This is a genomic window from Lichenibacterium ramalinae, from assembly GCF_004137085.1.
In the GTDB taxonomy this organism is placed as follows: domain Bacteria; phylum Pseudomonadota; class Alphaproteobacteria; order Rhizobiales; family Beijerinckiaceae; genus Lichenihabitans; species Lichenihabitans ramalinae.
Window position 1 is genome coordinate 57,672 of record NZ_QYBC01000010.1, and the last position, 115,343, is coordinate 173,014.

94 protein-coding genes, 4 pseudogenes and 2 riboswitches (2 of these 100 cut by a window edge) are annotated in these 115,343 nt (G+C 69.3%); of the genes and pseudogenes, 49 read left to right on the forward strand and 49 right to left on the reverse strand.

Annotated elements, in window-relative coordinates; translation table 11 throughout:
* The 4 genes from D3272_RS12960 to D3272_RS12975 all read right to left on the reverse strand — a co-directional run.
* On the reverse strand, positions 1-330 hold the 5' portion of the coding sequence (locus tag D3272_RS12960; RefSeq protein WP_129219626.1) for a 4-hydroxythreonine-4-phosphate dehydrogenase PdxA. It extends 693 nt beyond the left edge of the window; only the first 330 of its 1,023 coding nucleotides appear in the window; the start codon lies at positions 328-330; its stop codon lies off the left edge, out of view.
* A 99-nt stretch (positions 331-429) separates the two neighbouring features.
* Positions 430-1,101 (reverse strand): GntR family transcriptional regulator, encoded by a 672-nt coding sequence (locus D3272_RS12965; RefSeq protein ID WP_129219627.1) that lies wholly within the window; start codon positions 1,099-1,101, stop codon positions 430-432.
* 83 nt (positions 1,102-1,184) lie between these two features.
* Positions 1,185-2,489, reverse strand: coding sequence for an MFS transporter (locus tag D3272_RS12970; RefSeq protein ID WP_129219628.1), 1,305 nt, complete (start codon positions 2,487-2,489; stop codon positions 1,185-1,187).
* 129 nt (positions 2,490-2,618) lie between these two features.
* Positions 2,619-3,596: an amidohydrolase family protein gene (locus D3272_RS12975; protein ID WP_129219629.1), complete on the reverse strand. Its 978-nt coding sequence runs from the start codon at positions 3,594-3,596 to the stop codon at positions 2,619-2,621.
* Positions 3,597-3,745: 149 nt separating this feature from the next.
* On the opposite strand from D3272_RS12975, the gene D3272_RS12980 reads away from it, so the two are divergent.
* Positions 3,746-4,699: a LysR substrate-binding domain-containing protein gene (locus D3272_RS12980; protein WP_165361334.1), complete on the forward strand. Its 954-nt coding sequence runs from the start codon at positions 3,746-3,748 to the stop codon at positions 4,697-4,699.
* A gap of 488 nt (positions 4,700-5,187) precedes the next feature.
* On the opposite strand, the gene D3272_RS12985 is transcribed toward D3272_RS12980, so the two are convergent.
* The 4 genes from D3272_RS12985 to D3272_RS13000 are packed head-to-tail and all read right to left on the reverse strand — an operon-like array spanning position 5,188 to position 10,218.
* A complete protein-coding gene (locus tag D3272_RS12985) occupies positions 5,188-6,735 on the reverse strand; it encodes a xylulokinase (RefSeq protein ID WP_129219631.1) in 1,548 nt (515 codons plus the stop codon).
* A complete protein-coding gene (locus D3272_RS12990) occupies positions 6,732-7,718 on the reverse strand; it encodes an ABC transporter permease (protein ID WP_129219632.1) in 987 nt (328 codons plus the stop codon). Before D3272_RS12990 ends, D3272_RS12985 begins: the two co-directional genes overlap by 4 nt.
* A 1-nt stretch (position 7,719) precedes the next feature.
* A complete protein-coding gene (locus D3272_RS12995; RefSeq protein ID WP_129219633.1) occupies positions 7,720-9,225 on the reverse strand; it encodes a sugar ABC transporter ATP-binding protein in 1,506 nt (501 codons plus the stop codon).
* Positions 9,226-9,249: 24 nt separating this feature from the next.
* Positions 9,250-10,218, reverse strand: coding sequence for a substrate-binding domain-containing protein (locus D3272_RS13000; protein ID WP_129219634.1), 969 nt, complete (start codon positions 10,216-10,218; stop codon positions 9,250-9,252).
* A 229-nt stretch (positions 10,219-10,447) separates the two neighbouring features.
* Between D3272_RS13000 and D3272_RS13005 the strand changes: the two genes are divergently transcribed.
* The 11 genes and pseudogenes from D3272_RS13005 (at position 10,448) to D3272_RS28315 (ending at position 22,181) form a co-directional block, all read left to right on the forward strand.
* Entirely contained in the window at positions 10,448-11,221 is a 774-nt protein-coding gene (locus tag D3272_RS13005; RefSeq protein ID WP_129219635.1) for an SDR family NAD(P)-dependent oxidoreductase, read from the forward strand.
* Positions 11,222-11,297: 76 nt separating this feature from the next.
* Complete coding sequence (locus D3272_RS13010; RefSeq protein WP_428977988.1) at positions 11,298-12,056, forward strand: SDR family NAD(P)-dependent oxidoreductase; 759 nt, start codon at positions 11,298-11,300, stop codon at positions 12,054-12,056.
* Between the two features lie 58 nt (positions 12,057-12,114).
* Positions 12,115-12,741 (forward strand): glucose-6-phosphate isomerase, encoded by a 627-nt coding sequence (locus D3272_RS13015; RefSeq protein ID WP_129219636.1) that lies wholly within the window; start codon positions 12,115-12,117, stop codon positions 12,739-12,741.
* A 23-nt stretch (positions 12,742-12,764) separates the two neighbouring features.
* Positions 12,765-13,712 (forward strand): shikimate dehydrogenase family protein, encoded by a 948-nt coding sequence (locus tag D3272_RS13020; RefSeq protein ID WP_129219637.1) that lies wholly within the window; start codon positions 12,765-12,767, stop codon positions 13,710-13,712.
* Positions 13,709-14,593 (forward strand): MBL fold metallo-hydrolase, encoded by an 885-nt coding sequence (locus tag D3272_RS13025; protein ID WP_129219638.1) that lies wholly within the window; start codon positions 13,709-13,711, stop codon positions 14,591-14,593. The genes D3272_RS13020 and D3272_RS13025 overlap by 4 nt, the downstream gene beginning before the upstream one ends.
* A 39-nt stretch (positions 14,594-14,632) precedes the next feature.
* Positions 14,633-15,568: an SIS domain-containing protein gene (locus D3272_RS13030; protein WP_245496538.1), complete on the forward strand. Its 936-nt coding sequence runs from the start codon at positions 14,633-14,635 to the stop codon at positions 15,566-15,568.
* Positions 15,569-15,572: 4 nt separating this feature from the next.
* Complete coding sequence (locus D3272_RS13035; protein ID WP_129219640.1) at positions 15,573-16,994, forward strand: FAD-binding oxidoreductase; 1,422 nt, start codon at positions 15,573-15,575, stop codon at positions 16,992-16,994.
* Positions 16,995-17,559: 565 nt separating this feature from the next.
* Entirely contained in the window at positions 17,560-18,540 is a 981-nt protein-coding gene (locus D3272_RS13040) for a site-specific integrase (protein ID WP_245496539.1), read from the forward strand.
* 410 nt (positions 18,541-18,950) lie between these two features.
* Positions 18,951-19,124 carry a PAS domain-containing protein gene (locus D3272_RS27300; RefSeq protein ID WP_165361335.1) on the forward strand — a complete coding sequence of 58 codons (174 nt, stop codon included), beginning with the start codon at positions 18,951-18,953 and terminating at the stop codon, positions 19,122-19,124.
* 15 nt (positions 19,125-19,139) lie between these two features.
* A pseudogene (locus D3272_RS28310) lies at positions 19,140-19,829 on the forward strand (PAS domain-containing protein); the annotation flags it as partial.
* Positions 19,827-22,181, forward strand: a complete 2,355-nt coding sequence (locus tag D3272_RS28315; protein ID WP_342634182.1) for a bifunctional diguanylate cyclase/phosphodiesterase — start codon at positions 19,827-19,829, stop codon at positions 22,179-22,181. The pseudogene D3272_RS28310 and the gene D3272_RS28315, both read left to right, overlap by 3 nt.
* A 29-nt stretch (positions 22,182-22,210) precedes the next feature.
* On the opposite strand, the gene D3272_RS13050 is transcribed toward D3272_RS28315, so the two are convergent.
* The 8 genes and pseudogenes from D3272_RS13050 to D3272_RS28320 all read right to left on the reverse strand — a co-directional run.
* Positions 22,211-24,697 (reverse strand): diguanylate cyclase, encoded by a 2,487-nt coding sequence (locus D3272_RS13050; protein ID WP_129219642.1) that lies wholly within the window; start codon positions 24,695-24,697, stop codon positions 22,211-22,213.
* Complete coding sequence (locus D3272_RS13055) at positions 24,694-26,058, reverse strand: putative bifunctional diguanylate cyclase/phosphodiesterase (protein WP_129219643.1); 1,365 nt, start codon at positions 26,056-26,058, stop codon at positions 24,694-24,696. The genes D3272_RS13050 and D3272_RS13055 overlap by 4 nt, the downstream gene beginning before the upstream one ends.
* A 54-nt stretch (positions 26,059-26,112) precedes the next feature.
* The gene (gene tnpC, locus D3272_RS13060; protein ID WP_428977990.1) at positions 26,113-27,636 is read right to left on the reverse strand and encodes an IS66 family transposase; all 1,524 of its coding nucleotides are present in this window, start codon (positions 27,634-27,636) and stop codon (positions 26,113-26,115) included.
* A gap of 94 nt (positions 27,637-27,730) precedes the next feature.
* Complete coding sequence (gene tnpB, locus D3272_RS13065) at positions 27,731-28,024, reverse strand: IS66 family insertion sequence element accessory protein TnpB (RefSeq protein WP_342634180.1); 294 nt, start codon at positions 28,022-28,024, stop codon at positions 27,731-27,733.
* A 105-nt stretch (positions 28,025-28,129) separates the two neighbouring features.
* Positions 28,130-28,507: an IS66-like element accessory protein TnpA gene (gene tnpA / locus D3272_RS13070; RefSeq protein WP_129219645.1), complete on the reverse strand. Its 378-nt coding sequence runs from the start codon at positions 28,505-28,507 to the stop codon at positions 28,130-28,132.
* Between the two features lie 19 nt (positions 28,508-28,526).
* Positions 28,527-29,438, reverse strand: coding sequence for a PAS domain S-box protein (locus tag D3272_RS13075; protein ID WP_129219646.1), 912 nt, complete (start codon positions 29,436-29,438; stop codon positions 28,527-28,529).
* Positions 29,439-29,732: 294 nt separating this feature from the next.
* On the reverse strand, positions 29,733-29,924 hold the full coding sequence (locus D3272_RS27670) for a DUF2171 domain-containing protein (protein ID WP_207210211.1): 192 nt from the start codon (positions 29,922-29,924) through the stop codon (positions 29,733-29,735).
* Between the two features lie 96 nt (positions 29,925-30,020).
* A pseudogene (locus D3272_RS28320) lies at positions 30,021-30,848 on the reverse strand (YsnF/AvaK domain-containing protein); the annotation flags it as partial.
* A 338-nt stretch (positions 30,849-31,186) separates the two neighbouring features.
* On the opposite strand from D3272_RS28320, the gene D3272_RS13085 reads away from it, so the two are divergent.
* Positions 31,187-33,277: a response regulator gene (locus tag D3272_RS13085; RefSeq protein ID WP_129219648.1), complete on the forward strand. Its 2,091-nt coding sequence runs from the start codon at positions 31,187-31,189 to the stop codon at positions 33,275-33,277.
* Between the two features lie 64 nt (positions 33,278-33,341).
* On the opposite strand, the gene D3272_RS13090 is transcribed toward D3272_RS13085, so the two are convergent.
* From D3272_RS13090 to D3272_RS13110, 5 genes are all read right to left on the reverse strand, one after another.
* Positions 33,342-33,599, reverse strand: coding sequence for a hypothetical protein (locus D3272_RS13090; RefSeq protein WP_129219649.1), 258 nt, complete (start codon positions 33,597-33,599; stop codon positions 33,342-33,344).
* A gap of 91 nt (positions 33,600-33,690) precedes the next feature.
* Positions 33,691-34,161 (reverse strand): YsnF/AvaK domain-containing protein, encoded by a 471-nt coding sequence (locus D3272_RS13095; RefSeq protein WP_165361336.1) that lies wholly within the window; start codon positions 34,159-34,161, stop codon positions 33,691-33,693.
* Positions 34,162-34,334: 173 nt separating this feature from the next.
* Positions 34,335-35,579, reverse strand: a complete 1,245-nt coding sequence (locus D3272_RS13100; RefSeq protein ID WP_165361337.1) for a DUF2382 domain-containing protein — start codon at positions 35,577-35,579, stop codon at positions 34,335-34,337.
* Positions 35,580-35,692: 113 nt separating this feature from the next.
* Entirely contained in the window at positions 35,693-36,661 is a 969-nt protein-coding gene (locus D3272_RS13105) for a PhnA-like protein (RefSeq protein WP_245496541.1), read from the reverse strand.
* 186 nt (positions 36,662-36,847) lie between these two features.
* Positions 36,848-37,729 carry a LysR family transcriptional regulator gene (locus D3272_RS13110; protein ID WP_129219652.1) on the reverse strand — a complete coding sequence of 294 codons (882 nt, stop codon included), beginning with the start codon at positions 37,727-37,729 and terminating at the stop codon, positions 36,848-36,850.
* A gap of 323 nt (positions 37,730-38,052) precedes the next feature.
* Between D3272_RS13110 and D3272_RS27305 the strand changes: the two genes are divergently transcribed.
* The 3 genes from D3272_RS27305 to D3272_RS13125 all read left to right on the forward strand — a co-directional run bounded on the left by D3272_RS27305 (position 38,053) and on the right by D3272_RS13125 (position 40,227).
* The gene (locus D3272_RS27305) at positions 38,053-38,391 is read left to right on the forward strand and encodes an OsmC family protein (RefSeq protein WP_165361338.1); all 339 of its coding nucleotides are present in this window, start codon (positions 38,053-38,055) and stop codon (positions 38,389-38,391) included.
* A gap of 4 nt (positions 38,392-38,395) precedes the next feature.
* Positions 38,396-39,421 (forward strand): fatty acid desaturase, encoded by a 1,026-nt coding sequence (locus D3272_RS13120; RefSeq protein WP_129219654.1) that lies wholly within the window; start codon positions 38,396-38,398, stop codon positions 39,419-39,421.
* A gap of 470 nt (positions 39,422-39,891) precedes the next feature.
* Entirely contained in the window at positions 39,892-40,227 is a 336-nt protein-coding gene (locus D3272_RS13125) for a short-chain fatty acyl-CoA regulator family protein (RefSeq protein WP_207210212.1), read from the forward strand.
* Between the two features lie 84 nt (positions 40,228-40,311).
* On the opposite strand, the gene phaC is transcribed toward D3272_RS13125, so the two are convergent.
* The 3 genes from phaC to cobA form a co-directional block, all read right to left on the reverse strand.
* Entirely contained in the window at positions 40,312-42,045 is a 1,734-nt protein-coding gene (gene phaC, locus D3272_RS13130) for a class I poly(R)-hydroxyalkanoic acid synthase (protein ID WP_245496543.1), read from the reverse strand.
* Between the two features lie 517 nt (positions 42,046-42,562).
* Positions 42,563-43,960, reverse strand: coding sequence for a cobyrinic acid a,c-diamide synthase CobB (locus D3272_RS13135; RefSeq protein WP_129219749.1), 1,398 nt, complete (start codon positions 43,958-43,960; stop codon positions 42,563-42,565).
* A gap of 14 nt (positions 43,961-43,974) precedes the next feature.
* On the reverse strand, positions 43,975-44,778 hold the full coding sequence (gene cobA, locus D3272_RS13140; protein ID WP_129219656.1) for a uroporphyrinogen-III C-methyltransferase: 804 nt from the start codon (positions 44,776-44,778) through the stop codon (positions 43,975-43,977).
* Positions 44,779-44,834: 56 nt separating this feature from the next.
* Here cobA and D3272_RS13145 point away from each other — a divergent pair, with 56 nt between their 5' ends.
* Positions 44,835-45,908, forward strand: coding sequence for a cobalt-precorrin-5B (C(1))-methyltransferase (locus tag D3272_RS13145; protein WP_129219657.1), 1,074 nt, complete (start codon positions 44,835-44,837; stop codon positions 45,906-45,908).
* Between the two features lie 5 nt (positions 45,909-45,913).
* Here the strand turns inward: D3272_RS13145 and cobM are convergent, their stop codons facing one another.
* Together cobM and cbiE are read right to left on the reverse strand one after the other, a co-directional pair.
* On the reverse strand, positions 45,914-46,678 hold the full coding sequence (gene cobM, locus D3272_RS13150) for a precorrin-4 C(11)-methyltransferase (protein WP_129219658.1): 765 nt from the start codon (positions 46,676-46,678) through the stop codon (positions 45,914-45,916).
* 202 nt (positions 46,679-46,880) lie between these two features.
* Complete coding sequence (gene cbiE, locus D3272_RS13155; RefSeq protein WP_245496544.1) at positions 46,881-48,086, reverse strand: precorrin-6y C5,15-methyltransferase (decarboxylating) subunit CbiE; 1,206 nt, start codon at positions 48,084-48,086, stop codon at positions 46,881-46,883.
* A gap of 17 nt (positions 48,087-48,103) precedes the next feature.
* Between cbiE and D3272_RS13160 the strand changes: the two genes are divergently transcribed.
* Positions 48,104-48,862 carry a cobalt-precorrin-6A reductase gene (locus tag D3272_RS13160; protein ID WP_129219659.1) on the forward strand — a complete coding sequence of 253 codons (759 nt, stop codon included), beginning with the start codon at positions 48,104-48,106 and terminating at the stop codon, positions 48,860-48,862.
* Here the strand turns inward: D3272_RS13160 and cobJ are convergent.
* The 10 genes from cobJ to D3272_RS13210 all read right to left on the reverse strand — a co-directional run bounded on the left by cobJ (position 48,841) and on the right by D3272_RS13210 (position 59,177).
* Positions 48,841-49,605, reverse strand: a complete 765-nt coding sequence (cobJ, locus tag D3272_RS13165) for a precorrin-3B C(17)-methyltransferase (protein WP_129219660.1) — start codon at positions 49,603-49,605, stop codon at positions 48,841-48,843. The two genes, D3272_RS13160 and cobJ, sit on opposite strands and share 22 nt — an antisense overlap.
* Positions 49,602-50,330: a precorrin-2 C(20)-methyltransferase gene (locus tag D3272_RS13170; RefSeq protein ID WP_129219661.1), complete on the reverse strand. Its 729-nt coding sequence runs from the start codon at positions 50,328-50,330 to the stop codon at positions 49,602-49,604. Before D3272_RS13170 ends, cobJ begins: the two co-directional genes overlap by 4 nt.
* Positions 50,327-50,899, reverse strand: a complete 573-nt coding sequence (locus D3272_RS13175; protein WP_428977991.1) for a precorrin-8X methylmutase — start codon at positions 50,897-50,899, stop codon at positions 50,327-50,329. The genes D3272_RS13170 and D3272_RS13175 overlap by 4 nt, the downstream gene beginning before the upstream one ends.
* 50 nt (positions 50,900-50,949) lie before the next feature.
* A complete protein-coding gene (gene cobG, locus D3272_RS13180; RefSeq protein ID WP_129219662.1) occupies positions 50,950-52,398 on the reverse strand; it encodes a precorrin-3B synthase in 1,449 nt (482 codons plus the stop codon).
* Entirely contained in the window at positions 52,395-55,685 is a 3,291-nt protein-coding gene (gene cobN / locus D3272_RS13185; RefSeq protein ID WP_129219663.1) for a cobaltochelatase subunit CobN, read from the reverse strand. The genes cobG and cobN overlap by 4 nt, the downstream gene beginning before the upstream one ends.
* Before the next feature lie 20 nt (positions 55,686-55,705).
* Positions 55,706-56,740 (reverse strand): cobalamin biosynthesis protein CobW, encoded by a 1,035-nt coding sequence (gene cobW / locus D3272_RS13190; protein WP_129219664.1) that lies wholly within the window; start codon positions 56,738-56,740, stop codon positions 55,706-55,708.
* Complete coding sequence (locus tag D3272_RS13195; RefSeq protein ID WP_129219665.1) at positions 56,737-57,138, reverse strand: DUF1636 family protein; 402 nt, start codon at positions 57,136-57,138, stop codon at positions 56,737-56,739. The genes cobW and D3272_RS13195 overlap by 4 nt, the downstream gene beginning before the upstream one ends.
* A gap of 149 nt (positions 57,139-57,287) precedes the next feature.
* Positions 57,288-57,519, reverse strand: a riboswitch (cobalamin riboswitch).
* Between the two features lie 276 nt (positions 57,520-57,795).
* The gene (locus D3272_RS13200) at positions 57,796-58,014 is read right to left on the reverse strand and encodes a hypothetical protein (protein WP_129219666.1); all 219 of its coding nucleotides are present in this window, start codon (positions 58,012-58,014) and stop codon (positions 57,796-57,798) included.
* A 3-nt stretch (positions 58,015-58,017) separates the two neighbouring features.
* On the reverse strand, positions 58,018-58,311 hold the full coding sequence (locus D3272_RS13205) for a hypothetical protein (protein ID WP_129219667.1): 294 nt from the start codon (positions 58,309-58,311) through the stop codon (positions 58,018-58,020).
* Positions 58,312-58,457: 146 nt separating this feature from the next.
* Positions 58,458-59,177, reverse strand: coding sequence for a GntR family transcriptional regulator (locus D3272_RS13210; RefSeq protein ID WP_207210207.1), 720 nt, complete (start codon positions 59,175-59,177; stop codon positions 58,458-58,460).
* A 249-nt stretch (positions 59,178-59,426) separates the two neighbouring features.
* Here D3272_RS13210 and D3272_RS13215 point away from each other — a divergent pair, with 249 nt between their 5' ends.
* From D3272_RS13215 to cobT, 11 genes and pseudogenes are all read left to right on the forward strand, one after another.
* Complete coding sequence (locus D3272_RS13215; RefSeq protein ID WP_129219668.1) at positions 59,427-59,831, forward strand: cobalamin B12-binding domain-containing protein; 405 nt, start codon at positions 59,427-59,429, stop codon at positions 59,829-59,831.
* Between the two features lie 101 nt (positions 59,832-59,932).
* Positions 59,933-61,282, forward strand: coding sequence for a phenylacetate--CoA ligase family protein (locus tag D3272_RS13220; RefSeq protein ID WP_245496545.1), 1,350 nt, complete (start codon positions 59,933-59,935; stop codon positions 61,280-61,282).
* The gene (gene meaB / locus D3272_RS13225) at positions 61,279-62,241 is read left to right on the forward strand and encodes a methylmalonyl Co-A mutase-associated GTPase MeaB (protein WP_129219670.1); all 963 of its coding nucleotides are present in this window, start codon (positions 61,279-61,281) and stop codon (positions 62,239-62,241) included. Before D3272_RS13220 ends, meaB begins: the two co-directional genes overlap by 4 nt.
* Before the next feature lie 26 nt (positions 62,242-62,267).
* Positions 62,268-63,974: a methylmalonyl-CoA mutase family protein gene (locus tag D3272_RS13230; protein WP_245496546.1), complete on the forward strand. Its 1,707-nt coding sequence runs from the start codon at positions 62,268-62,270 to the stop codon at positions 63,972-63,974.
* A gap of 227 nt (positions 63,975-64,201) precedes the next feature.
* Positions 64,202-65,089, forward strand: a complete 888-nt coding sequence (locus D3272_RS13235) for a gamma carbonic anhydrase family protein (protein WP_245496547.1) — start codon at positions 64,202-64,204, stop codon at positions 65,087-65,089.
* Between the two features lie 108 nt (positions 65,090-65,197).
* A complete protein-coding gene (locus tag D3272_RS13240) occupies positions 65,198-66,499 on the forward strand; it encodes an MFS transporter (RefSeq protein ID WP_129219672.1) in 1,302 nt (433 codons plus the stop codon).
* Positions 66,496-68,217 carry a thiamine pyrophosphate-binding protein gene (locus tag D3272_RS13245; protein ID WP_245496548.1) on the forward strand — a complete coding sequence of 574 codons (1,722 nt, stop codon included), beginning with the start codon at positions 66,496-66,498 and terminating at the stop codon, positions 68,215-68,217. Before D3272_RS13240 ends, D3272_RS13245 begins: the two co-directional genes overlap by 4 nt.
* The gene (bluB, locus tag D3272_RS13250; RefSeq protein ID WP_245496549.1) at positions 68,193-68,957 is read left to right on the forward strand and encodes a 5,6-dimethylbenzimidazole synthase; all 765 of its coding nucleotides are present in this window, start codon (positions 68,193-68,195) and stop codon (positions 68,955-68,957) included. Before D3272_RS13245 ends, bluB begins: the two co-directional genes overlap by 25 nt.
* A complete protein-coding gene (locus tag D3272_RS27955; RefSeq protein WP_245496550.1) occupies positions 68,924-69,907 on the forward strand; it encodes a DUF1289 domain-containing protein in 984 nt (327 codons plus the stop codon). Before bluB ends, D3272_RS27955 begins: the two co-directional genes overlap by 34 nt.
* A complete protein-coding gene (locus D3272_RS13260) occupies positions 69,904-70,689 on the forward strand; it encodes a cobalamin-binding protein (protein WP_129219673.1) in 786 nt (261 codons plus the stop codon). Before D3272_RS27955 ends, D3272_RS13260 begins: the two co-directional genes overlap by 4 nt.
* 163 nt (positions 70,690-70,852) lie before the next feature.
* Positions 70,853-71,865 (forward strand): annotated as a pseudogene (gene cobT / locus D3272_RS13265) (nicotinate-nucleotide--dimethylbenzimidazole phosphoribosyltransferase).
* A gap of 213 nt (positions 71,866-72,078) precedes the next feature.
* Here the strand turns inward: cobT and D3272_RS13270 are convergent.
* The 4 genes and pseudogenes from D3272_RS13270 to D3272_RS13285 all read right to left on the reverse strand — a co-directional run bounded on the left by D3272_RS13270 (position 72,079) and on the right by D3272_RS13285 (position 76,485).
* Positions 72,079-73,143 (reverse strand): HoxN/HupN/NixA family nickel/cobalt transporter, encoded by a 1,065-nt coding sequence (locus D3272_RS13270; RefSeq protein WP_129219674.1) that lies wholly within the window; start codon positions 73,141-73,143, stop codon positions 72,079-72,081.
* 86 nt (positions 73,144-73,229) lie between these two features.
* Positions 73,230-73,425, reverse strand: a riboswitch (cobalamin riboswitch).
* A gap of 321 nt (positions 73,426-73,746) precedes the next feature.
* The gene (locus tag D3272_RS13275) at positions 73,747-74,328 is read right to left on the reverse strand and encodes a cob(I)yrinic acid a,c-diamide adenosyltransferase (RefSeq protein ID WP_129219675.1); all 582 of its coding nucleotides are present in this window, start codon (positions 74,326-74,328) and stop codon (positions 73,747-73,749) included.
* 238 nt (positions 74,329-74,566) lie between these two features.
* On the reverse strand, positions 74,567-75,448 hold the full coding sequence (locus D3272_RS13280) for a 3-hydroxybutyryl-CoA dehydrogenase (RefSeq protein ID WP_129219676.1): 882 nt from the start codon (positions 75,446-75,448) through the stop codon (positions 74,567-74,569).
* Between the two features lie 102 nt (positions 75,449-75,550).
* Positions 75,551-76,485: pseudogene (locus D3272_RS13285) on the reverse strand (AEC family transporter).
* Between the two features lie 99 nt (positions 76,486-76,584).
* On the opposite strand from D3272_RS13285, the gene D3272_RS13290 reads away from it, so the two are divergent.
* The 3 genes from D3272_RS13290 to D3272_RS13300 all read left to right on the forward strand — a co-directional run bounded on the left by D3272_RS13290 (position 76,585) and on the right by D3272_RS13300 (position 79,633).
* Positions 76,585-77,466, forward strand: coding sequence for a LysR family transcriptional regulator (locus tag D3272_RS13290; protein WP_129219678.1), 882 nt, complete (start codon positions 76,585-76,587; stop codon positions 77,464-77,466).
* Between the two features lie 95 nt (positions 77,467-77,561).
* A complete protein-coding gene (gene cobO, locus D3272_RS13295; RefSeq protein ID WP_129219679.1) occupies positions 77,562-78,164 on the forward strand; it encodes a cob(I)yrinic acid a,c-diamide adenosyltransferase in 603 nt (200 codons plus the stop codon).
* Positions 78,165-78,190: 26 nt separating this feature from the next.
* Positions 78,191-79,633, forward strand: coding sequence for a cobyric acid synthase (locus D3272_RS13300; RefSeq protein WP_129219680.1), 1,443 nt, complete (start codon positions 78,191-78,193; stop codon positions 79,631-79,633).
* Between the two features lie 12 nt (positions 79,634-79,645).
* Here the strand turns inward: D3272_RS13300 and cbiB are convergent, their stop codons facing one another.
* A complete protein-coding gene (gene cbiB, locus D3272_RS13305) occupies positions 79,646-80,614 on the reverse strand; it encodes an adenosylcobinamide-phosphate synthase CbiB (RefSeq protein WP_129219681.1) in 969 nt (322 codons plus the stop codon).
* On the opposite strand from cbiB, the gene cobD reads away from it, so the two are divergent.
* From cobD to D3272_RS13320, 3 genes are all read left to right on the forward strand, one after another.
* Positions 80,601-81,611 (forward strand): threonine-phosphate decarboxylase CobD, encoded by a 1,011-nt coding sequence (gene cobD / locus D3272_RS13310; protein ID WP_129219682.1) that lies wholly within the window; start codon positions 80,601-80,603, stop codon positions 81,609-81,611. The genes cbiB and cobD overlap by 14 nt on opposite strands.
* An 85-nt stretch (positions 81,612-81,696) precedes the next feature.
* Positions 81,697-81,912 carry a hypothetical protein gene (locus D3272_RS13315; RefSeq protein ID WP_129219683.1) on the forward strand — a complete coding sequence of 72 codons (216 nt, stop codon included), beginning with the start codon at positions 81,697-81,699 and terminating at the stop codon, positions 81,910-81,912.
* Positions 81,913-83,606: 1,694 nt separating this feature from the next.
* Complete coding sequence (locus D3272_RS13320) at positions 83,607-84,224, forward strand: hypothetical protein (RefSeq protein WP_129219684.1); 618 nt, start codon at positions 83,607-83,609, stop codon at positions 84,222-84,224.
* A 292-nt stretch (positions 84,225-84,516) separates the two neighbouring features.
* Here D3272_RS13320 and D3272_RS13325 read toward each other — a convergent pair whose 3' ends face one another.
* The gene (locus D3272_RS13325; RefSeq protein ID WP_129219685.1) at positions 84,517-85,308 is read right to left on the reverse strand and encodes a hypothetical protein; all 792 of its coding nucleotides are present in this window, start codon (positions 85,306-85,308) and stop codon (positions 84,517-84,519) included.
* Between the two features lie 1,386 nt (positions 85,309-86,694).
* Here D3272_RS13325 and D3272_RS13330 point away from each other — a divergent pair.
* From D3272_RS13330 to repC, 5 genes are all read left to right on the forward strand, one after another.
* A complete protein-coding gene (locus tag D3272_RS13330; RefSeq protein ID WP_129219686.1) occupies positions 86,695-87,126 on the forward strand; it encodes a hypothetical protein in 432 nt (143 codons plus the stop codon).
* On the forward strand, positions 87,123-89,318 hold the full coding sequence (gene recD2, locus D3272_RS13335) for an SF1B family DNA helicase RecD2 (protein WP_129219687.1): 2,196 nt from the start codon (positions 87,123-87,125) through the stop codon (positions 89,316-89,318). The genes D3272_RS13330 and recD2 overlap by 4 nt, the downstream gene beginning before the upstream one ends.
* 585 nt (positions 89,319-89,903) lie before the next feature.
* Entirely contained in the window at positions 89,904-91,097 is a 1,194-nt protein-coding gene (gene repA, locus D3272_RS13340; RefSeq protein WP_428977989.1) for a plasmid partitioning protein RepA, read from the forward strand.
* 56 nt (positions 91,098-91,153) lie between these two features.
* A complete protein-coding gene (gene repB / locus D3272_RS13345; protein ID WP_129219688.1) occupies positions 91,154-92,119 on the forward strand; it encodes a plasmid partitioning protein RepB in 966 nt (321 codons plus the stop codon).
* Between the two features lie 213 nt (positions 92,120-92,332).
* Positions 92,333-93,559, forward strand: a complete 1,227-nt coding sequence (gene repC, locus D3272_RS13350) for a plasmid replication protein RepC (RefSeq protein WP_129219689.1) — start codon at positions 92,333-92,335, stop codon at positions 93,557-93,559.
* Positions 93,560-93,608: 49 nt separating this feature from the next.
* On the opposite strand, the gene D3272_RS13355 is transcribed toward repC, so the two are convergent.
* Both D3272_RS13355 and D3272_RS13360 read right to left on the reverse strand, forming a co-directional pair.
* On the reverse strand, positions 93,609-93,875 hold the full coding sequence (locus tag D3272_RS13355) for a hypothetical protein (RefSeq protein ID WP_129219690.1): 267 nt from the start codon (positions 93,873-93,875) through the stop codon (positions 93,609-93,611).
* Between the two features lie 879 nt (positions 93,876-94,754).
* Complete coding sequence (locus tag D3272_RS13360; protein ID WP_129219691.1) at positions 94,755-95,348, reverse strand: hypothetical protein; 594 nt, start codon at positions 95,346-95,348, stop codon at positions 94,755-94,757.
* 318 nt (positions 95,349-95,666) lie between these two features.
* Here D3272_RS13360 and D3272_RS13365 point away from each other — a divergent pair, with 318 nt between their 5' ends.
* The 5 genes from D3272_RS13365 (at position 95,667) to D3272_RS13385 (ending at position 106,418) form a co-directional block, all read left to right on the forward strand.
* On the forward strand, positions 95,667-96,059 hold the full coding sequence (locus D3272_RS13365) for a hypothetical protein (RefSeq protein WP_129219692.1): 393 nt from the start codon (positions 95,667-95,669) through the stop codon (positions 96,057-96,059).
* Positions 96,060-96,221: 162 nt separating this feature from the next.
* Positions 96,222-98,081 (forward strand): AAA family ATPase, encoded by a 1,860-nt coding sequence (locus tag D3272_RS13370; RefSeq protein WP_245496557.1) that lies wholly within the window; start codon positions 96,222-96,224, stop codon positions 98,079-98,081.
* Positions 98,078-98,728 (forward strand): 4Fe-4S cluster-binding domain-containing protein, encoded by a 651-nt coding sequence (locus D3272_RS13375; RefSeq protein ID WP_129219694.1) that lies wholly within the window; start codon positions 98,078-98,080, stop codon positions 98,726-98,728. Before D3272_RS13370 ends, D3272_RS13375 begins: the two co-directional genes overlap by 4 nt.
* 407 nt (positions 98,729-99,135) lie before the next feature.
* Positions 99,136-105,042: a protein kinase domain-containing protein gene (locus tag D3272_RS13380; protein ID WP_207210208.1), complete on the forward strand. Its 5,907-nt coding sequence runs from the start codon at positions 99,136-99,138 to the stop codon at positions 105,040-105,042.
* Entirely contained in the window at positions 105,039-106,418 is a 1,380-nt protein-coding gene (locus tag D3272_RS13385) for a type 2 periplasmic-binding domain-containing protein (RefSeq protein WP_129219695.1), read from the forward strand. Before D3272_RS13380 ends, D3272_RS13385 begins: the two co-directional genes overlap by 4 nt.
* A 200-nt stretch (positions 106,419-106,618) precedes the next feature.
* On the opposite strand, the gene D3272_RS13390 is transcribed toward D3272_RS13385, so the two are convergent.
* Positions 106,619-106,768 carry a hypothetical protein gene (locus D3272_RS13390; RefSeq protein WP_207210209.1) on the reverse strand — a complete coding sequence of 50 codons (150 nt, stop codon included), beginning with the start codon at positions 106,766-106,768 and terminating at the stop codon, positions 106,619-106,621.
* A 411-nt stretch (positions 106,769-107,179) separates the two neighbouring features.
* Here D3272_RS13390 and D3272_RS27310 point away from each other — a divergent pair, with 411 nt between their 5' ends.
* Positions 107,180-107,602: a Rossmann-fold NAD(P)-binding domain-containing protein gene (locus tag D3272_RS27310; protein WP_165361331.1), complete on the forward strand. Its 423-nt coding sequence runs from the start codon at positions 107,180-107,182 to the stop codon at positions 107,600-107,602.
* A gap of 729 nt (positions 107,603-108,331) precedes the next feature.
* Here D3272_RS27310 and D3272_RS27315 read toward each other — a convergent pair.
* The 3 genes from D3272_RS27315 to D3272_RS13420 are packed head-to-tail and all read right to left on the reverse strand — an operon-like array spanning position 108,332 to position 112,031.
* The gene (locus D3272_RS27315) at positions 108,332-108,997 is read right to left on the reverse strand and encodes an alpha/beta hydrolase (RefSeq protein WP_165361339.1); all 666 of its coding nucleotides are present in this window, start codon (positions 108,995-108,997) and stop codon (positions 108,332-108,334) included.
* Complete coding sequence (gene sdhA / locus D3272_RS13415) at positions 108,994-110,790, reverse strand: succinate dehydrogenase flavoprotein subunit (RefSeq protein ID WP_129219699.1); 1,797 nt, start codon at positions 110,788-110,790, stop codon at positions 108,994-108,996. The genes D3272_RS27315 and sdhA overlap by 4 nt, the downstream gene beginning before the upstream one ends.
* Entirely contained in the window at positions 110,787-112,031 is a 1,245-nt protein-coding gene (locus D3272_RS13420; RefSeq protein WP_129219700.1) for a YbfB/YjiJ family MFS transporter, read from the reverse strand. The genes sdhA and D3272_RS13420 overlap by 4 nt, the downstream gene beginning before the upstream one ends.
* A gap of 94 nt (positions 112,032-112,125) precedes the next feature.
* Here D3272_RS13420 and D3272_RS13425 point away from each other — a divergent pair, with 94 nt between their 5' ends.
* Positions 112,126-113,034, forward strand: a complete 909-nt coding sequence (locus tag D3272_RS13425) for a LysR family transcriptional regulator (protein WP_129219701.1) — start codon at positions 112,126-112,128, stop codon at positions 113,032-113,034.
* A gap of 14 nt (positions 113,035-113,048) precedes the next feature.
* Here the strand turns inward: D3272_RS13425 and D3272_RS13430 are convergent, their stop codons facing one another.
* Positions 113,049-113,996 (reverse strand): LysR family transcriptional regulator, encoded by a 948-nt coding sequence (locus D3272_RS13430; protein WP_129219702.1) that lies wholly within the window; start codon positions 113,994-113,996, stop codon positions 113,049-113,051.
* A 99-nt stretch (positions 113,997-114,095) separates the two neighbouring features.
* Here D3272_RS13430 and D3272_RS13435 point away from each other — a divergent pair, with 99 nt between their 5' ends.
* Positions 114,096-114,890, forward strand: a complete 795-nt coding sequence (locus D3272_RS13435) for an SDR family NAD(P)-dependent oxidoreductase (RefSeq protein WP_129219703.1) — start codon at positions 114,096-114,098, stop codon at positions 114,888-114,890.
* Positions 114,891-114,928: 38 nt separating this feature from the next.
* A protein-coding gene (locus tag D3272_RS13440; protein WP_129219704.1) for an SDR family oxidoreductase crosses the window boundary here: on the forward strand, positions 114,929-115,343 show its 5' portion. 359 nt of this gene lie beyond the right edge of the window; 415 of the gene's 774 nt are visible here — the first part of the coding sequence; the start codon lies at positions 114,929-114,931; its stop codon lies off the right edge, out of view.

A 115,343-nucleotide genomic window follows, 5' to 3' on the forward strand; every position in this document is an offset into this window, starting at 1 on the left:
GATGGCCGCGCGGAAGTTCTGCACCGCAGCGGCGCCGCCCTCTCGGCTGACCACCCCGACCGCGATGGCGGCGGGGTCGCAGTTGCGCATGTCGACGAAGACCGGCCCGTCGGTCGGCTTCAGGGCCTCGTCGAGCGAACTCACGACGGGAACGTCGGCCGCCGTCCCCGCCGTACGGGCGCCGGCCTCGAACAGGCGGCGGTCGCCGATGACGATGAAGCGCGCGGCGGCCCGGATATCGGGCAGAGCCATGACCTTGGCGGTGAGTTCGGGGCTGATGCCGGCGGGGTCGCCCATGGCGAGCGCGATGGTGGGCAAGGATCGGCTCATGGTGTTTCCCCTGGTCGGCCTTTTCTGTCAGACCACTCTGGCACGCGTACCGCCGACATGCAACATGCTGCATACAGCATTCAGAAGAGACGTAGCGCCTCAGACTACGTCCCGTACCCGGTCCCAGGTCCGGTTGAGGTGCAGCCGCATGATGGCGGCCAGACGCTCTTCATCTCGGGCTTCCAGCGCTGCGATCATCTCGACGTGCTCGGCGACGGCGCCGTCCCACTTCGCCTGCTGCTCGTTGCCGATGAAACGAATTCGCTTCAGCCGCATCTGGATGCCGGCATGGGTCTCGACCAGGCAGGCGTTGTCGGACAAGGCCACGATGCCGGTGTGGATGGCTTGGTTGAGTTTGTAATATTCGAGCCGGTCCCCGGCGGCGTAGAACGCCATCATGGCGTCGTGGAGCGCTCGGATCCGAACCACGTCCGCCGCCGTCGCCAGTCGGCAGGCGAGGCGAGCCCCGAGGTCTTCCAGCACCACCAGCACGTCGAGCATGCCCTCGACGTCGCGCCGCGTGAGGGCCCTCACCACGGCGCCGCGGCCGGGCTGTAACGAGATCAGCCCCTCGCTGGCCAGGAACTTCAAAGCCTCGCGCAGGGGTGTGCGCGAGACGCCGAGCGCCGCGCCGACCTGCCCCTCGTGGACGCGGGTTCCGGGCGCGAGCGTGCCGGCGATGATCATGTCGCGCAGCCGCTCCACGAGGTCGTCGTGTAGGTTCCGTCGCTGCATCGGCGGGCCCGCGTCGAAGCCCGTGGTCATCGTCATGTCCTGTCTCCACCCCGGTGCCGGGAAGGATCGGTCACCGCGCGGCCTGTCATACAATGGACAGGCGGGCGCAGCGTCATGTTTCAGACTGTCTCCGCAGCCTTGCGCGGGAAGGCGATCATCAGCGTGCCGAGGATGTAGAGGCCGGCGCAGGCGGCGAAGAAGGCCAGGACCGCCCCGTACGCTCCCGTGGCCTGCAGGAGTGCGCCGGTGATGATCGGGACCGCGACGCCGCTGACGCTGCCGGCACAGTTCATCACGCCACCGAGCAGCCCGATCTTGCCCCGCGGCGCGAGCAGGGCCGGCAGGCTCCAGTAGAGGCTCCCCCAGTAGAGGAAGAACAATGTGGTGGACAACACCGCGATGGCGCCGACGGGATCCGCGACCTGCGGCAGGACGAGGAAGCTGACGAGCGTGGCGGAACCGGACACGGCCAGCATGGCCTTGTACACGCCGGCCCTGGCGTAGCCGCGATTGATGAGGGCATCGGCCGTGAAGCCGGCAAAGAGCGATCCCGCCATGCCGCACAGGAAGATCACGAAGGTCGAGTAGCCGATCTGCTTCAGGTCAAAGTGCCTGGCCTGCACGAGGTAGCTCGGCCCCCAGGTCAGGAGGCCGAAGTTGATCATGGCCCAACCCATGCGCCCGGCCAGCAGCCCGGCGACCGAGCGGGGCGCGATGGCCTCCGGGACGGCCGCGACGTCGGCGACCCGGGATGTCGATCCCTCGCCGCGGATGTGGGCAAGTTCCGCGGCATTGACCCCAGGGTGGGTGGCGGGATCGTCGCGCAGGTATCGCCAAGCCACGAAGCCGACCGCCATGGTGGCCAGGCCGGCGATCAGAAATGCCGTGCGCCAGGAGCCGAAGGTCAGGATCAGCGAGGCGATGACGACGCCCCCGAAGGCCGCGCCGAGCGGCCCGCCGCTGTCCATCAGTACGGCGCCGCGCCCGCGCTCACCGGGCGCCAACCAATCGGCGCTGAGCCGCGCGCCCGAGGGAAACAGCGGTGCCTCGGCGGCCCCGAGCCCGACGCGCGTGAGCAGGAGGCTCAGTCCTCCGGTTGCGAATGCCGCCAGGGTCTGGAACAGGCCCCATAGGACCGTGGCGCCGGTGATGAGCCGGCGTGGGCCGAACCGGTCGATCAGCCAGCCGCCGGGGATTTGAAGGGCGGCATAGGACCAGAAGAAGGCGCTGAGCAGCACGCCCTGCAGGGTGGGGGAGAGATCGAATTCCTTAGCGATGGTCGGCATGGCGATGGAGAGCGCCGTGCGGTCCACGAGGTTCAGCGTGACGAGCAGGAACACGATGCCGAAGATGCGCCAGCGCACGCCGGAGCGCGGGCCCGTTTCGGCGGCTGCGGCGGCGAGCGGACGGGTGATGGACGACATGGTTCTGGACCTCCCTCGGTCGGGCCGTGGCGGCCCTGGATCGTCGCTGTTTTTGCCCGCCCTTCTGTCGGGGGCGGTTCCCACCGGGCCGGGATCGCCGACGCGATCTTTACCGGTCCAACACGGGTCTCAGGGACCGGTGCGGTAGATCCGGCGGGCGGTGCCGCAGAAAAGATCCACCTGTTCGGCCGCGGGCCGGCCCGCCACGATGCGTTTGAAGCCGGTCATGATGGCATCGTAGGTTCCGCACAGGCGGTCGACCGGGAAGTTGCTGGCGAACATCGCCCGCGCGGGGCCGAAGGCCGCGATGGCTTCTTCCACGACGCGGCGGTTCCCGTCGGCGCTCCAGGGCCGGCCCCGCAGGCCGAGGCCGGAAATCTTGATAGCCGTGTTGTGCCGCGCCGCGAAACGATCGAGGTGGGCACGCCAAGCCAGCAGGCCGGCGTCGCTGCGGTCCAACGGTAGTCCCGTGTGGTTCAGCACGATGGTGGTCCGGGGAAAATCGTCGGCGAGGCGCGCCGCTTCGTCGAGGTTCCACCACGGCGTCTGCAGGTCGAAGTGAAGGCTGTGGCTCTCAAGCAGGGCGAACCCGCGACGCCAGGTCTCGTCCGACATGAGTGTTCGCGAGGTCCCGACCTCGTCCGGTCGGGTCGGACCTCCGGGTTTGTGGCGGATGCTCCGCACCAGCGGCTGCAAGGCCTGCCCCGCCAGGACGTCGGTCACGTCGCCGCGGTCGAGCCAGGCCTGGGCCACGATGGCGTTGGGCCAACCGTGACGCGCCGCCAGGGAGGCCGCGTAGCCGGTTTCGCCGAGCGGGTCCGTCGGATCCCACTCGGTCTCGACATAGACGCTCTCGCGCAGGTCGTGCCCGGCAGCGTCGCGCCGAAGGTCCTCCGGGAGGTACGGGCCCTTGATACTGTCGTAGTTGCCGTAGCGGAACGGGATGCTGACGCCCGGGGCGAGCCAGGGGTGATGGTTTCGGATCGGATCCCAAAAGTGATGATGGGCGTCCACCATCGGGCCATCGTAGAGCGGCGGCGAGACCCCGTCGCGCGTCGTGCCCTCGGCTAAGCCCTCAGGATTGTCGCGATGCCGCGAGACCTCCATGCCGCTTCTCCCTATTGCCTTCCCGCGGGTGCCAGATCGCAATTTTTCAAGAGTTTGGCCCTGGTCGGACACATCGACCAGATGGCATCTTTCGCCGCCAGTGATAGCTTTCTGGCCATCCCCGGAGCGGCCCTCCCGCTATGAGAAGCTTGCCTCCCAAGCCGATCCTGAGCCGCGTGAAAACCCGGCACCTTGAACTCCTGGTCGCGCTGGGGCAGCATGGCAGCCTACGCCGCGCTGCGCTGGCGCTCGGGATCGAGCAACCAGCGGCCACGAAGCTCTTGCGCGGGCTGGAGAAAGTGGTGGGTCGCCCCCTTTTCGTGCGCTCGCCGCGCGGCCTCAAATCGAATGGCTTCGGCGACGTGATGATGTGGCATGCCCGGGTCGTCTCGGAGGCGTTGGACCGGGCGCAGCGGGAGATGGATCGGCTCGCCGAAGGCGGACCGCAGCGCGTGCGCGTCGGCGCAGTGCACAGTGCCGCTCCCTTCCTGATAGCGCGCGCCATCGCGCGGTTGAAGCGGGACCAGCCGTTGATCGTGGTCGAGGTTTCGATTGACACAAGCAACAACCTCCTGCCGCTGCTGTTGAGCGACGATCTCGACGTCCTCGTGGCGCGCCCCTGGGAAATCGGGCCCGAAACCGGGGTGGCCTACGAGGCCTTGATCGACGAACGACTCGTCGTGGTGGGTCGCGCCGGTCACCCGCTGGCAGGACAGGATGGCCTTATCCTGCGCGATGTCATCGACCGACCCTTCGCGCTGCTGCCTCGCGATAGCCCTATGCGTCGCGTGCTGGCTCCGTTGTTCCGCGAGACCGGCGTCGAGGCGCCAGCCGACCTCGTGGAAACCGCGTCGATCATGACCATCGTGGCGCTGCTGAGTGAAAGCGACACTGTAGCGGTGTTGCCGGAGGACGTGGCGCGATTCTACGAGGATCAAGGTACCCTCGTTCGCTTGTCGCCGGCGCTGCCGGCCGTGATGGGCGCCTACGGCATCATCACGCGTCACGGCATCCCGGCATCGACCGGGGCCGAGCACTTCCTGCTGGCGATCCGGGCCGTGCTCAGGGCGCTAGGCGAAGATGCCGCCCTGATCCGGTCGTAGTAGACCCAGCCGCGCGTTGTCGGTAAGAGGCAACGCTGAGGTGCGACCACGCCGCATCTTTTCAGGACAGCAAGAGGCAAGCATTACTGTAAGGCTCGGTGTCACTTACGAAGGCGCCGACCATCAAGGTCCCGTCAGGATGGTGCGAGAGGGTGAGCCTGTATTTCGGTACGAAAATGACCTGGCGCTTGCAAACGACTCAGAATTCACGAGCACGAGATTTCGTCGGCTTCACGGCGCCTAAATCGAGTTCTGATTGGTCAGAGTCCAAAAACAGATTTCAATGGAGGCTTCAGTCGGCCTCAAGGATCCCCAGATTGATGAGTTTACAGGCGCTGCCGCCTTCGATCGCGGCTCGGGTCGATCGAGCTCGTCGATGTCTGCTTTGGATCAAAACGGGATCGGCACTGAACGTCTTGGAGGGGTCGTTAGCCGACGTTACATGGGCCTCCTCCGGCGCCAGCGAGCTCTTGGGAGAGGTCGCGACGTCAATGACCTGCCGGTGACTGCGGCGCGGCGTTCGCCGCCGCTAAGGCGTCGAGGTCCCCGTAGAACGCCTGGGCGCTCCGGTAGAGGCGGTCGAAGAGTGGTTGCATGCGCCGGTAGGTGTCGGCCCAGGCCGGTTCGGGCGGCACCTCGGCGGCATAGCGGACCATGGCCGCCGCGGCCTCGTCGAGGCTGCCGAAGCGGCCGGCCGCGGTCTGGGCCATGGCGGCGCACCCGACCACGCCGCATTCGGGTTCGGCCGGGACCAGGATCGGGCGATCGTAGACGCTGGCCTTGATCCGAAGCCAGAGCTCTGTTTTTGCCCCCCCGCCGGAGGCCACGACCCGCTCCACCCGCCGGCCGGCCGCGTCCTCCATGATGCTGAGGTGGCGGGCGGCCGCGAAGGCGACGCCTTCGAGTGTGGCGCGTTCCAGTTCGGGCAGGCCGTGGGCCGCTGCGAGTCCGAAGTACTGGGCCCGCGCGTTGCGGTGCTGCCCCAGCCGCTCGCCCGACAGGTAGGGCAGGAAGAAGAGGCCGTCACAGCCCGGCCGCGCCTGGGCCGCCTCGGCGACCACCGCGTCGTAGCCGATGCGGTTCTGGTGGAAGGCACGCCGGGCCCAGCGTACGGCGTCGCCGCCCGTTTCAAGCAGCACGAAGGGTCCCCAATGGCCCTCGATTGTGGCGACGTTGCAGATCTCGGGATCGAGCAAAGGCCGCTCGGCGATCACCGTCAGGATGCAGGACGTCCCGGTCACATCGGACGCCAGACCCGGGCGGCAGACGCCGGAGCCGTAGAGCGCCATGGGGTAGTCTGCGCCGCCGACGAGCACGGGCGTCCCGGCGAGGAGGCCGGTGGCGGCCGCGGCCTCGGGGGTGACAAGCCCGATGATGTCGAGCCCTTCGCGGATCGGAGGCAGCTTGCTCGTGTCGAGCCCAAGCGAGGCCGCCATGACGGAGGACCATGCGCCTGTCGCGGGGTCCATAAGGAACGAGCATGACGCGTCCCCCCGGTCCATAGCGACGGCGCCCGTGAGGCGCAGGTTGATGAAGTCCTTCGGCATCAGGACGTGGGCGGCGCGTGAGAAGGCGCTCGGGTCGTGGTCGCGGAGCCAGGCCAGCTTGAAGCCGGGCCAAGCCGGCGTCGCCGGATTGCCGCTCAGTCCCAGATAGTCCCCCGACGGGTGCGCGGCCTCGTAGGCCGTCACGAGGCCGACCGTCCGCTTGTCGTTCCAGAGCGGGGCGTGGGCCCGAGTCGGCCGGCCGGCCTCGTCGACCAGCACGGTGCCGTGCATCTGTCCGCAGGCACAGATCATGGCGACGCGATGGACGGCGTCGGGCACCTTGTCGAGCACCGCGCGGATCGACTGGGTGACGCCCTGCCACCACCCCTCCACCGCCTGCTCGGCCCACCCGAAGGCGGGCACGATCTGGTGCTGCTCGACTGCCGCGATGGCGAGGATGGCGCCGTCGGCCGAGACCAGGGCGGCACGGACGCTGCCGGTACCGACGTCGATCGAGAGGGTGAGGTCCTTCGGCCTGGGAGCGGTCATCGGCGCAGCCACCGCGCGCCGTACTGGAGCAGCATCGCCACCACGATGATGCCGCCCATGAAGACCTGCTGATTGTAGCCCGGGACGTCGGCGAGGTTCATAATGTTGCCGATGACGCCCATCACCAGGGCGCCGAGCAGGGTGTTGACCACGCCGCCGCGCCCGCCCATCAGGCTCGCGCCGCCGATCACCACTGCGGCGATGACGTCCAGTTCGGCCCCGACGCCGATGGACCCCGAGCCGACGCCGGTGCGGCTGGCGCTGATGATGCCCGCCGTGGCCGCCAGCGCACCCGAGATGACGTAGACCGCCATCACGTAGCGGGGCGCCGCGATGCCGGACAGCCGCACTGCCTCGGCGTTCGACCCGATGGCTTTCACAATGCGGCCGAACTTGGTGAAGTTGAGCACCACGCCAGCCACGACGAACACCGCGAACATCAGGATCACGGGCTGGGGCACGCCGAGGACGAAGCCCGAGCCGAAGTCCGTCAGCGCCTCGCCGGGGTCGCCCATCATGATGGGCTGGCCGGAGGCGAGGATCAGCGCGCTGCCGCGCGCGGCCGTCATCATGGCGAGGGTGATGACGAAGGGCGGCAGCTCCGCGTAGGCGACCAGCACGCCCGTCACGATCCCGGCCGCCGCCCCGGCGCCGACGGCCGCCGCGACCGCGACCGGCGTACCGCTTCCCGCGGCGGCGGTGAGCGCGCAGCTGACGCTGCCGAGTGCTAGCAGCGAGCCGACCGACAGGTCGATCCCGCGGGTCAGGATGACGAACAGCATGCCCACGGCCATGATGCCGGTCGGCGCCACCTGGCGCAGCACGTTCATGACGTTGCGCTCGGTCAGGAACGCCTGAGACTGCGAGGCGGCCCCGATCACCAGCACGAGGAAGATCGCCGCGGTGCCGTAGCGCCGGAACAGCTCCGACACCTCGATCCGCTGTCGCTTGCCTTCGGGCAGGTCTTCCGTGACGACGCTCATGTCAACTCGCTTTCCGCAAGGGGGCCGCCCCCCGGGTCATCGCCAGGGTCAGGAGGCGCTCCTCCGAATAGTCGGCGGGCTGCAGTTCGCCCGCGATCCTCCCCTCGGCCATCACCAGCACGCGATCGCAGAGGCCGAACAGTTCCTGGTGCTCGGAGGAGATGACCAGCACGGCCCTGCCGGCCGCCGCCAGCTCCTCGATCAGGGCGTAGATCTCGGCCTTGGCGCCGACGTCGACGCCACGGGTCGGCTCGTCGAGGATGATGACGTCGGTGCCGGCGTGGAACCACTTGGCGAGCACCACCTTCTGCTGGTTGCCTCCCGAGAGGCTGGACGCGGGCGCGTCGACGCCGGCGCTCTTCAGCCTCAGGCGCTTCGACAGTGCCTCGACGAGGCCGCGCTCGACGCGCAGGCGGAGGAACCCGAGCGCGTTTACCACGGGGGCCAGCCGCGCCATGGTGGTGTTGGTGCGGATCGGCATGTCGAGGATCACGCCCTGGTGCTTGCGGTCCTCGGGCACGAGGCCGATGCCCGCCAGCACGGCGTCGAGCGGGGAGGAGATCCGCGCCTGCTCGCCCCGGAGGTGAATGGTGCCGTCGTCGCGGCGGTCGGCGCCGAAGATCAGCCGCACCGTCTCGGTGCGGCCCGAACCGACGAGCCCGCCGAGGCCCACGATCTCGCCCGCCCTGACGGACAGGCTCACGCCGCGCACGCGGTTGCCGCGCCGGAGGTCCGCAACGCGCAGCACCTCGTCGCCGATGCGGCGGCCCTCGGCCTTCGGGAACAGCGCCGCCAGCGGGCGGCCCACCATCATGCGGATCACGTCCTCGACGCTCGCGTCCCGAGGGGTCGTGACGCCGACGACGCGACCGTCCTTCATGACCGTCATCCGGTCGGAGATGCGGAACACCTCCTCGAGCCGATGCGAGATGTAGACGATGCCGACGCCCTCGGCCCGGAGCCCCGCGATGATGCCGTGCAGGCGCTCGGCGTCGCCCGTGGACAGGACCGCCGTGGGCTCGTCGAAGACGATGACCCGGACCTTCTGGGAGAGCGCCTTGGCGATCTCGACGACCTGCTGGTGAGCGACGGCGAGATCGCCGACGGTGCGGCGTGGGTCGATCGCGAAGCCGAGCTGTTTCAGGAGCACGGCGGCGCGCCGGTTCAGCGCCGGCCAGGCGATGATGCCCGGCAGCTCGCGCATGAAGATGTTCTCGGCCACCGACAGGTCGGGCGCCAACGCGGTCTCCTGGTGGATGACCGCGATGCCGTGTGAGGCTGCCACCCGGGGGTCGTAGGGAGCGACGGACGCGCCGTCGATCAGGATGGCACCGCCGTCCGGCGTGATCTCGCCCGCCAGCACCCGCATGAGCGTCGACTTGCCGGCGCCGTTCTCGCCCAATAGCGCGTGCACCTCGCCGGGACGAAGGTCGAAGTCGATGCCCTTGAGGGCGCGGACGCCCCCGAAGGACCGGGTGATGCCTTTCAGCTCGACGAGCGGGCCCATGCCGGGATCCTCGGCGGTGCCGGCTCAGAACACCGCGTTGGGCTTGATGTACTTGTCGACGTTGTCCTTGGTGATCACCGCGGGCGCCGTGATGTCGAGCTTGGAGAAGCCGGCCGGCAGCGAGCCGTCGAGGGCCTTCATGCCGACGTCAATAGCAGTGCGGCCGATCGCGTCCGGGTCGTTGAGGCCGGTCGCCCCGTACTTGCCCTCCTTGATCATCTGCAGGGCCTCCTTCTGGCCGTCGGCCGCGGCCACCAGCAGCACGTCCTTCTTCCCGGCGGCCTCCAGCGCCTTGCGGGCTCCGAGCACCATGGAGTCGTTCTCGCCGAGCACGACGTTGACGTCAGGATGTGCGGTGAGGATGTCCTCCATGGCCTTGAGGCCGCCGTCGTTGTTCCAGGCGCCCCAGCCCTGGCCGACGATGTCGAAGCTCGCCTTGCCCCCGCTCTGCAGCTGTCCCTCGGCGATGCCGCGGATCACCCCGAGCCGGCGCTCCTGCCCGACCACGTTCCCCTTGTCGCCTGACAGGAGCGCGATCTTCATCGGCTTGCCGTTCATGGTCTTGGCGAGCCACTGACCGACAAGGAAGCCGTTCCTGTCGTTCGAGGACTGGACCAACGTGACGTAGTTGGCCTTGGGGTTGAGGCCGCTGTCGATCACCACGACCTTGACGCCCGCCTTGGCGGCAGAGTTCACGGCCGGCACCAGGCCCTCGGGATCGCGGGGGTTGAGGATGATTAGGTTGACGCCCTTGGCGACCATGTCCTCGACGTCGCCGATCTGCTTCGACATGTCGTTCTGGCCGTCGGCGGTCGACACCGAGCATCCCGCCTTCTTGGCTTGGTCCTGCGCGGCTTGCAGCTGGGCCGCGTAGTACGGCGCGTTCAGCGTGAACATCGAGATGCCGACCTTGCAGTCGGCGGCCGACGCGAGGCCGGCGGTACCTACGAGGATAGCCGAGGCTGCGACGCAGCCGAGCAGAATGCGATTCATGGTGATCCCTCCTGAAACGACTGTGTCGCCGCTGTCGTGTAACTTTAATACGCGTCGGAGAGCCGTCAAGCTCATTCATGGCTCGAAACGGCCGCGATTTTCCGCTTGTCTTTGATATCGGATCGGAGAAATGTAGTTTGATTACAGAACCGGTGCACGCCGGGGCGGCTGGTCCGGCACACCGGGACGCCTGCCCGTCGATCGTGTCGGGAACCCGACCAGGACCGCCATGTATCTGGATAGATTCAAGCTGACCGACCGCGTCGCCGTCGTCACTGGTGCTGCCCGCGGCATCGGTCTCGCCATCTCGGAGGCCTTGGCCGAGGCCGGCGCCTCCGTGGTGCTGACCGACATGGATCCCGTGGCGCTGGAGGGTGCCGTCGCGAAGCTCCGCGATCAGGGCCACCGCGTCGAGGGCGAGACGCTCGACGTCACCGATGCCGCGGCGGTGGGGCGCGTGCACGAGGCCGTCTCCGCCCGGCACGGGCCGGTGGACGTGCTGGTCAACAACGCCGGCATCGCCATCTCGAACCACCCTGCCGAGTCCATGACCGACGCGGTCTGGGCCAAGGTCATCGACGTGAACCTCAACGGCGTCTTCTACTGCTGTCGCGCCTTTGGGGCCGGCATGCTGGCGCGGGGGTCGGGGTCCATCGTCAACGTCGGATCGATGTCGGGCTTCATCGTCAACCGCCCACAGGAGCAGGCGAACTACAACGCGTCGAAGGCCGCCGTGCACCACCTCACGCGGTCGCTGGCCGCCGAGTGGGGCGCCCGGGGCGTCCGGGTCAACGCGGTCGCGCCGACCTACATCGAGACCGAGATGAACGCCTACGTCCACGAGGACGCCGAGATGTACCGGCATTGGGTCGGGGGTACGCCGATGAACCGCATGGGTCGCCCCGACGAGGTCGCCGCCGTGGTGCTGTTCCTGGCGGGCGACGCCGCGAGCCTCATGACGGGCTCCATCGTCCTGGCCGACGGCGGATACGTCTGTTGGTGAGCCGGGATTCGGTCCGCCACCCCGACGTCGTCGTGCGGCCGATTGTCGACCCGATCCACTATCCGCGAGGTGAAGCGTGACGACTGCCGCAGAGAGTTTCAGACCCGGCCTCTTCGACGGGCACCACGTGATGGTGTCGGGCGGCACCAGCGGCATCGGCCTCGCCATCGCGCGTGGCTTCGCGGCCCTTGGCGCGACCGTCCTGGCGACGGGGAGTTCAGAGGACAAGATCGCCGGCCTGCGTCGGGAAGGCGGTATCGCCGGCCTGACCTTCCGATCTCTCGACGTCCGCGATCGCGCCGCCGTGCAGGCCGTCGTGGGTGGCCTCGACGCTTTGGACGTGCTGGTCAACGCGGCCGGTATCGCCCGTCCGCATCGCGAGTTCGAGGAGGACACGTTCCTCGAGGTGATGGACGTCAACCTGAACGCGGCCATGCGCCTCGCCATGGCGGCCCGACCGCTCCTGGCGCGTCGCGGCGGCTCCATCCTGAACTTCGCGTCGATGCTGAGCTACGTTGCGGACGCCGCGGTTCCCGCCTACGGCGCCAGCAAGACCGGCATCCTCGGATTGACCCGGCATCTCGCACACGCCTTCGGGCCCGAGGGGATCCGCGTCAACGCGATCTCGCCTGGTTACCACCGGACCGATATGACGCGCGAACTGTGGGAGGATCCGGGGGCGGCCGCCAAGATCGAGGCGAAGACCGCGGTCCGGCGCTGGGGCACGACAGAGGACCTGGTCGGGACCGCGCTGTTCCTCGCCTCGCCGGCGGCGGCCTACGTCACGGGCGCGGACCTGCCGGTCGACGGCGGCTACGTGGTGAGCGGCTTTTAAAAACCGTCACGTCGGTGCCATCGCGCCCGAGACCATCCGAGGCGAAGGGAGATCACGCATGGAGATGACGGAACCGGTGCGTTGCTCCGTCGACGTCGGAAGCGGCCGGCTCGCGGGCGGCTCCGGCCGCTACGAGAAGCGGCTCTCGGACCTCGCGAGCCTCTACGCCGACGCCGAGGCCTACGACGCGCTGCTGCGGGACGGCGGGGACCGCGTCGTCTACGCGGTCGAGGACCTCAGACCCTCGTCGGCCCCGGGCGACATGATCTTCGGGGTGACCCGCATGGCCCCCGGCACCGTGGGCGACGAGTTCTTCCTCACGCGCGGTCACATCCACGCGATCGCGAACCGCCCGGAAATCTACTACGGTGAAAGCGGCACGGGGCTGATGCTGATGGAGTCGCCCGCGGGCGAGACCCGCATCGTTGAGGTCGGAGCCCGCGTGGTCTGCTACGTGCCGCCCTTCTGGATCCACCGCTCCGTCAACGTCGGCCCAGACGATCTCGTCATGACCTTCGCCTATCCGGCCGACTCCGGGCAGGACTACGACATCATCGCCCGCTCTGGCGGCATGGCGCAGCGCGTCCTCCGCACCGGCGACGGCGGGTGGCGGGCGGTCCCCAACGCGTCCTATCGGCCCCGCACGGCGGACGACGTCGCGCGCGTGCTGGCGAGCGCAGCCTGACGCCCGAGCCCGGAGCACCACACGTGAATTACAGCGCGGCCACGCGGCCGACCCTCCACTTCATCGGCGTCACCACGGGCCAGAGTTCGATCATGCGGGTCTTCCCTGCGTGGACGGAGCTGTTAGGCATCGACGCCGCCATCTCGGGCATCGACTTCCCGATCCACGCCGCCCCCCAGAGTTACAGGGATGCCGTGCGGTTTATCAAGACCGACCCACTGTCGATGGGCGCCCTCGTGACGACGCATAAGATCGACCTGTTCGCGGCCTGTCGGGACCTGTTCGACGACGTCGATCCCCATGCCGCCCTGATGGACGAGACGAGTTGCCTGTCGAAGCGCGGTGGCCGGCTCGTCTGCCATGCCAAGGACCCGATCTCCTCGGGTCTGGCCGTGGATGGCTTCCTACCGCAGCGCCACTTCGCCGAGACCGGAGCCGAGCTTTTCGCCATGGGGGCCGGCGGCTCGACGATCGCTTTGACCTGGCACCTGATGCGACGCGACCGCGGCGCGGACGTGCCGTCCCGCATCGTCGTGTCGGACCGCGAGCAGGGACGCCTCGACGAGATCCGACGCATCCATTCGGACATCCCCTCGGACGTGCCGGTCGAGTACCGCCTCGTGACGGGATCAGCCGACAACGACTCCGTCTTGAACGGGCTCAGGCCGGGCTCCTTCGTGGTCAACGCGACCGGACTCGGCAAGGACAGGCCGGGATCGCCGCTCGGCGACCGGGCGCACTTCCCGGAGCGCGCGATCGCCTGGGACCTGAACTACCGCGGCGATCTCGTCTTCGTCGACCAGGCCCGGGCCCAGCAGGTCGAGCGCGACCTGCAGGTCGAGGACGGCTGGACCTACTTCCTCCACGGCTGGACGCAGGTGATCGCCGAGGTGTTCCACGTCGACATCCCGACCGCAGGGCCCCGGTTCGACGAGATCGCGCGCGTCGCGCGGGACAGCGCTGCGGCGTGACCGACCTCGCGATCGACGAGACACCGTTCGCCGAGCCCCTCGACGAGCGTCTCGGCGCGGTCCAGCCCGCCGGCCGCGTGACGTTGCACTGGCTCGGCCAGGCGGGCTTCGTGGTCTCGGCCGGAGGACGGCGCCTCGTCCTCGACCCGTACCTGTCGGACACGCTGGGGATCAAGTACCGAGGCACCGCCACGCCGCACGAGCGCATGATGGCGGCCCCGATCACGGTCGCGGGGCTCGGGCCGGTCGACCTCGCCTTGATCACCCATCACCACACAGACCACATGGACCCCGGCACGCTCGCACCTCTCGCGGCGTCCCGAACCGGCTTGCGCTTCGTGGTGCCGGCGGCGAGCCGGGACGAGGCGTTGCGCCGGACCGGGGCCGAGGCCGCGCGTCTCGACGCCATCGACGCCGGCGACACCATCGTGCCGTGGCCGGGCCTGGAGGTCACGGCCGTGCGGGCGGCCCACGAGACGCTGGAGCTTGACGCGGGCGGGCACCACAGGTTCCTGGGCTACGTTCTGCGCTTCACGGTCTCCGGCGGGGCCGTCACGCTGTTCCATTCGGGCGACACCGTGCCCTTCGACGGACAGGTCGAGGAGGTGCGTTGCCTGCGTCCCGACGTGGCTCTGCTGCCGGTGAACGGACGTTCGGCGGCGCTGCTGGCGCGTGGCGTGCCGGGCAACATGACGCTCGACGAGGCGGTGGCACTCTCCGAAGCGGTCGGGGCCGGGACGATGGTGGCCCACCATCATGGCCTCTTCGCCTTCAATACCTGCGACCCCGAACGACTGGCGGCCCGTGGGCGACAGGGCGGCTCAGCGGTGAGGGTCGTACCGGCCCGAACCGGCTTGGAGCTCCGCCTCGGACGGGTCTAGTCCTGTCGCGTGCCGGTAGGAGGTTCTGCGGAGATGGTCGTGCTTCAGAAGAGCCCGGAGGCGGGGCGGCGGCCCGTCCAGAACGTGCTCGACGTCGTCCGGGCCGCGCTCCCATCCTTGAGGCGGTCCGACGCCAAGGTCGCCGAGCTCGTCCTGCTCGACCCGTCCTGGGTGCTCGAATCAGCCGTCGCGGCCGTGGCCAGGCAGGCGGGGGTCAGCCAGCCCACGGTGATCCGCTTCTGCACGGCGGTGGGCTTCTCGGGCTTCGGCGAGTTCAAGCTCAGGCTCGCCCACAGCCTGGCCCTCGGTCGCCCGGCGACGAACTCGGCCATCAAGGACACGGACACGCTCGACGCGGTGGCCGACAAGATCTTCGCCTACACGCTCACGAGCCTCGATTGGGCGCGACAGCACCTCGACCGCGGGGCGTTGGCCCGCGCCGTGGACCTCTTGGCGAGCGCCGGGAGCGTCTCGTTCCTGGGGTTCGGGGCATCAGGCGTCGTGGCCTACGACGCCCAGCAGAAGTTCCCGCTGTTCGGCGTCCCCTGCCGGGCCGAGTCGGACTTCCACCAGCAGGTGATGCTGGCGTCCATGATGGGCGAGGGCGACGTCGCCGTGGTCATCTCGAACACGGGCCGGACGCGTCAGCTGGTGGAGACCGCGCGGCTTGCCCGCGACAGCGGCGCCGCGGTGATCGGCCTCGTCGGGGCGGAGGGTGACGTCAGCGCGCTCTGCGACGTCGTTCTGCTCATCGAGACCTTCGACAACACCGGCGTCTACACGCCGACGACGTCACGCATCGCCGCGCTGGTCATGATCGACGTGCTCTCGACCGCAGTGGCGCTCCGGCGCGACGAGCCGCACGATGATCGCCTGAGGCGCATGAAGCGACGGCTCAACACGGTCCGATCAGGCAATGCCGGACGGGACGAGGCGGCGCCGCATGCGGAGCCCGACACCGAGGAAGAGACTTGACGCCATGGATCGCATCGATGCCGCGCACCCGTCCGAGGCCGCCCTTCGGCACGGGTTCGCGCCCGACCTGTTCCTGTCGGACCCGGACCTGATCGCACCCCTCACCCGGGATAGGACGGGTGGCTACACGGGGCAGCCCGTCGCGGTGGCCCGCCCACGCTCGGCCGCTGAACTCGCCGACGTGGTGCGCCGCTGCCGCGCGCTCGGCCTCGGGCTCGTTCCGCAGGGCGGGCTGACAGGGCTCGTCGGCGCTGGAGTGTCGGGGGATGTGGACCGAGAGGTCGTCGTGCTGCTCGACCGCATGAGCGCGGTGCGCACCGTCGATCCCGTCGGCTTCGCCATGGTGGTGGAGGCCGGCTGCGTGCTGGAGACCGCGAAGAAGGCCGCCGACGCCGAGGACATGCTGCTGCCCATCACCTTCGGCTCGCAGGGTTCGTGCCGCGTCGGGGGCGTGGTGGCGACGAACGCCGGAGGCTTCAACGTCCTGCGTTACGGCATGACGCGGGACCTCGTGCTCGGCCTGGAGGTCGTGCTGCCGGACGGCCGGGTCTGGGACGGGCTCCGCACCCTGCGCAAGGACAACCGTGGCTACGACCTCAAGCAGCTCTTCGTGGGCGCGGAGGGCACGCTCGGCATCGTCACAGCGGTGGCGTTCAAGCTGTTCCCCAAGCCGACCCGCGTCGAGACCGCCCTCGTCGGCCTACGCTCGGTCGAGGACGTCATGACCCTATACGGCCGGGCGCGGCGCGCCTGCAGCGACCTGCTCTCGGCCTTCGAACTGATGACGCGCGACGGACTGGCCCTGGCCCTGGAACACGGGCCCGACCTCCTCGACCCGTTGGGAGAGGCGTGCCCGTATTACGTGCTGATGGAGCTCTCCGGTGGGGGTGCGGTCGATCTTTCGGCTCTCCTCGAGGTACTTTTCGAGGAGGCCGGTGACCTCATCGTCGATGGCACCATCGCGCAGAGCCAAGCCCAGGCGGAGCGTCTATGGTTGTTGCGCGAGGCGATGGTGGCCGCGCAGAGCCGCTCCGGGCCCTACTACCGGACGGACGTGTCGGTGCCCTTGGCCGAGATCCCGGCCTTCCTGCACGCGGCCTTCGCCCGGCTTGCCGCCGAACTCCCCGACGGTCGCCCGATCGCCTACGGCCATGTCGGCGACGGCAACATCCACCTCAACGTCGTCCCACCCGCCTCCTGGTCGATAGAGCCCCGCCGTGACCTCTTCCGGGCCGCCGAGGAGGTGATCTTTACGACGCTGGACCGCTTTGGCGGCAGCATCAGCGCAGAGCACGGCATCGGGCGCTCGAAGAAACGCGCGTTCATGGAGCGGGTCGACCCCGTGACGCTGGACCTGCTCCGCGCGCTCAAGAGCGTCATCGATCCTCAAGGTACGATGAGCCGCGGGCGCATCTTCGACCTTTGAGGGTCGGAGCATTCATCCGCATCGTCGGGCATTATGCCCCAAACCTGCGCCGGATCGTTGACTGGCCGAACGCGATGTCTGGCTGACCTACATCGAGTCAGCCGGGCTCCTCTGGTTCGGGAGGGCTGGGCAGCTTCAGCCTCTGCAAAGATCTGACGGAGATCACGCCGGCAGGTCGAAGCGTTCAAGCCGGTCAGGGCCTGTAGCGCTGCCTGGCTGCGCCGTGTGAAGTCCGCGTCGGATCGAACGATAAACGGCCTCAAACAGCACGGTCGGGTCGTCAGCGGCCGCACACCGCTGGATCGGAAGGGGAGCGGTCGTGTTCTTGCCGACAGGCAGTCAGACGGCGCCGATCCGAGCCGGCGATGGGATTGCCGGTTTGCCGCTACCGCCGAGACCGCGATGGAGGGTGCTCATTTGAGCGCGGGAAGCACGATCGCTCGCTAGCGTCCGGGCCAGGCCAACGTGAAAACGATAGCCATCGATAATTAGCCTTATCGTTGACTGCAGATATCGCGTTGGGCAGGGTTGCGTGATGGTGCCCTTCGCTGCAGCCGACCGGTCCGTGGTCGTCCCCGAGTCGCGGGATCAGCCTATCGATCGCGCGACGATCGATGCGAGGCTGAACGACCACGCGCGCGACGCGGCCGGCGCGTTCGCGCCGAACACCATCCGGGCGCTCGCCGCCGACACCCGCGTCTTCTCGGCTTGGTGCGCGGGGCAGGGCAGGGAGGCGCTGCCGGCCTCGCCCGAGACCGTGGCGGCCTTCGTCGACGCCATGGCCGGGGTGCGGGCGCCGGCGACGGTGCGGCGCTACTGCGCCTCGATCGCCAGCATGCACCGGGCAGCCGGCCTCGTCCCCCCGACGGCGATGCAGCCGGCCAAGCTCGCGCTCCGGCGCATGGCGCGCGCCAAGACCACGCGCCAACGCCAGGCCGAACCGCTGAACCGGCCCGCGCTCGACCGCATGCTGGCAGCGGTCGGGCAGGGGGCCGAGCCTACCGCCATCGCGCTCCGGGATGCGGCCCTGGCCGCCGTCGCCTACGACACGCTGCTCCGCCGCTCCGAGCTCGTCTCCTTATATATAGAGGACCTCGCGCCGGTGTCGGGGGAGGGGACCACGATCCTGGTCCGCAGGTCCAAGACCGACCAGGGCGGCGAGGGTGTCGTCAAGTTCCTCGCGCCTGACACCGTCCGAGCGTTGCGCGCCTACCTCGACGCGATCGGGGCGCCGACGCATGGCCCATTGTTCAGGCCGGTGACGCGATGGGGCAGGGCGGCCGCGAAGGCGCTCGAGGGGCAGGAGGTGCCGCGGATCTTCCGCAAGCTCGCCGAGGCGGCGGGCGTGAGGACGGCACGACCGCATTCCGGTCACTCGACCCGGGTCGGGGCGGCACAGGACATGCTGGCGGCGGGTCTCGAGCTCGGTGAGGTGATGCAGGCCGGCAGCTGGAAGTCCGTAGCCATGGTGGCGCGCTACGGCGAGCGCCTGCTCGCCCGGCGTGGAGCGGCGCGCAAACTCGCCGTGCTGCAAAACAGAGCCTGAGTTTCCTGAACCTGCGGGCTTTCGGATCGTGAAGTGAGTTGGCGCGCAATGTCGTAAGTGGGTGGAAGGCGGTCCGGCTGCTTTCGATCTGGATCAAGCAGAAGGAGACGTTTCCACCGGCAACCTCAGGCAGCTTCTGTCGCGGTAGCTCTTGGAGAATGATACCTTTTTGCGACAGACATCCGCGACGTTAGCCTACCGCGTCGAGAACACCCCATCGGTCCGCGGCAAAAAGTCAGGAGCTAAGCGACAGCCGGCGGATGGAACGCGCGAGCCGAGGCAGGGCCCGACCGTCATGCCGTCAGGGCATTGGCACGTTGTGAAACATTCGCTGTACCTCATTAACGTGCCTGTCCTAACGTATGATAATCGGTAACCATGCCTCGACGTAGAGCAGCGGACGTAATGCAATGAGCCTTTCGGTCCGGCCTTCCAAGGCTCTGAACCATGACCTCGTCGCGCTCGCGTTCGAGTCGAGCGGCGACTGCATCAAGATGCTCTCTTCCGATGGGACCTTGCTGCTGCTCAACGCCGGCGGTGCGGCGGCAATGGGCTTCGATGGGCCGACCGTTCCGGTGGGGTAGAACTGGGTCGAGTTCTGGCAGGGAGAGGATCGCGAGGCGGCCCGCGCGGCGCTCGCCGTTGCGGCGAGTGGGCGCCCGACCACCGTCAGTGGCTACCTTCCTACGGTCACGGGCTCTCCCCGATGGTGGGAAAGCACGATCACGCCGTTGCACAACGACGACACGGACAAGCCAAGGCGGCTTTTGGTCATCTCTCGCGACGTGACTGCCCAGCGCCAGGCGGAAAGCGCCAGTCGGCGGTCTGAGAGGCTCTACAGGACGTTGATCGAGGCGACGTCGCAGATTGTTTGGAGCCGCGACCTGGAAAGCGGGCAGTGCGACAGCCGTGGTTGGAGTGAGTTTACGGGATACCCACAAGACGTCTCCGCTCCTGAGGGCTGGCTGGAAGCGGTTCATCCGGACGATCGTGAGAGGACGCACCAAACCAACCGGGCCGCCGTGCGGCATGGGCGGAGCCTCACCGTTGAGTACCGCCTCTGGTTCAAAGCGGGCGGGTGGCGATGGGTCGAGGATCACGCCGTTCCGGTCAAAGACGAAGGTGATGTGATCACCGGGTGGGTTGGCGTGGTCACAGACGTTCACGAACGTAAGGCAGCGGAGCAGAACCTGTGCGATGAGGGCAGCAGGCTGCGGCTAGCGCTCGAGTCTGCGGCGCTGGGCACGTGGGATGTCGACCTGCGGACGGGAGAGTGCCACTTTTCCATGGAAGCTCGGCGAATGCTCGGGTTTCGTGAGCAGGATGCCAGCTGCGGCCTACTCGATATCCTGCATCCTGACGACCGGGACCTCGTCGTTGAACAGTATCGGGCCAACCTGTCTCAGACCGTCGGGATGTCCATGACGACGTTCAGGATCGTCCGTCCAGATACAGGCGACACGCGCTGGATCGCCTCGCGCGGGCGAGCCGTACTCGACGGCGAAGGAAGTGCTGTCCGCCGCATAGGCACGTTTGAGGACTTCACGGAACGCAAACGGACCCAGGACGCGCTTCGCTCCACGCTGCGGCGGCACCAGGCGCTGCTCGACGCCACCTCGGTGATCGTGTGGCATTCCGATGCCGCCCAGACGAGCTGCGAACGCCAGGGCTGGGCGGAGTTCACAGGCCGTCTTGCTACAGAGGTGGGCGACGGTTGGCTTGACGCCATTCACCCCGCCGACCGCGCGGGCGTGAGGGCGAGGCGCGACCGAGCTCACGCGGCTGGCGAACCATACCTGAACGAGTACCGTCTGAGCCACGTCGACGGCGGCCATCGCTGGGTAAGGGACGACGTGGTGCCGCTGCTCTCGGACGATCGTCTCGTTGACGGTTGGGTCGGGATCATCTCCGACATCCACGAACGCCGGACCGCTGAGCAGGCCCTTCGCGCCAGTGAGGAGCGATTGAGGCTCGCCAGCGAGGTGGCCGGGCTCGGCACCTATGACGTGGACTTGGTGACGGGACGACGCGAATGGTCGCCGGAGTTCCATGACCTGCTTCGGATCCCTCGAACCACCGCTCCAGACCGACGGCTGTTCCTTGATGCCGTGCATCCGGACGACCGCGTCCATCTGCTGGATGACGGGCAGATGTCGGAAGAGACCCACGGCAGCCTGCGGATCAGCACCTATCGCCTCCGGTTCGGGTCAGGTGAGGTGCGCTGGATGGAGGAGCGGGAGCGTCTCTTTCTGGATGCAGAGAGCCGGCCGGCCCGGCGAGTCGGCACGATGCAGGACATCACGGATCGCAAACGGGTCGAACACGAGCTCTGGTTGGCGGCCCACGCCGACGCACTGACGGGACTGGCCAACCGGACGCTGTTTCAGGCGCGTGTCGAGGAGGCGGTGGCGGAAGCCGACGTGCGAGGCACCGAGGCCTGCGTCCTGATCGTCGATATTGACCGCTTCAAGGAGGTCAACGACACGCTGGGGCACGACGCCGGGGACACCGTGCTGCGCGCCATGGCGGACAGGCTCAGGCGTTGTTGCCCCTCGAACGCCACCGTGGCCCGTCTCGGAGGCGACGAGTTCGGCGTGGTCATCTCCTGCGAGCGGTACCGCGCGGCGCCCAACGTCGTCGGCGAGAACATTCTTCAGGCTCTGCGTCAGCCGCTGATGCACGGCGGCCGGGAGATCGAGTCCTCGGGCAGCGTCGGCTTCTCTGTCTATCCTCGCCACGATGCCGACGCCACGGCGCTGCTCAAGAACGCCGACATGGCACTCTACATGGCGAAAAAAGCGGGTCGAAATCGTGTGGCGTCGTTCGACACCACCATGCGCGACGACCTCAGGCGTCGCGTGGACGTGCTCCGTTCTGCCAAAGAGGCGCTGAACCGAGATGCAGTGCTTCCCTTCTATCAACCCAAGGTTTCGCTCCAGACCGGGAAAGTGGTCGGCTTCGAGGCTCTGCTACGATGGCGGGATGCGTCGGGCCTGCGTTCCCCGTCGGATCTGCAGGAGGCGTTCGCCGACCCCGACCTGGCGTGTCGTCTCGGCTCGCGCATGCTGAGCCGCGTCGTGGCGGACATGCGCGTGTGGACGGAGCGGGGCGTACCTTTCGGCCACGTCGCGTTGAACGCCGGAGCGCCCGAGCTGCATCGCGCCGACTTCGCGGACGGCATCCTGCAAGCGTTGGCCCACGCGGGGCTCCGCACAGATCAGCTTGAGATCGAGGTGACCGAGGGTGTCCTTCTGGACGACGCCACGGTGGCCGTGACCAGGGCGCTGAAGGTCTTGAGCGGAGCCGGAGTGGCGATCTCGCTCGACGATTTCGGCACAGGCTACGCGTCTTTGACCCACCTTAAACGCTTCCCCGTCTCGTGGCTGAAGATCGACCGCTCGTTCGTCTCCAACATGGAGGCAGACAAAGACGCGCAGGTGATCGTCAGAGCCGTGATCGGCCTTGCTCACAACTTGGGCCTGAAGACGGTAGCCGAAGGCGTGGAGACGCGTTCGCAGCTGGACTTCCTGGCCGACGTCGGCTGCAAGCTCGCTCAGGGCTACCTCTTCGCCAAGCCCATGGCCGCCGCTGAGGTGCCGACCTTCCTCGCTGGCTGGAGGGCATCGCCGGCCGCGACCTGACCCGCATGCGAGCGCGGCGACGAACAGGTCTATGTCGACGCTACCGCCGGACCGACGGTGGTCTTCTCTGCCGAGTGTGCGAGGCGGCGGCGCTCGAGGTCGTCGATGGCAAGGCGTGCCAACCCCGTCAGCAGATGCCGCTGGGCCTCGTCGAGGGCCGGTCGGGCATGGTCGTCGGCGATGCAGAGTGCGCCGAGCTTGTGGCCGTCTATCGGGCTCACCAGGGGCGCTCCCGCATAGGAGCCGATGCCTGCCTGCGTCCGGGAGGTCGTGCTGAACCGGGGATCAGACCGTGTGTTCGAGACCACCAGCGGCTCGTCACCCAGGATCGTGTGCGCGCAGTAGGCCGCTTCCCGGGGTCCCCTCTCCATTGTCACGTTGTGGCGCCCGATGAGGACGGCCTCCTCGCGCCCGAGGAGAGACACAAAGGCCATCGGCACGCCGAAGGTTTCAGCAGCCAGCCGGGCGATGCGGTCGAGGCTATCGGAAGGTCCGCCTGCGCCAGCCTGTTCATAACTGGCCACGGTTTTCAGGCGGTCCGTCTCGGCCACGCTGAGGGGAGCGATGGGCGATGTGGACATCGCAGTGACGATGCGATTTCGCCCCAAGCGCTTCGCCTCGTAAAGACGTTCGTCGGAGACCGCGATCAACGACCTCGGGTGTCCGCTGTCGTCGGCTGGTCTCATCGTAGCGGAGCCAAGACTGACGGTCACCACCGAACCGCAGCCCGCGTTCCCGGCGTGCGGCAGGGCGAGGGCCTCGACTGCTGAACGGACACGTTCGGCGACCTGCGCGGCTCCGGCTTCGTCCGTGCCCGGCAGCACGACGACGAACTCCTCTCCACCATAGCGGGCGACGAGATCTCCAGGCCGCCTGACGCTGTCCCGGACTGCGCCGGCGACCGCACGGAGACAGGCATCACCGTCTTGGTGACCGTAGCGGTCGTTGAACGCTTTGAAGCGGTCGACGTCGAGCAGCAGCAGCGAGATGGGGCCACCGGCTCGCTTCGCCCGCCGCCACTCGCTGTCCAGCACCTCGTCGAAGTGGCGGCGGTTCGACAATCCAGTGAGCGCGTCGCTCCGCGCCACGCGGGACAGTTCGGCGTTCAGCGCCTCCAGCTGTTCCTCGGCGGCCTTGCGAAGTGTGACGTCGCGCAGCACGACGATGAAGCCGCCGTCCTCGGGAACGAGGCTGTAGCGTCCCTCGACCCAGACGTAGTGACCGGCCTTATGCCGCAATCTGTAGGTGGCCTCGGTGCTGGCCCGCTGCGCCTGCGAGGCGCAGATCAGCATCGTGACGTTCGGCCAATCGTCGGGGTGGATGATGTCCACAATGTCCCGGCCTTCGAGTTCCTCGGGTTGGTAGCCCAGCATGGCGAGTGCGGCAGGCGACACGTAGCTGCGCCGCAGCGACCGATCGAGCTGGATGATGACGTCCTGGGCATAGTCGGCGAGCAGACGGTAGCGCGCCTCGCTACGCGACAACATCGCCTCGGAGCGTGCCGTTCGCCGCATCTGACGCCTGAGCCCGGCTCCCAGCGCCGCGGCTGTCGCGCATAGGACCGCGAGCGCGAGCAGGATGGCGGTGGCCTTCGCCCGCCACACGGCGAAGACGTCCGCATCGGCGAAGGCAACGTTCAGCACGAGGGGCAGCTCGCCGAGGTGGGCGAAGCTGTAGATGCGGTCGACACCGTCGATGCTGGCCGTGCCGTTGAAGGTCCCCGAAGGCGAACGCATGAAGCGCTGGAAGTTGCTGCTCTTGGCGAGGTTGAGCCCGATCTGCCCCGGACCACTCGGGACGCGCATCATGACGACACCGTCGGTGCGAAACAGGCTGATGGACCCATGAGAACCGAGATCGGTCTTCGAGAAAAGCTTCTTGAAATACGCGAGCCGCATCGTGCCGACCACGACGCCGGCGAAGGCCCCGTCCGCTGATCTCAGGGCACGGCTGAGGGCGATGACGTCGTCATCGCCGGTCACGCGACGCGTGAAGGGAGAACTGATGAACAGGCCACGGCCCGGGGCGGCCTTCTGTGCCTGGAAGTACTCGCGGTCACCGAGCTCGGCACCGATGGCTTCCGACTTCGATCCGCGCACGACCTTGCCGTCGCGATCCAGCACGAGGATGGAACCGAGGTCCCTTGCCGAAGCGGCACGATCGAAGAGCACCAGGTCCTGAAGGCGCGGGCTGAGCCCTGACAGCTCGGGCTCGGACAGCCCATCGACGACGGCCTGAAGCGAAAGATCGTAGATCTCGATGTTGCGCGTGATGTCCTGCGACAGCGCGCTGAGCAGGTTGGTTTCGCTGCTCACCGCTTGGGCATAGGTGCTCTGTCGCAAATCGTAGAGGGTCCAACCTGACGCGGCGCAGAACCCGCCGACCACCACCGCGATGGCCGAGCCGAGCAGGCGGACCTTCCAAGCTCCCTTTACGGTTGGCCGAGCGTGGGAATGGCCGTTGCCGCCGTGCGGTCCGCCCGACGCGTCGGACCCTGATGCCCCGACGTAGCTCATGCAGCGACGGGCTTCGCGTGTTCCGCAATGAGCGCGACGAAGGCCACCGCCGGCGTGGGCTTGCCGAACAGATAGCCTTGCGCGTCCTTGCAGCCGAACGCCACAAGAGCGATTGCCTGCTCGGGCGTCTCGATGCCTTCGGCGATTACCTCGAGACCCATGCTGGCGCCGAGGGCGACGACGGCCTTGACGATGGCGGCGTCGTCGGGGTCGCTCTCGAGGTCGCGCACGAACTCGCGGTCGATCTTCAGGCGCGTCAGGGGATAGCGCTTGAGGAGGCTGAGCGAGGCGTAGCCGGTGCCATAGTCATCGAAGGCGATGCCGACGCCGAGATCGCGCAGGCGACGCAGAGGATCGATGATGCCGTCATCGAGGCCCAGCACCGTCGTCTCGGTGATTTCGAGTTCCAGAAGTTGAGGGGGCAGACCGGCGAACGCCAGGGTGGCCATGACGTCGTCGAAGAAGTCGACCTGCTTGAGTTGCACGGCGAAAAGGTTCACCCCTACCCGGATCGGGGTACCGGCAGCGGCTGCATCGGCGGCGAAGCAGCATGCCTGACGAAGGATCCAGTGACCGACCCCGAGTGCGATGTCGGAGGCCTCGAGCACCGCCAAGAAGGTCGCAGGTGACAACAGTCCACGTTCGGGATGACGCCAGCGCAACAGCGCCTCCGCGCCGACGATGCGGCCGTCGGGGATCGTGACCTGCGGCTGGAAGTGCAGTTCGAATTCGCCGCGCGCCAAGGCGCTTCGGAGTTCGCCTTCGACGCGACGACGTTCCTCGGCCTGGTGACCCATCTGCGGCCTGAACACCTCGCAGCGTCGACCACCCTCGCGCTTCGCGTGCTGGAGGGCGAGCAATGCGGCCTTCAGGGCCTGATCGGCGGCTTCGAAGTGCGACAGCCCGGGACACAGAACGATGCCGACGCTCGTCCCGATGTGGCAGGTCGCTCCGTCAGCGCCGAACGGTGCGCACAGGCGTTCCATGACACGTCGCCCGACCGAGCTGGCGGCGATCAGGTCGTCGCTCTCGGTGACGAGGATGCCGAACTCGTCCGCGCCCAGTCGCGCCACGAACGCGTCGGATCCTGCCGCCTCCATCACGCGCCGGGCGGCGGCAACGAGGACGAGGTCGCCGGCCGCCATGCCCAGCGATCCGTTCACCGCTTTGAAGTGGTCCAGGCCGATCATCAGCAACGTGAAGCGACCCACCCTGTTCAGCGCCTCGTCGACCATTTCCAGGAACCGCGTCCGGTTCGGCAGGCCGGTGAGCCGGTCGTGGTGCGTGAGCTGACGGACGCGCTCCTGAGATCGATGCCGTTCGGAAACGTCTCGGATAATGGGTAAGCATCCGGCCAGCACCGCAGGTCAGGGCTGCCGCGTGATGTCGGCCTTGCGAAAACCGTCGGTGCCCCGTCAGGCCGCCTGAGCCAGGGCTGCGCCGGGTCGGCTGGCCTTCCAGTTCCAGGGCAGCAGCTCGTCGAGGCGCTTCGCGGGGTGGTCGGGCAGGCGGGCGAGGACGTCGGCGAGCCAGGCCTGCGGATCGACGTCGTTGAGCTTGGCGGTCTCGATCAGCGTGTAGATGGCGGCGGCGCGATGGCCGCCGGCGTCCGAGCCGCAGAACGTCCAGTTCCGTCTGCCGATGGCGATCCCCCGCAACGCGCGCTCCGCCGCGTTGTCGGTGAGGCAAATTCTGCCGTCGTCGAGGAAGCGGGTGAAGGCCTCCCAACGGCTCAGGATGTAGGTGATGGCCTTGGCCGTATCGCTCTTGGCCGAGAGCCGCATTCGCTGTTCCCGAAGGTAGGTCTCCAGATCCAAGATCAGCGGCTTCGCGTGCTGCTGTCGTGCCGCGACGCGCTCGGCCGCGCTTCGGCCGTTGATGGTGCGCTCGACGGCGAAGATCTCGTCCATGCGTCGCACCGCCTCGACGGCGATCGGCGCCTTCGTCAGCTTGGCGATGTCGAACAGTTTGCGCCGTCCGTGGGCCCAGCACGCAGCCTCGATCACCGGAGCAGGCCTCCGCCGGCCGTCGTAGAGTTCGTTGTAGCCCGCATAGGCATCGGCCTGCAGAATGCCGCCGTAGGTCGCCAGGTGCTCCCGCGGGTGTTCCCCGGACCGGCTGCGCGAATAGTGGAAGGCCGCGGCCGGCGGGCCGGCACCGCCGAACGGCCGGTCGTCCCGCACGTAGGTCCACAGCCGCGCCGTGTCGGTCTTGCCCTTGGCCAGCACCGGCACCGTGGTGTCGTCGCCGTGGATCCGATCCGCCGCCAGCACGTGACGCGTGATCGCGTCCACGATCGGGCCGAGCGCCACCGCGCAGGCGCCGACGCGATCGGCGAGCGTCGACGTGTCGATCACGATCCCCTCGCGGGCGAAGGTGTCGCTCTGCCGGTTGAGCGGCTGGTGCAGCATGAACTTCGACACCAGCACGCTCGCCAGCAGGTTCGGGCCGGCAAAGCCGCGCGGGATTGGATGGGACGGAGCCGGCGTCTCGGTGACGCCCTCGCAGTCGCGGCACGTCATCTTCTCGCGCACGTGCTCGACGATCTTCCACCGCCGCGGCTCGCATTCGAGCGAGCGCGACACGACGTCGTCGAGCTTGCGAAGCCGGGCCCCGCCGCATCGGGCACAGGCGCAGGGCGCCGGATACACGATCCGCTCCACCGGCAGGTGATCGGGCAGGCTCGGGCGCCGCGAACGGGCGGGACGGCTTTGGCGCTCTGCGAGGGGGGCTCCCGAAGCCGCGATGTCGGCCTCGGCCTCGGCGGCTCCCTGGCTCTCCTCAACGTCGGCGATGGCCAGCTCGAGCTGCTCCACCAGGAGCCTGCCACGCTCGGAGGACTGGCCGAACTGCTCACGCCGCAGCTTGGCGATCAGGAACTTCAGCTTCTCGGTTTCGAGCCGGCGGATCAGGGCTTCGCTGCGCAGCGCCACGATCATGGCGTGGGCGTCGGCGAGGTCGGACGGGAGCTGATCGGAGGATGCTGTCACACCCCGATCAGATCACAACCATCTGCCGTTGCAAGCCTTTCCGCTATCCGGCCTGGGTGGGCCGCCACGTCCGCTGCGGGTTCCTCCAGTCGATGCCCTCCGTCAGGTAGGCGAGTTGCGCCGAGGTGATGGGAACCGCCCCATCGCGCGCCGATGGCCAGGTGAACCGGCCCCGGTCCAGCCGCTTCATGAAGAGGCACCCGCCCTGGCCGTCGTGCCAGACGATCTTGATCAGATCGGACCGACGGCCGCGGAAGACGAACAGGTGGCCGCAGAACGGATCGCGCCCGAGCACCTCCTGCACCAGCAGCGACAGGCCGCCGATCCCCTTGCGCATGTCGGTGTGCCCTCCGCTAGGCACCCCACCAAGCTTCGCTTGGCGTGGGCCCTGCCTGCGCTCCGCCCGTCGCCAGCCACACCTTGGTGCCGCTCGGCAGCGGGATCATCGCCGATCCAGGGCATCGAGGACGCGCCGCAGCGCGTCGCCATCGACGTCAGGGCCCACCCGCAGGCGGCGCCCCTGCGACAGCTCGATCTCGATCAGCCCGGCCGACCGCCTCGGGCGCGGCACGCTCGGTGCCGGCAGCGCGGGCATGGGAGCCACGATCTCGACCGGAACCAGCGCCGGACCGCCCCGTCCCAGCAGGCCGTCGCGCGCCAGACGGCGCCAACCGAACACCAGGCTGGCACTCACCGCGTTGCGCCTGGCCACCTCGGCCACCCGCGCGCCCGGGACCAAAGTCTCCTCGATGATCCGGGCCTTCTCATCGTCCGACCACTGACGCCGGCGCTCGACCCCGCTCAGAACCTCGACCCGCATCGACCTGATGACCTTTAGGCTAGCCGTAAGCCCGTAAGGTCGGCCGCGGGCCAGTCATCCCGCAAGGCGGTCCTCGTCGGAAGCGTACGATAATGGAGCCGACATGCGTCCGGTCCCCGTCCTGCCACGTTGCCAGGGACAGCTCGAGCGGGAACTCCGTCCCGTCCTGCCGCTGCCCCCTGATTTCGACCGTCTTGCCGGCGAGGCGCCGCTCACCGCCGGCGGCTATACGGGCCATGCCGGCCTCGTGCCCGCCTCGGAACGCAGCGGGCACGATGAGGGTCAGCGGTCGTCCTATCGCCTCTCGTTTAGCATAGCCGAACATGCGTTCGGCGGCCTCGTTCCAGAAGGTGATCGTGCCCGCATCGTCCGCGCAGACGATCGCGTCGGGCGTCGCTGCGGCCATGCTCATGGCAGCTTGTCGCACGATGTCCAGTTTTCGCTTTTCGAGATGGTCGGTGACGATCTTCGCCAAACTTCGCAGCAGACTCAGCTGTCGCTGAGACAGGTGCGCGCGCGGTTCCGTGTCGATGACGCAAACGGAACCAAGCCTATGTCCATCCGGCGTCACGATGGGCGCACCGGCATAGAAGCGGATGAACGGTGGGCCGACGACGAGTGGGTTGTCGGCGAAGCGAGCGTCGTACCGCGCGTCCGGGATTACGAGCACCTCATCGCTCATTAGCGCGTGGGCGCAGAACGACACCTCACGCGACGTCTCACACGCCTCGAAACCCACACGCGCCTTGAAAAACTGTTGGTGCTCCTCGACGAAGCGGACCAAGGCCGTCGGCACCTCGAAGAGGTCCGCTGCGAGTTGGACGACGTGGTCGAACTCCGAGGCGGGAGATGACACCTCGAGGCGATAGCTCCTCAGAACCTCGAGCCGCTGCTGCTCATCATTGGGGAGAGGGTAGCGTTGCGGCGGCATGACGGGACCGGTGTGTGCGTGTAAGCGCCATTATCTCGTCATGGTGCTACCGATCCGTTGCTGCGTTTCCTTTTCCGGCAGCACTCTCATTCGGCTCTCCCGGCAGCACCCTCGCGACCGGAGCCCAGGTTAGCGAAGCCGTCTCCTCCCACAGCGTGGATAGGCATGGCTTGCGAAGCGGGCCGGCCGGCCGGTACGGTCGCGACCCAGATGTTCAAGGCAACGCTACGCCACGCCGATCTAGCATTCGAAGTCCCGGCAGGCGTTGATCCCTGCCGGGAGAGCGGGGTCAGGTCACCGAGCCGCCTTGATCTCAGCGAGCGTCCTGTTCAGGTGCACGTGACGGTCGACGTGATCCACCCAAGCCATCGGCACGTAGTGGTGCTGGCCGTCAGGCGACGTGGTCTTGGCGAGCTTGATGCGGTCCGCCCCGTCCATATGGTCGACCGTACCGATCTTGGTGCCGTCCGAGGCGTACACCTCCATGTGCTCCACGATCCGGCCGTCGTCGCTGCCTTCTCTCACGGCGCCCGTGGTGCCGCCGACGCTCGTCGTGGTGCGCCCGTCCTCGACCTCGACCTCGGTATGACGCACCGTGTCGCGGATCGTTTCGGTGCGGTCCTGTGCTTCCTTGTGAAGCGAGATTTCCTCGACCACACGCGCCTCCTTGGACACGACCGCTTCCTCGTCGAACTCCTCCAGCTCGATGGTGCGGTCCTGGAAAGCGGCATCGGCGGCGCTCACGGCACGGTCCACCGGGCGACGGTCGACCTGCACGGTTTCGCGACGGAGCGTGACCTGCTCGTTGACCGGAGTCTCGACGACGAAGCTCCGCACACGGAGACGGCCATGGCTGACCTCGCGCTTGCCGACGGTCAAACGTTCTTCGTACAGCGAGATCGAGTCCTCGCGGCCGGTCAGGCTGGTATTGGCGACGGTTCCTGACGACGTCGCGTCGCGGGTAGAGACCGTCCCCTGCGTCGCTGCCGTTCCAGCAGCGACCGTTCCAATCGCGGGTGCCCGATATCCCGTCCACCCCTCGCCGCGCCAGGAGGTCTCGCGCTCATCCATGTCCACGGCACCGTCGCGGTCGAGGATGTCGAGCACGCGGTCGGCATCGACCTGTCCGGTTTTGACCGAAACGAGGTATCCACCCCGGCGCAGGCCCTCTGCGTAGGAGTAGCGGTCCTCCTCGGGCATGAACATGTCCTTCAGGGCCGCCAGGAAGCCCTCGTGTTGAGGAGCCGAAGCCGTGCCGCTGGAGCCGCTGCCGCCCTCGACCATGCTGATGTCGCCACGGGGGACGCCCGCAGCCTCGATGTCGGAGACGGCCTGCTGGGCCGCTCCCTTGGTGTCGAAGAAGGCGGTGAGGGCGCGCGACGGCGCCGACGTGTTCTGGGTGAAGCTCATGGTGCGACCTCAAGGCAGTACGACGGGACTGGGATAGCCGAGGCACGGTCCTGACGCCGATCGGACCTGCGACTCCACGGTACGAAGACTGCTCCCGACTGCACGGCCCGAAAGCGGGCATGTGGAAGGCGATCACCGATCCATGAACCGGGGCAACGCCAACGCAGGGCACGGGTTGCAGCGATGGCCCGGGCGGACGAGGTATCTTCGCATCCGCGTTCGCCCTAGGCTCGGGCGTGCCGTCCCGGTTGGCTGACCCGACCTTCAGCACGGTGGGACCAGGGTCGTGGCGCACGCCGCTTTCCTGTGTTCCGCCTCCTTCCAGGCGGAGCACAATCGTGCACGAGTTTCTTCGTTACCTGTCCCGACACCAGTCGACCGCCGCGGTCCGCTATGGGATTCCGGTGGTCGCCATCGGTCTCCTCAGCCTGCTCAGGCAGTTTGTGCCGCTCGATACGGCACCGTTCCTGCTCTACATGCCGGTGATCTTCGTGGTGGGCGTGGCCCTGGGACGCGGTCCGGCCGTCGTCGGCATGACCCTCTCCACGGCGTTCGCAGCCTGGTTCTTCTGGCGGGCGCCCCCCTATGGCCAGCTTTCGATCGGCCAGATCGTCGCCCTCGTGCAATACATCGTGGTCGGAAGCGGCATGGTGATGGTCTGCGAGGCGCTGCGCAAGGTCGTGACGGCCAACGAGGAAGCCTTGTTGGCCATGGCCAGTCTCAACGCCGCCCTGACGCAAAGGGAAGCCACGCTTGCAGCCGCCAAGGACGAAGCGGAGGCCGCTCGAAAAGCGGCAGTGATGGCCCAAGAGGAGGCCGAGTGGGCCAAGGATGCCGCCTTAGCCACGAAGGCAGAAGCGGAGCTTGCCAAGGATGAAGCCCTCGCGGCCAAGGCGGAAGCCGAGGGGGCCAAGGACGCCGCCGAGGCCGCCAACCAGGCCAAGAGTTCCTTTCTCGCCAACATGAGCCACGAACTGCGGACGCCGCTGTCCGCCGTTATCGGCTACAGCGAGATGATGGAGGAGGAGGTCGAGGACCTAGGGGAAAAAGGCCTGCTGGCCGACCTCGGCAAGATCAAATCGAACGCCCGTCACCTCCTCAGCCTCATCAACGACGTGCTCGACCTCAGCAAGGTCGAGGCGAACCGCATGGATACCTATGCGGAGGATGTCGAGGTTCGGACCCTCGTGGAACAGGCCGCGGCGACGGTGGGGGCCCTGGTAGCACAGAAGGAGAACCGGCTCGTCGTCGAGGTCGCGCCGGATGCCGGTGCCATGCATACGGACGTGGTGAAGCTGCGCCAGTGCCTCTTCAACCTGATGAGCAATGCGTCGAAATTCACCGAGAAGGGAACCGTGACGCTGAGGGTTCACCGCGAAGGTGAGCTGGAGGGGGCGGCGTTGGTGTTCTGCGTAGCGGACACCGGCATCGGCATGACGCCCGAGCAGGTTGCACGCCTGTTCCAGCGGTTCAGCCAGGCGGACGAGTCGACCACCCGCAAGTTCGGCGGCACGGGCCTGGGTCTGGCCCTCACGCGCGCCTTCGCCCATCTATTGGGTGGTGACATCTCGGTCGAGAGCATCTTCGGCGAGGGCACGACCTTCACGCTCCGACTTCCAGCCTACATGCCGGAGCAGAAGACCTATGAGGACGGAACTCCGGTGCCAGGTCGCGTCGAGGGGGACGAGCGACAGACCGTGCTGGTGATCGACGACGACTTGGCGCAGCTCGACCTGATGGCGAAGTTCCTGGACCGTCAGGGCTTCCACGTCCGCACGGCGACCAACGCCCAGACCGGGCTTGAGATCGCCCGCATGGTCGTACCACGCGCCATCATGCTGGACGTGATGATGCCCCACATCGACGGTTGGGCGGTGTTGACCGCGTTGAAGGCGGATCCCGCCCTCGCCAAGATACCGGTGGTCATGGTGACGTTTCACGACGACAGCGGGCTCAGCGTCACGCTCGGGGCCGCTGACCACGTCGACAAGCCGGTGCGCTGGGAGAAGCTGAAGAGCGTCATGGAACGCTTCCGCGACGCGGAGGGCGACGTGTTGATCGTCGACGACGACCCGAGCGTGCGGGAACGCCTGCGGGCGACCTTGTTGCGTCAGGGTTGGAGCGTGGTCGAAGCCGTCAACGGCCGGGATGCCCTGGTGAAGGTCATGCACGGGCCGCCGCGCGCCATCCTGCTCGACCTCAACATGCCGGTCATGGATGGCTTCCAATTCCTGCACGATCTCAGGGAAAAGCCCGGCTGCGCCGACATCCCCGTCATCATATTCAGTGCCCGCGACCTGTCGGCGGCGGACCGTCGACGTTTGCAGGATGCTGACAAGATCCTGACGAAGACCACGAGCCTCCGGGAAGTCGCAGCCGAGCTTCGTGTCCTGGTTCCGGACATGCTCGACGAAGGTCGGTCGAATTGAAAGCTGGTGAGGGAACAGGACGTCGGTCGACTGCTCTCGCCGGCACCACCCCCCTTTCGTAGGATCAGCGGCCCATGTCCCGGACCACCGCGTCGAAGACCTTGCGGCAGGGGCCCGTCAGCAACGCACGTTTAGGCCGCATGCAGGCGACGATGGCCGCCTCATCGCTGATGGCGTCCGCACAGAGCCTGATGGCATCGTCCCGGCATACCGCCTCGGCCTGCGCGCGTAAGGCCGGACTGACATCCGCCGCGGCGACGAGGGCCGCCGAGGGGACGAACAAGGTGGCAAGCGTGGCGAAGAGGACGCGAACGGATGGCATTGGGAAGCCTTGTCATATTTCGGGTGCCATGGCGCATCCCGTGACGGACGTGGTTCGAGGGCTAAGCGTCCGTTGGCCTGAAAACCGCCCGTCAGTCTGAAGAGCGCGCAGAAGGATTACCGTCCTCACTAACTCGACGGGCGTCGATACCGCCCTCCGGTGCGAGACGCTCGACGATGGCGCGTTGACGCCGCAGCGTCACGGGTTCCCTCACCACCTCACGCTCAAGGACATGACGGACGTGGACCTCCTCGACAAGGAAAAGCTGCTTCACCAGCACCAAGCGGTCCTCGACGACGGGGATGATGGTAGTATCGCCTTCCGCGCGTGCTGACGGCGCCTCGTCCACAACGCGGCCCACCGGCACGCGCGTGACCTCGACGCGGTAGCGGTCCAAGTCCGCCTCGACGACCTCCTCGATGGTCTCGGTGCGCGTCCCGACCCGGACGGTGCCGGTGAGCGTACGCCACTTCGCGACCTGGATGTGCTCCTCGACTACCTGGAGGACATCGGCGGCTTCGTCCCGGGTGGTTGACGATGCCTGGGCAGCGCGGTTGGCCAAGACGAGCCTTGCATCCCGGAGAGTCTCCGTAGGGCTCCGTGCCGTTCCGCTGGGTGCCTTTGGCTTTTCGTCCATGTCGCAATGTCGCCGCTTCGAGGATGGGGGGCGGCCCGGCTCCGTGCCGAACCGCTTCTTCCGTGGTCCCCGGATACATTCCGGGGACATGCGTCGGATCAGACAGCCTTCCAGCGCCGCATGGCCTCGGAGCCCGGAACGCTGAGCATGACCTTGTCATCGGCGGACCTGACCAGGTCCACAGGCAGCAGGTGGTACTGGCCGCCGCCGACGTTGTCCTTGCGCTTCAGCTTCATCATGGCCCCGTCCAGGCGGTCGATGACGCCGACGTGCACTCCGTCGGAGCCGACGACCTCAACGTCCTTGACCAAACGTGAGGTGAAGCCGGACGTCGCGCCCATGGCCGTCGTGCCGACCATGCGGCCGTCCTCGATGTCGACCTTGGTGGAGCGCACGGTGTCGCGGATCGTCTCGGTGTGGTCGACTACGTCCTTGCGGATACCGATCTCCTCGACGACGCGCGCCGTCTTGGCGACGACCGCCTCCTCGTCGACCTCCTCCATCTCGATGGTGCGCTCCTTGAAGGCGTCGGCCCCAAGCGACGCCACGGGACGGTCGACGGCGTGCCGGTCGATGGTGACCGTCTCGTCGCGCAGGGTGATGTCCTCCGACACTTGGTTCTCGACCACGTAGCTGTGGAGGCGAACCTTGCCGCGGCTGACGGCGCGCTTACCGACGTTCAGGCGCTCCTCGACGACCTGCACGACGTCCTCGTTGCCGCGTCCGACCGTGCCGGTCGACAGCACCGGCTTCGAGGCCACGGGCACGGGGACCTTGACCACCGGAGCCGGTGCGACGACCGGCTTCGGCGCGAGGACCGGGGCGCGCTCGACGACGGTCTCAGTCTCCACGATGCGCGTGGGCGCGGTCTTGCCCGCAAGGGCCATCGCCATGGCACCACCAGCGGTGGCCACCGTGGAGGTGGCGGACGACGTCATGGCCGGTGCGCCGGTCCAACCCTCGCTGCGCCAGGTCTCCTCATGCTCGTCGAGGTCGATGGAGCCGTGCTCCTCGACGATGGCGACGGCGCGGTCGAGCTGGGCGTCCATGACGTGGGCGGTCAGCAGCACGTGTCCGCGGCGCACCCCCTCGGCATAGGTGTGATGGTCGTCGGTGCCGCCGAACATGTCTTCGAGCGAGGCCCAGAAGCCGGTCTTCCTAGGGGCCGCGGCCGTCGTGGTGTCGGAGCCGTAGAGGCCGTACTCGTCCCTGGCGTTCTCGGGCGAGACGGTGACGTCGGATGCCGGGACGCCCAGGGCGCGCAGCTTGTTCGCTGCGCTGTCGGCGTAGTCACGGCTCTCGTAGAAGGCCGTGATGGTGTGGTCGCGCTGGTTCGTGGCCATGATGAGTCCTCGTCTTTGAAGTGGTGGGTCGCGCATCCGAAGGGGGGCGGATGGCCTGGCGTCGGCCTCGGCGGCATGCGGGATGCCGACGAGGATCTCGGGATGGCGTCAGGTCACGCGGCCGTGTTGCCCTGGCGGCGGACGGTGCGGATGAACTGCGCCGTGACGGTCGGGTCGACCGTGCCGGCCTTGCCGCCGAACCAGGACGCGACGGCGCCGAGGATCAGGGCCAGGCTGCCCAGCAGGGCGCCGCGGGACACGCCCTTGGCGGCGGTGTCGGCCGCCTCGGCGGCCTGCTGCTTGGCCTGGGCGGCCTTGTCACGGAACTGCCCCTCGTAGGAGGCAACGCGGGTCCGGGCCTGGTCGACCGGGATGTTCTGCTGCTTGGCCATCGCCAGGGCGACCTTCTCCCGGGCGTCAGCGACCTGAGCGTCGTCGCCCGTCACCATCGCCCTGGCGAGGGACGCCGTGGCGTCTTTCATGGCCGTCGCCGGATCGTTGGCTGGAGCCGACAGGGCCTGCTGCATGGCGCCGACCGGGTCGGTGCCCTGCGACAGGGCGGGGACGGCCGTCTGCGCCGCGGTGCCGACCGCGTGGCCCACGCCGCCGATGGCGCCGCTCACCGTGTTAAAGGCGCCGCCGATGAGGCCGCCGACGGCCGTGGTGAGCAGGTAGAAGACGACCAGCGTGGTCAGGGCCCAGGAGGTCAGGCCGTGCCAGGCGCCGGTGGAGGCCTTCGGGCGGCCGGACAGGCGGCTGGCGATGTAGCCGCCCACGAAGGCCGCGATGATGCCCGACAGTGCCCACCAGATGCCCGCGCCGATAGAGAAGCCGCTCGCGGTCGGGTTGTCGCCCGTGGTCGGGTTCAGGGTGGACGCCCCGACGCCGATGCCGATCAGGTTTAGGATGAGCTGCGTCACGAGGCCGGCGACGACGCCCGCCAGCACGCCGCCCCAGGACACGTTGTTGACCAGGATGGTGCGCGCGTCGTCCTCGGGGCTGACGGGCGTCAGGTTCGGGTCGCCGCGGGACGGGTGGACGGTGTCGCTGATGGCCATGGACAGGATCCTGTAGGCGCGCATGTTTCCGGCCCCTCCGGATGGAAGGTCATGGACGCATCAATTGCTAAATTGTCGATCGATCGCCGTTTGTACTTGGCATCCAGGGCGGATGTTCAGGATGCGGCGATGTAGCCATAACGGAAACAGGCGTCCATCGATGCGGTCGATATTCGCTGACCTACTATGCGCCGATGCATTGCGGACGCCTTAGCCCGGCAGGAACGCCCCTACGGCCTCGGCGATGACGGCCGACGTCGCCCGGATGCGCGGCGTCGCGCGGCTGTCCTTGTGCACCAGGATGCAGACCTTGGCGTGCGGCGGTGGGGTGGGCGTGTCCAGCCGCGTGAGGGACGGGTCGCGGTCCGCCCGGAAGCGGGCGAGGCAGGCCAGCCCGCCCCCGCTGCGCGCTGCGACCACCAGGGCCTCGTGGCTGCTCGTCTGCAGACCCGGACGCGCGCGGTGCGCCAGTCCTGCGGCCCACCGTTCCTGCTCCTCGCCGTCGACGTCGTCGAGCGAGGTCATGAGGCGGTGGCCAGCGCATCCGGCCGCGAAGTCGGGCTCGCCGTGGCGCTGGAGGTACAGCGGTGACGCGTAGAGGCCGAAGTCCACGCGCCCGACGCGGCGCACCACGAGGTCGTTGCGGTCCGACGGCGCCAGGCGCACGGAGATGTCGGCCTCGCGCATCGCCAGGCTCACCTGGAGCGGGTTCGGCACCAGTTCGACCCGGATCTCGGGGTGGTTGTGCTGGAGCGCGACGAAGCAGGGCGCGAGCATGTGGACGGCCAGCGTCTCGGTGCACGACACCCGCACGGTGCCCTGCAGCTTGTCGTCGTGGCCGCCCACGGCACGCTGGATGGTGAGCGCCTCGACCTCGACCCGCTCCGCCTGGCTCCGCACCGCCTCTCCGGCGAGCGTGAGCCGGTACCCATCGGGGGTCCGGTTGAGGAGGCGGACCGCGAGGTTCTCCTCCAGGGAGGCGAGCCGGCGCCCCACCGTGGACTGCGCGACGCCGAGGTCCCTCGCAGCCGCGGTGAGGCTGCCGTGCCGCGCGACGGCGAGGAAGAAGCGCAGGTCGTCCCAGTCGAGCATGCCACCTCCATGCGAATCCGCATACCCGGAAAGCTTTTCTGGTTCGACTTCTCGGCGAACCGAAACTGTTGTCCGCTTGTGTACCTACCTTAAGGAGCGCCCAAGTGACAGAAATGACGGGATGCGGGCCTCTCGCAGAGCATGTCGACTGGACGACGTCCTTGGAACTTGGCACCGGCACCGGTGACCTGCCGCAGGTGGCTCGGAACGCGCGCACGCTGGCGTGCAAGACGGTGGCGACGGCGCGTTTGCGACAACGGCACCACATCCGCGATCTACCACCCATCGGCAGCGGGGCAGGCTCGCCGGCATCCGAGACCTTGTTGGCCGAGGAGGAGGAGCCCCACCCGTCGGAGATGCTGCTCGCGGCGCTCGGGGCCTGCGTCACCGCCAGCATCCAGGCCAACGCCGTGGCGCGCGGAATCCCGCTCCGGAAGCTCGAAGTGCACTCGCGGGGGGAGGTCGACCTGTCTTCGCTCTGGGGCGGCGACCGCCGGCCTCACCCGCTCGGCTTCGAGTCGATCAGCATCGAGGTCCACATCGAGGCCGACGCCCCGCGCGACGCGCTGAGGCGCCTCGTCGACCACGCCGTGCTGTGGTCCCCGGTGGCCAACACGCTGCACGACCCCGTCCACCTCGACGTCGCGCTGGTGACGGAGTGAGCCCATGACGACGAACGTCGACTCGAACTCCCCCTCGGTCTCGGCCAAGGCCTGGATGCGCGTCCTCGCACGCTACCGCGAGCCGAGCCCAGGCCGCAGCGCGGCCGAGATCGCCCTCACTGCGGTCCCGCTGCTCGCGCTCTGGGTCGCGATGTGGCTCTGCCTGCAGGTGAGCTGCTGGCTCTGCCTCGCCCTAGCCCCCCTCGCGGCCGCCTTCTTGGTCCGGCTCTTCCTCATCGAGCACGACTGCAGCCACGACGCCTGCTTTCGCACCCGGGCCGCCAACGACTGGGTGGGGCGGGTCATCGGCGTCTTCACCTTGACGCCTTACGACTATTGGCGCCGCACGCACGCCATCCACCATGCCACGGTCGGCAACCTCGACCAGCGCGGCATCGGCGACGTCACCACGCTGACCGTGGCCGAGTACAAGGCCGCGTCCCGGACGGGGCGACTCCTGTACCGGCTCTATCGTCATCCGGTCGTGATGTTCGGGCTCGGGCCCGCCTGGCTGTTCCTGGTGCAGTACCGCCTGCCCATCGGCCTCATGCGGGCAGGCTGGAAGCCGTGGGCCAGCACCATGGGCACCACCGCCGCGACCGCGTCGCTCGTTGCGGGGCTCGTGTGGTGGCTCGGCGTCGCGCCCGTGCTGTTGATCCCGCTGCCGGTGCTCCTCGTCGCCGCGTCGGCGGGCGTGTGGCTGTTCTACGTGCAGCACCAGTTCGAAGAGACGAACTGGTCGGCGGCCCCGGACTGGACGCACGCCGAGGCAGCGCTGCACGGCAGCTCCCACTACGACCTGCCACTCGTCCTGCGTTGGCTCACGGCCAACATCGGCCTGCACCACGTGCACCACCTCAGCAGCCGCATTCCGTTCTACAGGTTGCCCGAGGTGATGCGAGATCATCCCGAGCTGCGCGACGTCGGACGCATCACCTTGTCCGCAAGCCTACGGTGCGTGCCGTTGGTGCTGTGGGACGAGGGCAACCGACGCCTCGTCTCGTTCGAGACCGCGCGGAGGACTTCATGACTCGGATTCACCTAGGGTCTCGCCGACTCTGGATTGAGGAACCGCCATGGGTTGCGCCGTCCACCCAAGCCACATCACGGAACGTTGAACGTCGGCTTTTGAGCAGACCACTTTCGACGTCTACCGTCATATGTGGGTCGACACCAGCCATAGCCGATGACGCCAGCTTCTGCCCACTCACCTCGACCGTGTCCGCGTGGACGGCAGTGGCTATCTTTCGCACCCTTCGGCGATGTTCAAGCTGACCATTTGCCTGGCCTGATCGGCTCGTCGCGGGGGCGACTAACGACCTGATCTCCAGCCAGCGTCCGCCGACGAGGCGCGACGCACGGAGGGAACATGCGCCCGCGGCGGTGTGTGGGCTATCAAGCAAGGGGCCAGTAGGCGGGCGTGCATCACCATTGTCCAAGCGCTTCGCCAGTGCCAACTTGCCCTTCACTCGGTACTCGGGCGACTGACCGCGCTGGAACATCCACGCGAGCCTCCATGACCCCGGGCGGCTGGTGACCCAGATCGTCGAGGCAACAGACGGCGAGCACTACTTCACACTGGCCCGGACGGTGCCGCGCATCGGCGGGGAGGGCGACCTCGCCATCAGGCTCGGCTGCGAGCTGAAGCATGCCGGGCGCCCCGCGGCCGCGCGGGGCCTTGACCTCGGCAACCCGCTGGTCACGCCTATCGGTCCCGCATGCCGCATCTGCGAGCGTCCCGAATGCCCGCAGCGCGCCGCCCAGCCGGTGAGCCGCACCCTGATTGTGGACGACCTCCGCAAGACGGTGTCGCCCTGTCCCTTCGCACCAAGTTGAGTCCGATCTCCAGCCGGTCGAGCTTCGAGACTTGGTCGAGGCTGGTGAATCGAAGCGGAGCCGTCATGGGACACCTCGCCAGCCTCAGCTCTGGACCCTCACGTAATCGCCCGGAGCATCGCACAACGGTTGCAACACGCCGCCTCCCGGCTCGCGCGCCGAGATCTTCTCGGGCGCTTGTTCGACCAGCCAAGCGGCCCAGTCCGGCCACCAGCTGCCGGGCGTTTCCGTCGCGGCTTCGAGCCAAGCCTCGTAGCTGTCCCCGACCTCCGGGCCTGACCAATACTGGTACTTCGGCTTCGAGGGAGGATTGACCACGCCCGCGATATGGCCCGACCCGGCCAGAACGTAGCGCATAGGCCCGCCGAAGAATTTGGCACCCACGAAGACGGACTTCGCCGGCGCGATGTGATCCTCCTTGGCGGCGAGGTTGTAGACCGGGATGGTGACACGCCCGAGGTCGAGCGTCTCCCCGGCCAGGACCATCTCCCTCTTTGTCAGCCTATTCTCGAGATAGCAGTTCCGCAGGTAGAAGGCATGGTTGGCGGCGGGCATGCGAGTGGAATCGGAGTTCCATGTCAGGAGGTCGAAGGCCATGGGGGCCTTCCCCTTGAGGTAGTTGTCGACCACGTAGGACCAGATCAGGTCGTTCGGCCGCAGCATGTTGAATGCGTTGGCCATCTTCGACCCCTGCAGGTAACCCCTCTCGCGCATCTGGTTCTCGACGGCGGCGATCTGCTCCTCGCTGGCGAAGACCTTGAGGTCGCCGGCGTCGCGGAAGTCGGTCTGTGCCGTCAGGAACGTGGCGGACGAGATCCGCGCGTCGCCGTGTATGGCCATGTAGGCGAGCGTCACGGCGAGCAGGGTGCCGCCGACGCAGTAGCCAGCCGCCGCCGCGTCACGCTCTCCGGTGGCTTGCTCGATGGCGCCGAGGGCGGCGAAGATGCCCTCGCGCATGTAGCTCTCGAAGTCCTTGTCGGCGTGGCGCTCGTCTGGGTTAACCCAGGAGATGACGAAGACCGTCAGGCCCTGGTCGACAGCCCACCTGACGAGGCTCTTGGCCGGGTTGAGGTCGAGCACGTAGAACTTGTTGATCCACGGCGGCACGATGAGCAGGGGGCGCCGGTACACGTCCGGCGTCGAGGACGCATACTGGATGAGCTCCATCAGCTCGTTGCGGTACACGACCTTGCCGGGCGTCATCGCCATGTTGACGCCGAGCTCGTGGCCGGTGTTGTCGCTCTGCCGGATCTTGAGTTCGCCCTTGCCGGCCGCGATGTCCTCGGCGAGCATCCGCATTCCGCGCACGAGGTTCTCGCCGCCCTCCTCGAACGTGTGCCTCAGCAGTTCCGGGTTGGTGGCTAGGAAGTTGGAGGGTGACAAGGCGCCGGTGAGCTGACGCAGGTAGAACCGCGCCCGACCGCGCGTGTCCTCGTCGAGGTCGGCCTGGTCGACGAGGCCGGTCGCCCACTCGCTGGTTATCGTGTAGGCCTGCCGAAGGAAGTCGAATCCCGGCATCTCGCGCCACTCAGGGGCGGCGAAGCGCTTGTCTACCGTCTTGGCGGGCTCGGGCTCGGGGGCCGAGCCGCCGGCCATGCGGCCCATGGTGCCGGCCCAAAGCTCCATCATCTGCCTCGACAAGGTGGCCTGGGCGACCATCATCCTTGCGGGATCGGTCATCCACTGCGCCGCGACCTGTCCCAGCGTCTGGACCATGTCCTTGGCCTCTTCGCCGCCCTGCGGCTGGACATTCATGCGCGATCTCGGCTCCAGATAGGCCGCCGCGACCTTCTGGCTCTCCTCGACGAAGAGGCCCATGGTCCGTGACAGCCGGTCCAATTCGGTGATGCCCGAGGGAGCTGGGCCGCTTTCGTCTCGGGGACCGCCGGTGGCCTGCGCGGGAGCGGGCGCCTGGCCGGCAGCCGTTGGGCGGCTGGCCCCCGGTCCTGACGGCGAGGCGCCGGCGGCGTCACCGCTCGTCGGGCCCTGGCCGACGTTCAGCGGATCCGCGGACGGATCCTCCGACCTCGGGTCCCCCTGGGCCTTTCGTCGCGACGGACGCTGATCCTTCATGGCGCTCTCCCTGTCCTGGGGCTTGCCGAGAGCGGTGCCCCTTGTCGTCGCTTGACGATGTGATCGACGAGACGGCTGGTCGTCCGTCCAACGTCCGATCGTGCTTTCGAGAGGCACGGTCGGTTCGCCTCGCCTCAAGGACACAACTCATCGCTGGCGATCGAGTTCACGATGCGACCGAGCCGCAAGGGCTCGGGACGATACCGTCGACGTCCGGCCAGGAGTTCGCGGCACGGGCGTGTACATCGCCGAGCCGCCTGAATCACGACCGTTCCGCAAGCGCGTGGAAGAAGGTTCCGGTGACCGTACCGCGGCAGCTACCGGTCATCGAGGGTGCGCTCCCATAGGCGTCCGCGGCCTCGGCAAGGCCGGGGTCGCCACCGATGTCGACGATCGAAGCGTAATGGAATTCGTGACCGCGCAGTCGCGTGCCGACCGGACCGAGGCAGGAGGCGCGAAGCGTGACGGCGTCTCGATAGCCGAGGTGCAGCTTCTTCCTGGCGTAGCTCGTCTCGAGGCCGAGCAGTCCCACCATGGCGTGACGCACGCCGTGCGCGTCGACGAGCCCCTGGCCGAGGACCATGTACCCGCCGCATTCGCCATGGACGGGCCGATCGGACGCGAACGCACGCAAGCCGGATGCGAACCGGGAAGCCGCGGCGAGTCGGCCGGCGTGGAGCTCAGGGTAGCCTCCGGGCAGCCAGCAGGCGTCGCAGTCGAGCGGCGGCGGTTCGTCCTGTAGGGGAGAGAAGGCGACGATCTCCGCACCGGCGCGTCGCCAGCCGTCGATGACGTGCGGGTAGACGAAGGAGAAGGCGTCGTCACGCGCGAGGGCGATGCGCCGGCCGGGCGGGCGCAGCGGAGCAGGGCGGTGATCCTGTTCCTCTCGGGGGCTGTCGACGTTGCCCGGGAGGTGTTTCGAGAGCGTTGCCCGTGGTGGGCGCAAGGGTGGCACGCGTCTCCCCGTCTCGCCGGGGTTACCCTCTGCGCGGCCCAGGGTGCTTCCCGCGATCCTCGCCAGCGCGTCGAGATCGACGTGCTCGGCTACGACGTCGGCAGCCGCGTCGACCCTCGCCTGGAGGTCGTCGGTCTCCTCGGCCTGGACGAGGCCGAGGTGGCGTTCCGGTAGTGACAGCCGATCATCGCGGGGCACGGCACCCAGAACCGTCACCCCGACGCGCTCCATCGCCTCCGACACGAGGCGTCGGTGTCGCTCGCTGGCGACTCGGTTGAGGATGACGCCGGCGATCCGGATCCGAGGGTCGTAGGCGACGCAGCCGGCCAGGAGCGCCGCCGCTGACTGGGCCTGCCCGGAGCAGTCGTGGATCATCACCACCGGCCAGCCGGTGAGTGCCGCGAGGTCGGCGGAGGATCCGCCTCGCCCCTCCTGCGCCGGCACACCGTCGAAGAGGCCCATGGAGCCCTCGCAGATGACGACGTCGCCGTCCGCCCGGGCGAGGCTGCGCAACAACTCCGGCGGCATGGACCAACTGTCGAGGTTGTAGCTCGGGCGGCCGGTCACGGCGGCGTGGAACGCGGGATCGATGTAGTCCGGCCCGTTCTTACGCCCGGCCACACGCATCCCGAGGCGGCCGAAGGCCCGCATCAGACCGAGCGTCAGGATCGTCTTGCCCGAACCCGAGCGGGTCGCGGCGATCATCAAGCCGGGCGAGCTCACGTGGGCAGGCCGATCATGCCGGCGCTGAGGAGCGCCCGCAGACCCACGATGGCTCCCACCGCGACGATGGCGGGCGAGTCGAGGCCCGCATGGTCGGCGTCGGCCCGGGCCGCGGCCAGCGTCGTCTCCCAGACCCGCTGGCGCGGCGTCGTGGCGTCGCAGACGATCGCGACGGGCGTCTCCGGCGCCAGGCCACCGTCGACCAGTCCCGAGGCGATCGACCCGAGGTGCGTCATCGCCATGTACAGGATGAGCGGAAGGCCGGTGCGCGCTATGGGCCCCCAGTCGCGCGGAGCGTCCGCCGTCGCCAGGTGACCGCTCATCAGAATGACGCCCGCGTTCGTGGTGCGGGTCGTGGCCGGGATGCCCGCGTAGGCGAGCCCGCCGATGCCGGCGGTGACCCCGGGGATGATGCGGAAGGGCACCCCGGCCCTGGTGAGGTCGAGCGCCTCTTCGCCGCCCCGGCCGAAGACGAACGGGTCTCCGCCCTTAAGGCGCAGGACGCGCTTCCGCGCCCGCGCGAGCTCGACGAGCCGCCCGGTGATGTCGCACTGCTTGGGCGACAGTCTGCCGCCTCGCTTGCCCGCGAACTCGCGTTCGACCTGCGGACCGGCGAACGTCATGATCTCGTCGGACACCAGGGCGTCGTAGACGATGACGTCAGCGCTCTGCATGGCGTGCACGGCGTGAAGCGTCAGGAGGCCCGGATCGCCCGGTCCGGCCCCGCAGAGCCACACGGTGCCGGGGGCGAACTCGGGGAAGCGGTCAGTGACCTCGTGTGGCTCGAGCGGGTCGGTCATGGCGAGCACTGAAGACCCCCTTGAGTCGTTGCGGCGATGCCGTACATGATCGGTCGATGACAGACCCCATCCTTCGCCGTGGCTGGACCACGGGAGCATGCGCCACGGCGTCCGCCCGAGCCGCCTTCACGGTGCTGCATGGTGCGAACTGTCCCGACCCCGTCGAAGTGGCGCTGCCGAGCGGCACCCGCGTCGCCTTCGCATTGGCGCTCGACGAGCACGGCGAGGGCTTCGGCCGGGCCGGGGTGGTGAAGGACGCGGGCGACGATCCCGACGTCACGCACGGCGCGCTGGTCATCGCGACCGTGCGACTCGCGCCGGCCGGCTCCGGCGTGAGCTTCCGGGCAGGTGAGGGCGTCGGGATGGTGACGCGCCCCGGCCTCCCGCTTCCCCCCGGCGAGCCGGCGATCAACCCCGTTCCGCGTGCCATGATCGGCGTAGCCATCGCCGAGGCCGCTGCGGAGCTTGGCGTCGCGCCCGACGCGGAGGTCGAGATCGCCATCCCGGGTGGGGCGCTCTTGGCCGAGCGGACGCTCAACGGCCGGCTCGGCATCGTGGGCGGCCTGTCCGTCCTCGGCACGACCGGCATCGTCGTGCCCTATTCCTGCGCGGCCTGGATCGACACCATCCATCGCGGCATCGACGTCGCCCGCGCGCTCAAGCTGGGCCACGTCGCCGGTGCGACGGGCAACGCGTCGGAGGTCGCGGTGCGCGAACTGTACGGTCTCGACGAACCTGCGCTCATCGACATGGGCGACTTCGTGGGCGGCATGCTGAAGTACCTTCGCCGGCATCCCGTCGACCGGATCACGGTGGCGGGTGGCGTCGCGAAGATGACCAAGCTCGCCCAGGGGCTGCTCGACCTCCATTCGAAGCGCGGCGAGGTTGACCGAGCCTTCCTCGCCGAACGTTCCCGCGAGGCCGGCGGCGGAGGCGCGCTGGCCGAGGCCGTGCTCGGCTGCAACACGGCGGCGGAAGCCTTCGGGATGGCGCAGGCCGAGGGCGTCGACCTCGGGGGAGTCGTGGCGGGGGGCGCGCTGCGCACCGCCGCGACCTGCCTCGGCCGGAGCGACGGGCTCGACGTGGTGCTGTTCGACCGCAACGGTCGATTGGTTGCGCGAGCCGGGTGACGTCGTCAAGGCTGTCGGCCTCCGCGGAAGCGCCGACGGTAGTCCGCGTCGTAGAGGGCGCTGTCTCGGAAGTCATCGGCCGCGAGGGTGCGACCGACGAGGATCAGGGCGGTCCGCTCGGCCGGCTCGGCCGCCATCAGGCCCGCGATGGTGCCGAGCGTGCCGCGGACGATCCGCTCCTCGGGCCAGGAGGCCCGAACGACGACCACGGCCGGCATGTCGGCGCCGTGGACCGGCGAGAGCTCGGCCACGACGCGGTCGAGCGCGTGGATCGACAGGTGGATCGCCAGCGTGGCTCTCGTGGTGGCGAAGGCTGCGAGCGTTTCGGCTGCCGGCATCGCCGACGCGCGACCGGAGGTCCGGGTCAGCACCAAGGACTGGGCCACCCCGGGTAGGGTCAGCTCGGCACCCAGTGCCGCCGCCGCGGCCGCGAAGGAGGGCACGCCGGGCGTGACGCTGTAGGGGATGCCGAGATCACGCAGGCGACGCAGCTGCTCGCCCATGGCGCTCCACACAGACAGGTCACCGGAGTGGAGACGGGCCACCTCCTGGTCGGCCGCATGGGCGCGGGCGAATTCGGCCGCGATAGCGTCGAGGTCGAGCGGCGCCGTGTCGACGATCCGAGCACCGGGCGGGCAATGGTCGAGCAGCGCCCGGGGTACGATCGATCCCGCGTAGAGGCAGACTGGGCAGCGGGCGAGGAGGTCACGGCCGCGCAGTGTGATGAGATCGGGGGCACCCGGTCCGGCACCGATGAAGTGGACCGTCATGTCGTCTCCGGATTTGGCGCCTCGGGGAGCGCGAGGCGGTGTCGAGATCGGGGCGTGTCGCTTCGTGGAGCCGGGCGACGGCTCTCCGCCGGCGCCGCCCGCTCTGCCGACCCGCGGAGTGACGCGGCCTCGTGCGGAACCGGCGGGTGTCCGCCGGTGGGCGACGAGCGGCGGCCAGCGCAGCCGTCGGGATCGGGGACGCTCACGCCTTCACCCAGGTCCACTGGGTGACCGGCATTGCGGTGCGCCAACCATGGAAGGCGCCGACGCGGTCGGCATGCGCCACGCTCAACGCCGTCAGCGCGCCGCCGGTCGAGCGGAACCGCGCGATAAGGACTTCCTGGGTCTCGATCGTGACGGCGTTGACGACGAGGCGCCCACCGGGCCTCAGCGCCGCCGCGCAGGAGTCGAGTACCCCATCCCTGGTGGCCCCACCGCCCACGAAGACGGCATCCGGTGCGGGAAGGTCGGCCAGCACGTCGGGAGCCGCGCCTTCGCTGACGACGAGGCAGGGCACGCCGAGCGCGGCGGCGTTGCTTCTGATGCGCGCCGCACGCTCGGGATGGCGCTCGACGGCGAAGGCCCGGTTCTCGGGGTGGGCGAGCATCCACTCGATCGCCACCGAGCCCGAACCGGCGCCGACGTCCCAGAGGACCTCGCCCGCAAGTGGTGCCAACGCGGCCAGCGTCGCGGCCCGGACCGCCGACCTGGTGATCTGTCCGTCGTGGTCGAACGACCCGTCGGGGCGGCCAGGGACGAGCGACAGGGCTGGGCCCAGTCCTGCCACGTCGATCGCCAGGGTGTTGAGCGGCTCCAAGTCTGACAGTGCGAAGGCGTCAGCCGAGGAGACGCGAATTCTCTCGCGCGGACCACCCATGGCCTCGAGCACCGTGAGCCGCGAGGCGCCGAAGCCGCGAGCCGAGAGGAGCCGGGCCACCTGTCCGGGCGTTTGGGCGTCCGCCGACAGCGCCAGGACCCGAGCCCCGGCCCTGAGCGCCGGAACCAGCGTCTCGATCGGGCGGCCGCAGAGCGAGAGGAGGCTGCAGTCCTGCTGGGCCCAGCCTAGCCTCGCGGTGGCCAGGGCGAACGCCGAGGGCTGGGGATAGCAGCGCAGTTCGGCGGACGGCACGTGCCGGGCCAGCGCGGCGCCCACGCCGTAGCAGTAGGGATCGCCGCTCGCCAGCACGGCGACGGGCTCGCCGCGGCGGGCGAGGATCATCGGATAGGTGTCCCGCATGGGCGATGCCCAGGCCAGGGTCTCGGCCCTCGTCGGGCCCAGGAGCGCGAGGTGCCGCCGCCCGCCGACGACCAGGACGGCTTGCGCCAGGGCGCGTCGCGCGTCACGAGACAGGCCCTCGACCCCGTCCTCGCCGATGCCGACCAGCGTCAGCCAGGGTTCTGCGCTCACCCGGTCCCCCCCGCCCCATGAAGCTCCTGATCCTCGGCGGCACTACCGAAGCCACGGCCCTCGCGGCGTCCCTGGCGGGCCGGGACGACCTGAGGCCGGTCCTGTCGCTGGCCGGGCGCACCGCCAGCCCCGTCCTGCCCCCGATCCCGCACCGCATCGGCGGCTTCGGCGGCGTCGCGGGCCTCGTCGGCTACCTGGCGGGCGAGCGCGTGGCGGCGGTGGTCGACGCCACCCACCCCTTCGCGGCCCGCATCTCCGCTCATGCCGTCGAGGCCTGCGCGGCCCGCGGCGTGCCGCTGCTGGCCTTCACCCGCCCGCCCTGGGAACCCGCCCCGGGAGCGCGCTGGACGGGGGTGGCGGACCTCGACGCCGCGGCCCTGGCGCTCGGCGCGGCACCCCGGCGCGTGCTGCTGACGGTGGGCCGGCTCGGCCTCGCGGCCTTCCGGGCGGCGCCGCAGCATCGCTACGTCATCCGCACCATCGATCCCCCGGTTCCCGCGGACCTGCCATCCGACCACCGGCTGGTGCTGGACCGCGGCCCCTTCCGCCTCGCCGCCGAGACGGCGCTGATGCGCGGCGCGGCGATCGACGTGCTGGTGACCAAGAACAGCGGCGGCGCGGCCGCGTCGGCGAAGCTCGACGCCGCGCGGGCGCTGGGGATCGTCGTCGTGGCAGTGGCGCGGCCGGCCGTGGCGGGGCCGCGCCACGAGGCCTTCGCCCTGGACGAGGTGCTGGCCTGGATCGACGCCCGGGCTCACGTGGTGCCCCGCCCGTAGCTGCGCGGGGTCAGCATCCAGCGGCGGCCGTCGGCGCCCGCCACCCAGCGGGTCTCGCTCGACCCGATCATCACCAAGGTCGCCATGTCGACGAGGGCCGGGTCAGCCTCGCCGAGGCTGGTCAGGTGCACCCGCTCGTCCGGCCGGCCGATCGCGCGGGCGAAGGCGACCGGCGTCGCCGCGTCCTTGAGATCGCGCAGGTGCGCCAGGGCCTCGCCGAGCCGCGCGGGCCGGGCGTTCGAGGCCGGGTTGTAGAGCGCCAGCACGAAATCCCCCTCGGCCACGGCGGTGAGGCGCCGCAACACGACCTCCCAGGGCTTGAGGTTGTCGCTGAGCGACATGGCGCAGAAGTCGTGGCCGAGCGGGGCGCCGAGCCGGGCCGCCGCCGCCTGCATGGCGGAGAGGCCCGGCACGACCCGGACCGGGACGGCGCGGAAGGTGGGATCGGCCTCGAGCGCCTCGAAGACCGCGGCCGCCATGGCGAAGACGCCGGGGTCCCCGCCCGATACGACGGCGACGTGCCGGCCCGCCAGGGCCAGGGCGAAGGCGTGCCGGGCGCGGTCGACCTCGACGCGGTTGTCGGTCGCGTGCCTCACTAGGCCGGCCCGCTCCGGCACGCGTGCCACGTAAGGAACGTAGCCGACGAGATCCGTGGCTTGGCCCAGGACCGACGCTGCCTCGGGCAGTAGCCAATCGACCGGTCCGGGGCCCAGGCCCACGACGGCGAGTGACCCGTCCGTCATGGCCGCCGCCCCTGGCCCGGCACCAGCACGACCGAGAAGTAGGGCGCGTCATCGTCGCGCTTGTCGACGAGCGGCATCACGACCTCGGCTGCCATGGTGCCACGCTCGACGTACAGGGCGCGCTCGAGAAGACCCGCGTCGGCGAGCGCGGCACGCACCTTGGGGAGGTTGCGGCCGAGCTTCATGACCACGGCCGCGTCGGCCGCGAGGAATCGCGTGCGCAACGCCTCCGGCGGGAGTGTGCCCGGCACCACGGTGAGGACGTCGTCGCCCCAGGTCATGGGTTCGCCCGCCGCCGTCCAGCAGCCCGACATGCCTGTGACCCCCGGCACGATGCGGCAGGGGAAGCGCTCGCGCAAGCGGACGTACAGGTGCATGAACGACCCGTAGAACAGCGGGTCCCCCTCGCAGAGCAGCGCCACGTCCCGGCCTGCCGCGAGGTGTCCCGCGAGGAGTTCGGTCGATTCCGCGTAGAAAGCGGAGAGGGCTGACACGTAGTCCGCGTGATCGAAGCGGATCTCGACCGTCACGGGGTAGAGCAGAGGCAGTTCGGTCGCGCCGGGCGGCATCCAGCGGTCCGCGATGGTGCGGGCGTTGCCGCGCCGCCCGCTCTTGGCGAAGTAGCTCACCACGTGCGTGGCCTCGAGCGCCCGCACGGCCTTGACGGTGAGGAGGTCGGGGTCGCCAGGTCCGAGACCGACGCCCGTGAGCGTTCCGACGCTCATTCCTCGTCGCTCGCCAGCGCGTTGACGGCCGCAGCCGTCATCGCGCTGCCGCCCTTGCGGCCCCGCACAACGAGGGCTGGCACGCGGCCGAACTCTAGAAGGGCCTCCTTCGACTCCATCGCGCCCACGAAACCGACGGGCATGCCGATGACGGCGGCCGGCAGGGGCCCGCCCGCGGCGATCATCTCGAGCAGGTGGAACAGGGCCGTCGGAGCGTTGCCGATCGCCACGACCGCGCCCGCCAAGCGGTCGCGCCAGAGCTCCACCGCAGCCGCCGTCCGGGTGGTCCCGAGCCGGGCCGCCAGCGCCGGCACCTCCGGGTCGTTCAGGGTGCACACCACGTCGTTGCCGGCCGGCAGGCGGCGGCGCGTGACGCCGTCCGCCACCATGCGGACGTCGCACAGCACGGGCGCGCCGGCCCGCAACGCCGCCTTGGCGGCCGCGACAGCGCCCGACGTGAACCGGATGTCTGCCGCAGCCTCCACCATGCCGCAGGCGTGGATGATGCGCACCGCCACGGGTTCCTCGACGGGATCGAACACGCTGAGGCTGGCCTCGCCCCGGATCATGGCGAAGCTCTTGGCGTAGATGGCGGCGCCATCGTGGATGTAGTCGTAGCTCACGGGCAGCGATCCAGGCCGAGGTTGATGGGGAGGAGGTGGCGCACTTCGCCGACGGCGAGTCCGGAGGCGACGGGCTCGTTCCAGGGGGCTTCGCCGATTACGAGGGAGTAACGCCCCTCGGTCGCCACGAGCGTCAACGGGGCAGGCCCGGGGTGGGCGCAGCCCTTGGCGCAACCGGAGACGTGGAGAAGGATGTCGTGCGAAGAGTCGCCTGACCCGATCAGCGCGGCCCATGCCGCCGCGTGCTCGAGCACCGGGGTGGTTCCGCGCCGGCATCCTGGCGAGCCCGGACAGGCTGCGACGCGGAGGCGGGGGTCGGCGGCGTCCACGATCAGGTCGACTGCGCCGCAGTCCTTCGCGAGGCGGTCGGCGGCTTCGGGTGAGAGCCCCGGGACGAGCAGGGCTCGCCAGGGTGTGACGCGCAACCCCTCAGCGCCGGCTCGCACCGCGCCGCGAACCAAAACCTCGAACTGCCTCGCATCGAGTCGGCCGAATGGTGCGGCCACGCCGAGCGTGACCCTGCTCCCGACCGTGAAGGGTCCTACGAACGGGATGGGTCGAATTGGGACGCTTGGCTCGTCGGTGGCGGCTCGATCGGGACGGAGTCCCACCTTGTGCTCGCGAGGGCGGTAGGACGTCTCGTCACCGTCCGAGTTCTCAACCCGCGGTGCAGCTTGGGGCACTCGGAAAGGCGGGTTCTGCCGCCTCCCCTCATTCGTGAGAGACGGGTCGATTGATCGACGTTCGGAAGGGTGGGGAGTCCACTTCGGACCGTCGAGGACGGCTTCGGGGCCGACCCGAGCGACGAGGTCTCGCATGCGCCGCAAGCCGGACTCCGTCGCGCACCACGCGGCGAAGCCACGCATGAAGCCCAAAGCGACGTCCGGCAGACCCCGCGTGGTGCAAGTCGCGACGACCCGGTCGTCCCCGTCGAGCCGCACCACGAACCGACCGTCGCGCGCGGCTTCGACGCGTATGTCGGCCGAGGCGGTCGACAGACGCATCAGCCCTCCGTCGGACACCGCGACGCCGAACTTCGAAGGTAGGTCTCCCAAGTCCTCCGCATCCACGAGCGCCGCCTCGAGCGCCGTGACGGCAGGGCGAATGTCGAAGGCGGCGGTGGGGTCGAGCCCGGCCAGTGGACTGACGAGGACGTTTCGACGCGACTCCGCGGCGGGGTCTGCGTCGAGCAAACCGACATCGTCGAGATCTATCGTCAACGCCGGCAGGCCGGCCTCCGTGACGCCCCTCACCTGAACGTTGGCCCTGGCGGTGAGGTCGAGTAGGCCGTTGCCGTGGCGGGCCGCCGCTCCCGCGATGGCGCCGGCCTGCAGCAGGGTGAGGCTGGCACCGCGCGGCTTCACCCGCACGATCAGCCCGTCGCCGCTCGCCATGGGGCGGAGCGCGCCGGGGCACCAGCCGACGCGCAGGGCGGCGGCGCTCATGCGGCGCTCCTGAGGCCGGCCAGGATGGCGGCGGTGGAGTTGCGCCGGGAATGCCAGTAGCCGCGCGCCTGCGCCTCCGCGAAGCGGTCGGCCGTCGCCCGCGCGGCGGCGGGATTGGCCCCCACCATGAAGTCGCGCACGGCATCGTCGCCGAGCGTGGCGTCGAAGAGCAGGTCGAAATGCCGGCTCGGGGCCGCGTCCGAGGTGGCGGCGAAACCGAAGAGCGCGTCCACGGTTTCGGCGATCTCGGCGGCCCCACGGAAGCCGTGGCGCATCTGGCCGACGATCCAGCGCGGGTTGGTGGCACGGGCCCGCATCACGCGCGCCACCTCCTCGGACAGGGTCCGGATGCGGAGGTCGCCGGGGCGGGTGGCGTCGGCGTGATAGAGCGCCGGCACGGTTCCGAGCGCGGCGGCGGCGGCGGCGAAGCCGCCCTGGTGCTCGGCGAACGTGTCGGAGGACAGGACGTCGACCTCCGGCAGGTCCGCGACGTGGAGGTGGCTCTCCGCCGCGGCGACGCGGTCGCGGAAGCCCGGCGAGGCGTGGCCGGCGGCCTCGGCCCCGCCATAGGCATGGGACGTGCCCGCGAGGTAGCGCTCGCCGAGGTCGGCACGCCCGGCGAAGTCGCCCGAGGCCACGGCGCGGGCGAGGCCGATGCCGTAGCTGTCCGGCGCGCCGCCGAACACCCGGTCGAGGGCTTCTCCGGCCCGGCGCGCGGCGGCGAGCGGGTTCATGGCATCGTCCTCGTCGAGAGCCGCCACGGCGCGCACGGCGGCGTCGAAGAGCGCGATCTGATCCGGGAAGGTGTCGCGGAACAGGCCCGAGATGCGCAGCGTCACGTCGACCCGCGGCCGGTCGAGGCGCGCCTCGGGCAGAATCTCGAAACCGTCGACGCGGGTCGTACCCGCGTGCCAGCGGGGCCGCACGCCGAGCAGCGCCAGGGCCTGGGCGAGGTCGTCGCCCCCGGTGCGCATGGTGGCGCTGCCCCACAGGTCCATGACGAGGCGGCGCGGCCAGTCGCCATGATCTTGGGCGTAGCGGGTGGCGAAGTCCGCCGCGGCCCGCAGGCCGATCTCGACGGCGGTGCGGGTCGGCACGGCGCGGGGGTCGACCGAGAACAGGTTGCGGCCCGTCGGCAGCACGTCGCGCCGGCCGGCCGCGGGCGAGCCCGCCGGGCCCGGCGGCACGAAGCGCCCGTCGAGCGCCGCCAGGAGCCCCGCGGTCTCGGCGGCGCCGCAGTCCGCGACGCCGTCCGGCCGGGCCTCGGTGCCGCCGAAGACGTGCAGGCCGTCGCCGATGCGGGCTTCCTTCACGTCGCAGAGCCAGGCGTCGAGCCCCGCCAGGGCATCGTCGGGCGCCGCACCCTCGGCGATGCCGCAATCGGCCAGCAGCCCGGCGTCGCGGGCGCGCTCCAGGATGGCGGCGGCGAGGAGGCGGGCGCGCCGGGCATCGAGGCCCTGCGCTTCGGCATATTCGTCGAACAGGGCCTCGACCTCGGCTAGCGCCCCGTGGGTGCCGGCCGCCACCAGCGGCGGCGTGAGGTGCCCGACCGTGACGGCCGCGATGCGACGCTTGGCCTGGGCGGCCTCGCCGGGGTCGCTCACGATGAAGGGATAGACGGTCGGCACGGCGCCCAGCACGGCTTCGGGCGCGCAGGCGCCCGACAGCGCCACGGCCTTGCCGGGCAGCCATTCGAGCGTGCCGTGGGTGCCGAGGTGGACCATGGCGTGGATTCGCTCGACCTCGCGCAGCCACACGTAGAAGGCGATGTAGGCGTGGCACGGCGGCAGCGCCGTGTCGTGGTAGTCGGCGCGGCGGTCCGCCGTGGGGGCCCGGTCGGGCTGCACCGCCACGATCAGACTGCCGGCCCGGTGGATGGGATAGCCGAAAGCGCCGTCGCGCAGCGCGCGGTCGTCGGCCGGCGCCCCCCAGCGCGCCGTGACGGCCGCGCGGAAGGCGGCCGGCAGGCGCGCGAAGGCGCGCTCGTAGGCGGCGAGCGGCAGGACGGGCTCCGGCACCCCCTGGGTCAGGTGCATCATCAGGGCGGCGGGATCGGCGACGGTGTCGACGCGGTAGCCGGCCGCGGCGAGCGAGGCCGCGATGCCGGCGAGGCTGGCGGGGGCGTCGAGCCCGACCGCGTAGCCGCCGCGCCCGGCCTTGCCGGGATAGTCGGACAGCACCAGGGCGAGCCGGCGCGCGGCGCGCGGGGTGGTGCGCAGCATCGCCCAGGCGCGGGCGAGGTCGGCCACGTGGGCGACGCGGTCCGCGTCCGGCCGGTGCAGCACGGGCGAGAATTCGCGGGTCGGATCGGGCGCGCCGGCCTCCTTGAACGAGACCGTGCCGGCCAGCACGCGGCCGTCGACCTCGGGCAGGACGACGTTCATGGCGAGGTCGGCGGCCCTGAGGCCGCGGTCGCTCGCCGCCCAGGCGTCGCGGTCGCTGCCGGACTGGACGACCTGCAGCACGGGCGCGTCCGCGCCGTCGAGCACCGTGCCGCCCCCCTGGCGGCGGGCCGAGAAGGCCGTGGTGTTGAGCAGGACGTCGGGCGGATCGCGCGCGATAAGGGCCGCCAGCGCTTCGGCCGCCGCCTCGTCCTTCAGGCTCGCCACCGACACGGCGGTGACGCGCAGGCCCCGCGCCGCCAGCGCGTTGGCCAGGGCCGCGACCGGGGCGGTATCGCCGGCGAGCAGGGCCGAGCGGTAGAAGGTCAACAGCGCGTGCGGCGCCCGCCCTCCCGGGCCGGGCCGGGACAGCGCGGCGGAGACGGCCGCGGCGGGAAGTCGCGCCGGCTCCTCCCACGCGACGTCGCGGCCGATGCGCGACGCCACGAAGCGCATCGCCTGGCGCAGGTTCTCGGGGCCGCCCTCGCGGAAATAGCGCCACAGCCGGCGCAGGTCCGGCTCGGGCAGGGTCGAGAGGGCGTCGAGCCGCGGGTCGAGCTGGTCGCAGCCCGGCACGGCGGCGAGGTGGAACCCGTGCCGCCGCGCCGCGGCGCCGAGCTCCTCGAGACCGTAGCGCCAGTAATCGAGGCCACCCAGGATGCGCACCAGGACGAAGCGCGAGCGCGCCGCCACCTTCTCGACGTAGAGGTCGACCGATAGCGGGTGCCCCAGGCCCTTCAAGGTCGCGAGCCGCAGGCTCGGCGCCGCTTCCCCCGCCACGCCGGCCAGCGCCGCGAGGTCCCCGTCCGAGAAGGACAGCACCACGAGGTCGGCCGGCGTCTGCGAGACGTCGACGGCGCTCGGCGCGGGGTCCAGCGACCCTTGGGGAAGCGGCAGCAGGTGCATGGCGCGATCCTATCCCGCCGTCACGCCCCGATGTCGACCGCGATGGCGGCCCGGTCGATGCCCTTCTCGCCGATCACGACGAGCCGGCCGCGCCGCGCCTCGCCGGGCGCCCAGGGCCGGTCGAACTGCTGGCGGAAGCGGCTCCCGACCCCCTGCACCAGCAGCCGCATGGGCTTGCCGGCCACGGCCAGGAATCCCTTGGTGCGCAGCACGCCGTGGCGCTCCGCCACGCCGGCGAGCTTGCGCGTGAAGGCTTCGGGATCGTCGAGGGCCGGGACGTCGAGCACGAAGGAGTCGAAGTCGTCGTGGTCGTGCCCCTCCTCGGCGTCGTGGTGGGAAGGCCTGTTGGCGAGGTCGTCCTCGGCGGCGGCGCCGAGGCCGAGCAGCACGGCGGCGTCGATCCGGCCCTCGCGGGTCGCCACCACCTTGACGGCGCGCGGCACCGTGGCGCGGATCTCGGCCGCCACCGCCTCGAGCCGCTCGGGGGCGAGCAGGTCGGCCTTGTTCAGCACCACGAGGTCGGCGCACAGGAGCTGGTCCTCGTAGACCTCCTCCAGCGGGTTGTCGTGGTCGACCGAGCCGTCGGCCTGGCGCTGGGCGGCGAGCTTGGCGGGATCGTCGGCGAAGCGGCCTTCCGCGACGGCGGCGCCGTCCACCACCGCCACGACGCCGTCGACGGTGACGCGGGCGCGGATCGCCGGCCAGTCGAAGGCCTTGACGAGCGGCTTCGGCAGGGCGAGGCCCGAGGTCTCGACCACGATGTGGTCGGGCCGCGGCTCGCGCGCCAGCAGCGCCTCGATGGCGGGCACGAAATCGTCCGCCACCGTGCAGCACAGGCAGCCGTTGGCGAGCTCGACGATGTTCTCCTCGGGGCAGGATTCGATGCCGCAGGAGCGCAGGATGTCGCCGTCGACGCCGACGTCGCCGAATTCGTTGATGATGAGCGCCAGCCGGCGGCCGTGGGCGCCCTCGAGCAGGTGGCGGATCAGCGTGGTCTTGCCGGCTCCGAGGAAGCCGGTCACCACCGTCACGGGAACCTTGGCGAGCGCTTTCATGCTGTCTGTCCTGCGATGGGGAGCGGGGGCACGCGGGCCACGACGCCGCGCTTGATGGGGTCGGCGCGCAATTTCCAGGGAATCAGCCCGTCGGGCGTGGCGGCATAGAGGCGGGCGGCCTCGGCCACGACGGGGGCGGTGCCCTCGGCCGGCATGTCGGCGTAGACGTAGGTCCACTTGCCGGGTGCCGCGAAGGACACCGTACAGGGCCGGCGGCACGCGCTGAGGCATTCGACCGGCACGAGCGCGACGGCGGGATCGGCACCGAACTCGGCCGCCAGCGCGTCGTGCAGGCGGCGGCCGGCCCGGACCGGGTCGGTCTCGCCCTCCGACCGGCAGGTCACGCAGACGTGGATCGTAGTGACGGCTGGCGGACTCGTCGATCCAGTGTCCTGCATGGCGTCACTACCTCCCTCTTCTTCACCGAAGGAGCGGGATGCGGCGTCCTGCGGAACGAGTCCGCCGGATGCGCGGCCAATGACTGGCCGAACAGAGACGCCGGGACACCCCGCCCGGCGCGCGCCAACATCGCTGCGCCGTCTCGGTGGACGGCGGCGCCAGCACGGCAGGTCTCCTGGCTAGCGGATCATGACGCTTGATCGTCGCCTTCCCGTGACGCTACGCGCTCCACAGTGGCTTCGTGACGATTCGGCTGTCCGCTCACAGTTGCGGGGGCAGCTCCGGCCTCGCACCCTTGAGCGGGGCGCGTCCGAATTCCCATTTGGCGCCCGGGTGGGGCGCCGATCCCCTCGCGGGGAACCAGTGCTACTCAAGACATACGGCTGGCGTCGCCAAGGGTCAATGTACTCGACCAGGTCAGGATGCAGAATTCTGAATTCATTCGCGTAGGCATCGTTCGTCAGCCCGCGTCCGGCATCGCTGGGACGGTTCGCCCTTGTCGCTGGTCTGTTCCGATGTGGCACGGGGGGCGTCGTCCCATCGACGAGGGAGCGACGTGGGGCGACGAGTCACCTGGTTCACCGGGCCTGCCACTCCGCGCTGCGATCAGCGATGACGCGAGGGGCCCTGATCCGCCCCGCGCGGCTCGGTCTCGCTCACCAGGGAGGTGCCATCCTCAACGTCGTCCTCGGATGAAGTGCGAGGTCATGGTCGTCCTCGATCCAGAGGAAGCGCGACGCGTCCTCCTTCGAGACGATCTGGGGGCCCACCTCGCTCATGTACAGCTTGACGAAGTCATCCTCGGCTATGAGCTCGAAGCCTCGCATCCTGAGACTCTCATCGGAAATGCCCGCGAAATCAGCGTAGGCGCCCATGGCTCAACCAACCTTCATGATATCGCGGAGTAGGAAGCGCCCGACGTTCTCGAGGTTCGGTTGGACCATCATGGCCTCACGCGCCGTCAAGCACGAGGTGATCGCAGCCTGCTTCGATAGGTAGAACTCGCAGCAGGTTCTCAGCCTGCGAAGCAGGTCGTCGTAAGTCGCCGCGGTTATGTAGAGGAACGGCGTAGATCTGGTCGCAGCGACCCAGGTTCCGTCGCCCGTCTGTGCGGTGTGGATCTCCAGATCGAGGAGCCCTGCCGCGATCCGCTTGCCTTGTGTCGCCCCCATCAGCGGTTCCCTCCTCAGAAGTCAGGTCCTCGGTATCACGAGAGGTCGAGCGTTTCGAGCCGCCGTCGCCGTACCCTCGTCGTCGATCCCATCACCGCTTGCGTGCGTCCCCGCCAGCGACCCTAGAAGGGCATGGGGCGCGGTCATCACGATCGATCGCTCGGTTTGCGGATCCGGCCTGGCTCGCCCGACTCTGCCTCGATCCCGGGGGCCGGGTTCGCCTCGAACCCTATCCTCTCGGCGGCACTGACGATGTGTTTGCACATCATGTCGGCGGCCGCGTCACCGTCGCCCCTCGCCATCGCCTCGATGATGCGCCCGTGCTCCTGCCAGACGCTGATCGACATCCCCGGGTAGCGCAGCACCTCTCCCATGGCTCGGCGCAGATGCTTCCAGTGGAGCTTCAGGCTCTCGCCGATCAGCGCGTTCCCCGAGAGCTCGTATATGAACGAGTGGAAGTCCACGTCGGCTTGGAGGCTCGCCCTGGCATCGCCGGCGATCATCATGTTGCGGCCGTGCTCGACGATGGACCTACCCTTCACGATGGCGCTGGTCGACAGCCGCGAGCACCCCAGCCTCACGGCGAGGGGCTCCAGCACGGACCGCATCTGGTATATCTCGGCGAAGAACTTCATTTCCACTGGCGCCACGGTGAGCCCGCGGCGACCAGACGAGATCAGGAACCCCTGCGACTTGAGAACCGCGAGGGCGTGGGTCACGGGTTGTCTGGAAACGTTGAGGCGTGCCGCGATGTCTTCCTGCGTGATGCGCTCACCGGACTTCAGAGTGCCGTCACAGAGAGCGTCCAGGATCACGTCGTACGCCTGATCGACAAGATGCTTCTCGCTCCTTAGCGTCTCAATCACTTCGGTCCGCTTTCATCACACCGGCCCCGGTCCACAGTCCACTGGGCTCACCACGACCGTCACCGCATAGATAGCCGACGCCCCTGCACCGCGCCACACGAGGTGCCCTTTCTCGAACGTATGCTCCGACGCCGGACCGGCCATCCCTGCGTGCTCCGGATCGCGGGTTCTAACCTTGACAGGGGGGCAGGCGTGGATCAACCTCCACTGAATTCAGAGTTCAGTAAGAACCAGACAGGGAGAGATTGGATGCAGCCAGTACGTGTGCTCCTCGCGAAGGTCGGGCTTGACGGGCACGACCGTGGGGTCAAGGTGGTCGCCCGAACCCTGCGCGACGCAGGCATGGACGTCGTATACACGGGCCTCCACCGCACGCCCGAGGAGGTCGTCAACGCTGCCGTTCAAGAAGACGTCGACGTGCTCGGCGTCAGCCTGCTCTCGGGAGTCCAACTGACCGTCTTCCCAAAGATCTTCAAGCTACTGGAGGAGAAGGGCGCCTCCGACATGATCGTCATCGCCGGTGGCGTCATGCCCGACGAGGACGTCGTCGAGCTGAAGAAGATGGGCGTGCGTGAGGTGCTCCTGCAGGATACCCCGCCCGATTACATCGTCTCGACGCTGAACCGTCTCGTGCAAGAGCGCGGTCCGCGCTGATCGGGAGGTTAGCCATGGAAGACTGGTCATTTCCCCCGAGGTACGACGATTCCTACGTCCCACCCGCGGACAGCCGTTACTGGTTTCCGAAGCGGGAGACCATGCCGGCTGCTGATCGCGAGAAGCTCATCCTGGAGCGACTTCAGCAGGTCTGCAGTTACGCCTACGACAACGCGCCGTTCTACAGGCGCAAGTGGGACGAAGCGGGGTTCCATCCGAGCCACCTGCGTACCCTCGAGGACTTCGAGGAGAAGGTGCCGGTGGTGACGAAGGCCGACCTTCGCCGTTCGCAGGCGGAGAACCAGCCCTTCGGCGACTACCTGTGCGTCCCCGACAGCGAGATCTTCCACATCCACGGGACGAGCGGCACCACCGGTCGCCCGACAGCGTTCGCCATCGGTCGGAACGACTGGAAGGCGGTGGCCAACGCCCACGCACGCATCATGTGGGGAATGGGGATCCGTCCCGGCGACATGGTCTGCGTGGCCGCGATCCTGAGCCTCTACATGGGCAGCTGGGGAGCCCTGGCGGGCGCGGAGCGTCTCGGCGCCAAGGCCTTCCCATTTGGGGCCGGTGCTCCCGGCATGACGATCCGCTGTGCGCAGTGGCTCGACCTCATGAAGCCAGCCGCGTTCTACGGGACGCCGACCTACGCACTCCACCTCGCCCAGGCGGCGATCGGGGAGGGGTTGGACCCGCGCAAGTTCGGCCTGCGCGCCATGTTCTTCTCTGGTGAGCCGGGTGCCTCCATCCCGGGCGTCCGGGACAAGATCGAGGACTTCTACGGCGCCAAGGTCTTCGACTGCGGCTCCATGGCCGAGATGACGCCCTTCATGAACGTCGCCGGCACTTTGGAGACGTCTGGCCTGCTGTGCTGGCAGGACGTGGTCTACACCGAGGTCTGCGACCCCAAGACGATGAGGCGCGTGCCCTACGGGCAGCGCGGGACGCCCGTCTACACGCATCTCGAGCGGACATCCCAGCCGATGATCCGTCTGGCCTCTGGTGACCTGACGCTGTGGACGGACGAGCCCAATCCCTGCGGACGCACCTATCCACGCCTGCCGCAGGGCATCTTCGGACGGATCGACGACATGTTCACGATCCGCGGCGAGAACATATACCCGAGCGAGATCGATGCGGTCCTGAACGAGCTGCCTGCCTACGGCGGTGAGCATCAGATCGTGATCACGCGCGAGGCGGCGATGGACGAGCTCCTGCTGCGCGTCGAGGCTCATGCGGACGCCGCCTCCAGGGGTGAGGGTGAGGTGGCGGCGTTCCGCGCCGAGGTCGCCCGTCGCATGCAGAAGATGCTCGGACTGCGCACGGCCGTCGAGATCGTTCAGCAGGGCCTCCTCCCGCGCACCGACTTCAAGGCCCGCCGCGTCGTCGACGACCGGGCCGTGTTCCGCGAGCTGCGCCAGCAGATCGCCGCGGAGGGTGGTGCATGAGTTCGTACGTTCCCTCGATGGAGCTCGTCGAGCGCGTCGTGGCGGGCCACACGGCCGCCGTCGCGCGCCTCATCTCCCGCGCGGAGGCGGGCGTCGACGAGGCCAAGCCGGCACTCGCCGAGATCTACCGGCGTGCTGGTCGCGCCAACGTCATCGGCATCACCGGCGTCCCGGGGTCGGGCAAGTCGACGCTGGTCGCGCGGTTCGCGACCATGCTGCGGAGCCGAGGGCATCGGGTCGGTGTCGTCGCGGTCGATCCCTCGAGCCCATACTCTGGCGGGGCGATCCTCGGCGACCGCATCCGCATGACCGACCTCGCGCTCGATCCCGACGTCTTCATTCGATCGATGGCGACGCGAGGGGCCATGGGAGGCATGGCGCGAGCGGCGCTCGACGCCGTCGACATCCTCGACGTCGCCGGGTTCGACACGGTAGTCATCGAGACGGTCGGCGTCGGCCAGGACGAGGTCGAGATCGCCAAGGCCTCCCACACGACCGTGGTCGTGTCCGCGCCCGGCCTCGGTGACGAGGTGCAGGCCATCAAGGCGGGCATGCTCGAGATCGCGGACGTCCACGTGGTTTCGAAGAGCGATCGCAGCGACGCCCATCGGACGCTGGCCGACCTGAAGGGCATGATGACGCTCAACGCCCACCACGGGCCGGGGCCGGACTGGAGGGTGCCTGTGCTTGGCATCTCCTCCTACTCGGGCGAGGGCTTCGAAGCGTTCATCGACGCCGTGGAGCGACACCGCGCCCTGACCATGGATAGAGAGCGGGGCAGGCCCCGGCGAATGGCTATCGCGCGCTTCCGCCTGCTGAAGACGGCCGAGAACCTGCTGATGGCGCGCTTCTCGAAGTTCGCCGCACCGGGCGTGGGTGACCTCGCGTCGCGTCTCGAGGCCCGGAACGGTGACCCATATACGTTGGCCGAGGAACTTGTGGCCGAGTCTTTAAAGTGAACGACAGGGTCTGAGGGAGAACCACGATGGATGACATGACCGACCGTGGCGCGCGCGCGCAGGACCAGGTGGAGGCGATCCGCGCCGAGGTCCGGGACTGGGAGACCAACGAGGTCGCCAACTTCCTGCGCAAGCAGAAGGAGCGGAAGGACGAGTTCTTCACCCTCGGTGACATCCCGGTCAGACGGACCTACACGGCAGCCGACCTGGCCGAGACGCCGCCCGAGGACATCGGCCTACCCGGCCGTTACCCCTTCACCCGCGGACCCTACCCGACCATGTACCGGTCGCGGAACTGGACCATGCGCCAGATCGCCGGCTTTGGCACCGGCGAGGACACCAACGTCCGCTTCAAGTACCTGATCGCCCAGGGCCAGACGGGCATCTCGACCGACTTCGACATGCCCACGCTGATGGGCTACGACTCCGACCACGCCATGAGCGAGGGCGAGGTCGGCCGCGAGGGCGTGGCCATCGACACCCTGGCCGACATGGAGGCGCTGTTCGACGGTATCGACCTCGAGAACATCTCTGTGTCGATGACGATCAACCCGAGCGCCTGGATCCTGCTGGCGATGTACATCGCCCTGGCCGAGAAGCGCGGGTACGACCTCAACAAGCTCAGCGGCACCGTTCAGGCTGACATCCTGAAGGAGTATATGGCGCAGAAGGAGTACATCTTCCCGGTGGAGCCATCGGTACGCATCGTGCGCGACTGCATCACCTACTGCGCCAAGACGATGAAGCGCTACAACCCGATCAACATCTCGGGCTACCACATCTCGGAGGCGGGTTCGTCGCCGTTACACGAGGCCGCGTTCACCCTCGCGAACCTCATCGTGTACGTCGAGGAGGTGCTCAAGACGGGCATGACGGTCGATGAGTTTTCCCCTAGACTCGCGTTCTTCTTTGTCTGTCAAGCGGACTTCTTCGAAGAGGTCGCGAAGTTCCGCGCTCTCCGGCGCTGTTACGCTAAGATCATGAAGGAGCGGTTCGGCGCCAAGAACCCGGAGTCGATGCGCCTGCGCTTCCACTGCCAGACGGCAGCCGCCTCGCTCACCAAGCCGCAGTACATGGTCAACGTCGTCCGGACCTCCTTCCAAGCCATGGCGGCGGTGCTCGGCGGCTGCCAGTCGCTCCACACGAACGGCTACGACGAGGCCTTCGCCATTCCCACTGAGGATGCCATGCGGATGGCGCTCCGGACCCAACAGGTGATAGCCGAGGAGTCCAACGTCACCCAGGTCGTCGACCCCCTAGGTGGTTCGTACTACGTGGAAAGCCTGACCACGGAGTACGAGAAGCGCATCTTCGACATCCTGAAGGAGGTCGAAGAACGTGGCGGCACGCTGAAGATGATCCAGGACGGTTGGTTCCAGCGCCACATTGCCGACTTCGCCTACGAGACCGCCCTCCGCAAGCAGTCGGGCGAGAAGCCGGTGATCGGCGTGAACCGCTTCGTCGACGACACGCCCGATCCCAAGATCCACACCCATCCGTACGACCAGACCACGGCCGACCGTCAGGTCGCCCGGACGCAGCGGGTCCGGCGCGAGCGCGACGCGGCCAAGTACGACCTCCTCATGGAGCGTTTGGTGGAGACGGCGAAGGATCCCCAACAGAACATGATGCCAGTGACGATCGAACTCGTCCGCGAGGGCGCGACGATGGGTGAGATCGTCGAGAGGCTGAAGGCCATCTGGGGCACCTATCGCGAGGTGCCGGTTTTCTGAGGACGCCAGCCCGCGCCCTCGACCGCCGGGGGTCGACCTCACCGCATCGGAGTGACCTGTTGTCGATCGAACCCCGACCCTTGATCCTGCCCTTCGCAGGCGTCAGCCCCGCTTTCGCAAGTCCTCCTTCGACCAGCGGCGCGGGTGCCAGCGTGCTCGGCCGCGTGACGGTCGGCGCCGACCTAGTCCTAGGCCCCTTCGCGGTGATCCGAGCCGACGGGGAGACAGTGTCGATCGGCGCCGGGTTCTGCCTCGGCGAGGGATCGACCGTGCACATCGCGCACGGCCTCTTCGCGACCGTCATCGGTGATCGCGTGGCGGTGGGGCGGAACGCGGTGGTCCACGCCTGCACGGTCGCTGACGATTGCGCGATCGAGGATGACGTCGTCATCCTCGACGCCAGCGTCGTCGGCGCCGGCGTGCTGATCGAGGCGGGATCCACCATCTACCCGCGCTCGACGTTGGAGCCGGGCGGGCGCTACGCCGGAAGCCCGGCCGTCAGGATAGGTAGCATCTCGCTCGAGGAGTGCCGGGAGCGGGTGGCGTCGATCCGGGCCGAGGCCGCCGTCGCGGCGGCGCGGCAGATCAGGACCGAGGGGCGCTGGGGAGACGACGGCCGGGGAGCGCATTTCGTCGCCGACACGGCGGTGGTCCGCGGCGACCTCGTCCTGGCACCTGGCGCCGGCGTGTTCTTCGGATGCCGGTTCGACGCGGCCGCCGTTACGGTCGGACGCAACACAAACATCCAGGACAACAGCGTCGTCACCGCGCCGGAGGGCGTGGTGACGATCGGCGACGACACGACCATCGGTCACAACGTCCGCATGAGCGCCTGCCGCGTGGGATCCCGGAGTCTCGTGGGTATAGGCGCCGTCCTCGGCGAGGGAACGGTGGTCGAGGACGACGTGCTCGTGGCTGCCGGGACCGTGACCACCTACGGCCAGGTGCTAAGGTCCGGGTGGCTGTGGGGCAGTCGCCCCGCCAAGCCCCTGAAACCCCTCGACGACGCCCGTCGGTCCATGTTGTCCGAGACCATCGGGCACTACGTCGCCTACGGGCACGCGTTCCGCGACGCGCAACGGAGCTTGGCCGCGCGCCGCGAGGGCGCCGGATAGGCGGTCCGGCGTCAGGCCGGGCGAACCGCCGCCCGCACGACGAGCACCGCCAGATGACGAATCGAAGCGCGACGAGCCGGAAAGGCCGGGCACCAGGGGGAGGGATCCATGACGATCGAAGCCGTATCGATGACCACGGACGCGAGCGCGACTCGAACGCTCTACAGCAAGGTCATGTGGCGAATCATGCCGTTGCTCTTGGCCTGCTACATCGGGGCCTACCTTGACCGAGTTAATGTCGGTTTCGCCAAGTTGCAGATGCTGAAGGACCTCGGCCTCTCCGAGACCGTGTACGGGCTCGGCGCCGGCATGTTCTTCGTCGGGTATGTGATCTTCGAGATCCCCAGCAACATGCTCATGATGCGGGTCGGCCCCCGCGCCTGGATCGGTCGCATCCTGATCACGTGGGGCATCATCTCCGCCCTCACGTTGGTGACCACGTCCGCGAACATGTTCTACGCGTTGCGCTTCCTGCTGGGCGCCGCCGAGGCGGGGTTCATCCCCGCGATCATCTACTACCTGATGATCTGGTTCCCCTCCTCGCAGCGCGGCAAGGCCTCGGCGCTGTTCCTCGCGGGAATCCCGCTCTCGGGCGTCATCGGCGGCCCGCTGTCTGGTTGGCTGATGAGCGCGCTCGACGGCAAGGCGGGTCTCGCGGGCTGGCAGTGGATGTTCCTGGTCGAGGGTCTGCCGGCCGTCATCCTGGGCATCCTGTGCTTCGTCCATCTCGACAACTCGATCGATGCCGCACGATGGCTGACGACCGCGGAGAAGGACAAGATCCGCGCCGACGTGGTGGCCGAGAGCCGTGACAAGCCTCTGGTCTCGGCGCGCGACGGCCTTCTCGACAGGAGGGTCTGGATCCTCAGCTTCACCTACTTCTTCTTCACCATGGGTCTCTATGGCGTCAGCTTCTGGCTCCCGTCGATCATCAAGGACAGCGGGGTGAGGGATCCGCTGTCCGTCGGCCTGCTCACGGCCATACCGTACACGGGGGCCTTCGTGACGATGATCCTTGTGGGCAGGAGTTCGGACCGGCACCGCGAGCGCCGATGGCATCTCGCTCTTCCGGCCCTGGTGGGTGCCGCCGGGCTCGTGGTCAGCGTCATCTACTCGCAGAACACCGTGGTCGCGCTTGCGGCTCTCACCGTAGCCTCTTCCGGCATCCTGACCTGCGTGCCGCAGTTCTACGTGCTGCCGCCCGCGATCCTGACAGGTGCGGCGGCGGCCATGGGCCTCGCGGTGGCGAACTCGGTCGGCAGTGTCGCTGGGTTCATCAGCCCCTACCTCCTCGGCTACGTGAAGGACCTCACGGGCAGCACCAACGCGGGCGTGCTCGTCCTCTCGGTCGCGCTCATCATCGGCGCCGCGATGGTCTTCGTGACGCCTGCCCGGATGGTGAACCGGTGAGCCCTGTCCCGCGGCAGACCGCCGCGGTCATCGCGCGGGTCCTTCGAACGCGCGGAATCGAACGGATCTACGGACTGTGCGGCGGTCACGTCATGCCGATCTGGATGGCGTTGGCGGAGGAGGGGATCCGTATCGTCGACGTCCGTGACGAGCGCGCCGCCGTCCACATGGCACAAGCGGAGGCCGAACTGACCGGCCGCGTCGGTGTCGCCCTAGTCACCGCCGGACCGGGAGTCACCAACGCCCTGACCGGCATCGCCAACGCCCACGTGTCACGCACGCCCGTGCTCGTCTTGTCCGGCACCACTCCCAGGCCGCAGGAGAACAGGGGCGCGCTCCAGGACATGGACCACCCGAGCCTCGTGCGACCGGTGACGCGCTACGCACGCACCGTCCGAGACCCGGCCCTCGTGCCTCAGGAGCTCGCCGAGGCCTTGGCACGCGCGGAGGGCGAGGGTGGCGACCCAGGTCCGGCCTTCCTGGATTTCCCCACTGACGTGCTGAGGGCGCCCGTCCCCGCGAGCATGCTGCTCCCGGAGTTGGTCGAGCCTCGTCCACGGTTCCGCGCTCGCCCCGCTCCCGAGGCCGTGGCGAGCGCCGTGGACCTGCTCTGGTCGGCGCGCCGCCCGGTCCTCCTGGCCGGCCGAGGCGCGCGCGGCTCCGGCGCCCGGGTTCGAGCTCTGATCGCCAGACTCGGCTGTCCCTACCTCGACACCGGGGAGAGCCGCGGCTTGGTGCCGGAGGACGACCCGAACGCAGTGGGGTCGATGCGCGGCCGCGCCATGGCGGAGGCGGATCTCGTGGTCACGCTCGGGCGGCGGCTTGACTTCCAGCTCGCCTATGGATCGCCAGCCGTCTTCCGAGCCGCGCGATTCCTGCGCATCGCGGACAGCCCTGCCGAGTTGCGCGACAACCGATCCGGTGCGCTGGCAATCCTCGCGGACGTCGGAGAGACGCTCGAGGCGATGCTGCGCCACGCCGCGGACCGCCCGTCCTCCGTCGACCCGCGCTGGGCGGCGGAGTTACGCGACGGGCATGCGGTCCGCGCGGCTTCGTTGCGGAAGACCCTGGCGGAGGCGCCGACGGGGGCGGACGGTCACATGCACCCCAATCGACTCGTCGCCGCGCTGCGGGACGTGCTGCCCCCGGACGCCACGCTGGCGATCGACGGTGGCGACTTCCTGAGCTTCGCACGCGTCGGCCTCTCGGCCGCCGCGGTCCTCGATCCCGGGCCGTTCGGTTGCCTGGGCGTCGGCGTGCCCTACGGCGTTGCGGCCGCGCTGGCCTACCCCGAACGGGTGACGGTGGTGGCGACGGGCGACGGAGCCTTCGGCTTCAACGCCGTCGAGATCGACACGGCGGTGCGCCACGATGCCAAGGTGCTGTTCGTGGTGGCCAACAATCGGGGCTGGCAGATCGAGGTCCGCGACCAGGAAGTCACCCACGGCCGGGTCGTCGGGACCACGCTGCGGGACGCCGACTACGCCGCCATGGCGCGAGGCCTCGGGCTCTATGCCGAGCGGGTGGAGAGGGCCGAGGACCTGCCGGATGCGCTCGCACGCGCCCTCGCCCGGCGACCGGCCCTGCTCGACGTGGTGGTGACGTCCGACGCGGTCTCGTCCGACAGCAGGAGCGGGTTGGCCTGGGTACCCGACCTCCAGCCGTTGGCGGCTTGGAACGAGGCGGAGGCGGCGTGGCGGAAGTCCGGCGACGCATGATGGCGCGGGAGGGGCACGAGGTGTCATCCCAGGACGGGGGATCGAGCGGGCCCCGTCCCGCGGTCCCGGCCCCCTCGCGAAGCCCGGACCCAACCCAGCCTCTCCCGTCGAAGCGATTCGACGAGGCGTTCCGGGAGGACCTGCTGCACCTCCTCCGATGGCGGCGCGACGTCAGGCGGTTCAGGCGCGAGCCGCTTCCGGAGGGAACGCTGGAGCGTCTGATCGAGATCGCGGCCCTCGCCCCCTCAGTCGGCCTCAGCCAGCCTTGGCGCTTCGTCTCCGTCGAGGACGCCGGCCGGCGCAGGGCCGTTCGCGCCAATTTCGAGCGCTGCAACGCCGAAGCCCTGCGTCGGCAGTCGGGCGACCGGGGCACGCTCTACGCCCGCCTCAAGCTGGCGGGCATGGACGAGGCGCCGTGCCAATTCGCCCTCTTCGCCGACAGGAGCTGCTCCCAGGGACACGGCCTCGGTCGCCTGACCATGCCGGAGACGATCGAGTACTCCGCCGTCATGGCGCTCCACACACTCTGGCTCGCCGCGCGGGCGGAGGGGATCGGCCTGGGCTGGGTCTCCATCCTGGATCCCGCCTCGATCGCGCGAGACCTCGACGTGCCATCGGAATGGACCTTCGTGGGCTACTTCTGCTGCGGATTTCCGAGCATCGTCGACGACACGCCGGCGCTGGAGCGAGAGGGGTGGGAGGCGCGTTGCTCGCCGCTCTCCACCTATCTCCGGCGATGAGGCCCCCGAACCCGCGGGACGCCGCACCGGGGCCGGCGTTCCCGGTCCTGGCACCCATCCCGAGCCCCTGCGTCGGCCTCTGCCGCATCGACGCCTCCAGCGGCCTCTGTCGGGGCTGCGCGCGGACAGGCGCCGAGATCGGCGGCTGGGCGGGTTCACCGGACCTGCGTCGGCGGGTCTGGGCCGAACTGCCGGCGCGGCGCGCGGCGCTCGGTCTGACAGTGCATCGCCTCGCATGGACGCTTGCCGACATTGGCGCGTTCGTCGAGGGCACGTTCGAGTCGGAGGGGGGGCACTGGACGCCCGGCGCGTTCGCGGACCTCATGGCGTACCGCGTCGAGGGTAACGAACGGCCGACCGTCGCCGGTGGGGGTACACGTCTCCACGCTCGGGGACGACATGTCGCGATGCTGATCCATCTCGACGACCGCGTGCGAGCCTTGACCTTCGACGACGATGCGTCGTTTGGCACGGTCGTGATGGCCGTGACCTCCGACCACGTGGTGTCGAGGACCGCGGACGCGATACGGCCGCTGGGGCGGGACCTTGAGGCCATTTCGACCGGTGGTTCGTCCGAGATGCTGTACGACCTCGGCCTCGGCGCACCGGCTGTCTCCCTGGCCCTGCGCACCGGCGACCCTAGGACGATCGCCATCCTCGACCGCCTCGCAGGCCGGCGGTGGCTCGACCTGCCCGCGTCGATGCGCGAGGCCGTGCTCGGCTCCTCGCCGTCCCGCGTCCTCCGGCATCCGCTCGGGCGGTTCGAGGCCTACGGCCCCTGCCCGGTCGCGGACGATGTCGCCTCGGCAGGCTCCCCGCCCCCCGAACACAACGCGTGGGCGTCCGCGGGCCCTCGATGGACCTTCCCCGACCTCCCGGAGGGCTACGTCCCCTGCGCGATCCACACGCCGTCGGGCGTCGAGCGCGACGGGGCGGGGACGCGGCCGTGAGGGCCTTCCCGCCGCGCCGGATCGTCTGCCTGACCGAGGAGACGGTCGAGACGCTCTACCTGCTCGGGGAGGACCATCGGATCGTCGGCGTGTCGGGCTACGCGGTCCGACCACCCCAGGTCAGGCGGGAGAAGCCCCGGGTGTCGGCCTTCGTGTCCGCCGACGTCCCGAAGATCCTGGCGCTCGATCCGGACCTCGTGCTCACCTTCTCCGACCTGCAGGCGCAGATCGTGGCGGATCTGGTCCGGGCCGGCGTCGCGGTACACGCGTTCAACCAGCGCGACGTCGCCGGCATCCTCGCGATGATCCGCACGGTCGGCGCGTTGGTTGCGGCGACGGAAGCGGCCGAGGCGCTGGCCTCGCGCTACGAGAGGCGTCTCGCCGAGGTGGCCGAGGCGGCGTCGGCTCGCCCCCGCCGGAGGGTCTACTTCGAGGAGTGGGACGCTCCGCTGATCAGCGGCATCGGCTGGGTCTCCGACCTGGTGCGGATCGCCGGCGGCGACGACGTCTTCGCCGACCTCGGCAGACGAGCCGCGGCGAAGGATCGTATCGTGGCGCCGGAGGCAGTCGTCGACGCGGCGCCGGAGGTCATCCTCGCCTCGTGGTGCGGCAAGAAGGTCGTCCCGGAGCGGATCCGAGCCCGGCCCGGCTGGGACTCGATCCCCGCCGTACGTCTCGGCCGGATCTTCGAGATCAAGTCGTCGATCATCCTCCAACCGGGCCCGGCAGCGCTGACGGACGGTCTTGACGCCGTCCTGGCGGCGCTGACGTCCCCCCGGTGAAGGTCGGCGCCACGACGCCGCGAACGGCCCGATGGGACCGGACCGTCACGGGGTCCGCCCGTCACCGTCGTCTCGCGCGACGGCAGGGCTCCTCGCACGGTGTCCCGATCACGTCGCAGAACCTCGATGCACCAGGCACCCCGCCCTCGAGCCCGAGCCCCCGATAACCAGCACCCTGCCCCTGGACGACATCCGCGCCGTCCTGACCCATATCCCGCCGCTCGACGAGTAGGCTGTGGCCGCCGTTCGCGCGCGCGACGCACAACTGACGAAGCCGCCCGGCTCGCTCGGCAGGTTGGAGGAACTCGCCGTCTGGCTCGGGGCCGTGCAGGCCAGGGCCGTCCCGACCGCCTCCAGGCAGATGGTGGCGGTCTTCGCGGGCAACCATGGGGTCGCGGCACGAGGCGTGTCGCCCTACCCGTCCTCGGTCACGGCCGCCATGGTGGCGAACTTCGGGGCCGGTGGGGCCGCCATCAACCAGATCTGCAGTCACCTCGGCCTCGGGCTGAAGGTCTTCGAGCTAGCTCTGGACATCCCCACCGGCGACATCGCGTCCGGACCCGCGCTCGATGAGGCCGCCTGTGCCGCGACGATCGCCTTCGGCATGGAGGCCGTTCACGACGCCGACCTCATCTGCGTGGGCGAGATGGGCATCGGCAACACGACGGTGGCGGCAGCGATCTACGCCGCACTGTACGGCGGGGATGCGGCGCATTGGGTTGGCCGCGGCACCGGCGTGGACGACGCGGGCCTCGCCCGCAAGGTGGCAGTGGTGGAGGAGGCCGTGGCCCTGCACCGCGACCACCTCTCCGATCCGCTCGAGGTGCTGCGTCGGCTCGGTGGGCGCGAGGTGGCCGCGATGGTGGGGGCCATCCTCGCGGCCCGCCTCGAGCGCGTTCCGGTGATCCTCGACGGCTACGTCGTCTGCGCGGCCGCGGCCGTGCTCCACGCCCTCCACCCCGCGGCGCTCGACCACTGCGTGGCGGGGCATCGCTCGGTCGAGGGTGCCCACGGTGACGTGCTGCGGCGCCTCGGCAAGACGCCGTTGCTGGACCTCGGGCTCAGGCTGGGCGAAGGCACGGGCGCCGCGTTGGCCACGGCTCTCGTGCGCTCGGCTCTCGCCTGCCACACGGGCATGCCACCTTCGACCAGGCCGGCGTGGCCAACCGGGACTGACCGGTTTCACGATCGCCCTGCCGGCAAGACGTCGCCTCCCGGGGCACCGGGACCGACCGACCGGGATGGGGCGACGCTTCATGACACTGTCGCTGCGTGAGACACGGCTTCCGAGCGACCGTACGCTCACCTCCCCGCGACGGAGCCGCCGCGAGGTTCCCCTCAACACCGTGACGGATCCCAGACGCGCTGGAAGACATCGATGGCGGAGCATCAGGTTCCGTCGACGGTACGGATCGTGACCTCGTCGAGGCGTTTGAGCCTGTAGATCGCGAAGGAGAGTGCCCAGGCGAAGGCGAATATGCCGATGATGGCGAAGCCGAGAGCGTTGAAGTTGTCGTTCAGGGCCCCGATCCTGTCCCAGAACACGCCTTTGAGGTCGAGCTGATCGCCTATGAGCCGCAGCGCCTCGATGCTGCCGATCAGCACGGCGATGACGACGGACACCAGGGTGATGGTCATGTTGTAGAACAGCTTGCGCATGGGCTTGACGAAAGCCCAGTCATAGGCGCCGAGCATCAACACACCGTCCGTGGTGTCCACAAGTGACATGCCGGCGGCGAACAGCACGGGGAACACCATGATCGCCGCGAGTGGGACGCCCTTGGCCGCTTGAGCCGCGGAGACGCCGAACACCGCCACCTCCGTCGCCGTGTCGAAGCCGAGCCCGAACAGGAAGCCGAGCGGGAACATGTGCCAGCTGCGGCTCACCATGCGAAACGCGGGCCTGAACAGGCGTGACAGGAACCCGCGATTGTTCAGCAGCATGTCGAGGTCCTCCTCGACGTAGGTCCCGCCGGCCCGCACGCGCCGATAGGTTCGGTAGACCGCGGCGAAGATCGCCACGTTCATGGCCGCGATCAACAGCAGGAAGGCCGAGGACACGCCCGTGCTGATGACACCCCCGACACCCTTCAGAATTTCGAAGCCGTCGACCGCCGTCGCAGCCGCCACGACGGCCGCGGAGGCGAGCACAACGACCATGGAATGACCGAGGGCGAAGAAGAAGCCGACTGCGACCGGCTTGCGCCCGCCCTGCATCAACTTGCGCGTGACGTTGTCGATGGCGGCGATGTGGTCCGCGTCTACGGCGTGGCGAAGTCCCAGACCATAGACCACCAGAGCGATGCCGAGCAGGGTCGGGGTGGCGCGGAACGCGAATAACGCCCATCCCCAGGCGCCGAGGTTGAGGACGGCGAGCAGGCCGTAGATCGCCACGAGGCGACCGCGAAGCCCGGACGTCTCTTCGTCGAGCAGGCCGGTGATGATTCTGAGCATGAGACGTGGTTCTCGATGTCGCACGTCATCACGGTCGCTCGGCCTGCGTTCGGCTCCGCACGCCAGGGCACCCCGCCCGACGTTCCGCTCTGACACCATCGATGGCAGGTCTCCTGGCTCGCGGGTCGGCGCCGCTCCCGCCTTCCCAGACCCCGGGGTCCAGTGGCTTCATGGGAGAAGCTCGTCGCTCACAGTTGCGGGGGCAGCCGCGGCAGGGGGGCATGCGCCCCCTTCCGCGTTCCCTTTCAAGCCCTTCCGGGCACCATCAGATTCAGGTTATCCGAGCCGACGTGGTCAAGCAATCGACTTGGCTTCATTTGAGATGCCGCAATCGAATGGTCATCGATTTCGATGAAGTCGAGATCAGTCCTCAACAACGCGCGCCGTGGGTTTGTGGCGGGCCGTCGTCATCCACCTTCAAGCCGGCCGCGACGCAAACCGGCCTGGGAGGCTGGATCCTGATCGCGAGGGATGGCGTCGACGTCGAGGTGACGAGCGTCAGACGCCTCGCGTTTCGAGGCCTTCCGGGCCCGACGCCTACGACGACGTCCCGGTGGTGCCAGATCGGACGGCGGGGGACGTGCGTCCGCTCCGGACACCGGACTAGCGGTTCTGGCCGGGAACCCACAGCACGTCGCCATCCCTGAGCGAGTTGCAGTGGCGGGAAGCCACGAAGAGGAAGTCCGACAGGCGGTTCACATACCCCAGAGCAGCCGCGCTGACCGGCTCCTCGGCCACGACCTTCAACTCCACCATCTGCCGTTCGGCGCGGCGGCAGATCGTACGGGCGAGGTGGAGGTGCGTCGCAGCCGGCGTGCCACCGGGCAGCACGAAGCTGCGGAGTGGTTGCAGGGCGGCATTGAGGTCGTCGATCTCCCGTTCCAATCGATCCACCTGAGCCTGCACCATACGAAGGCGCGACCCTTCGGCCTCACCGTCGACCGCAGGGGTCGCGAGGTCAGCCCCGAGATCGAACAGGTCGTTCTGGATGCGTCCGAGCATGGCATCGAGGGCGGAAGACTCGGACACGGCCGCGAGCCGCGCGAGTCCGATCGCGGCGTTGCACTCGTCCACCGTCCCGTAGGCGGCGATGCGCAAGTCCGACTTGACCCGGCGTTCGCCCGAGCCGAGCGCCGTCGTCCCTTCGTCGCCGGTGCGCGTATAGATGCGATTGAGAACTACCACGACCTGTGCCCCTTCTCGGTGGAGGTCCGGGATGACCCCAGTACCGAACTCGCCGGGCCAGCGTGTCGCGCACCGACGCGGCCTTGCGACGCCGCGTCGTGACGCCCAGGCGGGCCGGCTTGGTCGAGCGACCGCGGCTAGAATGGATGGCGCGACGGCCGCGGGCAAGACCAGGCTAGACGTCGCCGGGCCTTTCGCCAGCGTGGCCCTGGAACCCGGTTGACCTCGCGGACGGCGGTCAGCGCGTCGGCGTCGGCTGCTCGCCGCGGTAGTCGTAGAAGCCGCGCTGCGTCTTGCGGCCCAGCCAGTTGGCTTCGACGTACTTCACCAGGAGCGGACAGGGGCGGTACTTGGAGTCAGCCAAGCCCTCGTGCAGGACCTGCATGATGGCGAGGCAGGTGTCGAGGCCGATGAAGTCGGCCAGCTGCAGTGGCCCCATCGGGTGGTTGGCGCCGAGCCGCATCGCCGTGTCGATCGCCTCGACGCTGCCGATGCCCTCGTGCAGCACGTAGACGGCTTCGTTGATCATCGGCAGCAGGATGCGGTTGACGATGAAAGCCGGGAAGTCCTCCGACACCGTGCAGGTCTTGCCCAGCCGGTCGACGAACCCCTTGGCGGCCTCGAAGGTCTCGGGCGCCGTCTGGATGCCGCGGATCAGCTCGACGAGCTGCATGCGCGGCACGGGGTTCATGAAGTGGATTCCGATGAAGCGCTCCGGCCGATCCGTCGCGGAGGCCAGGCGGGTGATGGAGATCGAGGACGTGTTGGAGGCAAGCAGGGTCGTGGGCTTGAGCGAGGTGCAGAGCGTTGAGAAGATCTGGCGCTTGACCGCCTCGTTCTCGGTCGCGGCCTCGATCACGAGGTCGCAGCCGCCGAGCGCCGCATGATCCGTCGCCACGGTGATGTGGCCGAGCGCCTGGGCACGGGCTTCCTCGGTCAGGTCGCCCTTCTTGACCAGGCGTGACATCGCATTGCCGATGGTGGCGAGGCCGGCGTCCAGCCGCTCTCGCGACAGGTCGTTGAGCACGACGCCGAAGCCCGCGGCAGCGGCGACATGGGCGATGCCGCTGCCCATCTGGCCGGCGCCGATCACGCCGACCGTCTTGATCTGTTCGTTCATGCTTCCTCTCCTTGAGGGGTCAGCGACCCGTTATCGCCTGTGGCGTCCATATTCTATTCCGTCGAGACGACCTCTTCGACCGTTCGGGTCGGTGACGACTCGTCAGCCAACCATCACGAGGTAGCCACTGATCGTCAGGACCGACGCGACGGTGGAGGCGAGGACGACGCTGGACGTGATGTCCGCCTCGCGGTGGTAGTACTCTGCCAGCATGAACGTTCCGGTTCCGGTCGGTAGGGCGGAGAGTAGGACGGCTGAGTGGGTGAGCAACGGGGACAGATTGAACTCACGCTCGCCAGGACCCAAGTCACTACCGGTTGAAGGACGAGCTTGAATCCGACCAGGAGCGCCGTCGAGCCGAAGTCCTGCTCGGCGGTCTTCCGCTTCGCGGCCAGGAAGAGGCCGAGCGCGACGAGCGCACAGGGCGAGGCGGCGGCGCCCAGCAACTTCAGGAAGCTCTCGACGGGAACGGGGACGTCCAAGCCGCAGAGTGGGACGAGCGCCCCCAGGACGGGTGCGACAAGGAGGGGGTTGCGGAGCAGCGAGCGGCCGACCTTGAACACGAGGTGCCTGCGGCGGCTCTCGGTCTGGAGCCCGGCTTCGATGAGGACGATGGCGACCGCGAAGAGGACGCAGACGGTTATGATCGTGGCGATGAGGGTCGGGGCTAGGGCTTCGCGGCCGAGGGCGACTAACGCCAGCGGGAAACCGACGAAGCCGGTGTTCGCGTAGCCCGCGTTGAGTGCGTCGATGGCGGCGTCGGCCAGGTGCCGTGGCCGGCGCAGCCGGACGGCGATGGTCAGAACGAAGATCAGGGCCGCGCCGCAGCCGAACGCGGCGATGAAGCCTGGCTGCCAGATCTCGACCCATCGCGCGTGAGCGACGATGTCGAAGAGCAGCGCCGGAAGGGCCAGACAGACCACGAAGAGGTTCAGCTCCGTGGTCGCATGGGGGCCGACGACGTCGATCCGGCGAACGAGCCACCCTGCGAAGATGAGCGCGAAGATGGGTAGCACGACGGTGAGGGTCGACAACATCTGGGAGGTCCCGTGTCCAGATCGGTCACCTGGACATAGCGAAGGTCTCCGATATCATCCAATGCCGATTGTGGCACTTTCTCATACCCGATCGGTATCATGATCGATCTTCGGCAGTTTCGATACTTCGTGGCACTCGATGAGACACTGCACTTCGGGCGAGCCGCCGAACGTCTCGGCATGAGCCAGCCCCCGCTGAGCAGGCAGATCGCCGCGCTCGAGAGGGAGTTGGGCGTTGTCCTGATCGAGCGTCGTCCGAGACAGGCGACGTTGACCTACGCCGGCCGGCGCTTCCTCGAGGACGCACGGGCAGTCCTGAGCTCGTTCGACCAAGCGTGCCGCAACGCGCAGCTGGCCGAGCGCGGCGAACGCGGTGAGCTGTCGATCGGATTCATGATGCATGCGGCCCACACGGTAGTGCCGGGGCTGGCGCGGCGCTTCATGGCCAGTCACCCCGAGGTGCACGTCCAGTTGCGGGAGGTCGTTCCGAGTTCCCTCGCCGACGCGGTCCTCACCGGACGGTTCGACGCCGCCATCCTGTTCAACCCGGGTCCCCTGCGCGGATTGGGGATCCGCTCGATCCACACGGAGCGGTTATGCGTCGTCGTGCGCGAGGATCACGTGCTCGCCGGCCGTGCTCTGGTCGACGCCCGGCAGCTGCATGGGGAGCCCCTGATCGCGGCACCGGCGGAGGTCGCACCGCTCCTGCGCCACCTCATCCTGAGCTACTGCCGGTCTGGAGGGTTCGAGCCGGTCGTGCGGTTGGAGACCCAGCTTCAACAGACGATCCTGAGCCTCGTCGCCGAAGGCCTGGGGATCGCCTTGGTGCCGGAGTCCATGCGCAAGCTCGGGGTTGCCGACGTGGTCTTTCGCGACCTCGCGGACGCGCCCGTCATTGAACACGTCGTCGCTTGGCGGCCGGGCAACCTCAACCCGGCACTCCGACCCTTCCTCGCGGAGGCGGGGGTGCCCGTTGCCTGATCGCCGTTCGCCCCCGAGGTGATGGCCGGTGTGTGACGCGGTCGGTCCCAAGCGGCCGTGTCGACGGCGCGACCGCTTGGATGTATGCCGGTCCCATGACCGACGACGCCCTCCGCCACAAGCTCAAGATGGCCCATCGCAAGTCCGTGCAGGATGCCGAGGTCGCCTCCAAGGCCATCGCCGAGAAGGGCCTGCTTATGGTCAACACCGGCCCGGGCAAGGGCAAGTCGACCGCCGCCTTCGGCCTCGTGGTGCGAGCGCTCGGCCACGGATGGCCGGTCGGCGTCGTGCAATTCATCAAGGGAGCTTGGGACACCGGGGAGCGGCGCCTGCTCGAAGGCTCGCAACTCGTGCGCTGGCATTCGATGGGCGAGGGCTTCACCTGGGAGACGCAGGACCGGGCCCGCGACGTCGCGGCCGCGTCGGCCGCCTGGGCCAAGGCGCTGGAGCTGACGGCGGATCCCACCATCCGGCTCGTCGTCCTCGACGAGCTCAACGTCGCGCTGCGCTACGACTACCTGCCCGTTCCGGACGTGGTGGCGGCGCTCGCGGCGCGGCGGCCTGACCTCCACGTCGTCGTCACGGGGCGCAACGCCAAGCCCGAGTTGCTCGAGGCCGCCGATCTCGTCACCGAGTTCGGAGCCACCAAGCACCACTTCGCCGCTGGGGTGAAGGCGCAGGCGGGGATCGAGTTCTGAGCGCCGGGCGGCAGTGCCGGGCCCTGATGCTGCAGGGCACGGGATCGAACGTCGGCAAGTCGCTGATCGTGGCGGGCCTCGCGCGCGCCTACGCGCGCCGCGGGCTGCGCGTGCGCCCGTTCAAGCCGCAGAACATGTCCAACAACGCCGCCGTGACGGCCGACGGCGGCGAGATCGGCCGCGCCCAGGCGCTCCAGGCCCGGGCCGCCGGGGTGGAGCCGACCGTGCACATGAACCCCGTGCTGCTGAAGCCCCAGAGCGAGATCGGGTCGCAGGTCGTCGTCCAGGGCCGGGTGATCGGCAACGCCAAGGCTCGCGAGTACCAGTCGTGGAAGCCCCGCCTCATGGAGGCCGTCCTCGACAGCTTCGGCCGGCTCGCCGGTGAGGCCGATCTCATCCACGTCGAGGGGGCGGGCTCGCCCGCCGAGGTGAACCTGCGCGCAAACGACATCGCCATCATGGGCTTCGCCCGCCGCGCGGACGTCCCCGTGGTGCTGATCGGCGACATCGACCGAGGCGGCGTCGTCGCCCAGATCGTCGGCACGAGCGTCGTGATCGACCCAGAGGACGCCGCCCTGGTGGCGGGTTTCCTCGTCAACAAGTTCTACGGCGACCCCACCCTCTTCGAGGACGGCATGGCGTTCATCTCCGAGCGCACCGGCTGGCCCGCGCTCGGCCTCGTGCTGCACTTCGCCGCCGCCGCCCGCCTGCCGGCCGAGGACGCGGTGGCGCTCGACCGGGCGATCCAGTCCCGGCTCTGCGCCAGGGCGCGGATCGCCGTCCCGGTCCTGCCGCGCATATCGAACTTCGACGACCTCGACCCCCTGAAGCTCGAAGCCGACGTCGACCTCCTGATGGTGCGGGCCGGCACCGCCCTGCCAGTCTGCGACTTGGTCGTCCTGCCAGGTTCGAAGGCGACAGTCGCCGACCTTGGCGCGTTGCGTTCCGCGGGCTGGGACATCGACATCCTCGCCCATGTCCGCCGAGGCGGGCGCGTGCTCGGCCTCTGTGGCGGTTACCAGATGCTCGGGCGATCCGTCGGTGACCCGCTCGGCCTCGAGGGCCCGCCCGGGACCGTCGCGGGCTTGGGTTTGCTCGACGTCGACACGGTCCTGGGAGACGACAAGGTCCTTCGTCCGGTCGTCGGGCGCACGGTCGCCGACGGGGAGCCGTTCTCGGATTACGAGATGCACATGGGCAAAACGCGCGGACCCGATCGAGCGCGGCCGGTGCTGCGGTTCTCGGATGGCACGTGCGACGGCGCTGCGTCGGCCGACGGGCGGGTGGCGGGTTGCTACGTCCACGGGCTCTTCGCCGACGATCGCCAGCGCGCCGCTTGGCTGCACCGACTCGGGGCCGAGCCCACGGACTTCGCCTATGAGGCGGAGGTCGAGCGCGTGCTCGACGGCCTCGCCGCGCATCTGGAAGAACACGTGGACCTAGATCGCATGCTGGCCCTGGCTCGCTAGCGAGGTCCCCGGTCAGCGAACGAGTAGCGCGACGCCCGCCACGACCGCGAACTGCACCACGCAGGCTACGCGGTAGAGTCTTAGCGCCGCGCGTATGTCGGCCGCCTTCGCCTCCCTGCGCCCGTCGCCCATGTAGGAATCTTCGACCGTCACGGCTGCGTAGACGCGAGGACCCGCAAGTCGCAGGCCGAGCGCACCCGCCATGGCGGCCTCTGGCCAGCCCGCGTTGGGCGAGCGGTGGCTCGCGGCATCGCGACGCACGGCCGCCCATGCTCCTGGACCGGAGGTGTCGGTGAGGGCTGCCGCGACTCCGATCCAGAGGGCGGCGAGACGCGAGGCCGGTAGGTTGACGAGGTCGTCGAAGCGTGCTGCTGCCCATCCGAACGCAGCGTAGCGCTCGGTGCGATGTCCGATCATGCTGTCCGCCGTGTTGACCACCTTGTAGAGAGCGCATCCTGGAAGGCCGCCGACGAGGAGCCAGAGGGTCGGCGCCACGACGCCATCGGAGAAGTTCTCGGCGAGGCTCTCGATGGCCGCCCTCGCCACGCCGCCCTCGTCGAGGACCGCCGTGTCCCGTCCGACGATCATGCCGGCGGCGATTCGCCCCGCCTCCAGGCCCTCGCGCTCGAGCGCCACTGCCACGTCGCGGACATGGTCATAGAGGCTGCGTTGAGCCGGCAGGCTCGAGGCGGTGATCGCAAGCACGACAAGGCCTAGGACTGATCGTCCCAGCGCGAGCTGGACCGGCACGGTCGCGAGCGCCGTCACCGTGAGGAGGACCACCAGCGTCAGCACGCCGGCCGCGCGACGCTCGCCGAAGCTATGGGTCGGAACGTTGAGGCGTCTCTCCAAGGCGGAGATCCCGGCGCCGATCCAGGTGACGGGATGGCCGAGCACGCGGTACACCGGGGCCGGATAGCCGACCAAGGCTTCGATCGCCAAGGCGAGACAGCAGAGCGGTACGGTAATGGAGAGTGACATCACGGCGACGGACGAGGGACGGGGACGGTTCACCTACCACGGCGGCGACCTCGCCGCGGCACGGTCCGCCTATCCTGGCGCTCCCGAACCCTGGGTCGACCTGTCGACGGGTATCAACCCCATACCATATGCCGTTCCGTCGCTCCCCATGGACGCCTGGGCGGCCCTTCCAAGCGCCGCCGCGGCGCGTGCCCTCGAGGCGGCGGCAGCTCGCGCCTATGGGGCGGAGCCCGACAACATCGTAGGCGCGCCAGGCACGGAAGCGCTGATCCAGTGGCTGCCTCGTCTGCATCGGGCCCGGCGGGTCGGCGTCCTCGGGTTCACCTACGGCGATCACGCCCGCTCCTGGCGTAGCGCCGGCGCCGAGGTCGACGTCGTCGATGACCTGGCCGCGCTCGAGGGCTACGACGTCGCCGTCGTGGTCAACCCCAACAACCCCGACGGACGGCTCGTCGAGCCCGACGCTTTGGTGAGGCTGGCAAGGCGCGTGGGCTTGTTGGTGGTCGACGAGGCGTTCGCGGACGTCGTGTCTAGTGATTGGAGTCTCGCTACCAGGCCTCCGCCGAACGGTTTGGTGCTGCGCTCGTTCGGCAAGTTCTTCGGTCTCGCGGGTCTACGGCTCGGGTTCGCCGTCACGGCGACCGATCGCGCTACCTCGCTGCGTGCCGCCTTCGGCCCCTGGGCCGTGAGCGGTCCCGCCGTCGCAGTGGGCACAAGGGCCTTTGCCGACGATGTGTGGGCGTCGTCGTCGCTCACGCGTCTCGCGCAGGACGCCGGGCGGCTTGACGTCTTGCTGCGGGACGCGGGTGCCGTTTTGGTCGGCGGCACGACGTTATACCGCCTCGCGGAGTTCGACGACGCGGCTGGAACATTCGACGCTCTGGCACACGCCGGTTTGCTGACGCGGCCGTTCGCGGAGCGGCCGCGATGGTTACGGTTCGGCTTGCCGGTAGACGAGGCGGCATGGCAGCGGCTTTCGGGTGCACTCCGGCGCTGAACTTGGCAACCACGCGAGTATTGCCTTTGCCGAGCTGGGCGCCATATTCTCTGAATACAGTCAGAGAATTCAAGGAGGCTAGCCCATGGTAGCCAACGAACACGACGTCTCCGAAAAGAAGCACGATCCAGGGCCTACCTTCGAGGCCGGTGCGGGTCACGTCCCCGTTCCCGATCCCGTCGAGAAGCAGCCGGTGTTCGAGGCGGGCGCGGGTCGGGGAGGCGTAGCCGATCATAGCATCGTCTCTCCGACCTTCGAGCCTACGAAGGATCGGAACGACGAGAAGACGAAAGGGTCCTGATCGGTCTCGGTCGAGGCTCGACACCCGGGGCGGCGCGACGTCAGGCTTGCGTCATGGGCCGTAGCCGCCTCATCGTCTGCGGCCAACGGTCTGCGTTGCAAGGCTTGTCGGTTGAGTCCCCTAAGCGGAAGGGATAGAGCTAAGTTGGGTTGAGTACCCCCTAGGCTTTGAACAAGTCCTCACAGAATATGTTGTGAGACCTGTGCGCTGTGGGACACATTCAATGGCCTACAAAGATTGCAGCTTGGCCTCGCCACCCGCAGGGGCGAGGCCAGCGTGGCGGCCCGATAACAGGGTTAGAGATCTGCCCGTTACAAACGACGCGCAGATGATCGGGTCCTGCTTCGTCTGCTGCATGGCGCTCGCGAGGCACGTGTCAAACGCTCTCCGCCCGAACGGCATAGCGTTCTGCCCTCGCCACGTCGAACAGCTCAGTTACACCTACAGTAATCTCAATCTGCGCTCTCCGCCGTCGGCAGCCGCAAACCATCGGAGAGCGTCGCTGCCCGGTTTGCCAGGCAGTGGGCGGCGGCCAAGCTATGGCACGCTGATCGAGGCCGCCCCTGCTTCGATGTCCGTGGGTGGCTGATGCCTGAAACGGGGCAGGGGACCCAGGCCCGACCTCGAGTTCGCCGCCTTCGTTGTCGTCTACCGGTTGCCGACCACTTCCTTGAGGAGGGGAGGGTAGGGCACCGCGCGCCGCTGACGACCTCGCTCCTGTATTCCCTTGCCCTGCCCTGCTCCGCCCCGACCGATCGGGGGCTCGCGCCACGATCATGCGGCGCCGAAGCTCAGATCCTCCGGGTTGCCGATCGGCGTCAGTGAGGGTAGGGAACAAGTATGGCCCTGATGCTGCAATTCTTGTCGTGGGCGCAGCCTGAGATGGAGACGTGGATTACAGAATCGGTGAAAACGTGATAGCACCAGATATGCTGAATTTTATGATCAACTATTAGATGTTTATATAGTTGTAACCGTTCCATAATCTATATTATGCGAATATGGGAATCTGGCTTGTCTGTGCCTTCAATTCGTCTCTGCCAAAGGGGCGAAACCTTTTGATTGCGTCATTGCCTTGAGTCGTGAACGAGGGAAGCTGCTCCGGAACACGCGGGTGCGCATCCGCGATTTTGTCGAGAAGGCCCCCTGCCCCACCGAGATCTGTCGCTCCGGCCGCAGTGGCAGCCGTTCTGGGACGTTGGTGAAGGGTCGCGCCGACGTCGCAGACCGACTCGAGCGACTACTCTCGGTTTCCGTTCGGGAGCGAGGACGCGAACCATCGCCCAGTAACAGGCGGACCTGGAGCGAGAGGCTCGACGTCCAGACAGGAGCGCGCCGAACGGCGCCGTTTCCACCTCGGTGTGAGATCGCGCCGGCTGCACGGCAACGTTACGAACGCGACCGGAAGCGCTTCGGCTCGAGCGAGGCTGGGGTTAGGGCTGGCCAGCGGCTCGGGCCAGCCGGGGGCGCGCGAGATGATCGGCGAGAGCCCGGAGGACCACGCGCTCGGTGGCCGCCGGCGTCTTCGCGTCCGAACGTCGTGCGCTCGCTAGCCGCGTCTCGGGGGCGGCCGACGTGCGAGAATGGTGAACGGAGTGGCGATTCGGCCCCGCACGCGGTCCCGTCGTGTCGCTCCGAGACGTTCCGCGCTCGGTCTGGCGATGCGTGGTGAGCGACTAGTGGGGAGAACCTAGATGATGCGAGACGAGCCGCCCGAGCCGTTCCGGACACCGGCGGACGCCTACCGCCTGACGGCGATGGGGTTCCATCTGGCGGAGCAGGTGATCACCGCCGCTGCGCGGGCCAGGGAGCGGCGGGACGTTGAGTTCCGAACCAACCTTGCTCCCTTGCGCGAGTTCCTGCGTCCCCACGTGTTCGTGGATCGCGCGGCGCGAGACTCGGCCTGCCGTACTCCGATGCGAGGGGACGTCCTAGCCTTGGAGCCGGTCGACGCCGACGAGGTGCGCTTCCGGTGGAGGACCTCGTGCCTGTTCGCCATCGGGCACGGCATCGACGACCCCGGATTCGAGGAGGTCGCGTACGCCATCGCGGATCCCGAGATCATCTGCCTCGTGGAGAGGTCGATGCGTGGGCGAGGGTCGGATGGCAAGCGCGGTGAGCAGTCTATCTATCTCACCGTTTCCGGAGCGCACTACCAGCTTAGGGTCGACGAGGAGGGTCAGCCGGAAGTGAGGGTGAAGGTGCCGTTCGGCGTCGTGTCGCAGGACGAGGGTGGACGGACTGCCATGTGGTTGCTCGACCTCCTGGTGGGTCGGCTGGAGTTCTCGAATGCACCAGAGGCCTGGGTCTAGGCCGTCCCGCGAGCGGGACGGGCGCCGCATGTTCTCGGCTCGGTGTCCTGGGCGACGACATCCTGCCTGCGCTCGGCCCGCAGGCTGCCCCCACGGGCCGACCACCATGCCGACCCACCAAGGTCCGGCTCGGCACGATCGGTTGAAGCGAACCGTCGGTGGCGGTTCGCCGAAGACGGCGCCGTCGCCCCGACCTTCGTGTCAGGCCGGCGGCCTCTGACCAGCCATCGCAGGCGCGAGCAGGTCACCAAAGGGGCCCGACGCACTCGACCGCGACGGGCAAGGCGGGCGCTCAGCGAACGGGCCCCGGCCACCGCTGGCGGTCGAGTAGGATAAGACGCCGCAGCACCGCCGCCGTGGACGGCCGTCGTCGAACCGTGCGCCACAGGATCAACAGCGGCCGGCGCTTGTCGAGCCGGTCCTCGCGCGAGGTCGATGGCACGACGCAGAGGCCGAAGGCGATCTCGTCCAGGACGGCCCAGGCGCCCTGGGCCACGGGCGACCTCCTCGGTACTACCGTCAGGTCGGACAGCACGTCGATGGCCTTGGCCAAAGCGACGTCGGCATCGGCAGAGCCGACCGCCGCCCGATAGAGAGCGACGTCGTCCGCTGTCGTCTCCCCGGAGTTCGGGGCCTGAGAGCCATCGATCCCGTCGGCGCGGGTGCCGCAGGAGTCGGCGTCGAACGTCGTGCGCTTCGGGCGGGGCAGCCCCCCTGCCGTGCCCGAACGCCACTCGGCCCGGAGCGCGGCCTCGAGGAGGAATGCGAGATGGGCGCGAGTGCTCCCTCTCGCGGACGCGAGCCACCCGTCGAAAGCGGCCGCCTTGACCTCCTGGTCCTCCCCGGTGCGAGACGGGGTGCACGCCAGTCGCAAGGCCGTGACCGCCGCGACGCGTCCAGCGCACTCCGCGAGCGCGTCGCCGAGGAACTCCAACTTCTGAGCTGCCCTGACGTGCCTCGCCACCTCCCTCGCGAGACCGGCCGGCGTCCCGACCTCGGCCAGGGACTCGTAGCGTCTCCATCGGTCGGCACCGACGACGCGCCCGCCCGCCCTGCCCGCGGCCACTCCCTCGTCGACGCTCATGCCCTGACCCCGGCGCTTGCGATGGTTGGTCCGAAGCCAACCCCGTGACGCCCGACCACCCTCTTGGAACTGCCCCTCGCCATGCTCGATCCTCCCTCGATGGGGAACGACGACCCATTCCCCCGACGCTCGACGCCAAACGTGAGCGGCGATCGAGGCGGCGGCGCCACGCCACTTGGAGCGGGCGTTGGCGACGTGCCGAAGCCTCCTGCGGGTCCGACGACCGGGCGGCTCCCCCATCGCGGGAGCGCCTGACCGTCGCGAGTACGCCAGACCGATCGGAGCGGCCGAGCTCGCGCCGTTCCCGGCCAACGCGTCGCGCCTCGGCCCGCCGCTCTGCAGACCTCCGCAAAACCCTGCGAGGAAGGGTGGCCCGAGCACGTCCGACGAGGTCGTCAGCTCCCGAGGTGGCGCCGTCCCTGCCCTGCCGCCGCCGTCGGCCCTGCTCAGAACGGTGCGTCGTGCGCGTCGCAGAGCACCTCCCTCCTCCCCTGCCCTCGGCGTGGGACTTGAGCGCCGCAGACCTCGCACGTCGCCACCGATCTGGTGGCGAGCCGTTGTCCGACGTCCCTGAGACGTGCGATCAAATCGTGGTCCTCGGGTTGCATCAGCCAAAGCAGCCGGAGGCGGCCCCGGCTCCGGCGGACCTCCACCTTGAGCAGCCGTGCGCTGCCCCCTGCCCCGGCCGAGGTCGAGAGGGCCTCGTTCGCGCTCTCCATCGCCATGGTCGCCAGCTTGGCCCAACCCGGTTCCAAGGGCGCAGGGTCTCGCCTCATGGGGCACTCCCTCGCAGCTGAAGCAGCAGCGTGGCAGCATACAAATAAACAGCTATGCTGTCATCGAGATAGTGCCGTCGCGATGACGTTCGTGGCGACCTCGCGGGAGCGAGGCGCGGGAAGATCCGGACGACATCCGGCCCCGGATGTAGGCGTGGCGTCGGCGTCATAGGCAACGTGCGGCAGGAGGGCCACGACCGCCGGGACGTGCCAACGCCGGACCGTCCGGACCGGAGGTGATGGCATACAGCCGCTGTCTCCCACGACGTCCGGCCAAGACGATCGGGCGCATGGAGGGACGGCCTCGCGTAGGGCGACCTTTCGATCGTGCCCGGAGGATCCCCGCGGTGTGGCGGAGGTCGACACCTCTGCCGCGACGGCCCGAGGTGCTCCACTCCCGGTCGGACCGGCGTCGCACCTGCCGGCGGCCAGCGAACGCCCTGACCAGCGGCGGTCCGGTCGGCTGTCGCTCCGACCCTGCCAGCTTACTCCTGCTCGAGCATGCCTCGGCCGAGTCCGGTCACGCGGTCGGGCTTGCCCGGCACTCCCCTGCCCCCGTAGGATGCGGAGAAACCGCCGCACCCGATCCGTCTCGGCGGCGCGAGGTCACATGCCGATCCGCCGGCAGCACCGCTGGCTCTACCCCATCGACTGGCGCGAACTGTCAGCCTCGATCCGCTTCCGTCGCGCCAGGGGCCGGTGTGAAGGATGCGGCCGGCCGCATGGGCGCTCGGTGCTGCACCTCGGCGACGGACGCTGGTGGGACGAGGACGAGCGGCGCTGGCGAGATGGGCGAGGCAGGTGGGTGCGTCGCCTCGAGCCTCCACACAGTCTGCTCCAGCCCATCCGCCGCACCCTCGTCGTGCTGGCGACCTGCCACCGTGATCATGACCCGACGAACAACGTCGCCTCCAACCTCGCGGCCTTCTGCCAGAGGTGCCACATCATCCACGACAAGCCTGAGCACCTGCGGCGGCGGAGGCTGACCTACCTGGAGCGTCGCGCGCTCGGAGATCTCTTCACGGGGCCATACCGCCGGTGAGCACCCCACCGGCGCAGGCCTCCTCGTCAACGACACCGACGGAGAACCTGGCCGGTCTCGTGGAGCGGGTGACGTTCCACAACGAGGAGAACGGCTTCTGCGTGTTGCGCCTCAAGGCCCGCGGGCAGCGCGACCTCGTCACCGTCGTGGGCCACGCCGCCATGATCTCGGCCGGCGAGTGGATCCAGGCCACCGGCACCTGGACCAACGACCGGACCCACGGCCTGCAGTTCCGGGCCGTCTTCCTCAAGGCGACCCCGCCGACGACGATCGAGGGCATCGAGCGCTATCTCGGCTCCGGCATGATCCGCGGCATCGGCCCCGCCTACGCCAAGCGCCTGGTGAAGACCTTCGGCGAGGCTGTGTTCGACGTGATCGAGGCCGAGCCGGCGCGACTGCGCGAGGTCGAGGGCATCGGCCCCAAGCGCGCCGAGCGCATCGCCGCCGGCTGGGCCGAGCAGAAGATTGTGCGCGAGATCATGCTGTTCCTGCATGCCCACGGCGTCGGCACGAGCCGGGCGGTGCGCATCTACAAGACCTACGGCGCCGAAGCCGTGGCGGTCATCAGCGAGAACCCCTACCGCCTCGCGCGCGACATCCGCGGCATCGGCTTCAAGACTGCCGACCAGATCGCGGCCAAGCTCGGCATCGCCAAGGACGCCATGGTGCGGGTCCGCGCCGGGGTCAGCTACGCCCTTGCCGAGGCCATGGACGAGGGCCACTGCGGCCTGCCCGAGGACGACCTGCTGCGGACCGGCGCCGAGCTGCTCGAGGTGACGGCCGACCGGCTCACGGCCGCGCTGATGCTCGAGCTGCAGGAGGGCGCCGTGGTAGCCGACACGGTGGGCGAACGTCGCTGCATCTTCCTGGAGGGCCTGTACCGGGCCGAGCGGGACATCGCCGAGCGTCTGCAGTCGCTCGTGGGCGGGGAGCCGCCCTGGCCCGCCCTCGACCTCGACAGGGCCATCCCGTGGCTGGAGCAGCGCGGCGGCCTCACGCTCGCGCCGAGCCAGCGGGAGGCGCTGCGCCTTGCCGTCTCGAGCAAGGCCCTGGTGATCACCGGCGGCCCGGGCGTCGGCAAGACCACGCTGGTCAACTCGATCCTGAAGGTGCTGGTGGCGAAGAGCGTCAACGTCGCCCTCTGCGCCCCGACCGGCCGCGCCGCCAAGCGCCTGACCGAGACGACCGGCGTCGAGGCGAAGACCATTCACCGCCTGCTCGAGACCGACCCGAAGAACGGCGGTTTCAAGCGCGACGAGAGCAACCCGCTCGGCTGCGACCTGCTCGTCGTCGATGAGACTTCGATGGTCGACGTCCTGCTGATGAAGGCGCTGGTCCGAGCCCTTCCGCCCCGGGCCGCCCTGCTGCTGGTCGGAGACGTCGACCAGCTCCCCTCCGTCGGCCCCGGCCAGGTCCTGGCCGACATCATCGGCTCGGGGGCTGTGCCGGTAGTCAGGCTCACGGAGGTGTTCCGCCAGGCCGCCACCAGCCGGGTCATCGTCAACGCGCACCGCATCAACCAGGGCCAGATGCCCGAGGCGACGCCGGCCGGCACCGAGCGCTCGGACTTCTACATCGTGGACGCGGCCGAGCCGGAGATAGCAGCCACGAAGATCCTCGCCGTGGTGCGCGACCGCATCCCGAAGGCCTTCGGCCTCGACCCGGTGCGCGACGTTCAGGTCCTGTGCCCGATGAACCGCGGCGGCGTAGGGGCGCGGTCCCTCAATATCGAGCTGCAGAAGGTGCTGAACCCTCCGGGGGAGGTGCGGGTGGAGCGCTTCGGCTGGACCTACGCGCCGGGCGACAAGGTCATGCAGATCGAGAACGACTACGACAAGGAGGTCTACAACGGCGACCTTGGCATCGTGGCCCGGATCGATCTGGAGGCCAGCGAGCTCGTTTCGACCTTCGACGGGCGCGAGGTCGTCTACGGCTTCGGCGAACTCGACGAACTGGTGCTGGCCTACGCCACGACGATCCACAAGGCCCAGGGCTCGGAATACCCTGCGGTGGTGATCCCGGTCATGACGCAGCACTACACGATGCTGGCGCGTAATCTCCTCTACACGGGCGTGACGCGGGGTAAGAAGCTCGTCGTGCTGGTCGGTCAGCGCAAGGCGATTGCTATGGCGGTGCGGAACGGTGGACGGCGCCGGCGGTGGTCGAAGCTTGAGGAGTGGCTGCGGGTCTGAGGTGCGTGGCCCGCACGTCCACCGCACAGCCCGAAGAGTCGAGTGCCTGGTCCGGTTCGGCGAGCACCGGGCACGCGCGTGGAGGTCAGGCACGGAGCAGATGGTGACGGCGCCTGACCGCCGTCCTGCCGATGCGGACCCATGCGGGCCAGCTGCCCGCGACGTGGTGCCGGTCAGCTTGGACGTGACAGGTCAGCCCAGTCTCGGAGACGGTCGCGGACACGGATCGAAGCGGTGGCACACCATTCAGGCGATGGGACGACGTCGTCCCTCCGACCCTGGGCCCGAGCGTCCTCGTGTCAATCCTTCGGACTCAAGGTCGAAGATAGCTCCGACCGGGACCAACTATCGCGTCCACGGTGGCCGCCTCCGTTGACAGCCGTGCAACGGGGTGAAATCGCCTTTGATAACAACAGCTAAGCGTTCTTTGCCGGTCGCCTCGGCCCTTTGTGCATGGACGATTCACACACCGTGCAGAATCCCATTGATTACGATCGCGAATCGACCGACATTCCCGCTTGTCGGAATGAACGCTTCGAAAAAGCGTTATTCCCAGGAACGAGTTCGATGGACGAGGCGGTACCGATGCCGGATCTGGAGGTGTTCAGCTTCCACGAGACGATCTCCCAGCAGGGGGCGCTCATCTCGGAGAAGCTGAACATGCTGCGCGTCCAGCATTATCCCCCGGACGCCATGAAGGGTCTGCGATCGTTCTCGCTCGCGGAGGTCGCCTACTTCCTCGGCGTCACGCAGTCCAACGTCAAGAAGCTCCATCTCGACGGCAAGGGTCCTACCCCGACGACGTCGCAGTCCGGACGGCGCACCTACACGGCGGCGCAGATGCTCGAACTTCGCCACTACCTCGACCGGCACGGACGAAGCGACGTGAAGCGCTACGTGCCGCACCGGCGGCCCGGGGAGGCGTTGCAGGTCGTCAGCGTCGTGAACTTCAAGGGTGGGTCAGGCAAGACGACGACGGCCGCGCATCTGGCCCAGCACCTGGCCCTGACCGGTCACCGCGTCCTGGCGATCGACCTCGACCCGCAGGCCTCGTTGACGGCGCTCCACGGCATCCAGCCAGAACTCGACAGGAACCCGTCCCTGTACGACGCCATCCGTTACGACGACAGGCAGAGACCCATCGCCGAGGTTATCAGGCCGACGAACTTCCCGGGCCTCGACATCGTGCCGGCGAACCTGGAACTGCAGGAGTACGAGTACGACACACCCCTGGCCGCCTCGACGAGTCAGGCGGACGGCAAGCTCTTCTTCACTCGGATCACGAATGCCCTCAAGCAGGTGGACGCCGACTACGACGTCGTCGTGATCGACTGCCCCCCTCAGCTCGGCTACCTGACCCTGACGGCGCTCACTGCGTCGACCTCCGCCGTGATCACGATCCACCCGCAGATGCTGGACGTACTCTCGATGAGCCAGTTCCTGCAGATGCTCGGTGGGATCCTCGAGTCGATAGCCGGCGCGGGAGCGAAGGTGGGCCTTCGGTGGTTCCGCTACCTCGTCACGAGGTACGAGCCGACCGATGGCCCCCAGGCCCAGATGGTCGGGTTCATGCAGGCCCTCTTCCCCAAGCAGGTCCTGACGAACCAGATGGTCAAGTCCACGGCCATCTCCGACGCGGGCATCACGAATCAGACGCTCTACGAGGTCGACCGCGGACAGATGATCCGGTCGACCTACGACCGGGCCCTGGAGGCGCTCAACGCGGTCAACGAGGAGATCACGTCCCTCGTGCACCAGGCCTGGGGGAGGCGCGTTTGACAGCCGTGCGAAACACCGTTTCTCGCCGGTTTCTCAAGACCATGGTGGGCTAGGCCATGCGCAAGAACCTCATGGACCGGGTCCTCGACGCTCCCACGTCACCTCGCCCGGAGGCCGCCCGGCACGGCGCCGCGCGGTCCATGACGCGCTCGATCGAGGAGCTGGCGGAGAACGTCAAGCGCATGCAAGAGGGCGAGGTCGTCACGAGCCTCGACGTCGAGCTGGTGGAGGCCTCGTTCGTGTCGGATCGCATCGACCACGACGACGAGGACTACGCGCGCCTGCGCGAGGCGATAGCGGGGCAGGGACAGTCCACCCCGATCCTGGTTCGACCGCATCCGGACCGTGACGGCCGGTACATGATCGTCTACGGCCACCGCCGCGCGCGCGTGGCCCGCGAACTCGGCCGTCCCGTGCGGGCCGTCATCAAGAACCTCGAGGACATCGCCCACGTCGTCGCCCAGGGGCAGGAGAACAGCGCCCGCGCGAACCTCTCGTTCATCGAGAAGGCGCTCTTCGCGAAGAAGCTGCTCGCGATGGGCCAGGCCAAGGACGTGATCAAGAGCGCCCTCTCCGTCGACGACACGCTGCTCTCGCGCATGCTGTCCGTCGCGGAGACGGTGCCCGGGCCCGTGCTCGACGCCGTGGGAGCGGCCAAGGGGGTCGGGCGCGATCGGTGGGAGGAGCTCAAGAAGCTGCTCGCGATCCCGGCCAAGGCCCTGTTCGCCGCCGAGGTCGTCGCGGGCGAGGACTTCCGGGTCAAGGAGGGAGCCGCGCGCTTCGACCACCTGCTGACGCAGGTCCGATCCGGCCGCAGGCCGACCGTCCGCAAGCCCGCGGTGGCGTCGACCTCGCACTGGGCCGCTCCAGACAGGAGCGTCGAGGCGGCCTACAGGCGTTCCGGCAAGAGCTTCAGCCTCTCCCTGTCGTCGAAGGACGGCGGTGAGTTCGGCGACTTCATTTCGTCTCGGCTGGAGCGGCTCTACGCCGAGTTCAGCGAGGCGAGGTCCCGCAAGGAGTAGGGGAGACCCCCCGCTCTGACGCGCGGCCGGGCAATCCCGCTCGGTCGCCATCACTAGGAGACGAACCGGCAAAAGAAAAAGGCCCCCAAGACGAACGTCCCGGAAGCCCTTCTCCTTGTTTGGCGACTAGAGAATCGCACTTCCGCACATCGCAGTCAAGCGTTGGACGCCGTTTCGGCGAGCGGATTTCCTTTGCCCGGACGCGAGGCAAGGATGGACCTGGCATATCCGACGACGCCCTTCGGGCGTCGATCGATGACGCTCGCCTCGGTGGCGAGCCAAGCGGCGGCGAGGGCCTGCCCCGAGGGCAGGGCAGCGCACAAGTGGAAGGTCTTCAGGTGGGCCACGGAGGCTCGCGACGCGTTGGGCGTGTCCGATCGCGCCCTGTCGATCCTCAACGCGCTCCTGACGTTCCTGCCGGACACGACGATGACGACCGGTCCCGAACTGATCGTGTTCGCGTCGAACGAGCAGCTCTCGTCACGGGCTCACGGCATGTCGGAGTCGACGCTCCGCCGCCACGTGCAGGCGCTCGTCGTGGCCGGGCTCGTTATCCGGCGTGACAGCCCGAACGGGAAGCGGTTCGCCCGCCGGGGTAGGGCAGGGGAGGTGGAGCAGGCCTATGGCTTCGACCTGACGCCGTTGGTGTCCCGCACGGACGAACTCGAGCGTCTGGCAGCGGAGGCGCAGCGTGGACGCCGCGACGCGGCGCTGGCTCGCGAGCGCGTCACCATCCTGCGCAGGGACATCTCGAAGATGCTGGCGGTAGGTATCGGGAGTGCCGTCGTCGGCGACTGGGCCTCGCTGCAGATCGAGTTCTCGCGCCTGAGCTTTCGCCTACCGAGGAATCCCGCCCACGACATGGTTCGTCGTCTCGCGGCCGACCTGCTCTGCCTCGCTTCGAGAGTGGGCAAGTTGTTGGAGACTCACGTGGAAGCCGAGATTCAGACTGGCAATGCCACTCAATGTGACGCGCACCTTCAGAGATCAAACTCAGATACTATTATATTGATTGAACCGCCTCTCGAGAAGGGGGGGGGTACGGTCGACGAGTCCGATCCACCGAAGCGTCCGCCATCCAAGTTACCACTGGCTACCATCTTGGAGGCGTGTCCGGACATCTCGTTCTACTCGCGCCATGGCATATCGGGGTGGCCCGACTTCCTTGCAGCCGCGGAGACGGTTCGAGGCGCGCTGGGCGTCAGTCCGAGTGCCTGGGACGACGCCCGGTCGGCCATGGGCAACGTCGACGCCGCGATTACCATCGCGACGCTCCTCCAACGATCGGAGGACATCAAGAGTCCAGGAGGCTATCTGCGCAGCCTCACCGAGAAGAGCCGGGCCGGGCGGTATTCCATCGGACCGGTAGTCATGTCACTGATGCAGCGTCAGATGAGGGCCAAGGGTGCACAGGGTCGGCGAAGTGCCGAGCCCGCGTAGGCCGGCCGGTCGGATTCGGGGTCCGGGGCGGATCCGACTTCGCACGACCTCAATTCTCGATCACGTTCTTGATTCCCGTGAGGCCCTTCTTGGCGAAGTAGAGATCGAGGGCCTCGAGGATGACGTCGTTGGCCTTCCGCTCGGTCGTGAAGGCGATCTCCTTGATCTTCCGCGCGACCTTCGGATGCGTGTAGACCATGATCTTGGCGACCTTCTTCGCTGGCCTGGCGGCGTTTTCGTCCGTGATCGCCAAGGCGTCGAGCGCCTCGTTCACGGGGGACGTGTTCAGTCCTGGATCGTGTTCGTCGGTCGGCATAGCTCACCTCCAGGGTCTACCGCGTCCGCGCCTTTCGAGTGCGCCGGGTGTGGATGCGGGTCGTGGTACCCGGGCAGTCAAACGGCACACCCTGGTCCTCGCCCCTGCCGCCGCGGACCGCGCAGAGGCCCCGAATCGGTGCCAGGAGCGCTAGCACGATGTCGCGCCAGTAGACAAACAAATCTGTCTACTAGCACGACAGTATGCAGCGGTTTTTCATCGGATGGTTGCGACACGCCCGACCCCTTCTGTGCGCATGCTAACTTGACAGCATGTCAGTACGTTGGATGTCTGGCCGGGCATTGGCCGATTTCTTCGTTCTTCGACGGTCTCCTTGCAGGGAGGGACTCGTAGTAGGACCGAGGGATGACCCTGGTGTCCCCTAGAGGCACGACGGCAGCCATGTGAGCATCCGTCCCTCAGCGGGGGGCGTCGCGCCAGCGGGTCTGAACGACCATGGACATGATGGGCATCGTGCGGACGCTCCGGCTCGGTCGACATGGACGCGATGTCGCTTCCGCGAGCCCGACGTCTCGCTTCGTCGCGTCTTCCCGTGTCCTCGAGCTGCGTTGTCCAAGCACCAGGCTGGACGACGGGTCGGCTTACTCAGGCAACGCAGCCGGTGTCGAGCGTTCCCCTTCGGGAAACTTGGTTTGGCAGAACCGACGATCACCTCCGAGACCAAGGGTTCATCGACGATGGCACGTGCTGGCGCATGTCCCCGGCCTTCGACGTCGTTTCCCGAGTCGGGTGACTTGGCACGTCAGCGCCACGGTAGGGGAACTCGGACCCTCTCGGGACCACGCTCGCGCGTTCGAGGCGGATGTCACCTCGGCCATCGGATGGGTCTCGGCGGCTGCGCTCTCGTGAGGTCGCGGTTCAGGAAACTGCATCGCCTCGCGCCGAGGCAGCCAACGCTTCGATCAGCCGGACGAGCCAGGGACGCCGACGTTTCGCGAGCTCGTCGGCGAGGCGGTCCCGCTCGTCCCTGAACTCGGCGGAGCGTGCGCGTTCCGCCTCGACCAGTGCCGCGAAGACCTGAGTGCGAGCAGCATCGACGCGGAGGGTCTCGGCCTCGAACCTCACCCCGCGCATCTCCGTACGGGCATCGGCGAGTTCCTCGGTGAGCTGGTCGATTCGGAGTTCCAGATAGCCGAGCAGGGTGCGGGTGCCACCCTGGCCCATGTCGAACGCGTCACCTGGTTCTTCCTCGTCGCACGGTGGGGAGGAGGGGAGCGCGACCTCGGTCTCGCCGGTCGGATCGGCGCGTCGCGGCCACCCGCGGCGCAGCGCCAGTCGCTTGGTCGCCTCCGGCGACAAGCCCAGGAGGCCAGAGGCCTCGTCGTAGCCGACCCATCGCGAGGCCTCGCCGGTGATCATCGCGTCCGTACCCTGTCGTGAGCTGCCGAGGATGCAGGAGCGCGGTGTGGTGCGGCAAGTGGCGATCTGCGCAATCGCTGCCACGGCTGCCATGGTCGGCGCCTCGGACGGCCCCCAGTAGACGGTTCGCCCGCTCCCAGCCCTTTGGACCGACGCACGGACCAACCTCGCCCTGGGTCAGGCTTGTGGGGGCACCGCAACAGCGAAGCTCGCTCCGCGATGGCGCGTTTGTTTCGGCCTCCGAGGACGGTGTAGCTGCGGCCGCTAGAGGAACTGGCGACAGGCGTCGGCCCTCGGCCTCCGCTCGTCCGACCGACGTGACCCGGCGGAACGCCACCGTCAAGCGCCCGCTTGCTAATTCCTTCTTTGGTTGTAGTCTCGGTGTGGAAGCAGCTCAGCCGCGAGGCTTACATGACCATTCGTCGAAAAGGTCAACGGATCAGGTTGGGGGCGAACACCCACCTGAACCTGAACGGCAACGGGCAGGTGACGTCCACTACGACCAAGGCCGGATCCGCGACGTACACGAACTTCTCCAAGGGAGGCACGCGCGTCACGACCGATCTCGGCGGCGGGTACATCAACGTGTTCGACACGCGACGGGGCAGGTCTCGCCGCCCGCGTCGGCGAGCAAGCGCGGACAACGGGCTCGCGTTCGAGGTCGCGATCATCTTAACGGTGTTCCTGGTCCGATCCGCCTGGCGCCTCAGTTCTTGGGTGGCCGGTGTCGCTTGGCGCTCGTACCAGGCACGCCGCGAGGTGCGTCGTGCGGCGCTCCCCGATGATCGGTCCACGGACCCTTGACCTCGACGGGGTCTAGCAGCACCCACGTCCGCCTATGGGCCGATCAGCCGCATAGAGCAAAAATAGACCAAATCACGGGAGGCTAGGTTGTGGCCAGGTCTCACGTGAGCTAGCCGTTGCAGGACGAACCGACGCCGAGGAGGAGCTCGCGCCTTGTTTGACGTGACCGCCTTCGAACGGCCCAGGTGGCTCAGGGACGTCCGCCGCTTCCTGCCGCTGAAGCCACAGTTCGTGCTATCGGGCAACGTCCGGGACCTGCAGCCGCTCGACGTCGGCACCGGCCAGGTCACCTCGCAGCCCCTGTCGGTCGTATTGGCGGCCGAACTACGCGACGCCGGCTACGCCCACGTCTTGCTCTACGACCCCGTCGCAGGGTTCCGGGAGCTCCCGCCGACGGGAGGCGCGGCGATTTCCCGGGGCGAGCTCCTCGTCCAGCTCGGGCTCCAGCCCGACCAGGGCGGCGTCGCACCGGCGGGGCTCGACCTGATGTCCGAGACGCTGGCCCGCCTGGCCGCACGTCCCGGCGAACCCATCGCGACGATCGTCGACTTCGCATCGCGGCTCGTCGTCCGCCATGACGCGCTCGCACCTCCGGAGCACCAGGCCTTCACCCGCGCGCTCGTGTCGTCGCACACGAGCCGCCCCAAACCCTGCGGCTCGCCGCCGAAGCCGTTCTTCAACTCCGTGTTCTGGGTTGCGGAGAAGGAGGGCGACCTGCCCGACTGGTTGCTCGTGGGGAATCCCCGGATCCGCCACGTACCCATAGCCCGCCCCGAGCATCGGACGCGTCGCGTGGTCGCGAGATCGCTGATCAAGGGCATGCCGGAGGCGGCCAAGGCGGCCCCACACGCGATCGAGCAGGCGCTGGACGCCTTCGTGGAGGGGACCGAGGGGATGCTCGTCCTCGACATGGTCGCCGTCGCCCAGCTGGCCCGCAGCGAGGGAATCGCCCTCTCGGACGTCGGCGACGCCGTCCGCCGCTACAAGGTCGGGGTCAGTGACGATCCCTGGGCGGCGATCGACCGCGGCAAGGTGCGGCGCGGCGCGGACATCATCCGGGGGCGCGTCAAGGGCCAGGACCAGGCGATCACCCACGTGCTCGACATCGTGAAGCGCGCGGTGACGGGCGTCGGAGCGCCGAGGAGGGGGAGCCGGCCGCGTGGCGTGGCGTTCTTCGCCGGCCCGACCGGCGTCGGCAAGACCGAGCTCGCCAAGGCGCTGACCAGCCTGCTGTTCGGGAACGAGGACGCCTACATCCGCTTCGACATGTCGGAGTTCAGCTCCGAACACTCCGACCAGCGCCTGATCGGCGCCCCGCCGGGCTACGTCGGCTACGACGTCGGCGGCGAGCTGACGAACGCGATCAGGGAGAAGCCGTTCTCGGTCGTCCTGTTCGACGAGATCGAGAAGGCCCATCCACGCATCCTCGACAAGTTCCTCCAGATCCTGGACGACGGCGTCCTGACGTCCGGGCGCGGCGATCGCACGTACTTCTCCGAGGCGTTCATCGTGTTCACCTCGAACCTCGGCATATACCGCTCCGAGCCGAACGGCGGCCGCGTGGCGAACGTCACCCCGGACGACGCCTTCGAGGTCGTCCAGGAGCGCGTCCGGTCGGAGATCGGTCGGCACTTCAAGGAGGTCCTGAACCGTCCCGAGATCCTGAACCGGATCGGCGACAACGTGCTGGTCTTCGACTTCATCCGTCCCGCGATCGCCGCCGCGGTGCTCGAGTCACAGGTGGCCGGCGTCCTCGCCGACGTGGCGGCGGGGCAGGGGATCGAGGTCGTGCTGGACGCCCCCGTCCGCGAGCGGCTCCGGGAACTCTGCCTGGCGGACCTGTCGAACGGCGGTCGCGGCATCCGCAACAAGGTCGAGGCGCACCTGCTGAACCCGCTCGCCCGGGCGCTGTTCGACGCCGACGCCGGGACTGGCCAGCGCCTGCTAGCCGACGGGTTGGACGAGGTCGGCGGCGTCAGCGTCCTCTCCATTCGCGCCATGACGGCGGCCGCCGCGGCATGACCGACGTCGCCCTGTCGCGGATCCACTTCCCAGTCACCACGCTCGGCCCCGGCCGCCGCGTCGCCGTTTGGTTCCAGGGCTGCTCGATCCGATGCGTCGGCTGCGTCTCCCTCGACACCTGGGCGGTCGGCCGCGGCGCGACGACCGTCGAACGGGCCTTCGACGCCATCGTCCCGTTCCTCGCCGACGCCGACGGCCTGACCGTCTCTGGCGGCGAGCCCTTCGATCAGCCCGAGGCGCTCGCGGCGCTCCTCCGGGCGTGGCGGTCCGCGCACCGGGGCGACGTCCTGGTCTACTCGGGCCACCCCCTCGAGGCCCTCGAACCCACTCTCTCGGCCATGCGGGGCCTCGTGGACGCCGTGATGGCCGACCCCTACCTCGTCGACCGACCCCAGACGCTCGCGCTCCGGGGGAGCGACAACCAGCGGCTCAGGGTGATGACGCCTCTCGGCCGCGAGAGGCTCGCCTCCTGCGAACGCCCCCTGGCGGAGGCCGACAGGACCTTGGACGTGACGTTCGACGACCTCACCGGGGAGGTGCTCATGGCTGGCATCCCGCGACCGGGCGACATGGCCAGACTCGCCGCGGTCCTCGCAGCCGGCGGCCATGCGGTCGTCACGACCGCCGACGCCCGGGTGCGGTCGTGAATGCCCCGGCGAGGATCCTCGTCCGGGTCTGCCCCAGCTGCGGTGACGAGAGGCCCGTCGACGAGTTCGTATGCGGGAACGAGCTCGGAGGGGTCCCGTGCCACTGGCCGCTGGCCGACGAGGAGATCACGGAGGCGGGGGCGTCCGCCGCGCCCGCCGTCGAGGCCGCCCTGGCCCCAGCCGGGCCGACGCGGGCCTGCGTCAACGGCCACCCGCTCGAGGCGGGCGACGAGATGTGCCTGGAGTGCGGCGCGGACCCGGCGCCCGGCGTCGCGGCCGAACCTGACGCGGGTCAGGCGCGAGAGCCTGGGCACCCTCGGACCGAGGACGTCCGCGCAGAGCCGGACGTCGGCGCGGACGTCCCCCCGTCGCCTACCGTCGTCGGAGGCTGGGAGGTCCGCAGCCGGGTGACGGACCGATCGGGGGTGGCGGCGTGGGAACGCTTCGAGGTCGTTCGCCCGTCCGACGGCCGCGAAGCCTGGCTGACCCTCTACCGCGTGGGACGGGAACCGGACGCGGCGGTGCACGAGGCGCTGGGGCGGATACCGCGCGAGCACGTCCCGGAGCTGCTCGCGACCGGCCGGCACGAGGGCAGGGCCTACGAGATCTCCGAGCTGGTCGAGGGCGGCTCGCTCGCCGACCTCGGTGGGTCGGCGCTCGAGGGCGGCACCCTGCGCCGCGTCGTCGCCGAGATGGCCGAGGCGCTCGACGCCCTCGCCGAGATCGGGTTGCGCCACCGTGACTTGAGGCCGACCAACGTCCTGGTGCGCACGCGCGAGCCCCTGGACCTCGTCGTGACCGGCTTCGGCTCCGCCCGTCTCTCCGACTTCGACCTGGAGGCCGTGGCACCCCTGGAGCTGACCCGATACTCGGCGCCGGAGGCCATCGTCGGCGCCGTGAGCGCGTCGTCCGACTGGTGGTCCCTCGGCATGATGGCGCTGGAGCTCGCGACCGGGGGCGAGTGCTTCCGCGGCGTCGACGACCAGGCGCTGCGCCTGCACGTCGTCACGACGGGGATGCCGCTCCCGAGGGACCTGGCGGACGACGTCCGCATGCTGCTGCGCGGCCTCCTGGCCCGGGACCCGTCGAGGCGCTGGGCCGGGCCGGAGGTCCGGGCTTGGCTCGCCGGCGCGGCCGTGGCGGCGCCGGACGAGGTCGGGGTCGACGAGGAACGATCCGGGCCGAGCCTGGAGCTCGCCGGGCGGCGGCACTTCCGTCCGGAGGCCTACGCCCTCGCCGCCGCGCATGCTGACGCCTGGGAGGAGGCGAGGGGGCTGACCCTCGGCGGGGCGTTGGCGACCTGGCTCGCCCAGCGCGACTCGGACCCGCGCATCGTCGCCCAGGTGCGGGTCGCTGCGTCCGACGGGAACATGACCGACGACCTGCGCCACGCGGTCGCCCTGATGGCGGTCAACCCGAACCTGCCGCTCACCGTGTCCGGGCGCATCGTCACCCCCGCGTGGTTGCTGGAGCGACCGGACGAGGGCTACGCGCTCGTCACGGGGCAGGTTGTGACGCACCTCGAGCTCATGGGCCGCGAACCTTGGCTGACCCGCATGCGGGCGCGGGTCGACGCGGTGCGGGAGCGCGCGAGGCTGCTCGAGGTCGAACTCGACGAGGGCAACGTCAGGGTTGCCCTGCTCTCCTCATCCCGCGCCAACCTTGAGGCCGAGAGGGACGCCCTGCGGAGGGTCTACCCCGACTCGGACCACTCGGGCCTGGCCTCGCTTGTCGGCAGGGCGAAGCTCACCGAGGAGGACCTGATCCTGCTCGTCGGCGCCGCCCCGCACCAATTCGTGCCGCTCGCGACCCTCGCCGATTCCGCGAGGGAGATGGCGTCGCGCGCCGGGCTGGTGCTCGACGACGCAAGCCTCGCCGGCCTCCTGACGCGGCCGCGCCGCGAGGTCCTGGCGGCTGTCGATGAGCGCACGTCCAACTTCGCGCGCTGCGGGAACCCGCGTGTCGACGAGTGGGCCGACGCGTTCCGGACCGAGCGCCGCCTCGCCCTCCCGCGCGCCGCGGCGCTCCTGGCCGTGCCGGCCGAGGCCTGGCGCGAGCCGCCGAAGCAGCAGTACGTGGCAGACCTCCTGGGCGCCTTCGAGAAGCGGCTGGCCGGGGCGGTCGGGCGCGGGCCCCTGGCCCGCTTCACGCTGGGCAAGACCACTCCGAGGCTCGACCTCGCGGAACTTGGCACGGCGCTGAGGCCCGCCGAGGGCCTGCTCGCGCACGTCCTGGGCCGCGTCGAGGCGCCGGTCGCGATGGATCCCGGGGCGTTCCTCGACGGCGAGGGCCGGGAGGGGCGGCTGAGGCGCCTGGTCGGCCACGCCGAGACCTTCCGCCGCGACACGGGCATCGACGGGCGGTACCTGGGCTTTCCCTTCCTGGCCTCGCGCGACGCTCGCTCGTCCTCCCGCCCCCGTCTGATGCCGGTCCTCCTCTGGCCCGTGGCGATCGAGCTGGCGAGCGGCGCCGGGCAGCGCGCGACGCTCGCCTTCGACCGTGGGCGGGACGAGGTCAGGCTGAACCCGGCCCTCGAGGGGTTGCTCGGGGGCGACGCCTTCGTGCGCTGGCTCGCGACGCGCGACGAGGTGCTGGGGCGGACCTCGGTCCGTCCGGCCGACGTCGTCGACGCGTTCGGCGCGCTTGCGGCCCCGCGCGGCCGCAAGCTCGTCCCGCTTCCGTCGAAGGACGCGTCGGTCCCGCCCGGCAGCCTGTCGATCGTGCCGTCGGCGGCGCTGTTCAATGCCGAGTTCGTCGGCCAGGCCGTCGCCGAGGACCTGCGCCAGATGCGCCAGCGATCGCTGGCCGGCACGGCCCTCGAGGTCGCCATCCGGGTCGCGCCGGCGACGGACGGCGACGCCGGGCGGGCGCCCCCCGAGCGGGATCGTTTCCTGACCGTGGCGAGCGACCCGTCCCAGGACGCGGCGGTGCTACGCTCGCGCGAGGCGCCCGGCCTGCTCGTGGAGGGACCCCCGGGGACCGGCAAGTCCCAGACGATCGTGAACATGCTCGCCGACGCCATCGGCCGGGGCGAGACGGTGCTGGTCGTCTGCCAGAAGCTCGCGGCGCTGCAGGTCGTCCAGAAGCGCATGGCGGCCGAGGGGATGGGCGACCGCCTTTTCGTCGTCACCGACGTCAATCGCGATCGCGAGCCCATCATTCGCTCGCTGCGCGACCAACTGGCCGAGACCCGTACCTCCACGCCGGCCAGGGGCGCCGCGATCCGGCGCGCGCGGGACGAGAAGGCGGCGCAGATCGAGGTCGTCGAAGGGGAGCTCGACCGCCGGCACGAGGCGCTGCACGCCTCGGACGACTTCACCGGCATGAGCTACCGAGACGCACTCGGGGAGCTGATCGCGGTCGAGGCGGAGGGCCCCTACGTGGACGCGGCGGGCCTGCGCCGGCATCTGGCGAGGCTGGACCGAGGGGGCCTCGCGCGCCTCGAGCAGACCTGCGCGCCTCTCGCGCGCACCTGGCTCGACTCTCGTTACGAGGGTAGCCCGCTCGGCGTGCTCCGCACCTTCCCCGTGGACGCGTCCGTCGAGGCGGACGTCGAGGCTGGGCTCAGGGCCCTCTCCGCCGAGGAGGGACGGCGGTCGGAGGTGCTCGCCCGCTGCGCGACGGCGTTCGAGATGGCCGATCCGATCCCCTTCCGCGCCTGGCTCGACCACGCCGCGGGCTTGCTCGGGTCCCTGGCGGACGACGTCCGGCAGCGCCTCGGGGCGTGGGTCGACCTGTTCCGGCCCGAGGCGGGCCGCGCCACGGCGGGGTCCGACCTCATCGCGAGCCTCCGCTCGCTCGAGTTGGCGGTGCACGCGCTCGACGCCTCCGGGCACGACGACGCGCTGTTCCAGGCCTGCTCGACGCTGTCGGCCGGAGACCTCGGCAGGCTGGCGGGGGACGTGAAGGCGGCGTCCGCCCCGGCCTCGTTCTGGGGTCGCCTCAGCCCGTCCCGTCGGGCCCGCGTCCGGCGGGTCGACGCCTTCCTGGCCGCCGCCGGGCAGCCGGTGGGGCCGCCTGGCCATGCGGCGCTCGCCGCCATGCTCTCGCTCGAGGCGGCTTCAAGGCCGCACCGGGCGGCGCTGGGAGACGTCCAGGCCGCCCTCGGCTACTCGGCGGAGGCGAGGCCCCTGTCGATCCCGAGGCTGCGGGAACTGGTCGGCTCGCTGATCGACGTTCTCGAGGAGGTCGAGGCACCCGCGACGACGGTCCACGCCTGCCCGCCGGGCTTCGACGCCGCGGGGATCGCGCGCGAGGCGTCGCGCGACGCCGTCGGGCGCATGCGGCGGGCCTTCGAGGACTCCTTCGCCCGGCGCGAGGCCGAGGACCGGAGCGAGGGGGCCCTGGCACGCCTGTCCGACTGGTTCGAGGGCGGCTGGACGGCCGTCGTCCGCTCCCGCATTGCCGGTGGCGCCGGGACCGCGGACCTCGTGGACCCCGTCCTGCGCTCGCTCGATTCCCTGCCCGCGTTCCAGCGCCTCCGCGCTCGCGCCCTCGACGCGCAGGCACTTACCGCGTTCGCGGTGCTCCGCGGCGCCGAGCCGGCGCTCCGGTCCGTCGCGCCCGACCTCCTCGAGCCCGTGGTCCGGCGGACGATCCGGCGCGAGGGCCTGCTCTCGTGGAAGGCGCGGCTCGAGGGCGCGCATCCGGAGCTGACGTTCGAGCGGGGCGAGGTCGAGCGCAAGGTCGCGGTCCTGGCCGCGCTGTCCGACGAGATGCGGGAGTTGAACCGGCAGTCCCTGGCCGCCGGCATAGACCCGACGAGGCTCGCCAAGGCGTCGGCCTGGGAGGACGTCACCCGGCTCCGCGGTCCCCGCACCCGGCGCCTGCGCGAGATCATGGAGGTCGGTCCCGACCTCGGCCTCATGCACCTGCGCCCGGTCTGGTTGATGAGCCCGGACGTCGCCAGTCGGCTGCTCCCCCTTAAGGCGGCCGCCTTCGACCTCGTCGTCTACGACGAGGCGTCCCAGATGCCGGTCGAGCACGCCGTCCCGACGCTCTACCGCGGACGCCGCGTCGTGGTGTCTGGTGACGAGAAGCAGATGCCGCCGTCGAACTTCTTCGGCGGCCGGGTGGACGAGGACGACGAGGCCCGGGACGACGAGGAGCCGGACGACGAGGCGACCGAGACCGAGCGCGCGGCCCACGAGGAGGCTTGGAACCGGCGCGACGTGCAGGGCTGCCCGGACCTCCTCCAACTCGCGCGCACCTGCCTGCCCGCGACGACGCTGCAGATCCACTACCGGTCCAAGTACCGGGAGTTGATCGCCTTCTCGAACGGGGCCTTCTACTCGGGCAAGCTCAGCGTGCCGGTCCGCCACCCCGACGACGAGGTCCGCCGCGCCAGGCCCGTTGAGGTCCTGAGGGTGGACGGGACGTACGAGCGTCAGACGAACGAGGCCGAGGCCGCGCGCGTGGTCGACGTCCTGGCGGCGATCTGGTCCGTCCACCCCGCGGAGAGGCCCAGCGTCGGCGTGGTGACGTTCAACCGCAAGCAGGCGGACCTGGTCGACGACATGGTCGAGGCCCGCGCCGCCGCGGATCCGGCGTTCCTCGAGGCCCTCGAGAGGGAGCGTAACCGGACACAGGGCGGCGAGGACATGGGGTTCTTCGTCAAGAACGTCGAGAACGTCCAGGGCGACGAGCGCGACGTGATCGTCTTCTCGACGACGTTCGGCCGCGACCGCAAGGGCGCCTTCAAGAAGAGCTTCGGTGTTCTCGGTCACACGGGCGGCGAGCGGAGGCTCAACGTGGCGGTGACCCGGGCGCGAGACAGGGTCGTGCTGGTGACGTCGATGCCCGTGAGGGACGTCTCCGACTGGCTCGCGGGGGGCAGGGCGCCCGACAAGCCGCGGGACTACCTGCAGGCCTACCTGGACCATGCGGAGAGGCTGTCCCGCGGCGACCTCGACGGCGCCCGCGCGATGCGGGGTCGCCTCGGGGTGAGTGCCGCCCGGCGCCCCGGACGCGACGACCCGAGCGACGGATTCGTGCGCTCCGTCGAGGCGTTCCTCGTGGGTCTGGGCCACAAGCCCGTGCGGAACGCCGACGGGGAGGACGCCTTCGCGCTCGACTTCGCCATCGAGGACCCGCGCACCGGCCTCTTCGGGATCGGCATCGAGTGCGACGCGCCGCGTCACCCCCTGCTCGCGCAGGCGCGGGCGCGAGAGGTCTGGCGTCCCAAGGTGCTCGGCCGCGCCGTGCCCCGGGTGCATCGGATCGCCTCGACCGACTGGTACGAGGACGGTGCGGCGGAGAGGGCGCGCCTCGCAGAGGCCGTCGGTCGGGCCATGGAACTGGAGCGTGCGTCATGAGCGGACCGAAGGTCGTCACGATCGTGACGCGCGAGGAGGTCGAGGCCATCTGCAGGGGCCTCCTGGGGCAGCTGCGGGCGGCGTCCCGGGAGTTTCTGGTCCTGGCGGGTCGGCTCGACCAGGCCGACGAGGCACTCCGGACCGCCGTCGCGGCCCGAGAGGCCGAGGCCGCCGCGCTGATGACCTCCGAACGCTTCCTGGACCTCCAGAAACGCGTGCCGCAGATGGTCGAATTCCTCCGCGAGGAGGGCGCGCGGCTCGAGAGGGCGGCGACCCTCGCCATGGCCGAGCGTCGGTCGCGCCGACGGAGGGTGGTCGACGGCGCGAGGAGCGTGGTCGCGGCCCTCGAGGCCGCCGGCATGCTGGTCGACGCCGCCGTCCGTGACCTAGTCGCGCGTGCCGCCCGGGCCGACGATGCTGACCTCGCGAGCCTGGCCGGGGAGGTGGCGGCCGCCGCTCGCCGGACGCCCGCCCCGTCCCCCGCCGACGGTCCGGTGCGGGCGAGCTCCGAGCTGGCGGCCCGCCTGGGTGCCGGTCTGGAGGGACGCACTATCGCCCAGTGGACGCCCGCGGACGGCCCCGCGCCGGACGCGCGGGACGTCCGCCTTGACGCCCTCCTCGCGGAGGCCGAGGCGACGTGCACCGGTGAGGAGTTCGCCGCCGTCTCGGAGGGGGCGGCGCTGGCGGCCGCCGAGCCTTCCGCGGGGCGGCGCGGCCTCCTCGTCGACTCAGTCACGCTCGAGGTGTCGAGGACGGTCGCGCGACGGCGGGCGCTGCAGGCGTCGCTCAGGCGGCTGCGGGACCTCGACGCGTCGCTCGAGGCGCTCGAGACAGGGAACGCGTCCGCCATGCGGTCGCGCGTGTCGGCCGCGATCGCGTCCGACGATGCGACGCTGATGGACGCGGTGGCGATCGAAGCCGCCGAGGTGGTGGGGGCGGAGACGAGGGCTCTGGCCGCGACGGCGCGGCGGAAGGCGGTCCTCGAGGGCTTGGCACGGCTCGGTTACGAGGTGCGCGGGTCCATGGTGACCGCCTGGGCCCGGGATGGCCGGGTCGTCGTCCACAAGCCCGGGAGCCAGGACTACGGCGTCGAACTGGGTGCGCCCGCGGACGCGTCGAGGGTTCAGGTCAGGTTGGTCGGGTCGGATAGGCCCGGGTCGGGTCGGAGCGCCGAGCGGGACAGGGACCACGAGGTCGGCTGGTGCGGGGACTTCTCGGATTTGAGGGAGCATCTCGCCGGAGCCGGCGGCTTGGTCGTGGTCGAGCGTGCGTCGGAGCCGGGCGCCCAGGCGGTCAAGACCGTGCCGGCCGCGTCGCTCGGCGCCGCGACCGCGGGCGAGGTTTCGCAGCCGACGGCGAAGGCGATGCGGCGCTGAGGAGGCGCGCTCCCGTCGCGCCGGTCGGAGCCGATTATGCAGCCTTAACACCACGCACACCTTGGAGATCTGCAGTGTGCTCGGCGGAAAGGTTCGTCCGTGACGAGGCAGCGCTCGCGGCCCACGGCGCGTGCCGTGTGGATCGACCTCTCCGAACGCAGGGTGCGTCTCGCGGACGGGACGAGCCTCCCCCTGGGCTCTCAGTCGTCGAACTTGACGCTACGCGTGAGCTTCGCGATCTCGCCCAGGACCTGCTCCGGAGGCCCGCGCTCGCGCTGCCAGATGTTGCGCCCGACGATGACGCCCCGAGCGCCCGACCGGATGGTTCCTGCGACGGCGTCCACGGTCATACCGGCTGGAGCCGCGCTGGACGAAGCGGCGGGCCGGCGCGGCGCTCGTCGCCCTGATGCCCGGCGTCGACCTCGGCCTCGCCTTGAAGAAGGATCACTGGTTTTCCTGGCGCAGGAGGCCGACCTGCCCGAACGCTTGCTGGGCGGGGATCCCGATGCCTTCATCGACCGCGCCCTCCGCGAGATGACCGGCGGCCGGGACGTCATCGGGGCAGCCGCGCTCGACGCTTATCGCGCCGCGTTCCGCGACCCCTTGGCTGTTTCAGCCTAAGCTTTGCCGTGGTGCTGGCAGCTGAGGCGGTCCACCTGATGGGCTTGGGATCGTCGTTGGCGTGCTCGATCCCGGTCGATGGCGGCCACGAGTCGTCGACGGATCGGAACACGCCGCGCCGGAGAGCTTGGCGGGTCAGCTTGGAGAAGAAGCCCTCGACGGCGTTCAGCCAGGAGCATCGCGGGGCCGCTCCGGACGTCGACGACCTGCTCTGGCCGCGGCTCCCCTGGCGAGGCACCCAGGCCGATGCGGAAAGCAAGTTCCTCGATGTCCTGCTCGCCTGCGCGGTCGCCCGCCGTTGGCTCGACGTCCTGTCGAACGCCATCGAGCCCGGATGGGTTGCGACCCGCATGGGCGGGCGTGCCGCCACCGACGACCTGGCGAGGGGACACCTGACGCAGGCTTGGCTCGCCACCAGCGACGCGCCTGGCGCGCGCGTCACCGGCGGCCATTTCTATCACGAGGCCCCGCGCCCGCCAGACCCGGCCTTGCGCGACGAGGCCGCGCAGGACGCCCTGCTGGCGGCCTGCGCCGAACTGTCCGGCATCGCCTTGCCGGCCTGAGAGGGTAGCGGACGGCGCGTGCTGGCGCGGCCCGAGGGCGCGACGGCGAGGGCCGGTCAGTCGCGGTTCGAAGCGGGCGCCGGCTGCATGAACTCGATCGTCGCGCCGTCCGGGCCGACGGCATAGACTACCCGCGTGCCGGCTCGCGCCTCGCCCGCGACCCCTGGGGGATGCCCTGAGCCTTCCAGCCGTGGTCCGGGTTAGAGCGCCGTGGTCCTGTCGATCTCTGTCGGTCGTAGAATGACGCATCAGGGTGGAGAGCGGTCCGACCGCTCCCGGGCGTTGATGATCGAAAGCAGACCTTTCGTAGTGTCAAACCCACCTCTGGCCGACGCCAATGGCGCGTCCGCGATCGAAGCAAAGCGTTAGGCCGGGGAGATGTCGAGCGGCCAAGAACCTGTCTGCCAGATACGATTGCGCCCCCAGGCGGCCGCGAGGCCATAGTTGGGGCGAGACGATCGGCCCAGACGTCGATACCCCCGCAGCCTGCCTCTGGCGCGCTACAATCCGCCGCCTTGCGGCGTCACGAGGGGTAGGGGGGAAGCGCTGTCCTGTGAGAACGCTGCCCGGCGCGCCTCGATGCCCGCCATGACCTCCTCGACGAGCGGTTCCAGCTCGGCCCAGCTCACCCCGTCGCGCGCCTGCACGGCCAAGCCTTGCATCACGGCCAAAGCGTGTACCGCCGTCGCACTCGCGGAGAACCGGGCCGATGATCGGCAAGGTCGGCGGTCAGCTAACCGCAGCAGAGAACCAGTTCGCGAGATCGCTTACCTCTTCGGGACCGATCTCATGCCCGCATGGGTAAGCTCGCCTGGTGAGCGCGGCGCCGCTTGCGCTCTCGAGGTAGTGCTCGGCCGCCGCGAACGCCTCGCTTGGCACAACCTGATCTCGGTCGCCCCGGCCATAGAACAGTAATTTGCTGCGAAGTGCACCAGCCTTCCAGGGCGGCAGAACCAGAGGAGCGCTCAGGAGCGCGGCACCGGCGAAACGCTCAGGATGGCGCATGAGAAGGTGCCCCGCAAAGGCGCCACCGTTGCTGAACCCACAGAGCCAGGGTCGGCAGCCTGTCGGGACGGAGCGGCCGAGCCATGCCATGAAGCGCTCTTCCGCCACCTCGACGCTCTCGCTGCGGGCGATGCCGATGGAGGCGTTCTCGAACCAGGTCCTGCCTCGCCGCAGTCTGATGCCGCCCGGCGGTGCGATTACCCGGGCGGGGGAGAAGGCCGGTGCAAGCTCGTGCACCAGTGCCGCGCTCTGCCCACGCCCGTGCAGGAAGATCACGGTCGGGCTAGTCGTACCGCCTGACCTGGTGGCGAGACAAGGCGCGATCTCGACCGTGTCGTCGAAGGATCCGATCGCCTCGATGGAGCCTTCGCGGTCCGACCCGTCGCTCAATAGATTCTCTCCTTCGGTGCGATGCTGGCGACATCGTTGGTGAGCGGCTGCAGGTGTACGGGGCGGTAGTCGAGATCGATCGATCCATCGGGCCGCAACCAGGCCAACGTGTGCTTCAGCCAGGCCTCGTCGTCGCGCTGGGGGTAGTCCTCGCGGGCATGGGCGCCCCGGCTCTCCGTACGACCGATGGCGGAGCGAAGGCTGACGCTCGCCTGGGCGAGCATGTTGTCGAGTTCCAGAGCTTCGGCGAGGTCCGAGTTGAACGCCATGGAGCGGTCCACCAAACCGAGGTCGTCCCTCATGCTGGACGCGACCTCGGCGAGCTTGTCGCGCCCCTCGTCGAGCAGCGGGCCGTCGCGGAAGACCGCGCAGTGCTTCTGCATGACCTTCTGCATAGCGAGCCGGATCTCGCCGACGCCCGTCCGTCCCGAGGCCCACCGGATCCGGTCGAAGCGCGCCACCGCGCGATCCGTCGCGTCGTCCGGCAGCGGAGCGTGACGCTCGCCGGGCCTGACCGCCGCGGCGGCCCGAACTGCTGCTGCACGACCGAAGACCACGATGTCGAGCAGCGAGTTCGACCCCAGCCGGTTGGCGCCGTGGACCGACACGCAGGCCGCCTCGCCGATCGCCATCAGCCCGGTGACCACGGCGTCGCCGTCACCGTCCCGGATCGTCCTCGCCTCGCCGTGGATGTTGGTGGGGATCCCGCCCATGTTGTAGTGCACTGTCGGCAGAACGGGGATGGGCTCGCGGGTGACGTCCACGCCGGCAAAGATCTTCGCCGTCTCGCTGATCCCGGGCAGGCGCTCGTGGAGCAGGTCGGCGCCGAGGTGTTCGAGGTGGAGCAGGATGTGGTCCTTGCCCGGCCCGCAGCCGCGTCCCTCGTTGATCTCGACCGTCATGGAGCGGCACACGACGTCGCGGCCCGCGAGGTCCTTGGCTGAGGGCGCGTAGCGTTCCATGAAGCGTTCGCCTTCGGAGTTGGTCAGGTAGCCACCCTCCCCGCGCGAACCTTCCGTGATCAGGCAGCCCGAACCGTAGATGCCGGTCGGGTGGAACTGGGTGAACTCCATGTCCTGGAGCGGCAGGCCGGCGCGCAGCGCCATGGCGTTGCCGTCGCCCGTGCAGGTGTGGGCGGCCGTGCAGGAGAAGTACACGCGGCCGTAGCCGCCCGTGGCCAGCACCGTGCGATGCGCGCGGAACCGGTGCAGCCTGCCGTCCTCGAGCCCCCAGGCCAGCAGACCGCGGCAGGCCCCGTCGTCGTCCATCAGCAGGTCCAGCGCGACATACTCGACGAAGAACTCCGTCCTGTGCTGGAGGCACTGCTGGTAGAGCGTGTGGAGGATGGCATGACCCGTGCGGTCCGCCGCCGCGCAGGTGCGCTGCGCCATCCGCCCGCCGTAGTCGATCGTCTGGCCGCCGAACGGCCTCTGGTAGATCCTGCCGTCTGGCGTCCGGGAGAACGGCACGCCGAGATGCTCAAGTTCGAGCACCGACGGTCCCGCCTCGCGGCACATGTATTCGATCGCGTCCTGGTCGCCGAGCCAGTCCGACCCTTTGACGGTGTCGTACATGTGGTAGCGCCAGTCGTCGCCGTCGCCCATGTTGCCGAGCGCTGCCGCCATCCCGCCCTGGGCCGCGACGGTGTGGCTGCGGGTCGGGAAGACCTTGGTTACGCAGGCCGTGCGCAGGCCCGATGCGGCCATGCCGAGCGCCGCCCTCAGGCCCGCGCCGCCTGCCCCGACGATGACGACGTCATGGGCATGGTCGACGATGTCATAGGCGATGCTCATCGCGCGTCACTCCCGTGTGACGACCGGACCGTCAGCGCGGTCGTCAGATTGATGGCGAGCGCGCAGGCGGCAGCGGCCCCGCCCAGGACGAAGAGGCCGGATGGCGGAACGAGGCCGCGCGCGACGACGAAGGAGAGGCCGTAGGCGCCCACCGCCTGTCCGACGGCAAAGCTCGTCGTCGCGCGGGCCCAGACGGTGCGTTGCTGAGCCGCGTCGTGCGGGACGAGTTCGTGAATGCGACCGAGCACGAGCGGCACGATCCCGGGCGTGAAGCCGCCCACTACGAGGCTGGACGCGACCAGAATCGGCACGGCCGTGCCGAACGCGACAGCGACGATAGCGAGCGCCATGGCGAGATAGGCGACGCGCAACGCCGGGCCGAAGCCGGCCCGGTCGGCCAGATGGCCAGCGAGGAGCGGCCCGACGATGGCGCCGAGGCCGTAGACCACCCAGAGGCCGGCGCCCGCGTCGAGCCCCTGGCCGAGGCCTCGCGCCACGTAGTCGACGAGGAACACCATGTGTGGGACGAGCGCGAAGGCTACGAGCCCGTATTCGACAATGAGGGCACGCGTGGTCCGGGACGCGTGCCGCGACGAGGCTCGGGCCGGTCCCGCCTCCTCGCGATGCGGGGCCGCGGCGCGGGGCCAGTTGGGCCAACTGACGAGTGTGAGCAGCGCCGACAGGACGGCGAGGCCGTACCAGCAGGCCGCGAGTCCCATCCGCAGGAGCAGCGGCACGAGCGTGCCGGAGGCCGCGATGCCGAGGCCCACGCCCGCGAACACGGCGCCCCCGACAAGGCCGCGCCGGGCCGGGCCGACGTGGGGCAGGATCGTCGAAGCCGCCAGCACCATGATGAGCGCCCCCGCGACGCCCGACGCGAGGCGCCAGGCGAGGAACCAGGGAAAGGAGAGCGGCACTGCGCAGGCCAAGCACGACAGCGTGACGGTCACCATGGAGGCGCGGAGCAGCGGGACGGCGCCGAACCGCGCAGCGAGCCCGCGGGCCATCAGCGCGCCGGCGAGATAGCCGGCGAGGTTGGCGGCACCGAGATAGACGACGTCGGCGGGCGCGAACCACCTCGCGTCGATCAGCGCGGGGATCAAGGGCGTGTAGGCGAAGCGGGCCAGGCCGAGGCCGACCAGCGAGGCGGACAGACCCGCGCAGACCCAGCGCCACACGTCGGACGATCTGGGGTGGTGCGGGATTTCGGCGGTGGGGGATCGGGCGTCGACGGCGGTCATGCATCACCTCGGGATGGCCCGGTGTAGATCTCGCGTTGACGCATGAAAAATGATCGTTTCAGATGCCGATCATCGCTTTGAGAGATGACGTGCCATGAACAGCATCGAGCTCGGGGTCTTCGCCGCCGTCGCCAAGGCCGGCAGCATCGGGCGTGCCGCCGAACGGCTCAACACCGTGCAGTCGAACGTCACCCAGAGGGTGCGGGCGCTCGAGGAGCGGCTCGGGGTGCCGCTGTTCCACCGCTCGAAGCGCGGCGTCACCCTCACCACCGCGGGCGCGCGCCTGCTGCCCTACGCGACGCGCATCGCCGAACTGCTCGACGAGGCGCGCCTCGTCACCCGCGACGGCGCGGTGCCGGGCGGCGAGTTGCGCATCGGCGCCATGGAGACGGTCGCGGCCTTCCGCCTGCCGCCGATCCTGGGAGCCTACGCGGCGCTCTATCCGGATGTGGAGGTCACGCTCGATACAGGACCGACCGAGCACCTGATCGAGCGGGTGCTGCGCCGCCACATCGACGGGGCCTTCGTGGCCGGTCCCGTCGCGCACGCGGACCTGGAGGCGACGGAGGTCTTCGACGAAGAGCTGGTCCTGGTGACCTCGCCGAGGGTCGCCTCCGTCGACGACCTGCGGCGCGACAGCCGGCGCGCCGGCAAGATCATCGCGTTCCGCGCCGGGTGCTCCTACCGGCAACGGACGGAGGAGTTCCTCGCGCGCGAGGGCCTGCTCGGCCTGTCCCGCATGGAGATCGGCACCCTGGACGGCATGATCGGCTGCGTCGCGGCGGGCGTCGGCTTCGCCATCCTGCCGCGCGCCGTCGTCGGGGACGCATCGACGGCCGGGCGTGTTCGCCTCCACGCCCTCCCGGCCGAGATCGCGCGGACCACGACCGTCTTCGTTCAGCGCCGCGACACGTTCGTGACGGCGGCGCTGAGGTGCTTCCTCCACTGCGCGACGGGACGGGGCTCGGCAGCCCTCGACGGGGACTTGGTTGGGGCCGCCTGAGCCGCCAGAGTGGCTTAGCGCGGCCCCTCCGTGGTGAGCGGCGATGCCCTTGTCGCGGCCCTGCCATCTCGCCGCAGGCGCCGCGCGATCGCTCGTGCGAAGAACTCGGTCGTGTGGCGGACGCGGACCGGGACGAACCGGCGTTTCGGCCAGACGAGGTTCACGTCCCTCACGCCGCGCACGAACGCGTCGAGGATCGTGACGACGTCCGGCGTCGAGAGGTCCTCGACGAGCGACGCTTCGGTGAAGAAGCCGATCCCGACGCCGGCCAGGACCCCCGCCCGGATCGTTTCGATGCTGTTGGACGACAGGTTGCCCCGGACGGACACGCTGAAGGGGCCATCTGGGCCGACGAAGGGCCAGTCCGTCGCCTCGCGCAGTCCGCCGTAGACCAGGCAGTTGTGATTGACGAGGTCGGCGGGCGTTTGCGGCATGCCGTGCTGGTGGAAGTAGCGGCGAGCGCCGACGCAAACCAAGGGCGTGCCCGCGACGCTTCGCACGACGGCGTCGGGTTCGTCGACCGGACCGATCCGGATCGCCAGATCCACCCGGTCCTCGACCATGTCGCGCGTGAGGTCCGACAGCACCACGTCGACGTCGAGCGCGGGATGAAGCGCCAACAGCTCCGGGATGAGCGGCAGGACGTGCAAGCGCCCGAAGGTCGCGGCCGCGCTGATCCTGACCGGGCCCGAGACCTGGAGCGAACTCTTCGTCATCTCGTTGTCCGCGTCGTCCAACTCCTCGATCATCGATCTGGTGCGATCGAGATAGCGTCGACCGTGATCGGTGAGCATCACGCGGCGCGTGCTCCGGTTGAACAACGCCACGCCGAGGCGCTTCTCGAGCGCCGCGACGGCCTTGCTGACGGCTGGCTGCGCCAGGCCTGTGCGGCGGGCGGCGGCCGAAAAGCCTCCGGCCTCCGCAACGGCGATGAAGGCGGTGAGTTCGTGGAAGCGGTTCATGGGATCTATTCTCCGGCAGCATAGATCCTATGGAAATTGAGTTCGTTATCCAGACCTGGGTGTTCCCCACCTCCTCAGCAGACAGGAGAAGGGTGCGCCATGCAGATCGATCTCAGGGGCAAGAAGGCCGTCGTGACGGGCTCGACGGCCGGCATCGGCCGGGCGATCGCCGAGGGGCTGGCACGGGCCGGTGCGGCGGTCGTCATCAACGGTCGTGGCGAGGAGAGGGTCGGCGCCGCGCTGAGGGACATGCGCGCGCTCCTTCCCGAGGCCGACATCACCGGCCTTGACGCCGATCTGGCGACACAGGCGGGCGCGGATGACCTCGCGGCCCGGGCGGGAGACGCCGACATCCTGGTCAACAACGTCGGTACGGCCAAGCCGAAGCCCTTCCTGGAATTGACCGACGGCGACTGGCGAGACCTCTTCGAGCTGAACGTGATGAGCGGCATCAGGATGACCCGTCGTTTTCTGCCGGCGATGACGAGGCGCGGCTGGGGGCGCGTGGTGTTCGTCAGCAGCGAGTCGGCGCTCGCCATCCCGAAGGAGATGATCGACTACGGCATGACCAAGACGGCGCAGCTCGCGATATCGAGAGGCGTCGCGGAGTCGGTCGCCGGCACGGGCGTGACCATCAACGCCGTCCTCCCCGGCCCGACGAACTCCGAGATCCTGTCGAACTGGATGAAGGCGACGGCGGCCTCCGAGGGGATCTCGCAGGACGAGGCCGAGCAGGACTTCCTGAGGACGATGCGGCCGACCTCGCTCCTGAAGCGGTTCACGACCACCGACGAGGTCGCCAACATGGTCGTCTACCTGTGCTCGGAGCAGGCGTCCGGAACGACCGGGGCCGCCCTACGCGTGGACGGCGGTGTGCTCAGGCAGATCGCCTAGCTCCGTCCGGATCCAGCACCAACCCACGGAGATTTAGCATGACAACAGTACACAACGAGCGGACGCGTCCGCAGTCGCCGTCCTTCGATCTCACCAGGAAGCGGGTGGTCGTGATCGGCGGCAAGACCGGGATCGGTCTGGGGGTCGCCCAGGCCGCCCACGCCGCGGGAGCGAGCGTCACGGTCGCCAGCCGGCGCTCGGCCTCTGTAGCGGGCCACCCGGAATTGGCACCCTTCGAGCAGATCAGGCTCGACATCAGCGATGAGGAGGCCGTTCGGGCCGCCTTCGACGCTATCGGCACTCTGGATCATCTCGTCGTCGTCGCTGGGCCGACGGACGGCAGCTGGGGCACCTTCATGGACGACGACATGCGAGGGGTGCGCAGCTACATCGACAGCAAGTTCCTCGGCTCCTGGGCCTGCGCGCGCCATGCCAGCCCACGGCTTCCCCCGA

What these genes read in the sequence shown, in the direction of transcription:
- repC (WP_129219689.1), top strand. Translation starts at nt 92,333, where the DNA reads ATGGACCTGGCATATCCGACGACGCCCTTCGGGCGTCGATCGATGACG.
- D3272_RS28315 (WP_342634182.1), top strand. Translation starts at nt 19,827, where the DNA reads ATGGAAGCTCGGCGAATGCTCGGGTTTCGTGAGCAGGATGCCAGCTGC.
- D3272_RS13355 (WP_129219690.1), bottom strand. Translation starts at nt 93,875, where the DNA reads ATGCCGACCGACGAACACGATCCAGGACTGAACACGTCCCCCGTGAAC.
- D3272_RS13100 (WP_165361337.1), bottom strand. Translation starts at nt 35,579, where the DNA reads ATGGCCACGAACCAGCGCGACCACACCATCACGGCCTTCTACGAGAGC.
- D3272_RS13385 (WP_129219695.1), top strand. Translation starts at nt 105,039, where the DNA reads ATGAGCGGACCGAAGGTCGTCACGATCGTGACGCGCGAGGAGGTCGAG.
- D3272_RS13240 (WP_129219672.1), top strand. Translation starts at nt 65,198, where the DNA reads ATGACGATCGAAGCCGTATCGATGACCACGGACGCGAGCGCGACTCGA.
- D3272_RS13300 (WP_129219680.1), top strand. Translation starts at nt 78,191, where the DNA reads ATGCTGCAGGGCACGGGATCGAACGTCGGCAAGTCGCTGATCGTGGCG.
- D3272_RS13075 (WP_129219646.1), bottom strand. Translation starts at nt 29,438, where the DNA reads ATGCCGCCGCAACGCTACCCTCTCCCCAATGATGAGCAGCAGCGGCTC.
- tnpB (WP_342634180.1), bottom strand. Translation starts at nt 28,024, where the DNA reads ATGCGCAAGGGGATCGGCGGCCTGTCGCTGCTGGTGCAGGAGGTGCTC.
- D3272_RS13200 (WP_129219666.1), bottom strand. Translation starts at nt 58,014, where the DNA reads ATGGGCGCCTACGCTGATTTCGCGGGCATTTCCGATGAGAGTCTCAGG.
- cobG (WP_129219662.1), bottom strand. Translation starts at nt 52,398, where the DNA reads ATGAGCGCCGCCGCCCTGCGCGTCGGCTGGTGCCCCGGCGCGCTCCGC.
- meaB (WP_129219670.1), top strand. Translation starts at nt 61,279, where the DNA reads ATGAGTTCGTACGTTCCCTCGATGGAGCTCGTCGAGCGCGTCGTGGCG.
- D3272_RS13170 (WP_129219661.1), bottom strand. Translation starts at nt 50,330, where the DNA reads ATGAGCGTCGGAACGCTCACGGGCGTCGGTCTCGGACCTGGCGACCCC.
- D3272_RS13375 (WP_129219694.1), top strand. Translation starts at nt 98,078, where the DNA reads ATGACCGACGTCGCCCTGTCGCGGATCCACTTCCCAGTCACCACGCTC.
- D3272_RS13360 (WP_129219691.1), bottom strand. Translation starts at nt 95,348, where the DNA reads ATGGCAGCCGTGGCAGCGATTGCGCAGATCGCCACTTGCCGCACCACA.
- sdhA (WP_129219699.1), bottom strand. Translation starts at nt 110,790, where the DNA reads ATGAGCATCGCCTATGACATCGTCGACCATGCCCATGACGTCGTCATC.
- D3272_RS13330 (WP_129219686.1), top strand. Translation starts at nt 86,695, where the DNA reads ATGCCGATCCGCCGGCAGCACCGCTGGCTCTACCCCATCGACTGGCGC.
- D3272_RS12990 (WP_129219632.1), bottom strand. Translation starts at nt 7,718, where the DNA reads ATGAGCGTCGTCACGGAAGACCTGCCCGAAGGCAAGCGACAGCGGATC.
- D3272_RS13090 (WP_129219649.1), bottom strand. Translation starts at nt 33,599, where the DNA reads ATGCCATCCGTTCGCGTCCTCTTCGCCACGCTTGCCACCTTGTTCGTC.
- D3272_RS13290 (WP_129219678.1), top strand. Translation starts at nt 76,585, where the DNA reads ATGATCGATCTTCGGCAGTTTCGATACTTCGTGGCACTCGATGAGACA.
- D3272_RS13105 (WP_245496541.1), bottom strand. Translation starts at nt 36,661, where the DNA reads ATGCGCGCCTACAGGATCCTGTCCATGGCCATCAGCGACACCGTCCAC.
- D3272_RS13390 (WP_207210209.1), bottom strand. Translation starts at nt 106,768, where the DNA reads ATGACCGTGGACGCCGTCGCAGGAACCATCCGGTCGGGCGCTCGGGGC.
- cobM (WP_129219658.1), bottom strand. Translation starts at nt 46,678, where the DNA reads ATGACGGTCCACTTCATCGGTGCCGGACCGGGTGCCCCCGATCTCATC.
- D3272_RS13015 (WP_129219636.1), top strand. Translation starts at nt 12,115, where the DNA reads ATGGAGATGACGGAACCGGTGCGTTGCTCCGTCGACGTCGGAAGCGGC.
- D3272_RS13320 (WP_129219684.1), top strand. Translation starts at nt 83,607, where the DNA reads ATGATGCGAGACGAGCCGCCCGAGCCGTTCCGGACACCGGCGGACGCC.
- D3272_RS13215 (WP_129219668.1), top strand. Translation starts at nt 59,427, where the DNA reads ATGCAGCCAGTACGTGTGCTCCTCGCGAAGGTCGGGCTTGACGGGCAC.
- tnpA (WP_129219645.1), bottom strand. Translation starts at nt 28,507, where the DNA reads ATGCGGGTCGAGGTTCTGAGCGGGGTCGAGCGCCGGCGTCAGTGGTCG.
- D3272_RS13195 (WP_129219665.1), bottom strand. Translation starts at nt 57,138, where the DNA reads ATGCAGGACACTGGATCGACGAGTCCGCCAGCCGTCACTACGATCCAC.
- D3272_RS12975 (WP_129219629.1), bottom strand. Translation starts at nt 3,596, where the DNA reads ATGGAGGTCTCGCGGCATCGCGACAATCCTGAGGGCTTAGCCGAGGGC.
- D3272_RS13315 (WP_129219683.1), top strand. Translation starts at nt 81,697, where the DNA reads ATGGTAGCCAACGAACACGACGTCTCCGAAAAGAAGCACGATCCAGGG.
- D3272_RS13175 (WP_428977991.1), bottom strand. Translation starts at nt 50,899, where the DNA reads ATGATCCGGGGCGAGGCCAGCCTCAGCGTGTTCGATCCCGTCGAGGAA.
- D3272_RS13050 (WP_129219642.1), bottom strand. Translation starts at nt 24,697, where the DNA reads ATGAGCTACGTCGGGGCATCAGGGTCCGACGCGTCGGGCGGACCGCAC.
- D3272_RS12970 (WP_129219628.1), bottom strand. Translation starts at nt 2,489, where the DNA reads ATGTCGTCCATCACCCGTCCGCTCGCCGCCGCAGCCGCCGAAACGGGC.
- D3272_RS13325 (WP_129219685.1), bottom strand. Translation starts at nt 85,308, where the DNA reads ATGAGCGTCGACGAGGGAGTGGCCGCGGGCAGGGCGGGCGGGCGCGTC.
- D3272_RS13205 (WP_129219667.1), bottom strand. Translation starts at nt 58,311, where the DNA reads ATGGGGGCGACACAAGGCAAGCGGATCGCGGCAGGGCTCCTCGATCTG.
- D3272_RS13430 (WP_129219702.1), bottom strand. Translation starts at nt 113,996, where the DNA reads ATGAACCGCTTCCACGAACTCACCGCCTTCATCGCCGTTGCGGAGGCC.
- D3272_RS13110 (WP_129219652.1), bottom strand. Translation starts at nt 37,729, where the DNA reads ATGCTCGACTGGGACGACCTGCGCTTCTTCCTCGCCGTCGCGCGGCAC.
- D3272_RS12965 (WP_129219627.1), bottom strand. Translation starts at nt 1,101, where the DNA reads ATGACGATGACCACGGGCTTCGACGCGGGCCCGCCGATGCAGCGACGG.
- D3272_RS27300 (WP_165361335.1), top strand. Translation starts at nt 18,951, where the DNA reads ATGAGCCTTTCGGTCCGGCCTTCCAAGGCTCTGAACCATGACCTCGTC.
- cbiB (WP_129219681.1), bottom strand. Translation starts at nt 80,614, where the DNA reads ATGTCACTCTCCATTACCGTACCGCTCTGCTGTCTCGCCTTGGCGATC.
- D3272_RS13420 (WP_129219700.1), bottom strand. Translation starts at nt 112,031, where the DNA reads ATGACCGCCGTCGACGCCCGATCCCCCACCGCCGAAATCCCGCACCAC.
- repA (WP_428977989.1), top strand. Translation starts at nt 89,904, where the DNA reads ATGCCGGATCTGGAGGTGTTCAGCTTCCACGAGACGATCTCCCAGCAG.
- cobJ (WP_129219660.1), bottom strand. Translation starts at nt 49,605, where the DNA reads ATGACGGACGGGTCACTCGCCGTCGTGGGCCTGGGCCCCGGACCGGTC.
- D3272_RS13005 (WP_129219635.1), top strand. Translation starts at nt 10,448, where the DNA reads ATGTATCTGGATAGATTCAAGCTGACCGACCGCGTCGCCGTCGTCACT.
- D3272_RS13435 (WP_129219703.1), top strand. Translation starts at nt 114,096, where the DNA reads ATGCAGATCGATCTCAGGGGCAAGAAGGCCGTCGTGACGGGCTCGACG.
- D3272_RS13000 (WP_129219634.1), bottom strand. Translation starts at nt 10,218, where the DNA reads ATGAATCGCATTCTGCTCGGCTGCGTCGCAGCCTCGGCTATCCTCGTA.
- phaC (WP_245496543.1), bottom strand. Translation starts at nt 42,045, where the DNA reads ATGGGCCTCTTCGTCGAGGAGAGCCAGAAGGTCGCGGCGGCCTATCTG.
- cobO (WP_129219679.1), top strand. Translation starts at nt 77,562, where the DNA reads ATGACCGACGACGCCCTCCGCCACAAGCTCAAGATGGCCCATCGCAAG.
- D3272_RS13135 (WP_129219749.1), bottom strand. Translation starts at nt 43,960, where the DNA reads ATGATCGCCGCGACCCGCTCGGGTTCGGGCAAGACGATCCTGACGCTC.
- D3272_RS12995 (WP_129219633.1), bottom strand. Translation starts at nt 9,225, where the DNA reads ATGGGCCCGCTCGTCGAGCTGAAAGGCATCACCCGGTCCTTCGGGGGC.
- D3272_RS13230 (WP_245496546.1), top strand. Translation starts at nt 62,268, where the DNA reads ATGGATGACATGACCGACCGTGGCGCGCGCGCGCAGGACCAGGTGGAG.
- D3272_RS13160 (WP_129219659.1), top strand. Translation starts at nt 48,104, where the DNA reads ATGAAGCTCCTGATCCTCGGCGGCACTACCGAAGCCACGGCCCTCGCG.
- cobN (WP_129219663.1), bottom strand. Translation starts at nt 55,685, where the DNA reads ATGCACCTGCTGCCGCTTCCCCAAGGGTCGCTGGACCCCGCGCCGAGC.
- D3272_RS27670 (WP_207210211.1), bottom strand. Translation starts at nt 29,924, where the DNA reads ATGGAGGTGTACGCCTCGGACGGCACCAAGATCGGTACGGTCGACCAT.
- tnpC (WP_428977990.1), bottom strand. Translation starts at nt 27,636, where the DNA reads ATGATCGTGGCGCTGCGCAGCGAAGCCCTGATCCGCCGGCTCGAAACC.
- D3272_RS13035 (WP_129219640.1), top strand. Translation starts at nt 15,573, where the DNA reads ATGGATCGCATCGATGCCGCGCACCCGTCCGAGGCCGCCCTTCGGCAC.
- repB (WP_129219688.1), top strand. Translation starts at nt 91,154, where the DNA reads ATGCGCAAGAACCTCATGGACCGGGTCCTCGACGCTCCCACGTCACCT.
- D3272_RS13120 (WP_129219654.1), top strand. Translation starts at nt 38,396, where the DNA reads ATGACGACGAACGTCGACTCGAACTCCCCCTCGGTCTCGGCCAAGGCC.
- D3272_RS13365 (WP_129219692.1), top strand. Translation starts at nt 95,667, where the DNA reads ATGACCATTCGTCGAAAAGGTCAACGGATCAGGTTGGGGGCGAACACC.
- cobW (WP_129219664.1), bottom strand. Translation starts at nt 56,740, where the DNA reads ATGAAAGCGCTCGCCAAGGTTCCCGTGACGGTGGTGACCGGCTTCCTC.
- D3272_RS13270 (WP_129219674.1), bottom strand. Translation starts at nt 73,143, where the DNA reads ATGCTCAGAATCATCACCGGCCTGCTCGACGAAGAGACGTCCGGGCTT.
- cobD (WP_129219682.1), top strand. Translation starts at nt 80,601, where the DNA reads ATGGAGAGTGACATCACGGCGACGGACGAGGGACGGGGACGGTTCACC.
- D3272_RS13425 (WP_129219701.1), top strand. Translation starts at nt 112,126, where the DNA reads ATGAACAGCATCGAGCTCGGGGTCTTCGCCGCCGTCGCCAAGGCCGGC.
- D3272_RS13280 (WP_129219676.1), bottom strand. Translation starts at nt 75,448, where the DNA reads ATGAACGAACAGATCAAGACGGTCGGCGTGATCGGCGCCGGCCAGATG.
- D3272_RS13220 (WP_245496545.1), top strand. Translation starts at nt 59,933, where the DNA reads ATGCCGGCTGCTGATCGCGAGAAGCTCATCCTGGAGCGACTTCAGCAG.
- cobA (WP_129219656.1), bottom strand. Translation starts at nt 44,778, where the DNA reads ATGACCGACCCGCTCGAGCCACACGAGGTCACTGACCGCTTCCCCGAG.
- D3272_RS13145 (WP_129219657.1), top strand. Translation starts at nt 44,835, where the DNA reads ATGACAGACCCCATCCTTCGCCGTGGCTGGACCACGGGAGCATGCGCC.
- D3272_RS12985 (WP_129219631.1), bottom strand. Translation starts at nt 6,735, where the DNA reads ATGACCGCTCCCAGGCCGAAGGACCTCACCCTCTCGATCGACGTCGGT.